Consider the following 110,318-nt stretch of genomic DNA (forward strand, 5'->3'; position numbering starts at 1 on the left):
AGCGCGACGCTATACATCTCGACGCCGGATGACGACCGTGGCGACCGCGATCCCGACGGCTCCGACGGTCCCGACGACTCCGACGGTCCCGACGCCGAGTCCGATGGGGCCGATCCCGGCACCGGAGACCCCGGCGAACCGGCCGTCGCTCCCGTCGTCCGGCGGGGGCGGAAGGTCGAGGGCAACCGTTTCGACGTACCGAACGCCCCGATCCGTGTACTCGATCCGGAGCGGGACGGTGTCGGCAACGGAGGCGTTCGCCGCGGCGTGGATCTCGAAGGGAACGAAGTCGCTCTCGCCGACGACGCCGACGAAGTACGACTCCCCGTCGGCGGTGCCGGCGACGCCGTCGGCGGCGGTCACGTCGACGACGACACCCTCGATCTCGGCGTCGCCCGTGTTCGCCAGATTGGCGTCGACGACGACACGGTCGGTGCCCTCGTGCGTCACGCTCGCACCCGTGATCGTCGGACGGCCATCCCGTGGCGGGTACGACAGGTCGCTCTCGGCGGTTCCCGACGCGCCCTCGCCGTCGGGCGAGCCGGCGGACGAGCGGAACGCCGCGGTGACCGTGACGTTCGATCGCCGGTCCAGCGGACCGAGGTCGAGGACGACTCGGCGCTCCTCGCCGGGCGCGACGTCCTCGACCACGAACGGACCTGCGTCCACGACGGGAGCTTCTGTGCCGTTCGCGGCCTCGCCGGCATCCGCATCGCCGACGTCACTCGGCTCATCAGCGTCGCTATCCTCCAAGCCGAGCCCCGACGCCGTCACGCTCACCCGGTCGGTGACGACGGTCCCGGTGTTGACGACGGTCACGGCGACGGGCGATGCCATCGGGTCCACCGTCTCCTCGTCCGATCCGGTCTCCAGCCCGCCACCGCCGCCGCCGAGCAGTCCGTCGATACCGCCGACACCGCCGACGTCGACCCCCTCGGCGTCACCGTCGTCCTCTCGGAGGTCTGCCGGCGAGAGGGGGCGAACGCGGAGATCGACCGCCGTCTCCGCCGGTTCGACATCGACGACGACGTCACGCTGTACTCGGACGACTGGCGGGTCCGAATCCTCGTCCGCGTCGTCGACCGGCTCCGTCGCGGTCACCTCGACGGTAAGTCGGTGTTCACCCGGGTCGTCGAACGTCGTCCACAGCGTCGCGTCGAGGTCGTCACCCGGCGATAGCGCGCCCGGCGCGGCCGCCACATCGTGTATCTCACCGTCGTCGTCGCGGAGCCGGAGTTCGCTCACGTTCGCCGGTTCGGCGCTTCCCGCCGAGCTCGCGACCGTGACGTTCACTGCGGTTCGCTCACCGACGACCGGCTCTGACGGGTCGACCGCGACCGTATCGACGGTGATCCGCGCGTCGGGGACCCCCACCACACCGCCGGCCACCGCGGTCGCGGCGAGACAGGCGAGCAAGAGGGCCGTCGTTCGAGTGGATGGCAAAGTCAACAGTTGTAGGGGTTCACGCGACATATATTCGTCGCAGGCGGCGGTCTCGACGGTGCGGCGGCGGCCGGGACCGCCGCCCCGGAGACGTACCGGTTACGGATGCTTTTTCAACCGTCCGGGGTTATATGCTGATAATGAAAGGACTCGTCACCGCGCGAGCGGGTGGGATCTGATGATGGGCGGTAACGACCAGCAGGCGTACGACCGCGGGACCTCGCTGTTCTCGCCCGACGGCCGGATCTATCAGGTGGAGTACGCCCGCGAGGCGGTCTCGCGCGGCGCGCCGAGCGTCGGGGTCCGGACGGCCGACGGGGTCGTCTTCGTCGCGATGTCACGCGCGAGTTCCACGCTGATGGAGGCCGAGAGCATCGAGAAGCTCCACAAGCTCGATGACCACCTCGGCACCGCGAGTGCCGGTCACGTCGCCGATGCCCGCCAGCTGATCGACCTCGCGCGCCGCCAGTCGCAGGGCAACCGCCTCCGCTACGGCGAGCCCGTCGGCGTCGAGACGCTGACGAAGTTCATCACGGACCACATCCAAGAGAACACCCAGCGCGGCGGCACCCGGCCGTACGGCGCGGCGCTGCTCATCGGCGGCATCGAGGACGGCGAGCCCTGTCTCTTCGCGGCCGACCCGTCGGGGACGCCCAACGAGTGGAAGGCGACCGTCATCGGCGGCGGCCGCAAGGAGATACAGAGCCACCTCGAAGAGGAGTGGACCGAGGACCTCTCGCTTTCGGCAGGTATCGAGCTCGGCGTGGCCGCGTTGGCCGCCCACGACGACGAGTTCGTCCCCGGCGATCTCGCGGTCGCGACGATCACCGAGGCGGACGGCTACCGAACCGTTCCCGGAGACGATGTCGCCGACGCGTTCGAGGCTGCCGGGCTGACGACGGAGGACGCTGACGCCTCGGACGCCGAGGACGCTGACGACGACGACGCTGACACCGCTGACGACGAGGAGTAACCCCGTTGCCGTTCGGTGAACCTGACTCCTCGTGGTTCACCGTTCTTCCAAGATCGCCTCAATCTCCGCGAGCACCGACGGGTCATCCGTGATCGCACTCCGAAGGACCGCTCCCACGTCTTGTCGCTCGGCGGACCACGTCGCCGTCGACGGTTCGAGCACCGCGTTCTCGGCGACGTACTCGATCGCGGGACGGTGTTCGGCGTAGGGGGCGTCGGCGACCGCATCGACCGAGAACGGGTCACCGTTCAGCGTCGGAACCAGTCCCTGGTCGACGAGCAGCGACGCGACCACCGGTGACCGGAACGCCTCGGCGACCGAGAGCGCCTCGCCGAGCAGCTCGGTGTTGGGATTGACGACGACGTACGAGGCGTACACGCCCGTGTACGATCCCGCGGGACCGGCCGGGGCCGGCATCATCCCGATGTCCTCGCGCTCCGCCTCGGAAAAGAACGACTCGTAGGTCGAGAGGGGGACCCGAGCGGCGATCGCGTTCTCGTCTGCGAACGTATATACGGGATCGATCACGTCGAACTCGAGCACGCTTTCGGCGCTGGCTCGTTCGACCCCGGAGCCGGAACGGTCCCCGCCGAGGACGAGGTCGTGGAGGACGTTTGCCGCCTCGACGCCGTCGGCGTCGGCGACGGTGACCGGGTCGCCGTCGGCGGGACGACTCCCGTCGGTCTCGTAGTATGACCCGCCGAACGCGGCGAGGACTTCCGAGAACGGCCGTGGGACCGACTGTCGACCGCCCGCCCACACGAACCCCTGATCCCGTCGGAACGCGGCGACGATCGACGACCACTCGCTCCACGTCGGCGGGTCGGTCATCCACGCCTCGAAGGTGGATTCGTCGTCGATCTCGCGGAATGCGGATTTCCGATAGGCCACCGTTTCCGGTATGAACCCGTACGGCAGCGCGTGGACCGCACCGTCCTCGGGGTTTCGGCTCATCCGTTCGAGGGCGGGGAACGACTCGCCGAGGACATCGCCGATCGGGTGATCGTCCGCGTACCGTGAGAGCGGCTCCGTCGCCCCCGCTCGAACGACCCGTGTGAGCTCGTCGGTGTTCACGAGGAGGAGGTCAGGCACGTCGTCGCCGCCCTCCACGCCCGCCAGATACCGATCGATCCGATCCGGGTCGTTGAACCGGTCGTCGAGCGCGACGTCTATCTCGGCAGGGATATCGACGTCCTCGATCGCTTCGGGAAGCGTCTCGAGATCGGTGCCGAACCGAGCGCCTATCGTAACGGTGCCGCCGGTGACTTCGAGCGAGGGTTCCCCGTCGTCGTCCGAGTCGGTCGCCGATGCTCCCGATGACGGATCGGCGACCGCCCCCGAGCCGTCACCGGTCAGGTCGTCGCCGAACACCTGGATGGCCCCGTAGGCGACCCCCCCGATCCCGACGGTGCCGACCCCGTATTTGAGAAACGATCGGCGCGACCCGGCGGAGCCCGACGCCGGGTCCGTTGTGCCGTCGACGGGGGTGGTGGATCCCGTGCCGACACTTCCGTCATCGGCCGCGGTCGGCTCTCCGCCGTCGGCCGGGTTCGAACCCTTGCCGTCGGCCGGGTTCGAACCCTTGTCGTCGGCCGGGTTCGACCCGTCCGTGCCCGCCATGGCGTCGTCGGCTTCGCCGTCCGAAGGATCACGGTCTTCCCCGTCGGTAGAGTCGCCGTCACTCCCGCTCTTCTCCTCGGTGGCGGTCTCCTCGGAGGACCCCGGCGCACTCGGCGCGACCGTGGCCGCGAGCGCGTCGGCCTCGCGATCGCCCACGCCGACGGAGGGAACCGCATCGAGAAGGTCCCGACCGAGCGGGTACGTCGTCGATTGGCGTGTCTCGGGGTCCGTGTCCGCCGCTCGCCGTATCGGCCGCACCGCGTCATCGGGGAGCTCGTCCGCGAGCGTGTCGACGTCGAATCCCTCGCGTATCGCGGCCGCAAGCGCGGTCGTGTCGCGGTCGGTCACGCTCTCGGCGGGGGCCCCCTCGTCGTTCGCGGGGTCGGGACTCATTTCCTCGAACGGTCGCGAGCCGGACAGAACGGCGGCGGCGAGGACGCCGATCCGGTACACGTCGGTTCGACGACTCGCGTGGTCGCCGTCGAGCTGCTCGGGGGCGGTGAACGGCGTGACGGGCGGCTCCTCGACGAGCCGGCTCAGTCCCCAGTCGCCGACCACCGCGACGGGACCGTCGTCGTCGACCCGGAAGGAGAGACAGTCCGGGTGGATCCCGAGGTGCGCGGGCGTCGAACCGTACCGACCGTAGGTGCGAAGCACCTCACAGATGTCCGAGAGCAACTCCCCGCGGGTCCGGAGGTCGCAGGCGGTCGCGATCGCGAGGGTGTCACCGGTCGCCCACGCCGCCAACTCCTCGGGGACGTACTCGACGGCGACCCACGGTTCGGGGTCGGTCCCCCAGTCGCGAAGCGTCCGCACCGTCCGACGCTCGTCGACGGACGACCATTGGCGAGCGAGCGAGTCGAACCGGTCGTACTGGTCGCTCGAGATCTCGCCCGTCGGCGTCCGGATCGCGACCGGGGATCCCGCCTCGTCGGTCCCGCGGTACGTCGTCCATCGGGAGGTCGTTCCGACGAGTTCACCGACGGACCACGAACCGTGGCGCCCCTCCAGCGGCCCCTTGAGCGCAGTCATACTGCCACGTTCCTCGTGGTTCGTAATAACGGTCCGGCATCGGTTCCGCGTCCGCTCCCCCTCCCGTGCCGACCTAGCCACGCGCCCGTCGGACCGTACTGATACGACAATATATAAACGGGTGGGATAGGGGTGGATCTCCGGTACGTCACTGTATGTGAATAGTCAACACTATTCGCGTATTGGAACCGTTCAGTCGTGCGTTTTCGTCGATATAACTGGCTTCGGCGTCGGTGGGTCCTAGCTCCGCCCCGGGAGCGGGTAGCGACATATTTATATAGAATCACAATCAATCAAGCGTTGTATGAGTCAGCGAATGCAGCAGGGTCAGCCGATGGTCATCATGGGGGACGACGCCCAGCGCGTGAAGGACAAGGACGCGCAGGAGTACAACATCTCCGCGGCACGCGGCGTCGCCGAGGCGGTACGTTCGACGCTCGGGCCGAAAGGGATGGACAAGATGCTCGTCGACTCGATGGGCGACGTCACCATCACGAACGACGGCGTCACCATCCTCCAGACGATGGACATCGACAACCCGACGGCCGAGATGATAGTCGAGGTCGCCGAGACCCAGGAGGACGAGGCCGGCGACGGCACGACCAGCGCGGTCGCCATCGCGGGTGAGCTGCTGAAGAACGCCGAGGACCTCCTCGAACAGGACATCCACCCGACGGCGGTCATCAAGGGCTTCAACCTCGCGAGCGAGTACGCCCGCGAACAGGTCGACGAGCTCGCAACCGAGATCGACGCCGAGGACACGGCAACGCTCAAAAGCGTCGCCGAAACGTCCATGACCGGCAAGGGCGCGGAGCTCGAAAAGGAAGTCCTCGCCGACCTGATCGTCCGCGCGATCCAGGGCGTCACCGTCGAGGCCGACGACGGCTCCCACGTCGTCGATCTCGCGAACCTCAACATCGAGACCCGTACCGGTCGCTCGGCGAGCGAGTCGCGGCTCGTCTCCGGGGCGGTGATCGACAAGGATCCGGTTCACGACGACATGCCGACCGACTTCGAGGACGCGAACGTCCTCCTCCTCAACGACGCCATCGAGGTCGAGGAGGCCGACGTCGACACCGCAGTCAACGTCGAGTCGCCCGACCAGCTCCAGCGCTTCCTCGATCAGGAGGAGGAACAGCTGCGCGAGAAGGTCGACCAGATCGTCGAGAGCGGCGCGGACGTCGTCTTCTGCCAGAAGGGGATCGACGACCTCGCCCAGCACTACCTCGCGAAAGAGGGGATCCTCGCGGTCCGCCGGACGAAGAAGTCCGACATGACGTTCCTCAAGAACGTCCTCGATTCGGTCATCGTCACCGACATCGACTCGCTGTCGAGCGAGGACGTCGCGCCCGGAACGGTTCAGCGTGACACCGCGGAGGAGCTGTTCCACGTCGAGGGGCCCGACGCCCACGGCGCGACGCTACTGCTGTACGGTTCCACCGAACACGTCGTTGACGAACTCGAACGCGGCGTCAACGACGCGATCGATGTCGTCGCGACCACCGTCTCCGACGGCCGGACGCTCCCGGGCGGCGGTGCCATCGAGGTCGAACTCGCTCGTCGACTCCGGGACTACGCCGACTCCGTCTCCGGTCGCGAGCAACTCGCCGTCGAGGCGTTTGCCGACTCACTGGAGCTTATTCCGCGTGTGCTCGCCGAGAACGCAGGGCTCGACTCCATCGACCTGCTCGTCGACCTCCGTGCGGCCCACGACGCGGGCGACGAGAACGCCGGCCTCAACGTGTTCAGCGGTGAGGTCGAGGACACGTTCGACGCGGGCGTCGTCGAGACGGCCCACGCCAAGGAGCAGGCGATCGCCTCTGCTGCCGAGGCCGCGAACCTCGTCCTGAAAATCGACGACATCATCTCGGCGGGCGACCTGTCCACCTCGGGCGGCGACGACGAGGGTGGTGCGCCCGGCGGCGGCATGGGCGGTATGGGCGGCATGGGCGGCGCGATGTGACGTCCGGGAACGAGGATCTCACCCGACCGCCGACGGCCGTTCGCATCCGACCGACGCGCCGAGAGAATTATTCCCTGCGATAATCGGAAGCAAACCGTCTTGTTTCCGTGCTCTTTTTTCCTCGTAATGACCGGCAAAGGGGCCGTTTCCGTTCTCTACATCAACGACGATCCCGAGCTTCTGGAGTTGGTTTCGAGCCGACTCGAACGCGAGGACGAACGGATCAACGTTCGGGCCGTGGAGTCGGTAGAACGGGCGAAGGCCGTTCGTTCGCGTCACGGCGCAGACTGTATCCTGAGCGATCAACATATGCCGGGGCAGACCGGGCTTCAGTATCTCCGTTCGATCCGTGAGGACGGGGACGAGATTCCCTTCATCCTCTTCACGAAGACGGGCGACGAGAGAGTCGCGAGCGAGAGCATCAGCGCGGGCATCACCGACTACGTGATCCAGCGAGCCATCGGCGACCCGTCCGCGCTTCTGGCTCGGAAGATCCTCTCGGCCGTCGAACACGACCGCGCCCGTCGCCGGGCGGAGCAAACGGACCGGAAACTCCGGTCAGTTGCCGAAGCGACCGATGACGCGCTGTTCATCTTCTCGCCGGACTGGCAGGAGCTCCACTTCATCAACTCCGCGTACGAGACCGTCTTCGGTCAGTCGACCGAGGAGATCCGCCCCGACCCGCAGGCGTTTCTCGAGCAGGTACGCTCCGAGGACGTCGATCACGTCACAGAGGCGATGGGTCGAGTCTCGGACGGTGAGGCCGTCCGGATCGAGTATCGCGTGGAACGCTCCGCGGAGATCGAAGCGTGGGTCGAATCGCGGTGTATTCCGGTCACGGACGACTCGGAGGAGATAGAGTTCATCAGTGGGTTCAGCCGGGACATCACCGATCGGAAGTACTACGAACAGAGCCTCGTCGAGAAGAACGAGCGGCTGGAACGATTCGCCTCGACCGTCGCACATGACCTCCGAAACCCACTGAACGTCGCCGACGGGAACCTCGATCTCGCGAGGACTGAGCACGACAGTCCGTACCTCGAAACCTGTGCGGGGGCTCTGGCCCGGATGGACGACCTCATCGACGATCTGTTGTCGCTCGCGAAGGAGGGCTCGACGATCGACGAGCTGACGCCCATCGCGTTCGAGTCGCTGGTTCGATCGAGTCGAGAGAACGTGCGGTCGTCGGAGGCTAGCATCGATGTCGAGGAGTCGGAGGTGGTCCGATGTGACCCCGGCCGAACGATCGAGGCGCTCGAGAACCTGTTCCGTAACGCCGTCGAGCACGGCGGTGGAGACGTCACGATAACTGCGGGCGTCCTCGATGACGGGGACGAGGACGGGTTCTACGTCGAGGACGACGGGCGGGGTATCCCGCCGTCCGAGCGGGAGGCCGTCTTCGAGCGGGGACACACCACGTCGGATCACGGGACCGGATTTGGGCTCGCGATCGTCGACCAGATCGTCGCCGCACACGGGTGGGAGATCGAGGTAGCGGAAGGGTCGGACGTGGGCGCGCGGTTCGAGGTCACCGGCGTCGAGTTCGCGGACGACGGCTGGGCGTAGCGGTTCAGTTCGCGCGCTGGAAGCGGAGCGCTTCAGCACTCATAAGTACCCGACGGCAAATTCTGCGACATGCAGACGCTGCTTCTCAACAGCCAGGATGTCGACGAGAACGCGCGGACCGGTCGCGTGATCGACGCGGTCGAGGGCGCGTTCGTTGCCTACGAACGCGGCGATGCCCAAATGCCGCCGAAATCGTACATCGACCTGCCGGAGTACAACGGCGACTTCCGCTCGATGCCCGCGTACCTGGACGCGGGCGACTGGGACGCCGCGGGGATCAAGTGGGTGAACGTCCACACCGACAATCCCGCAGACCACGACCTGCCGACGGTGATGGGGACGATGATCTACTCGGACCCAGAGACCGCGTTCCCGCTCGCGATCATGGACGGGACCGAGTTGACGATGAAGCGAACGGGGGCCGCCGCCGCCGTCGCCACGGATTACCTTGCGGTTCCGGACGCTGACTCGCTGGGCATCGTCGGTGCCGGCGTTCAGTCGTACACCCAGTTGGAGGCGATCACCGAAGTGCGCGACATCGAGGAGGTCGTCGTCAGCGACCTCGACGAGGAGCGCGTCGCCGACTTCATCGACGCCTTCGAAGACGAGTTCGACGTTCGCGCGGGGTCGGTCGCCGAGGCCGGCCACTGTGACGTGCTCTCGACGGTGACGCCTGTTCGGGATCCGATCGTCGGTCCCGAGGACGTGGGCGAGCACACCCATATCAACGCAATGGGCGCGGACGCGGCGGGTAAACACGAACTCGCGGACGATCTGCTCACGAACGCGACGATCGTCATCGACGACCACGAGCAGTGTACTCACTCCGGGGAGATCAACGTGCCCTACGCTGCGGGAACGCTCACCGACGAGGACATTTACGGCGAGATCGGCGAGATCGTCGTCGGGAACAAGCCCGGGCGGGCAGGTGAGGACGGATTCGAGGGCGTCAGCGTCTTCGATTCGACCGGTCTCGCGATCCAAGACGTTGCGGCCGCTCGTGTTGTCTACGAGTACGCCGACGACAACGACAACGGATACCCGTTCGATCTGCTCGGACTCGCCGAGTAGTCGAGGTATCCGTCCGGTTTCGCCGAACGGCTCTCTTCCACCCCCTTTTGTATTCAGCGTTCAAATGCGATATATGCGACTCGTCAGCGTCGCCGCCGTGGCTGAGAACGGCGTGATCGGGAACGACGGCGAAGTGCCGTGGCCGGACCTCCCCGAGGACGTCGAACAGTACCGCGAGCGCGTCGCCGGCTCGCCGGTTATCCTCGGCCGACGGACGTTCGAGGCGATGCGCGGGGATCTCCCCGGAACGGCACAGATCGTCGTGAGCCGGAGCATCGAGAGGGTTCCGGAGTCGACCGCGGTCGTCGCCGGCGGCGTCGACGAGGCGCTCGAACTCGCCCGCGAGCGGCTAGGAGACGGCGCGGACGACGCCGTCTACGTCCTCGGCGGCGGCGCGATCTACGACCTGTTCCACCCTCACGTCGACGGGATGGCACTGAGTCACGTCGACGGGGCGTACGAGGGTGACACCCGGTTCCCCGCGTTTGATGAGGCAGACTGGACGGTCATCGAGGAGACGGAGTACGAGGCGTTTACCCTCCGAGAGTGGCGGCGAGTCGCTAGCCACTGACGAACGATATCCGTCCTCGATCGTGTGTAGATACCATACGCCGGAGTATCGTTTAACTGCGATAACCGCGTTAGCCGACCGTGTCGATCCCGCTCACGCCGTCGTTCCGGCCGGCGAAATCGGAAGCTATCCGAACCCACTTACGTGTCTGTGACCCACCAGCGTACAATGTCTGTACGAGTCGGTATCCTCGGTGCCACCGGTGCCGTGGGCCAACGGTTCATCCAACTGCTCGATAACCACCCGACGTTCGAACTCGCCGCGGTCACCGCGAGCGCCGACAGCGTCGGGAAGACGTACCGCGAGGCCGCGAAATGGCGCGTGAACACACCGATCCCGGACGATGTCGCGGATATGGAAGTCGCCGAAACGTCGCCCGCAGGGATCGCCGACGCCGACGTCGATCTGCTCTTCTCGTCGCTCCCGTCCGGGGTCGCCGCGGAGGTCGAGCCCGCGTTCCTGGAGGAGGGATACGTCGTCTCCTCGAACTCCTCGAACGACCGGATGGCGATGGACGTGCCCCTGACGATCCCCGAGATCAACCCCGGCCACCTCGACCTCATCGAGGTCCAGCGCGACGAGCGCGGCTGGGACGGGGCCCTCGTGAAGAACCCGAACTGCTCGACGATCACATTGGTGCCCACGCTCGCCGCCATCGACGAGTTCGGCCTCGAATCAGTCAACGTCACCACGCTTCAGGCGGTCTCGGGCGCGGGCTACTCCGGCGTCACCTCGATGGAGATCATCGACAACGCGATTCCGCACATCGGCGGCGAGGAGTCGAAGATGGAGACCGAGTCGCGGAAGCTGCTCGGCGAGTTCGACGGCGCGGAAGTCGCCCTCCACGACGCCGATGTCGCTGCCTCCTGTAACCGGATCCCCACGCTCGATGGCCACTTGGAGAACGTGTTCGCGGAGTTCGCCGACGACCCCTCGCCCGAGGAGCTCCGCGAGGCAATGTCCTCGTTCGAGAGTGCCGACCTACCGAGTTCGCCCGACCAGTTGATCAAGGTGTACGGCGACGACGAGCCCGACCGCCCGCAGCCGCGACTCGACCGCACGTACGCCGACGGCATGGGGATCGTCGCCGGCGGCGTCCAAGAGACGAACGCCGGCGCGAAGTACAACTGCCTCGCGCACAACACGATCCGCGGCGCGGCCGGCGCGTCACTGTTGAACGGCGAGCTGCTCGTCGAACAAGGCTACGTCTAACGGATCGGCATGGTGGAGAAGGACGCCGTCCGCCGCGGGTACGACGGGCTCGCGGAGGCGTACGCGGCGGATCGGAGCGAGGACGGACTCGGAACCGAGGTCCTCGCTCAGTTCCTCGGCGATCTCCCCGAGTCAGCACACGTCCTCGACGCCGGATGCGGACAGGGGACGCCCGTGCTCCGGGATCTGACGGCCTCGGCGACCGCGACGGGCGTCGACATTTCCCGCGCGCAGTTGGAGCTGGCCGCCGAGAGCGTCCCCGACGCGGCGCTCGCGCAGGGAGATATGGCTGCGCTCCCCTTTCGTGACGGCGTCTTCGACGCGGCGATCGCGTACCACTCCCTGATCCACGTCCCGAAGGGGCATCATCAAGACGTCGTCGACGAGTTCGCGCGGGTACTGACCGATGACGGTCGGCTGCTGGTCTCCGAGGGTCCGACGGAGTGGAGCGGGGCGAACCCGGACTGGCTCGACACCGGCGTCGAGATGCAGTGGCACATCGCGGGCGTGGCGGCGACGCGTGACCATCTCCGGAACGCGGGGTTCGTCGTCGAACGGGAGTGGAACACGCCCGAATCGGTCGACAAGGAGGACGAACGGTGGGTGTTCCTCTCGGCGCGGGTCGCGGACGACGACTGATCCGTGTCGGGGGGTCGAACGGCTTACTTCCCCTTAAAATCGGGCTCGCCGTCGCCCATGAACGCGGTCATTCCCTCCATGAGGTCCTCTGTGTTCATCAGGTGGCCGAACGCCTGTGCCTCGACCTCCAGACCGGCCTCGTCGTCCCCGCGGCCGGCGTGCATCGCGCGTTTGGTGTACCGCTGGGCGATCGGCGGTCCGGCGGCGAGGTCCTCGGCGAGCTCCCGGGCGCGCTCGTCGACCTCCTCGTCGGGAACCAGCTCGTTGATGAAGCCGTACTCCGCGAGCGTCTCCGCCTCGTAGCGGTCGGCGGTGAAGATGATCTCCTTCGCGCGCCCCTCGCCGACGATCCGGGAGAGCCGCTGTGTGCCGCCCCAGCCGGGGAGGAGCCCGAGGTCGTGCTCCGGCTGACCGAGCTCGGAGCGTTCGGAAGCGACCCGGAGGTCGGCCGCCGTCGCGAGCTCCATCCCGCCGCCGAGACAGTAGCCGTCGATGGCAGCGATAACGGGCTTGTCGGACTCCTCCAGCTTCCCGAACGTTTTCTGACCGTGCCGGGATATCTCGACCGCTTCCAGCGGGTTGCCGCCGCCGCCGGCCATACTCTGGACGTCGGCACCGGCGGAAAAGGCACGATCGCCCGCGCCCGAGAGCAGGATCGCCCGGACCTCGTCGTCCGCGTCGAGCCGGTCGATCGCGTCGGCGAACTCGTCGAGCAGCTCGCCGCTGATCGTGTTCATCCGGTGCGGGCGGTCGATCTCGACGTGACCGATCCGGTCCGCCACGGTGACGTTCAGCGTGTCGAAGGCGGCGAAGGGATCGTCCCCCTCCCCGCCGGCCCCGCTCGCCTCGCTGCGGAACCCACCGGCCTCGGCGGCCTCGCGCAGGTAGTCGGTCGCGTCGTAGCGTTCCTCGCCGGTCTCGTCGGCGAGCGCGTCGAGCGTCTCGACGAGCGTGTCGAGTCCCTCGCCGTCCGCGAGCTTGGCGGGGCCGTCCGGGAACCCCGCGCCGAGTTTCACCGCCCGGTCGATCGCGTCGGCGTCGGCGACGTCGTCGCCGATCAGTCCGGCGACCTCGTTGGCCATCACCGCGAGCAGCCGGCGGCGGACATCGCCGTCGACCGCGTCGGTCGGGATCTGTGCTCCGTCGCCGTCCTCGTAGTCGTAGAACCCGCTTCCGGTCTTTTTCCCGAGGTTCCCCTCCTCGACCTTCTCGGCGAGCAGCGGGCAGGGCCGGTACGCGTCGCCGAGCACCTCGTGCATGTACTCTAAGACGTGAAAGCCCACGTCGATGCCGACCTGGTCGGCGAGTTCGAACGACCCCATCGGGAGCCCCATGTCGAACTTCGTCGTGGAGTCGACCGCCTCGATCGTCGCGTCCCCGGACTCGACGATCCACGCCGCCTCGTTCATCAGGGGGACTAAGATTCGGTTGACGATGAACCCGGGACTGTCCTTCCGGACGCGGACCGGGGTCTTGTCCATCGACTCCGCGAGCCCCTCAATCAGTTCGAGCGTCTCCTCGCTCGTGTGTTCCCCGGAGATGACCTCGACCAGATCCATGCGAACCGGCGGGTTAAAGAAGTGCATCCCGCAGAAGCGCTCGGGACGGTCGGTGACCTCGGAGAGTTCGGTGATGGAGAGGCTGGAGGTGTTCGTGACGAAGACGGCCTCCTCGGGCGCGAACTCGACGACCTCCTCGTAGACGTCCGTCTTGATCGCCATCTTCTCGGGGACCACCTCGATCACAACGTCGGCGTCCGCGAGCGACTCCTCGAGGTCGACGAACGTCTCGACGCGGTCGAGCGCGGCGTCGGCCTCCGCCTCGCCGATCCGGTTCTTCTCGACGAGTTTGCCGAGCGACCACTCGATCCCGTCGTAGCCGTCCTGTACGAACTCCTCGTTGATGTCCCGTAGCGACACGTCGTAGCCGGCGAGCGCGGCCACCTCCGCGATGCCGTGGCCCATGTTCCCGGCACCGAGAACCGTTACGCACTGAACGTCTTCGAGTTGCATACCAAGGTGGTCGGAACCATCATGGTTGAACGTTTCCATCTTCCAAACGAGAAACTCGCGGTAAGTTTACTTTGATGGTCACGCTCGGGAAACGTACAGGTGTCTCGCGCCCGAATCCGGAGTCGATGGACGACCGAGTTACGGCGACGCTCCGTGAGGACCCGGTCATGGCCGGGTTGATCGATCGACACGGTCCGCTCGCGGTCGAACCATCCGAGAACCCGTTTCGACGGCTCTGTGTGTCGATCCTGAACCAGCAGCTGTCGACGGCGTCCGCCGCGGCGATCCGCGAGCGCGCCTTCGACGTCATCGACGACGAGGTGACGCCCGCGAGGGTGCTCGCGGTCGACACCGAACGACTCACGGAGGCGGGCGTCAGCCGGACGAAGGTCGAGTACCTCCGCTCGGCTGCGAGGGCGTTCGTGGACCGTGGAGACGGGTTTAGCCGCGAGGCGCTCGCCGACCACGACGACGACGCGGTGGTGGCGGAGCTGACCGATATCCGCGGTGTCGGTGAGTGGACGGCCCGGATGTACCTGATCTTTGCGCTCGGCCGCGAGGACGTGCTCCCGCTCGGCGATCTGGCGGTCAGAAAGGGGATAAAGGCGTTGTACGCCGACGATGCGGGGCTGAGCCGAGCGGAGATGCGCGAGATAGCCGACGCGTGGCGGCCGTACCGGAGCTACGGGACGCGGTACGTGTGGGCAGCCTACGAGTCGTAACCCTCTTCTGGACTTACTCCTCCAATATCTCGCCGGCCTCGCCGCGCTCGGCCTCCTCGACGTCCGCGCGCTTTCGTACGTCGACTTGGTAGTCGGTGAGGATATCGCGTCCGAGCAGCAGGGGGTACTCCATGTGACCGCGGTCCTCGACGCTCGCGGTGACCGTGTGTTGATTGCCGCCGATCCCGATGACCAAGTCGACGACCGGGCGAGCTTTCCCACCCTTCACGCTCCCCGATTTCACGCGGGTCATGCTCTTTATCGGACCCGCGCCGATCTCGGCGGCGAGTTGGGTGTCGATGCTCGTTCTGGTCGCACCCGTGTCGGACTTCGCGAGCGACTGCGTCGATCCGGAGGTTCCGGTGACGACGACCTCCTCGATGTAGCCGATGACGGGCTGCTCCTCGGGTCGCGTCTTCGGAACCGGCGCACACGAGGGTCGGGAGTCATCGAGCGTCGCCGCGATCCGCTCGACGTCCGCGTCGTCGACCTCGCCGTCGACCGATTCGATCGCCAGCTTGGCGATGTGTGGAGCGGGGCTCGTCCCGGTCGCCTCGTAGAGGCCCTTGAAGCCGGCCGTCGGGTTCACTTCGAGGACGTACCAGCCGTCGTACCCCTCGACGAGGTCGACGCCGGCGTAGTCCAGTCCCATCACGTCGGCCGCGTACAGCGCGGTCTCGGCGGCCTCCTCCGGCATGTCGTCGGTCGCGTCCTCGACTGCGCCGCCGAGCGCGACGTTGGTCCGCCAGTCGCCCTCGGGCGCGTAGCGGTACATCGAGCCGACGATCTCGTCGCCGACGATGTACACGCGAAGGTCGCGGTGTTTCTCGTCGTCGCGGTCGATGAGCTGCTGGAGGAACGCCTGCCGGTTCCCCACCTTCGGGTTCACCCGCTCGGTGAGGTCGACTTTCCACGTGCCACCGCCGTGCGTCCCGATGGCGGTCTTATAAACGCCGACGTCGCCGAACCGCTCGCGGTCCTCGTTGAGCCGGTCGTTCGAGAGCGCGAGCAGGGCATCCGGGACGCGGATGTTCCAGTCAGCGAGCGTCGCGGCGGTGGCGAACTTGTGGATCGACGCGAGCACCGCGTTCGGCTCGTTGAGCATCGGTCGGATGCGCTCGAACGTCGCCGCCAGCCCGAGCAGTTCCGCGGGCTGGTCGGTGTTCGACACCAGCAGGCGGTTGGCGATCACGTCGACGGCGGGCTCGATCTCGACGACGCCGTCCTCGACGCTTATCGCCGCGTTCTCCTCGCGGAGCCAGACCGGCTCGTGACCGAGGTCCTCGACCGCGTTACAGATGGCCTTCGTCTCCTTGCTGTTGTGTAGCGACAGTACTCCCACGCGAACGGCGTCCCCGGACATGCGCAAAACTGCGGGACCCGCGATGAAAACTCACCCGGTATCGTTTCCGTTTTCGTATATAAACTGTCGACGAGACGGGGACCACGATCCGTCGTGGGTCGTCGCCGATCGGTTTTGTGGTTATAAGTGGCCGGCTGCGTTGGAGTCCTCAACAGTCGCTGGTTCTCACTCTCGCTCGCTCGGTACGGGCCCGCAACTGAATGATAGCGGGAGTAGGTCTCTCAAATCGAGAGCGACGTGATCGTATTTAAATAGACTGTGAGCGACAGCGACGACTACTGATAGATGACCGATGCGGTCGGCGCGCCCCGGTGAGCGGCCCGAAGGGCCGCGAACCGACGGTGCGAGGGAGTCGGTGGTCCGTAGCGAAGCGGAGGACCACCGACGAGGCTGGGGAGGCGTGAGGTGCGGTTGTGGTTGCGGGGCGGGGTGGGACTCAAAGGGGCAGTCGCGAGGACGCCACAGGCGACGTAAGCACCGCAAGGAGCGAGTGAAACGAGCGACTGAGGAGCGCAGCGAGCGTGTGGCGTCCTCGCGACCGGGGCTTTGGAGGTGTTCACCGCCGATCCGCCAGCAACAATTTATAAGCGAGCGACTGGGGCTTTGGAGGTGTTCACCGCCGATCCGCCAGCAACAATTTATAAGCGAGCGACTGGGGCTTTGGAGGTGTTCACCGCGTCAGCAACGACGTATAAATAGCCGTCAGCAACACTATTAGATCATAAACAACCACTCAAACGTATTGCGAGACCTACTCCCGAGATCGCTCACCAGAGCCACCGGTACAGGGTGTGTGAACCGTTCTGTAACGTCCCCTCAACGCAGGCACCGACCGGTTCCGGATCCGGGATTTCACGGCCGCTCGCCCCGTGGTAACCGGACACAGTCACCCGGGGCTTTCGTGATGTTTAAGTACCGAAAGGTGGACCGTACGGATGCACGAACTGTAGGGGCGTCAGGTCCCGAGTCCGCAAGGGCGATGATACGACGCGAGTTGCGGTAGCCAAGCCTGGCCCAAGGCGCAGGGTTGCTAACTCTGTGGCGTCACTGCCTCCGGGGTTCGAATCCCCGCCGCAACGCTCGAACCGACCGAGTACCGCCGGATTCGCGCCGGTAGGACTCACTGCGATAAACACATGAGCACGGAAGAATCACAGGACGACTCGCCCGAAGAGGAGGCGGAAAACCTCCAGTACTTCGTTCGGATCGGGGACGCGGACCTCGACGGGACGAAGTCGGTCGAGCGAAGCCTATCTGAACTCAACGGAATCGGCACTCGCACGGCGCGACTGGTCGCCGAGGAAGCCGGTGTCGACCGAACCGACACGTTCGGTCTCCTCGACGAGGAGGAGATCGAGTCGGTGGTCGATATCACCGAGAACCTCGAGGACCACGTCCCGTCGTGGATGACCAATCGACAGAACGACTTCTTCAGCGGTGAGACGACCCATCTCGTCGGCACGGACGTCAACGAGAAGCGTCGTCACGACATCAACCGCATGAAGCAGATCGAATCGTACAAAGGAGTCCGTCACAAGCGCGGCCAGAAGGTTCGCGGACAGCGCACGAAGTCCACCGGACGTACCGAGGGGACCATCGGCGTCAACGTCGAGGAGATCCGCGAGGAGATGGCGGAAGACGAGGCGGGTGACGACGAATGAGCACCGGAAAGAACACCAAGGGCTACGAGACGCCGAATCACCCGTACCAGGGCGAACGGATCGCCGAGGAGTCCGATCTCCTCTCGCGGTACGGCCTGAAGAACAAGGAGGAACTCTGGCGCGCACAGTCCGAACTGCGCCGCATGCGCCGCGAGGCACGACGCCTTCTCGGCGAGGCACAGGGTGACGTCGAACTCGCACAGGACGCAGGCGCGGAGTTCGTTGCTCGACTCCGTCGGATCGGCATCCTCGGCGACAACGACGACATCTCGACGGTCCTGTCGCTCGACGTGACGGACCTGCTCGAACGTCGTCTCCAGACGGTCGCGTACCGTCAGGGGTTCGCCTCCTCGACGAAGCAGGCCCGCCAGTTCATCGTTCACGGACACATCACCGTCGACGGCGCACGCGTCACGCGCCCCTCGGTGAAAGTCGACGTGAGCGACGAGGGCGTCATCGCCTTCGACGAGAACAGCCCGCTCGCGGACGATCTCCACCCCGAGCGCGCGGAGTCACAGGAGTAAATACATGAGTGAATCCGAGGACCCGAAGTGGGGCATCGCCCACGTGTACGCATCGTTTAACAACACGCTCATCACCGTCACCGACGAGACGGGTGCCGAGACGATAGCGAAGTCGTCCGGCGGGACCGTGGTGAAACAGAACCGAGACGAGGCGTCGCCGTACGCCGCCATGCAGATGGCCGAGGTCGTCGCCGAGCGGGTCAAGGAGGCCGGCTTGGAGGGCGTCCACGTTCGCGTGCGTGGTCCCGGCGGCAACCTCAACAAGTCGACTGGTCCGGGCGCGCAGGCGACGATCCGCGCGCTGTCGCGAGCCGGCGTCGAGATCGGTCGCATCGAGGACGTCACGCCCATCCCGCACGACGGGACGAAGGCACCCAAGAACAAGCGAGTCTGACATGACGGAAGCAGATTTCGACGTCCAGTACGTCGAACGGGACGAACGTAGCGCGCGGGTGCTGATCCACGGGCTCACGCCGGCGTTCGCGAACGGCATCCGCCGCGCGATGATCGCCGACGTCCCGACGTTCTCGATCGACACGGTCAGGTTCGTCGAGAACTCCTCCGTCATGTTTGACGAGATGATCGGGCTGCGATTAGGGCTCATTCCCCTGACGACGCCGCTCGACGACTTCGAAGTCGGCGACGAGGTCACCCTCGCGCTCGACGTCGAGGGGCCGGCGACGGCGTACTCGGGCGACATCGAGTGTGCCGACCCGCTCGTCGAGGTCGCCGACGAGAACGTTCCGATCATCGAGCTGAAGGAGGGTCAGCGGCTGGAGTTCGAGGCCGACGCGGTTCTCGACACCGGCAAGGAACACGCCAAACATCAGGGTGGCGTCTCCGTAGGCTATCGCCACCTTCAGCGCGTCACGGTCGAGGGCGACCGTGGCGAGTTCGACGACGACGAGCCCCGGATCCTCCGTGGCGTCATCGAGACGCCCGACGGCGAGGTCGTCGTCACCGACGAGTTCGACAACGACCTCTCGAAGAAGTTCCCCGGGAAGGACGTGCGTGTCGAGGATGTCCCCGGCGCGTTCGTCTTCCACATCGAGACGGACGGCTCGGTTTCCGTCGAGGAACTGCTGCTTCGCGCGATTGACTCCATCGAGGAGCGCGCGGACGAACTACGAACGAAAGTCGCGGTATAAGGAATGTCGGCTCCACGAACCACCCGAACGGCGCTCGCCCCTGTTGAAAGCGACGCCGATGTCCCGGACGGCGGGACCGAAAGTGGTTTGAAGGGAGCCGGAGTACCTAGGAGTGCACGCAGGGATAGCCAAGTCAGGCCAACGGCGCAGCGTTCAGGGCGCTGTCCTGTAGAGGTCCGCAGGTTCAAATCCTGCTCCCTGCACTCCGTTTTTCATCAACCCACCACAGAGGAGGGACAGCTATGAGTAGCAAGACGAATCCGAAACTACAGAACCTCATCGCCGATCTGAAGTCGGTCTCGCGTGACTCCGGAGCCAGCGTGTGGCAGGATGTCGCCGACCGACTGGAGCGACCGCGGCGTACCCACGCCGAGGTCAATCTGGGTCGCATCGAACGGTACGCACAAGAAGACGAGACGGTCGTCGTTCCCGGCAAGGTGCTTGGCAGCGGCGTCCTGAACAAGGAGATCACCGTCGCCGCCGTCGACTTCTCGGGGACTGCCCGAACGAAGATCGATCAGGCTGGCGAAGCGGTGTCGCTCGAACAGTTTGTCGAGCAGAATCCTGACGGCAGCAACGTCCGGGTGATCCGATGAGTCTCGCGAAGATCGACGCGGACATCGTCGTCGACGCGCGGGACTGTATTCTCGGTCGCGTCTCCTCGAAGGTCGCACAGCGCGTCCTCGACGGCGAGACGGTCGCCGTCGTCAACGCGGAACACGCGGTCATTACGGGTAACGAGGAGGCGACGATGGAGACCTACCGGACGCGCGCGAACCTCGGGTCCGACAGCGGGCCGTACTACCCGAAACGCCCGGACCGCATCTTCAAACGAGCCATCCGCGGTATGCTTCCGTACAAGACGGAGGACGGCCGCGAGGCGTTCTCGAACGTTCGCGTGTACGTGGGCAACCCCTACGAGCGCGACGAGGACGTCGAGAGCGTCGTGCTCGACGGGACGTCGCTGGATCGGCTGTCGAACATCAAGTTCACCACGCTCGGGTCGATCTCCGAGTCCTTGGGAGCCAACGTCACATGGTAACAAACACCTCAGGCAAGAAGAAGACGGCCGTCGCCCGCGCCACGGTGCGCGAGGGCGAGGGTCGCGTTCGTATCAACTCCCAGCCAGTCGAGCTGGTCGAACCGGAACAGGCGCGGCTCAAGATGCTGGAGCCGTTCCGCATCGCCGGCGAGGAGCTTCGCGACGGCGTCGACATCGATATCGACGTGACCGGTGGCGGCTTCAGCGGGCAGGCGGACGCGACGCGGACCGCCATCGCTCGCGGACTCGTCCAGCACCTCGGTGACGCTGAGCTGCGCGACGCGTACATGAGCTTCGATCGCACGCTGCTGGTCAACGACGTGCGCCAGTCCGAACCCAAAAAATGGGGCGGACCCGGCGCGCGCGCTCGTTACCAGAAGTCCTACCGCTGAGGTGATCCAGTCATGATGATCCCCGTCCGGTGTTTCACGTGCGGCAACGTCGTGGGTGAACACTGGGAGGAATTCAAGGAACGCGCTCGCGACGGCGACGAGGATCCCGGCGAGGTCCTCGACGAGCTCGGCGTCGACCGGCACTGCTGTCGCCGGATGATGGTGAGCCATCGAGACCTCGTCGACGTCGTCTCACCGTACCAGTAACCATGTCAGGACAGAGATACAATCGATACGAGAAAGCACGGATACTCGGCGCGCGAGCGCTACAGGTGTCGTACGGAGCTCCCGTGCTGATCGACACGAACCAGACGGAGCCCATCCTCGTCGCCGCGGAGGAGTACGATGCGGGTGCGCTCCCCTTCACCGTCCGGAGGGAATCCAACTAATGACACGAATTACCAGCGTTTCGTTGCGGCGCGTGCTCGACTCGCGCGGTAACCCGACCGTTGAGGCGGACGTCCTCACGGAGTCCGGCGGCTTCGGCCGCGGTGCCGCACCGAGCGGCGCGTCGACCGGCGAGTTCGAGGCGATCGAGCTCCCCGCGAGCGAGTCCATCGCGAAGGCACGGGAGCACGCGGTCCCTCGTCTGGAGGGACTGTACGCGGGCGACCAGCGGGCGGTCGACAACGCCCTGCGAGCGGCCGACGGCACGGATGACTTCTCCGCGATCGGCGCGAACAGTGCAGTCGCGATCTCGATGGCGGCCGCGAAGGCCGCCGCCGACGTACTTGGTGCGCCCCTGTACCAGCACCTTGGCGGCGCGTTCAGAGGCGACAACTTCCCGGTCCCGCTCGGCAACGTCGTCGGCGGCGGGGAGCACGCCAAGGAGGCGACGGACATCCAGGAGTTCCTCGCGGCACCGGTCGGCGCGCCGAGCGTCTCGGAGGCCGTCTTCGCGAACGCCGCGGTCCACGCGGCGGTCGCAGACGTGCTCGACGAGCGCGGCATCCCTGCGGCGAAGGGCGACGAGGGCGCATGGGCACCGCCGATCTCGGACGCCGAAGCGTTCGAAGTCGTCGAGGAGGCGGTCGAGACCGTCGAGAGCGAGGTCGGCTTCGAGATCCGCTTCGGGCTCGACATGGCTGCGGCCGAGCTGTACGACGAAGCGGAGGACGCGTACGTCTACGGTGACGGGACGAAGACGACCGACGAACAGGTCGAGTACGTCGCCGAGCTCGTCGACGAGTACGATCTCGCGTACGTCGAGGACCCGCTCGACGAGAACGACTACGAGGCGTTCGCGGAGCTGACCGACCGGGTCGGCGACCGAACGCTGATCTGTGGCGACGACCTGTTCGTCACCAACGTCGAGCGGCTTCAAGAGGGGATCGACGTCGGCGCGGCCAACAGCATCCTGATCAAGCCGAACCAGATCGGGACGCTGTCGGACGCGTTCGACGCGGTCGAACTCGCGCACCGAAACGACATGGAGTGTGCCATCTCGCATCGATCCGGCGAGACCGAGGACACGACCATCGCACACCTCGCCGTCGCGACCGACGCCGCCTATATCAAGACGGGCACGGTCGGCGGCGAGCGAACGGCCAAACTGAACGAACTGGTCCGCATCGCGGACGACGCGGTATGACGGACTCCCACCACGCATGAGCGAAGACAACGACGCGGTCGAACTCGACGACGACGCGGAGACCGAGGCGGTCGACGCGGCGGTCGAGGAGGAGGCCGACACGACCGAGGAACCGACCGCCGACGCGGACGCCAGCACGGAGTCCGCCGACGCCGAGACGAACGATGCGGACGCCGAAGCGGACGCCGACGCGGAGGAGCCATCCCCCTTCGACGACGACGTGATGCCCGACGACGACGCCGACCTGTTGATCCCCGTCGAGGACTACCTGAGCGCGGGTGTCCACATCGGGACCCAGCAGAAGACGAAGGACATGGAGCGGTTCATCCACCGCGTTCGCGACGACGGGCTCTACGTCCTCGACGTGAGCACGACGGACGGGCGCATCCGCACGGCGGCGGACTTCCTCGCGAACTACGATCCCGAGCAGATCCTTGTCACGTCCTCGCGGCAGTACGGTCGGTTCCCGGCCGAGAAGTTCGCTGACGCGGTCGGCGCACGCGCTCGGACCGGGCGCTTCATCCCGGGCACGCTGACCAACCCCGACTACGCCGGCTACATCGAGCCGGACGTCGTCGTGGTGACGGACCCGATTGGCGACGCGCAGGCCGTCAAGGAGGCGATCACGGTCGGCATCCCCGTGATCGCGATGTGCGACTCCAACAACCAGCTGTCGAACGTCGATCTGGTCATTCCGACGAACAACAAGGGTCGACGCGCGCTGTCGGTCGTCTATTGGCTGCTCGCCAATGAGACGCTCGACCGCCGCGGTGCCGACACCGTCTTCGCCCTCGAAGACTTCGAGGACGAACTGTAGACGGTCGTCACCTTCGAGTTGGACTTTTGATAACGTCTCTCTTCGACCAGCGGCGGCGCAAGCGCAACGCCTGTAAGCCCCCGGAGAGTGGGAGCGAACATGACCGTTTGTAGCGCGCCCGGGAAGGTGTACCTCTTCGGCGAACACGCCGTCGTGTACGGCGAGCCGGCCGTTCCCGCGGCGATAGAGCGCCGTGCCCGCGTGACCGTCGACCCGCGGGACGACGACCACGTCCGCGTCACGGCCGAGGACCTCTCGCTCGACGGGTTCACCGTCGAGTACACCGGCGGAACCGGGGATCGACCGGACGTCGACGTGCCGACCCCGCTCGTCGACGCCGCGATAGGGTACGTCGACGCCGCGGTGCGGCAGGCCCGGGCGGCCGCGGAGGAGCCCGACGCCGGGTTCGACATCACCGTCGAAAGCGAGATCCCGCTCGGGGCGGGGCTCGGCTCGTCGGCGGCGGTCGTCGTCGCCGGGATCGACGCCGCGACGCGCGCGCTCGGCGAACCGCTGGACCGGCGAGAGCTCGCCGACCGTGCGTATCGGGCCGAGTTCGAAGTACAGGACGGAGAGGCGTCCCGCGCCGACACGTTCTGCTCGACGATGGGGGGTGCGGTGCGGGTCGAGGGCGACGACTGCGAGCCGATCGACGCGCCGAACCTCCCGTTCGTGATCGGGTTCGACGGGGGGGCGGGCGACACCGGGGAGCTCGTGGCCGGCGTCCGGGAACTCCGCGAGGAGTATCGGTTCGCGGCCGACACGGTTCGCTCGATCGGCGATATCGTCCGTGCGGGCGAGGAGCTGCTCGCGGACGCGGTCCCCGAGGCGGATCCCTCCCGGGAGCTACTCGTCGAACTCGGCGAGCTGATGGACTTCAATCACGGCCTGCTGGCGGCGCTCGGCGTCTCCGCGCGCTCGCTCGACACGATGGTGTGGGCGGCCCGCGACGCCGGCGCACACGGCGCGAAACTCACCGGTGCGGGCGGTGGTGGCTGTATCGTTGCGCTCGATCCACACGAGGAGACGTCGACCGCGCTCTCGTTCACACAGGGCTGTGAGGAGGCGTTCCGGGCAGAGCTGGCGACCGAGGGCGTTCGCGTGGAGGAGCCGTGAGCGACGACCCCGACGCGGTCGGCGACGCCGTCGTGCTCAAACTCGGCGGAAGCCTGATCACCGAGAAGGACCGCCCGGAGACGCTCGACGGTGAGTCGTTGGCGGCGGCCTGTGACGCGATCGCCGGCGCGCTCGACGAGGGCACGGTAGCGCGGCTGGTCGTCGTCCACGGCGGCGGCAGCTTCGGCCATCACCACGCCAGCGAACACGGCGTCTCGACGACGACCGGAACGCGTGACGCCGACGCAGTGATGGAGATCCACGGCGCGATGACGACGCTCAACCGGGTCGTCCTCTCGCGCCTTCAGGAGCGGGGCGTTCCGGCCGTCCCCGTCCATCCCCTCTCCGTGTCGGCACGACCCGAGGGAAGCGACGGCGACCTCGATCTGCCGATAGCCTCGACGGCGACGCTTCTCGGCGAGGGGTTCGTGCCGGTGCTCCACGGGGACGGCGTCGCGACCGCGGACGCGGGAGTGACCGTGGTCTCCGGGGACGAACTGATCGTCGAGCTGGCGACCCGGCTCGACGCCCGGCGAGTGGGCGTCTGCTCGACGGTTCCGGGCGTCCTCGACGCCGACGGGACGGTCATCCCCGCGATCGACTCCTTCGAGGCGGTCGCGGACGTGTTGGGCGGGAGCGAGTCGACCGACGTCTCCGGGGGGATGGCGGCGAAGGTCCGCGAGCTGCTCGCGCTCGACCCGCCCGCGTCAGTCTTCGGCGCGGACGGGCTGGTGTCGTTCCTTCGTGGTGAGGATCCCGGGACGCGGATCGACTGACCGGCGCTCGCTCTCGACGAGCATCCGACCGGTGGAACCGACGAGCGTCGCCTCGGTGGAGAACCCTTATTCGACGGAACGCCCTCCGTTCGGACATGGACGAAGCGGACGTACGGGAGCGGCTCCGGGAAGTTCACGATCCCGACCTCGGCGACGACATCGTGTCGCTGGGGCTGGTGAACGACATCGAGGTCGTCGACGGGACTACACGCGTCTCGCTCGCGCTCGGCGCACCGTTCGCGCCCCACGAATCGGAGATCGCCGACGACGTGCGTGCGGCGCTGGCGGACACGGGACTCGATGTCGACCTGTCGGCACGGATCCCCGACGACCTCTCGACCGACGAGCAGGTGTTGCCGGGCGTACAGAACGTGATCGCGGTCGCGTCGGGGAAGGGGGGCGTCGGCAAGTCGACGGTGGCGGTGAATCTCGCAGCCGGGCTCTCCGAACTCGGCGCGCGCGTCGGGCTGTTCGACGCCGACGTGTACGGCCCGAACGTGCCCCGGATGGTCGCCGCCGAGGAGCGACCGCAGACGGACGGCGAGACGATCGTGCCGCCCGAGCGCTACGGCGTGAAACTGATGAGCATGGACTTTCTCACCGGCGAGGACGACCCCGTGATCTGGCGCGGCCCGATGGTTCACAAGATCATCACCCAGTTGGTCGAGGACGTGGAGTGGGGCGAGCTCGACTACCTCGTGATGGACCTGCCGCCCGGCACGGGCGATACGCAGCTCACCATCCTCCAGACGCTGCCGCTGACCGGTGCCGTGATCGTCACGACGCCACAGGAGGTCGCGCTCGACGACGCGGTGAAGGGACTCCGGATGTTCGGCAAACACGACACGAACGTGCTCGGGATCGCCGAGAACATGGCCGGATTTCGGTGTCCCGACTGCGGCGGCTTCCACGAGATATTCGGCTCCGGCGGCGGGAAGGGGTTGGCGGCCGACCACGACCTCCCGTTCCTCGGCGGGATCCCGCTCGATCCAGCCGTTCGAACCGGCGGCGACGGCGGGGAGCCGATCGTGCTCGGCGACGGCGACACCGCGGACGCGTTCCGGGTGATCGTCGAGAACGTCGCGAACAACGCCGGCGTGGTGCGTCGGCGCGAGGTGAGCGACGGCCGATGACGTCGAACGGCGACGACCCCGCGGACGGGGCTGAGGGTTCGGCGGAAGCGCCGGCCGACGGCCCGGAGTCGGCCGACGCGATGGAGGCGGCCGGCGTCGACCCGGTCGTTCCCGAGGAGGCGGACGGGGAGGCGTTCCCGCCGAACGCGGAGCGGCGCGAGTCTCTCCGAGAGATCGCCGCAGACGTACGGGGAGAGAGCGACGAGAGCAAGCAGCTGTCGGCGATCCTCTACCGCGTCTCGGACCTGTACGACCCGGACGAGGAGACCTCGCCCGAGGAGATATATCTCAACGTCCGACATATCATGCGGATCAAAGCGCAGGGCGGGCTGCGCCAGTAGGCTGCCGACGACCCGCACCGCCCGAGACGGACCGGCGATCCGTACCGCCCGAGACGGATCGACCGCATCGGATTTATGCCGGGTCGGACGGATGACCACGTATCGTGTCCATCAAGCGAACGAAACCCCTCGACGAGCTCTACCGAGCGGTTTCGGACCACGACCTCGTTATCGTCCCCGACTCCCCGCTCGCCGACGCGATCAACCGGCGGATCGATCACCCGCAGTTCGGTCCGTTCGCGATAACGCCCCGTCGTCTGGCGACGCGCCGCCGGGAGACCGAGGAGGACCGAACCGCGTTCCTGAACGCGATCCACGAGACGGACCTCACGTGGAAGGAGGTCTCACGGTCAGTCGGCGACGTGTTACAGTGTTGGGAGTACCGAGGTCGCCCGGACGCGATCCTCGAGTACGACGGGTTCGACACGCACCGGACGCGAACCGTGGTCGAGACGATCCGGTCGGTTGGGACGGCGTCCGAAATCCTGACCCACTTCCGGATCGACGAGGGGTCGACGGTCGCCGTCGTCGGCGAGTCCCAGCTGACGGAGCTCGAACGCTCGATCCTTCCCGACGAGTACGACTCGATCGACCGGTTCACGGCGGAGCCGTTCGACCTGCCGCCGTTCCGGATCTTCGAATCACCAGGCGCGATCGTCGACGCGCTCCTCGATACGATCACCGCCTCGAACGCCGACGACATCGCGGTCGTGCTCGACGAGGGAAGCGAGTACTCGCCGCTGGTCGAGTCCGCGCTCGAAACCGCCGGGATCCCGTACTACGGCGGCCCCGGATTCATGGACGATCCGGACCATCGCGCGTTCGTTCAGCTGCTTCGATCTCTCACCGGCGGCTCGAACACGCGCGTTCGTTCCGTGAAACCGCTCCTGTCTGTGCTCGGCGAAGAGATCTCCGTCGACCACGACGAGAAACGGCTCGCCGAGATCGCCGGGGAGGAGCTCGAATGGCTCGCGCCGCTTCTCGACGCGCCCGACCGGGTGACCGTCGGGGAGGCGCTCGCGACGTACGAGGCGCGCTCCGGAGCCGAGCTGGAATCGCTCGAAGCGGAGATTGCCGATCTCGGCGTGCTCTCGGAGCCGGTCTCCGCGGAACTGGTCGACCGATTGACCTACTACTTCGACACGTACGAGGTCCCGGTCGACCGCGAGAACGAGGGCGTGCTGCTCGCGGACGCGAACGCCGCGTCGTTCGTCGACCGCCCCCTCGTCTTCCATCTCGGGCTCGACGAGGAGTGGATGCACACGTCCCCGAACCGACCGTGGGTCGACCGCGACGAGGAGTTCGAACGAAACCTCGACGGGTTCCGGTCCCTGATACAGAGCGGCACGGAACGGCACTATCTGGTGCTGGACTCCGCGGGCGGCACTCCGGTCACCCCGTGTCCGTACTTCTCGGAGCTGTTCGACGAGGATTTCGAGCGGTTCAGCGACTTGAACTCGATCCGACACACGCGGATTTCCCGGAGCGATACGGAGGGGTTCGACCGCGAAGCGCTCGACGCGTCGATCGAGATCGAGTCGACCGAGAGCGTCAGTCAATCCGGGCTGAACGCGTACGCGAACTCGCCGCGGGACTACTTCTTCGACCGGATCGTGGACTCGCCGGACACGCACTACTTCGCGGAGGGGACGCTGTTTCACGACTTCGCCGAGTTCACCGTGGCTCATCCGGAGATCGTTGACTCCCACTCGATCGACGACCTCGTCGACGCGATGGTACAGGAGGTTCGAGCGTTCCACCGCCCCGTCGACGTTCCGACGAGACGAACGCGCTACCGTGTCGGCCTAGAGACGATCCGCGAGTTCCTCGCCGAGCACGGGCCGACCGACGCCTCGTTCGTGACGCCCGCAAGCGGGTGGGGGGAGAACTTCTTCGCGGAGTTGTTCGACGTGCCGGTGGAGTCGCCGGTCGCCGAGCGCTGGTTCGACGACGCGGAGCTCGGACTCAAGGGGAAGATCGATCTCTTAGGGTCGCCGACGACGCTGATCGACCACAAGAGCGGTCGCCGGAAGCGTGCATCACGGGTCATCAGGGACTCGTCGCTCGCGGAGCCCAGCGACACGCCGAACTTTCAGGCGCTCGCGTATCTCACGTACTGGCGACGGCAGCGGCCCGGAGAGCGGCTTCAGTTCACGTTCTTCCACTTCCTCGAAACGCTCGACGACGCCGTGGTGGGCGACGCCTCGCTCGACGACTGTCTGACGACAGTGACGTATCGACCGCGGTCGTTCGCCGAGCACGTCGCCTCTGGCGAAGTGTTCGAGGAGCTACGGGAGGAGGCCGCCAACGACTGTACCAAGACGTTCTCGAAGGCGAGCTACGGGACGTACCGGGACGCCTTCGACGCGTACTCGCCGCCGCGGACGCGTGACGCCGACGAGCTGGCCGCCTCGTCGTTCGGCGAGGCGCTCACCGATCGGATGGTCGCGGCGGTCGGTGACTACGAGTACGTCAGGAACGGCTGTATGCAGGCGTTCAGACACCTGTGTCGCTACCGAAAGGAAGGCTACTTCGAGACCGACCTCGACGAGTTCGAACGGTTCGTCGACGAGCACCTCTCGGAGCTGGATCGGCATCGTGCCGGGGACGAACGGTTCCCGATCGAGGGGCGGGCCGGCGAGCCGAACTACCGCTACGTGAGCCACCGTGACCTGCTGTTGACGGAGAGCGGTGCGGGGGCGGATCGATGACCTCGCCGAACCCCGAACAACGGCGGCTGATCGAGGGGACCGAGGGGATCCACCTCGTCGACGCCGGTGCCGGCACCGGAAAGACGTTCACGGTCACGCGTCGATACGCGAACATCGTAGCACAGGAGGGCGTCGAGCCCGACGACGTCCTGTTGATCACGTTCACCCGGAACGCGGCCGGCGAGATGAAGGAGCGCATCGTCGCGAACGGCGAGTACGACCTGCGCGCGCTGAACGACGCGCCGATACAGACGTTCCACAGTCTCTGTCACGACCTGCTGGACGAGCACGGCTTCGACGCGCCGTCGTATCTCGGGATCGACGACTCGATCACCGGCTCGACGCGCATCATCGAGGACGAGACGATCGAGCGGGAGGCGTTCACGTCGTTCATCGATCGGTTCGCCGACGAGCACGACGAGCACGCCGGATTCCTCCGGAGCCTGTCCGACCCGATGGAACTGCTCGACGTACTATCTGATCTCGCGTCGAAGGGTGTCTTTCCGACGAAAGACGGCTGGTACCGGAACTCGAAGGAGGCGCTGGCGGGCGACTACGACGCGTTCAAGCGCGCGTTCGACGCGGTGAACGAGCCCCGAAACGGCGGTAGCAGGCAGTCTACGCTCCGGTCCGACCTCGCTCGATACGGGAGCGACAAGTGCTATCTCCCGAGCGCGCCCGAAAAGGCCGACATCCGCGGCGAGCGCGGGTCGAAGGCCGTTCCCGAGGGGGTCGCCGAACGGGTCTTTCACGAAGACCGGGAGGAGTTGATCGGGTTCGTCCACGACGTCTACTTCGAGTATCTTGAGTTCGCGCTCGGCCGGAACTACCTGAACTTCTCGTTCCTCCAGCTGTTCGCGTTCGTCCTGTGTTGTGAGGACGACGCCGTACGCGAGTCGGCGTCGTTCGAGTACGTGATGATAGACGAGTTCCAAGACTCCAGCGAGATCCAGTTCAAAATAGCCCTGTTGCTCTCGGGGACGCCGAACCTCTGTGTGGTGGGCGACTGGAAGCAGAGCATCTACTCGTTCCAGTACGCGGCGGTCGAGAACATCACCGAGTTCGAGTCCAGGCTGAACCGGTTCGCGGCGGAACTCAACGAGGGAGCCGACCGCGTGTCGTTCCCGCTGTCGCCGATCACGCGAATCGAGCTCGAACGGAACTACCGGTCGACCCAGTCGATCCTCGACTTCTCCGAGCACGCGTTGGTCGCGCCGGGCAGCGGAAGGGAGTCGATCGACGGCAAATCGATCCGGGACCGGATCGTGTCGCTGGTCTCGAACGCGAGCCACGACCGATCCCGGATCGAGGCGTTCCAGCACCCGGACGAACACGAGGCCGTGTTGTCACGGATCCAGTCGATCGTCGGCAACGACGAGTACGCCGTCGAGGAGGACGGCGAACTCCGTCCGCCGACGTACGACGACGTCGCGGTGCTCACGCGAACCCGTGAGTACGGTCGTGAGTTGCTCTCCGTCGCCGACGCCTACGAGTTCCCGATGGCGTACGAGGGCGGCATCGAGCTGTTCCGAACCGACGCCGCGAAGCTGGTTCTCGCGTGGCTCCGGATACTGGAGGGTGGGTCGGACGCCGACCGCGGGTGGGCCGTCGTGTTGGAGCGCGCCGGCTACACGCTCGACGAGATCCGACACGTGCTCGAACACGACCGATACCCCGACGAGATGCGGTCGTTCCGCGAAGCGCTCGCGGACTTGGAGACGCACGGGGCAGTGATGCGTCGCGTGTTCGATCGATACGGGCACCGCGAGTCGACGGCCGACGCGCTTCTCACGGCGCTCCAATCCGTTCACACGTCGACGACGATGACGCGTGGCGACCTGACACGACTGATCACACGAGGGATCGAGAACGGTGACACGAAGGAGGTGTCGGCACCCGCCGGCACGGACTCGGTGACCGTTCAGACGATCCACTCGGTCAAGGGGTTGGAACACCCGATCGTGATCGTCGCGAACATGAACGACGGGGCGTTCCCGCCCTCCGGCGGTCACGACGGCACCGTTACCTACTCGGAGACGACGGGGCTCCGGTTGCGGAAGACGTACGCGGAGGCACACGGCGTGCCGCACGTCTACGACGACTGGCGCACGGACGTTCTGCGACGGTGTCAACCGACCGACTACGACGAGGAGCGGCGGCTGCTGTACGTCGCCATGACGCGTGCGAGGGACCACCTGTTGTTCAGTGCCGGCGAGGATCCGAACACCTTCCTCGAAGCGCTCCCGGTTGACGTCGAGACCGTGGAGCCGTCCGTTAGCGACGTGGAACGAACGGAGGCATCGGGGGCGGCGTTCGAACCCTCGGTGCCGGCCACGGCGGGACCCGAAGGACTCTCGCCGCACTCGCTGATGGACGACTCAGTCCACGAGGAGGTGACCACGGGCCGCGGCATGGCGTTCGGCTCGCGGGTCCACGAGTTCGCGGAGGCGTACGCGTTGGGCGAGAACGTCACCCCGGAGAACGACGACGAACGCAACGTCAAGGCCCTTCTCGACTCCCTCTCCGGCGACGTTCACGTCGAGGAGCGGGCGTACCTCCCGTTGGAGACGGCGGACGGACGGACGACCCTCTCCGGGATCGTCGATCTGGTACACGTCACCGCGGACGCCGTCGAGGTCATCGATCTCAAGACCGACCGCGGTCGACACGCGCAAGACGAGTATCGAACCCAACTCAGCGTGTACTATCACGTGCTTGCCGCGTCGTTCCCGGACCGACGCGTGACCGCCTCGATGTTCTATACGGCGGATGACGAGATCGTCACTGTCGAGCCGCGTTCGATGGCGGAGCTTCGGGAACTGGTCGAGTCGACGTCGACACCGGACTGAGCGGTTCGACCCGCCTCTATCTGTCAGTTCGACGAGCGATGGCGGGGTCGGGCGTCTCGACACCGAGACTGGAGGTGCCGTCGATCGACGAGCACTACCGCCACAGGCACTGATGAACCCGTAATGGAGGTCGAATTCCTCGGCGGCGCTCGCGAGGTCGGTCGGAGCGCGGTCCTCATCGACGACGCGCTACTCATCGATTACGGGCTGTTGACCGCGGATCCGCCGCAGTACCCGATCCGCGACCCCGAGCCCGACGCCGTCGTCGTCTCGCACGGCCATCTCGACCACGTCGGTGCGGTTCCCGCGCTGTTGAAAGGTGACCGACGACCGGCGGTCCACTGGACGCCGCCGACCGCGGAGCTGGCCCGGACGCTGGCGCGTGACACGCTCAAGCTCCACGGAAACAGCCCGCTGTGTCCCTTTTCAAGCGAGCACGTCGCGCGGCTCGGTGAGGTCGAGGAGCGACACGCCTACCGGGAGTCGTTCGACGTCGCCGGCGGAATCGAGGGAGAGGGGTACGCGGTGACGCTTTTCAACGCGGGGCACATCCCGGGCTCCGCACACGTCCTCGTCGACGACGGCGACACGCGGCTGTTGTACACCGGCGACTTCCATACCGACGACCAGCGGCTCGTCTCGGGGACGATGGCCCGGCCCGACGCTGACGTCGTGATCTGCGAGGCGACGTACGCCGACGTGACCCACGAGGAGCGGGCGGCGGTCGAACGCCGGTGGGCCGAGCGCGTAAAGACGACGATATGGGAGGGTGGAACCGTCGTTGCGCCCGCGTTCGCGATCGGCCGGACGCAGGAGCTGATGTGCGTCGCCGACGCAAACGACCTGACCCCCTACGTCGACGGGATGGGGATCGAGGTGACGCGGATGCTCCGACACCATCCGGAGTTCCTCCGGGATCCGGGGGCGTTCCGCCGGGCGAAGGGCGCGGCGCGCTTCGTGACCGGACGAGACGGCCAGCGCGAGCGGATCGCGGCCGACAACGCTCTGATCGTCACTACCTCGGGGATGCTTGCCGGCGGACCGGTCCACTCGTACCTCCCCGAGATCCGCGGGAGTCCGACGAACGCGATCACCCTGACGGGGTACCAGGTCGAGGGGACGCCCGGCCGGGAGCTACAGGAGCACGGCCGGCTGGCGATCAACGGGACGGTGCGACCGGTGAGCGCCCGCGTGGAGTCGTTCGACTTCTCCGCGCACGCCGACCGCGAGGGACTGGAGTCGTTTTTGGATTCGTACCGGGACGCACGGGTGTTGGTGAACCACGGGGATCGCTGTGCGGCGTTCGCCGCGGACCTCCGGGCTGACGGGTACACGGCGAGTGCGCCCGAACTCGGCGAGCGGATCGAGGCGTAGCGGTCGTACGCGTTCGGATCGTCGTTCGACAGCTCGCTCTCGCTGGACGTAGCGGTGGCTGCCGCGGAGTTACGACCCGCCCTCAGCTGGCGGGTTTGGCGCGTCATCACTCCCGCCCGGCTCCACGTAGACGCCGTACTGTGTGATCTCGACCGCGACGATCTTACCGTTTACTCCCTCGCGAGCTTCTATTTTCTCACCGGATCGAGCCACAGAAACGACCGTACTGTGTTCCTCACCGCCCTGTTCCCAGTAGACTACCACGTCGTTCAGCGGGAACACCGACTCCGGACCGCTGATTTCCACGTGGCCGGCTCCCTGTCCGACAAAAGTCACGTCGATATCCGCGCCCGACGGGGTACAGTCGAAGGTGCGTTCGACGGTCGTGTCGACGCGCACGCTGTCACCAGTAGCGGTCACCTCAAACGCGAGGTCCATCGTCTCCTCGCCGTTACAGTGGACGAAAACGGTCACCGGCGCGGATCCACCGACATCGATCTCATCGGGGGCGTCAACGAGCTTGACCGTCGCGTTACCCCCCGCCGTCGGCTCGACATCGAGCGACGTGAGCGGTACGTCGAACTGGTTCCAGAACACGACAGGGGCCGCCGGCTCGTTCATGGGGATCTCGTCGGTCTCATTGATCCCGAAGTACGCGCTCTCGTCGTCCGTGACGGTCATCTCGATACCGCGGTCGGCGTCGATCGAAGCGAAGCCAGCAGTGCCGAGGGTCAGCCCGACCGCCGCGGTGAACGCGAGCACGATGCTGATCGTTTTCAGCGTGCTCAACTCCGCTGACGACCGGGCGTGGGTGCTCATTCTCGCTTGCGGAGCTCTGGCGGTTTCTCCTTTTTGCCGAGGCGGGCACGCTCGCAGTAGTAGTAGTGGGCGAGCGCGCTGACCGCGAACACGGTCACCGTGAACACGCTCACCGCGAGCGGTTCGATGGCGGCGAAGCCGGGGACCCCGGTCTGAACCGCGAGCAGCGCCGCGCCGGCGAGCCCCGCGAGTCCGAGGTAGTACTGGCTCCAGGGGATCTCGCGGCCGCGGAGCACCTCGATGTAGATGTCGAGGTCGACGAGCGCCGCGGTCGGCTCGCCTGTCGGCGAGTCGATTCCAGTCGGACTCGTCGCCGATGTTGGTGATGTAGCACCGACGGAAGGTGACGGTGTTATCGACGACGACGCGATCACGATCGTCGCGACCGTTGCGGAAGATGAGGCACCCGAAATTACGGAGACGTTCCAGGCATTCGATCCGACCGATGACGAGCTGTTCGAATTTGCGCTCGAATTGGACGAAGAAGTCTCCGACGTCGATCAGATCGATCTCTCCTTTGGCGAAGACGTGGAGCCAACGACGAGCGAGGATCTGACGCTTCGTGACGGAAGTGGCTCTATCCGTCGCCGAAACGGGAGGCAGTACGACGGTGACCCGGCTGAGGTTGTACTTCGTGGCATCCAGACACTCGGGAATGAAGAGAGGGAAGAGGTCGTGATCGACACCGTTCCAGCCGATCTCGGCGGTGGTGATGAGCCAGAACCGGAGGAGGCGGTTCTGTTGGCCGACGACGATGAGGAACTAGCTACAGTAGACACATTTGCTGACAAGGCTTTCGTCGAATCACAGCGCTTTGTGGTCGATAATTTAGACTTCTCCGATCTTGAGGACGGTGAAATCGATCTTGATGAGATCGAGATTACGTACCCTGAAAATACAGACCTCGACGGAGCAGACAACGGCGATTTCAGCGTCGCACAGGAGTCGAACGGGCCGGATGACCGAGAGCCGCTCCGGGTGAATAATGACTCTTTCGGCGGCAACGAGGCAGTACTCGACATCTCCGCGTCAGGGTTCCAGAACGAGTTTGACGGCGGAACGATCGAGATCGTACTGAACACCGCTGTGGTTGACGCAATCGAGTCTGGTGAGGTTTCGCTCACTCTCAAAGACACAGAGGAGGGAGTCGTGCGTGAGTTCACCGGCTCGTTCACCAACTGAGCCATTCGCTTACGTCTGAAGTGGACCTATTTAAATACGAAGGCAGCGGTCCGAATAGTCAGCTCGCTAACCACCGCTCCGTCAGACACATACAGTCATTCTGACCTTTTATACCGGTATCGGGCGGCGATCGCTGCCACAAGGAGTCCCTGAAGCAGCCGTGTGTGGTAATTACTTATAAGTACGTAGTGGTATAGAAATCGGTGATGGCACGGTCGCGTGCGGTGACGACGGCGGCGGTAGCTGTTGGGCTCGCAGCCGCGGTGCTGCTCGTCGCCTCCACCGGTGCGACCGTCCTCGACGGCCCGTCGGATTCGATAAGCGACGACGTCGCGCTTCAGCCCGGCGACAACCCCTACACGTATCTCGACGAGAACGACGAGCTCGTCGTCGACGTCACGGAGGAGAACCCGCGGATCGAGGCCGACGGCGTGAACCCGGACGCGTTCAGCGCCCAGCGCGCGCTCTTTTATGTCACGTTCGACGGCGACACGCGGGCGGAGGCGTGGATCGACCATGACGCGGAGGCGGTAACGTTCACGGTCGACGGCGAGCCGGTCGAGAGCCGCGAGGACGCAGCGCGCTTGACCCCCGAGAACGACGCGGTGGCGATCGGCGTCGAGGTCGACACCCGGATCGTCGACGCCGTGCCGGGCGACCGGCTCATCGACTCCATCTCGGTCCACGCCGAGACGCCTTCGGACGACGACTCGACGACCGAGAGCGCGGGTGGCTCGTCCGGACCGGTCGTCACGATGACTGAACCGAGCCCGGACGCGCGTACGTTCGACCTCCGCGCCGTTGTCGGCGGGGCCGACACCGAACTCGACCTCGCGGGGATGTACGTCGGGGGCGACTGGATCCGGCTCGACCGGCTCTCGTTTGTTCGCGACGCGCCGGGCGATGTCGAGATGCGTGTGACGGGAGCCGAGAACCGGCCTGCCGACACGGGGGTAGTGCCCCCGGGCGTCGATCCGCTGGGGTACTACACCGTCGAGTTTGGGGAGCCCGACCAGCCGATCCGCGAGGCCACCGCCACGCTCGCGGTCGACCGCGACCGGCTTGACGAGGCGGGTGTCGAGCCCGAGGCGCTCGTCGCGTACCACGACGCCGGCGAGGGCTGGGAACGGACCGACACCCGAGTCGTTGCCACCGACTCGGAGACGGTCCGGCTGGCGGTCGACTCCGGTGGGTTCTCGTCGTTCGCGCTCGCGACCGAGTCGCCCGCGATCGAGCCGGGAAGCGCGAGGTTCGGGGCGGACGAGATCGAGGCGGGCGAGGAGCTATCGATCGAACTCGACGTGGAGAACGTGGGTCCGGCACCCGCGACCGGCGAGACCCTCCGAGTCGGGACCGCGGGTGAGACCCCAGTAACGGGCGGGACGTTCACGATCGATGCCGACCCGGGGGGGCCCGTAACGGAGTCGGTGACGGTGTCGATCGACGAGCCGGGGGTCCATGAGCTCGTGATCGACGGCGACCGGGTGACCGCGCCGACGACGGTCGGAAGCGTGGCCGTGACGAGCGCGAGCGACTCCGACGAGGGGGCCGACGACTCGGAAGGCACTGACGGGGAGACGAGCATCGGGAGCGGGCTCGGGGACGACTCCGGGGAGGGATCGGACGCGCCGTCCGACGCCGGGTCGCTCGACCCTGCGGAGGAGCCGGCAGGCTTCGACCTCACGGACGCCACGGGACTCGTGGCGCTGCTCGCCATCGTCCTCGCGACGCTGTTCCTCGTCCGGCGTGCGCCGCGGTAGAAAGTCGGCTACGTTCCGCCGTCGGTGTACGCTCGGTCGTCGAGTACCTGCCGCGCCGTCGCGTTCGCCTCGGCGGGAGAGGGACACGCTCCATCAGTGACTTCGCCGGCAAGGCGACCGGCGAGCGCGTACACGGCCTCGCCGTCGCCCCGGTCGGCAACGCGTTCGAACGTCGGCCGGAAGCCGGCGGCGCTGCGTCGTCCCTCCTCGTCGAGCGAGGCGTCGATGGCGTACTCGAGCTGGCGGACCGCTTCTTCGGGTCGCATGGATACCCGTACCCGACGTGTCCACTTAAAGGTACTCGGATTCGGAATTGAGTTAATTACTCCGGGTCGAGGGAGATCCGATCGTGGCCGCGGATCGACGTTTATACGCGTCGGGGCCCCGAAATCGGGGCATGAGCGATACCGACGATCGTGCCGCAGTCGCCGAGGCGGCGGCACGGGCGGGTGCCCGCGTGGCCGACGACGCCTTCAGGACGGACATCCCGGTCGAACAGAAGGGCGAGGACGATGTCGTCACCGAGGCCGACCGCGCCGCCCAGCGAACCGTGATCGAACGCATCCGGGAGTCGTTCCCCGACGACGCGATCGTCGGCGAGGAGGAGGACGCCCGTAAGCGCGTGCCCGACGAGGGGACTGCGTGGGTCATCGACCCCATCGACGGCACCCACAACTTCGTTCGCGAGATCCGCTTTTGGGGGACCGCGGTCGCCGCCGTCGTCGACGGCGAACCGGTCGCGGCAGCCACGGTCGCGCCCGCGCTCGGAGACGTGTACACCGCGGACGCCGACGGCGCGTATCGGAACGGCGAGCGTATGTCTGTCAACGACGTCGACGATCCCCGGCGCGGCGCGGTCGACCCAACGCTGTGGTGGGACTACGACGCCCGCGACGAGTACGCCAACGCCTGTGAGGCGATCGTCCGCCGGTTCGGCGATATGCGGCGACTCGGCGCGGCACAGGTGGTCCTCCCGACGGTCGCCGCGGGCGGGCTCGAAGGGACGATATCGAACCTCCAAGCGAACCCGTGGGACTCCGTCGCTGGCGTCTTCATGATCCGGCAGGCCGGCGGGACGGTGACCGATCTGGAAGGCAACCGATGGCGACACGACTCCGTCGGCCTCGTCGCCTCGAACGGAACACTCCACGACGACGTGCTCGCGGCCGCACAAGCGATCGAAGTCGGCGTCGAACCGGCGTAGCGGACAGCGTGACCCGCGTACACGGAATCGAGGTCAGCCCCCGCGAGCCTCGACGACAACGACTTCCCACGCGTGGCGCGTTCCGAAAACCCTTACACCCACACGACCCGATAATCGTTTATGAAGGTTCTCGTGACCGTCAAGGAGGTCGCGGAAGCGGACGACGACTTCTCCATCGACGGGACCGACATCGCCGAGTCGGACCTAGAGTACGACCTCAACGAGTGGGACGACTACGCCGTCGAGGCGGCCGTCCAACTCGCGGAAGCCGACATCGCCGACGAGGTCGTCGCCGTCACCATCGGCCCGGAGCGTGCCGAAGAGACCATCCGAATGGCCCTCGCGAAGGGTGTCGACCGCGCGGTCCGCGTTTGGGACGACGCCTTCGAGGGGGCGTTCCCGGATGTCGCCTCCAAGATCGACGTCTTCGAGGCGGTCGTCGCGTCCGAGGAGCCGGACCTCGTTCTTGGCGGCGTTCAGGCCGCCGACACCGGGTTCGGCGCGACCGGCGTCGCCCTCGCCGAACGGATCGGATTCAACCACGCCGCCGTCGTCAACGACCTCGAAGTGGACGCCGATGCCGGGCTCGCCAACGTCCATCGCGAATTGGAGGGTGGCGTCGAGGAGCTAACCGAGGTCGATCTCCCGGCCGTTCTCACCGTCCAGACCGGACTCAACGAGCCGCGGTACGCCAGCCTACGCGGGATCCGGCAGGCCCAGCGCAAGGAGATCGCACCGATGGACCTCGACGACCTCGGTCTCGACACGACCGATGTCGAGAGTACGCTGACGCTGACGGCGATGTACGAGCCCGAGAGCGAGTCCGACGCGGAGCTCATCGAGGGCGACGCCGGGGAGGCCGCGGATCGCCTTGCGGAGGTTCTCCGCGAGAAGGGGGTGGGTGTGTGATGAGCGTCCTCGTCGTCGCCGACCACCGCCGCGGCGAACTGCGCGATGTCTCCTACGAACTGGTGACCGCGGGCCGAGAACTCGCGGACGCGCTCGACGGTGAACTCGCGGTTGCCGTCATCGCCGGCGATACCGACCGCTTCGCGGAGTCGCTAAACCGGCCGGGTGTCGACCGGATTTACACGGTCGAGAACGGCGAGGAGTTCGATAACACCGTTTACACGGCCGCCGTTACCGAGCTCGTCGGGCGGTCCGGCGCGACCGCGGTGCTCGCGCCGAACTCCGTCAACGGACTCGATTACGCGCCCGCGGTCGCCGAGCGACTCGACATCCCCCTCGTGACCGACGCGATCGACTTCGCGGTCGACGACGGGCTGACGGTCACCCGCGAGATGTACGGCTCGAAGGTGGAGACGACCGTCGCCGTCGACGGCGACCAGTTCTGTCTCACGCTCCGCGGCGGCGAGTTCGCCCCCGCCGAGGGCGTTGGTGAGGCCGAGGTCGAGTCGGTCACCGTCGATCACCCGGACTCCGGCGCGCGCGTGAAGGGGTTCGAGGAGGTCGGTGGCGGCGACGTCGACATCGCGGACGCGGACGTGCTCGTCTCCGTCGGCCGCGGGATCGAGGAGGAGGAGAACCTCGAAGTCGTCGAGGAGTTGGCCGAGACACTCGGCGCGACGCTATCGGCCTCCCGCCCCATCGTCGACAGCGGGTGGCTCCCGAAGAACCGGCAGGTCGGCCAGTCGGGGAAGGTCGTCACCCCTGACGTGTACATCGCGGTCGGCATCTCCGGCGCGGTCCAGCACGTCGCCGGCATGAAGGGCTCCGACACGATCGTCGCGATCAACACCGACCCCAACGCGCCGATCTTCGACGTCGCCGACTACGGTATCGTCGGCGACCTGTTCGATGTCGTCCCCGAACTCGTCGCGCAGTTCGAGTGAGGACGGACTCCGGCGCGCGGGAAAAGGAATATACGAACTCCCGCGGATCGGTTGGATATGCCACACATCCGGGGCGCGATACACGGGACTGCGGCGATGGTCACCCTGATCGTTGGGTCGATACTCACGTCGACGGTCCGCGAGCACGTTGAGGTGTTCGCGGAGCTGTCGGCGACGACGACGCGAGTTCTCGTTGACGTCGCCGAGCTCCCGATCTCCGAGGAGATCGCCGGGATCGTCGTGCCCGTCGGCGTGTTGATGGGCGTGTGGGTGTTCGCGTACGAGCTTCAGCGGCTCTCGCGAACGGAGTGACACGGACGCTTCGTCGTTCACGGACGCCTCCGTCGTTCGGGGTCGGGACCCTCTTCGAGTCGGCCTGTCACCTCACGACTGATCCGTTCTCGGTTCGTTTATCACCCCGCCGACCCCTCGATCCGAACATGAGCGACGCCGAGGGGTCGCCGGCGGCGACCGCGACGGGCCGGGAGATCTGGATCGAGAAGTACCGACCACAGACGCTCTCCGACATTCACGGACAAGAAGAAATAATCGAGCGACTCCAGAGCTACATCGACCAGGACGACGTACCGCACCTGTTGTTTTCAGGGCCAGCAGGTGTGGGAAAGACGACCGCAGCCACCGCTATCGCCCGGGAAGTGTACGGCGAGGAGAACTGGCGGGGAAACTTCCTCGAACTCAACGCTTCCGACCAGCGCGGTATCGACGTGGTGCGCGACCGGATCAAGGGGTTCGCGCGCTCGTCGTTCGGCGGCGACTTCCGGATCGTGTTCCTCGATGAGTCGGACAGCCTTACCGATGACGCACAGTCAGCACTCCGTCGAACGATGGAGCAGTTCTCCGACAACACGCGGTTCATACTCTCGTGTAACTACTCTTCGAAGATCATCGATCCGATCCAGTCTCGGTGTGCGGTGTTCCGGTTCTCCCCGCTCTCGGACAAGGCAGTTGCCGCCCAAACGCGGGAGATCGCGACCGCCGAGGGGATCGAGGTGACCGATGCGGGCGTCGACGCACTCGTCTACGCGGCCGACGGCGACATGCGCCGCGCGATCAACTCGCTTCAGGCAGCCGCGACGACCGGCGACGTCGTCGACGAGGAGGCCGTCTACGCGATCACGGCAACCGCCCGTCCGGAGGAGATCGAATCGATGGTGACCGACGCGCTGAACGGCGACTTCACGAAGGCGCGCGCGACCCTCGACACGCTGCTCACGGACACCGGAATGGCCGGCGGCGACGTGATCGACCAGCTCCACCGCTCGGTCTGGGAGTTCGACCTCCACGAGCGCGAGGCGGTTCGGCTGATGGAGCGTGTCGGCGAGGCCGACTACCGGATCGCCGAGGGCGCGAACGAGCAGGTCCAACTGGAGGCGTTGCTGGCGGCGTTGGCGCTACGCGAGGAGTAGCGGTTTGCGGCTGGAACGGTCCGAATAGCCGTTCTCTCGTCAAAACTCGTCCAGTCCCGACTGTTCGGCGGCCGCGAGCACGTCCGCACACGTCGACCACGACCGGCGGGCGTGGTCGGGGACGTCGCCGTGGTCGTCGACGTACGCTCGGAGGAACTCGCGAGTTTTCGGGTCGCTCGGGTAGCCGCTGCCGACGCCGTCGTAGTCGGGGTAGGCCGCATCGATCGCCCGCATCCGGGCGTCGCGGGCGACCTTCGCGACGATGCTCGCCGCGCCGACGACGGGGTCGGTTTCGTCGGCACCGTGAGCGGCGTCGATGTCGGGCGGAGTCGCGTCGTTGCCGTCGCGTTCCGCCACGTGCTCGGCCAGTCGCTTCGCGAAGCGGTCCTCCGAGGTGTCACCCGCATCGGCGAAGACGCGGTCGCCGGAGCGGAGCACGCCACGGACCGCCCGGGCCTGTCCGCTGACGGTGAGCGTGTTCATGTCCGTATCGGGGGCGTCGATCTCGGCGGGCTCGACCGTCGCGACTGCGATCTCCACGGCGTCGTGTGCGCGCAACTCGGCGGCGATCGCGTTCCGCCGGGCGGGCGACACGCGCTTCGAGTCGTCGATGTCGTCCGGGAGGAGATCGGGGCTCGCGCGCACGGCTGCGGCGACCATTGGCCCGAGCACGGGTCCCTTTCCAGCCTCGTCGACGCCGACGTACATACCCGTACCGGCGGGCGGGGGGATGAAAAGGGCTTCAGATCGGGAGTCGGGCTACTCGACGAGGACCGCGTTGACGCCGCCGGTCTGGCCGGGGCGGGAGGTGACGCGGGCGCGGCCCGCGGAGGTCTCGATGATCGCGCCCTTGGTGACGATGTTCCGGCGGGCGTAGTTGACGTTGGAGGGGTTGTCGATGACGTCCTCGATGGTCGCTTCGGTGACCTCGCCGTCGTCGGCGACCTGCGCGACGTTCGTCGAGAGGGCTCGAACCTTCGTCTCGGTGCCGCGGGAGTCGATGAACTGGACACGGGTATCGCCGACGGTCGTCTCGGCGGGCTCGCGCCCGAGCTGGTGGCGTTTCTTGTTTGAGGCGTGCTTCAGTCGGCCGCCGGTCCGCTTGCGCGTGGAGCGTCCTTGGTCTTTCATACAGGTATGAACAGCCAGCGAATACTTGAAGCGTTCGACTCGGGCCGACGGAGGGCCGTTTCCGGCTGATCGGGACGGCGACACCGAGCGTCGGTCGGCGTCGTCGCCGACCGACAGACGAAAGTCCCGCCGAAGCCGATCCCTTCGTATGAGCAACGAGGGCGGTGACGCCGACGACGGCGTGATGTCCGCGAGCGACTTCGGCGGCGAGGGACCGCCGATCGAGGAGAAGCCGTACAAGATCGTGTTCGAGGCGAACAAATGCTTCGGCGCGGGGAAGTGTGCCGAGGTCGCGGACAACTGGGAGATGGACGTCATAAGCGGGATGGCGAAGCCGCGGACCTACTACATCGGCGAGGACGACCTCGCGGAGAACGTCCGAGCCGCGGAGGCCTGTCCGGCGAAGAAGGAGCGGGGTGTGATCCACGTCGTGGACCGACGTACCGACGAGGAGATCGCGCCGGATCCGCACGGCGACGGAACGCTCTCCGTCGACTGGTAGCGCGTCGAGCGATCGCGGCGGCGTGGAGCGCATCCGAAAGGGGTTTGACCGCCCCACCGGAACTCCGGAGTGCGCGGGGGTGGCTGAGCCTGGCCAAAAGCGGCGGACTTAAGATCCGCTCCTGTAGAGGTTCGAGGGTTCGAATCCCTTCCCCCGCATGTCGCGGCGCTCACACATCGTGAGCGCCGCGGCTCGGAGTTGAAGGGATTCGAACTAGGGAACGGAGCGAGCGAACGCGATGCGATGATCGACCGGGAGCAGCAACCGTTTATAAACCGATGGCGTCGAGCAGGTCGAACCCGACATCGGTGTAGTCGATCAGCCTGAACCCGATATAAATGCCGAGAATAGCCATCACGCCCGGCAGTTCGGGCGGTGCTGGGATCGGCACGCGGAGGAACGCGAACAGCGCGCCGACCGTCACGCCGACGAGCGTCGCGACGACCGTCAGTGTCAGCGTCGAACTCATACGTCGTCTCAGTGACTGGTATTTAAAACAACGACGTTCGATGACGACGACTCCCCGCGCGGCCGCCGACGCGAGCATATAACCGAGCGCCACGGATGGGTAGCGTTTTCCGGCGGGCGGTCCTGTCCGTGACCATGGCACGAGAGGTTCATAACGCCGACAACCCGCAGGTAACGCTTCACACGAACCACGGCGACGTCGTCATCGAGCTGTTCGCCGACCGCGCGCCGAAGACGGTGGAGAACTTCCTCGGGCTGGCCCGCCACGAGCCCGCCGCCGACGCCGATCCCGCCCCTGACACCGACACGTGGGAGGACCCCGAGAGCGGCGAGGTCCGCGGCGACTCGCTGTACGAGGGGAACGTCTTCCACCGCGTCATCGACGACTTCATGATCCAGGGCGGCGACCCGCTGGAGTCCGGTCGCGGCGGTCCCGGCTACCAGTTCGACGACGAGTTCCACGACGATCTCACCCACGACGGCCCCGGGATCCTCTCGATGGCCAACTCCGGACCGAACACCAACGGCTCGCAGTTCTTCATCACGCTCGACGCCACCCCCCACCTCGACGGCAAACACGCCGTCTTCGGGCAGGTGATCGACGGGATGAACGTCGTCGAGGAGATCGGGTCGCTCCCGACCGATCGACAGGACGAGCCGCGCGACACCGTCTCCATCGAGCGCGTCACCGTCGACGAGTAGCTCTCACTCGGATACGGTCGTCTTCACGATGCTCACCGGCGCAGCCGACTGGCGTGAGACGCGCTCGGTGACCGATCCGAGCATCCGGCGATAGTCGCCCGGACGCGTCTTCGATCCCATCACCGTGAGATCGATGTCCTCCTCGTCGATATATCGCAGGATCTCCTCGTGAGGGACGCCGTGAACCATGTGTGTGACGACGTCGACGTCGGCGGCCTCGGCCTGCTCCGCGACCGACTCCAGCGCTGCCTCGCCGGCGTCCGTCAGGGTCTCCTCGGCACCCTCCGCGCCGCTGACGAACTCGTCGCCGGAGTACGCGGTGACGATGTCGCTGTCGACGACGTAGAGGACGTGAAGCGTCGCGTCGTACCGGCTGGCGGCGTCGACCGCGTGGTCGGTCGCGCGGTCGACACCCTCGCTGCCGTCCGTGGGGAACAGTATTCTGTCGTACATACGCGACAGTTCGTCCGACCACCCGATAAAACGTGCGCCCGGTTCCCGAGCGAGGAGACCACGATCGGGTCGCGTCGGGCCGCGTCCAGAACGGTTAATCCCCTCCCGGCCGGCTGTTCCGTCATGAGCCAGCCCGCGGACCGGGTCTTTCTGGACGGAGAGATCCACACGCTGACGGACCCCGACGAGACGTACGAGGCGCTTGCCGTCCGCGACGGGGAGATCGTTCGCCTCGGCCGGAGCTACGACGTCGAGTTCCTCGCCGGCGTCGAGACCGACGTCGTCGACCTCGACGGTCGGGTCCTCCTTCCGGGATTCATCGACGCCCACACCCATCTGACCACGGTCGGTCGATACCTCGTCCACGCGGACCTCTCAGGAGCCGACTCGCCGACCGAGGCGGTCGGTCTTCTGGAGGATCGCGCCGCGGAACTCGACGATGAGTCGGCCGCCGGCGAGGGGACGGACTCCGACGCGGAGTGGGTGCTCGGCTACGGGTACGACGAGTCGACGTGGACCGAGGACCGGTACCTCACGCGCGAGGACCTCGATCGCGTCTCGACGGGGCGTCCGGTTGCTGCGTTCCGCGAGGATATGCACGTCGCCGCGGTCAACGGAGTCGTCCTCGACCGGTTCGCGGACGCGCTCGCGGCCGTCCCGGACGAGACCGTTCCGACGGACGAGCCGGGAGTGCCGACCGGCGTCCTCTTGGAAAGTGCGATCGATCCGATCTACGAGGCGGTCGAACCCGGCGTCGAGGGGACGCGGTCGGCGGTCGAGGCGGCGCTCGAACTGTGTACAGCACGCGGTATCACGGGCTTTCACGACATGGTGCGCGATTCACACGCGCCCCGGGTGTACCGCGATCTCGACGCCGCCGGCGAGTTGACCGCGCGGGTGCGGATCAACTACTGGAGCGACCATCTCGACGCGCTCCGGGAGGTCGGTCTCACGACGAACGCGGGGTCGGCGCTCGTCGAGACGGGCGCGATCAAGTCCTACACCGACGGCAGTTTCGGCGGACGGACCGCCCGCCTCTCCGAGCCGTACACGGACGCCCCCGAGGAGACCGGGCAGTGGGTCGTCGACCCCGACGAGCTTGCCGACGCAGTCGAGGCGGCGACCGACGCGGGCTACCAGTTCACCGCACATGCCATCGGTGACGAGGCCGTCGATGCGGTCCTCGACGCCTACGAGACCGCCTCGACGACTGACCCCGGGGACGCCCGCCACCGGATCGAACACGTCGAACTCGCCGATGACACAGCGATCGACCGACTCGCCGACTCCGGCGTGGTCGCCAGCGTCCAGCCGAACTTCCTGAAGTGGGCCGACGAGGACGGGCTCTACGAGGCGCGGCTGGGCGAGGAGCGCACGGCGGCAACGAACCGGTACCGCGACCTGCTCGACGCCGGCGTTCGGCTCGCGTTCGGCTCCGATGGGATGCCGATGGATCCGCTTCTCGGCGTTCACCACGCCGTTAACGCTCCGGCCGACGCCCAGCGACTCTCCGTGACCGAGGCGCTCCGGGCGTACACCCGCGGCGCGGCCTACGCCGGATTCGACGAGAACCGACTCGGAACGGTCGAGGTCGGCAAGCGCGCGGATCTCGTCGTGCTCGACGGCTCGCCGTGGGACCACCCCGAGTCGATCCGTGATGTAGACGTGGCGATGACGGTCGCCGATGGAACGATCGTTCACGACGCTCGGTGAACGACCGCACCGCCTCCGGGAGGGCCCCGACGCGTCGTTCTCGGCCGTCACGAGTAGGTGCGATCGTTGCCGAATAACAATTGTTATTAATCATGTAGAACTGAGGATCGACCATGGCAGAGATAGCCATCGAGTACGCTTCCGGCAAGCGCCTCCGGTCCGAGGCCGAGACCGCTCGACGACTCATCGACGCATATCTGGGCGATCGGCCCGACGTCGACGGCGTAACCCTCTCGCCGTCGACGGAGTCCGTCTTCTGTGTCAGCGTCGAGGGTGACCGGATCTGGTGTACGAACCCTCGCGAGTGGATCGACTCGATGGAGGCCGTAACCGCGGCGCGAAGTCGCCTCTCCGAGCTGTCGTAGACGCTCCCGCCCGGCTCCCTCCCGTCCCAACCGTAGTCAGACGTCGTCGGCAGCCGCAGCGTCGGCGTGGTGGAACACGAACTCGCGGAGGAGCTTTCCGGCCACCGCGGCCGCTTGTCCGTCGTCGCGGTCGTTGACTTCGACGACGTCGAACCCCGCCGCGTGTGGCGCGATCCGCCGAACGAGGTCACGGACCGTTCGCGGGGCGAGCCCGAACGGCTCCATCGTCCCCGTTCCGGGCGCGAACCCCGGATCGAGACCGTCGACATCGACCGAGAGGTACGTCGAACCGTCCGCGAACCGGCGAGGATCGAGGCTGGCGAGCCACTCGCGGGCGGCCTCGGGATCGACGACCTCCACGTCTCCGGCGGCGGCACGGTCCCACTCCGCCTCCGAACCGGTACGCGCGCCGACGATGACGGCACGGTCGATGTCGAGGTCCTCAAGCGCCCGGCGGGTCACGCAGGCGTGGTTCCACGGGTTGCCGTCGTACGCCTCCCTGAGGTCGAGGTGGGCGTCGACGACGACGAGCGTGTCCGGGTCGACCGCGTCGACGCCGGCGTAGGTGACGGTATGCTCGCCGCCCAAAAGGAGAGGTACGGCGTCGTTCAGGACGACGCTCCGGAGTTCGGCGGCGAGGTGGTCGAGATACGCCTTGACGTCGTCCCACGGGTGAACGTCGCCCCCGTCGTGGACGGCCAGCGCGGAGAAGCGGCTTCCGGTCTCGTGGTCGTAGTCGTCGTACGTTTCGGCGAAACGCCGGACTCGGTCCGGTCCGAACCGGGTGCCCGGCTGAAAGGTGGTCGTGGCGTCGAGGGGAGCGCCGACGACCACGTAGGAAGCAGGGTCGCGGTCGGTCGTCGCTCCGGGGAACATCTCTCGTTACCCGATGATCTTCCGTTGCCCCTCGTAATCGAGGTACTCGATGTTGTCGTCCGAGGAGAACTCCTCGCCCTCGGGGATGCGCATCGTGAACGTGTCGTAGGTGTCCAGATCCATTACCTGAACTTCGCCGTCGCTCACGTTGACGACCTGTCCCTGTTTCCGGTGAATGATCGGGACCCACACCTTCGCGTCGACCGGCTGCGAGAGCGAGCGCTTCTTGTCGTCGAACACGCCCTTGCCCTCGACGCGGGCCTTGGCGCTCCCGTGTTTGCCGGGTTTAGCGGTACTGTAGTGGTCGATCTTACAGGGCGCACTGTCCATCATCACGTAGCTTCCCTCTTGGAGTTCGCGGACCTGCTTCTGCTCTCGCGGCATACCCGCTCCTTCCGGAGGCGCGGATATAAACGGTTTGGAACGCCGTCGCCCCGATAGCGACCCGTCACCCCCAACCGGGACCACGCTCGCGTCGGATCCGGACTGAACGGCCCCGACACGCCGATCACCACCAACGCCGACGATCACCACCAACGCCGACGATCACCACCAACGCCGACGATCACCACCAACGCCGACGATCACCGACACACACGCACCCAGCGCAAGGTGAGACGGAGATGTCACTCCGGATTCCGTCCCAACGAAGCCGAACACACTTATTAGAGGATCGCCTACGGGGGAGTCCATGGTCGTCGCCGGCTACGAGTTTCACCTGTTCGACCTCGACGGGACCCTCGTCGACGCGGACTGGGAATACACCCGGGCGGTGTTCAACCGCGTCGGCGACCGGCTCGGTCGGCGGTTTTCCGACCGGGAGGCGTACGTGCTCTGGCACGGACTCGGCGGCCCGCGTGCGGCGACGTTGCGCGGGCTCGGGATCGACCCCGACCGGTTCTGGCCGGCGTTTCACGACGTCGAGGACCCCGTTGCCCGCGCGGAGGCGACGTACCTCCACGACGACGCGGCCGGACTGCTCGACCGCCTCGACGACGCGGACCAGCCGACCGGACTCGTCACCCACTGTCAGTCGTTTCTGGCCGAACCCGTACTCGACCGGCTGGATCTCGCCGATCGGTTCGACGCGATCGTCTGTTGTACCGACGATACGGGGTGGAAACCGGACCCCCAGCCCCTCGAGATCGCGATGGAATCGATGGGGATCGACCCCGACCAACCCGGACGAGGGTACTACGCCGGGGACGGCGAGAGCGACGTGGGTGCGGCGTGGAACGCTGGGCTGGACGCGATCCACGTCGAGCGCGTCGGCCACGAGGACCGCGGTCGATGCGTCCTCGGTGACCGCCGAGTGAACCGCCTCGACGAACTCCTCGACCCGAGCTGAATCGAGGACACGCGGCGTCGATCGGGGGTCAAATATATACTCGCGGGAGCCACGGATCGTGTATGGACTCCTCGGACGCGGCGGTGCTCGGCGTGTCCGGCGTCGTCGCCGCGGCGGTCGTCGGCTCGGCGGTCGCCGCCGGCGCGCTGTTCGGATTCGACGAGTCGGTGCTGCGCCCGTTCCGTCTGTTGGCCGTGGAGCCGATCGCGTGGATCGTGATCGGCGCGCTCGTCGTCGCCGCCGTCGGGAACGCTTACATCGACTAACTGCCGCTGCCGCGGTTCTCGTTGCTGCCGCGGTTCTCGTTGCCGTCGCGGTTCTCGTTGCCGTCGCGGTTCTCGTTGCTGCCGCGGTTCTCGTTGCCGTCGCGGTTCTCGTTGCTGTCGGAGTGCCCCTCGCCGTCCACGTTGCGGTCGGCGTCCTCGACCTCTCGGATCGTCCGAACCAACTCGTCGAGCGCGCGTTCCGCGCTGGCCCCCTTGATCGCGTCGCGGTCGCCGGAGAGCTCGGCTCGGACGCTCCGCGAGAACGACCCCCCCGTGTCCCACGGCGCGGCGTACGCCACCCCGATGTAGACGAGGCCGACCGGCTTCTCGTCGGTGCCGCCGCCGGGCCCGGCGACGCCGGTCGTCGAGAGCCCCCACGTCGTGTCCGCGTGGTCGCGGGCGCGCTCCGCCATCTCGCGAGCGGTCGGTCCCGCCACCGCTCCGTGGTCATCGAGCGTTTCGCGCGAGACGCCCAGTAGCTCCCGCTTGGCGTCGTACGCGTACGTGACGTAGCCCCGGTCGAAGTACGCACTCGCCCCGGGAACGTCAGTCACCCGGGAGCCGACGAGTCCACCCGTCAGCGACTCCGCGACGGCGAGCGTCTCTCCGCGCTCGGTCAACAGCTCGCCGACCGCGACTGCCGGATCCGTCTCCTCGCTCATACGGTGCCGTTCACCGCTGACACTTATATACTCCCGGCGGCGCGCCGTGGGGGTTATCCTCCGGGGCCGAGTAGGTCGACGCATGAGTGAACCGGACCCGCCGACCGACTGGGACGAACGGTTCTCCTCCGGGTCGTATCCTCGGGATCCGGAGCCTTCGCCGGTGCTCTGCGAGTACGAGCCGTCGATCCCCGACGGCCGCGCGCTCGATCTGGCGACCGGAACCGGGCGGAACGCGGTGTTCCTCGCCGAGTCGGGCTACGACGTCGACGCGCTCGACGCCTCCCGCGAGGGGCTCCGGATCACCCGCGAGCGCGCCGAGGAACGCGAGGTCGACGACCGGCTGGAGACGATCCACGCGGACGCGACCGAGTACGACTTCCCGACCGCTGAGTACGACCTGATAACGGTGAGTTTCTATCACACGCTCGACCGCTTCGCCGACCTCGCGGCGGCGCTCGTCGACGGCGGCTACCTGTTCGTCGAGGGACATTTCAGGTCGGTCGAGGCGACGCCCTCCGGACCGAGCACCGACCGCTACCGGTTCGCCGCGAACGAGCTGTTGCGCGCCGGAACCGCGTTGAGCGTCCGATACTACGACGAGACGACCCAAGAGCGGCCGAACGACCGCGGACGGGCGACCGCACGGCTGCTCGCCTGTCGCTCGCACGACCCACGAGGCCCGTATCCGGAGCGACCGGGAGGCAAGGTCCGTGACTGACTGCCCCCCGAGCGGCGGAGACGGGATTGACGGGCACGGGACTGACGGAGGGGGGACCGACGAGAACGGATCGCCCACGGCGACCCTCGTCCGGATCGTCGAGTCGGCGGCGGACGTGGCCATCGATCCCGAGTCGGCGACCACGACGGTCGTCGGCCGCGACGGGGACCGTGACAGGGAGGCAGGTCGCGACGGGGACCCCGGTCCGGAAGCGCGCCTCCCGCCGCTGCTCGCCGACGCGGAGTCGATCGTCGGGGTTGTTCCCCGGATCGACCGCGAACTCTCGGACCGCCTGATCGACGCCGGCTCCGCCGAGCTGAACGCCCGGATCGTCCTCACCGGCCGGGCCCGACGGCGGCTAACCGGCCCCGTCCGTTCCGTGGTTCGGTCGAGACTGGCCGATCGAGGGGTCGACTTTTATACACACGACGGCGACTCGCCCGTCGGCGTGCTCCTCGTCGACGACCGGGCGGTCGTCGGACTGTTCGACGATCGGGGGCTCGCGGCGGTACTCCTCGCGGACGACCCCGCGATCCGCGAGTGGGTCGCCAAGACCTGTCGTCGATACCTCGACGCCGCCGAGCCGCTGTAAGCGGTGTGCGGTGTGCGCCACGCCGCGGGCGAGCGGTGTACGCCACGCCGCGGGCGAGCGGTGTACGCCACGCCGCGGGCGAGCGGTGTACGCCACGCCGCGATCGGATCAGTCGATGCCGTCGAGGACTCGGGGCAGACACCCCTCGCCCGGCTGGAAGTAAGAGTAATGGTCGCCGACGAGGTCGGTGACGTCGACGTCGCGGTATCCAGCCGGGGCGGCGGCCGCGTCGGGGAGCCCGTCGTGTCCGACCGCCCGGGTTCGGTCCGAGGCGCGATACACCCACCCGAGAACGCGGTCGTTCCGGCTGTGGAAGTTCCGGACCGGGGCGTCGATCGATCCGAACGCGGAACCGTACCGTCCGTCGTCCGCGGCGCTCACGCGCGGAATCGCCCCGCCGAGCAGCGAGACCGACCCGAGGACGTCGTCGCGTCCGCGCTCGTCGAGAACGCGAAGGGTCTCGCCGGTCACGCGCGCGCCGAGCGAGTAGCCGAGGAGATGAACGCGCCCACCGCCCGCGTCCGCCCGGTCTATCAGCCACCCGGCGAGCGGTTCGGCGTTGGCGTCGGCGGTCCGCTTCGCGTCCCCCCAGCCGACGTCGGAGTCCCAGCTGTAGGCGACGACCGACGCCTCCTCGTCGGGCCGTAGCTCCCGGATCCCGACCTGCGCCGTGTACGCTTGGTCACGGGCAGCCTCTGCGCCGGTGGAGAACCCGTGGACGAACAGGAACGCGGGGTCGGCGGCATCGAACTCCCACGACCCCTCGACCGACGGCGAGACGGTTCCGGAGCCACTCGAGCCGTCGGCGTCGATCCGGCCGCGAGTGCTGAGGACCGGCTGTGTCCCGGGTGCCCTGAGATCGCCGTAATCGCCGTCCAAAGCCCGGGAAGCGTAGAGTCCGCCGCCGCCGACGAGCCCCAATCCGGCCGCGCCGCCCACGAGGAGCCGGCGGCGAGTGAAGGTCGGGCTCTCGGCCTCGTCGTCGTCGGCAGTCGTCTCGGTATCGCCGTCGCTTTCGATGTCGCCGTCGCTCTCGATGTCGCCGTCGCTCTCGATGTCGCCGTCGCTTTCGATGCCATTGGCGTGGTCGTCGCCGGAGGGATTCGAAGTGATATCACGACGGTCGACCTCAACGAATAAAACTGCTTCCGACCCGGCGACGACAATATAAAAACTCGGCCCGTATCGGTCGTATGGGGTATCCAGTCACCTACCACTGTCCCGCGTGTGAGACGATAGTCCAGATCGAACGCGACGGCTATCTCGCGGACAAGGCGGTGACTCCGTATCCATTCGAGGGCTGGGCGTACGTCGATCCGACGGCGGCGTTCGAGGGCGACGCCGCGGACGGCGTCCGGTTCGTCTGCGGCGAGAGCGACGGCGTCGTCTGGGACCCTCGCGGAACGAACGCCGACGGCGTCGACGAGAGCGGCGATGACGACGGCGAAGCCTCCGCCGTCGGGTGTGGTGAGTCCTTCTACCTCTCGTTCGTCCGGTACGACGAGGGACGAGAGATCGACCCACGGGCCGAAACCGAACTCGTGGAGATCGATCCGGATCCCCGTCCGAGCGGCCCCCGTGGACCCTCGGGGCCCGACGGCGGCTTCTGGTGAGCACCCTCGCCGAACGGGTCGGCTCCGAGGGGTCCACACCAACCGTATCGTTATGTCCCTGAAGCCCGACGGTCCACGTATGCCGGACACCAAGTCGGGGCGGGACAAGCAGGCCCACGATCAGGAACGGCGACGGATCGAGCGGGACGTCTCCGAGGCGGTCGACCGTGCCGACGAGTCCGAACCCCCGGACGACACCCCGGTCGAGTGTTACCGACGGAGCTGTACTGAGCCCGCCGCGTTCTCGGTCACGGAACGCTATCAGGAGGACACCGGAAAGGGTGCGGTGGAGGCGACGGCGCTGCTGTGTGAGATCCACACCGGGGAGGAAGCGCCGACGAACCTCGACAAGGCGTATTCGGACTACGTGTTCCGGGTCGAACCCGTCGCCGCGGCGAGCGACGACTGAGCGCTTCCGGACGCGCCGCGTGACGACGCCGACCGACAAACCCCTTAGGTGGGGAGGCAAAAGGGGGCGTATGGAAAGCATCAACCGGACCGCGATCGAGCTCGTCGACGAGGCGCTCGACTTCGCCGGCGAACTCGACGTCGCGGGCTACGAACTCGACAACGGAGCGACGGTCATCGACTTCGGGATCGACGCCACGGGTGGAGTCGAGGCCGGGCTCCTGTTGACGGAGATCCAGACGGCCGGACTCGCGAGCGTGAACACGCGCATGGGCGAGGTCGCCGACGCGCCCCGCGGCTACGTCGAGCTGTCGACCGATCACCCCGCAGTCGCGCTGTTGTGCTCGCAGAAGGCGGGCTGGGAGCTGGCGTTCGAGAACGGCTTCGAAGGACTCGGATCCGGACCCGCACGGGCGCTCGTCGGACAGGAAGCCGAGTTCGAGCGCGTCGGCTACTACGACACCTCGGAGTTCGCCACGCTCGCGATCGAGTCGACGACTCTTCCGGACGAGACTGTCGCCGAACACGTCGCCGACCTCGCCGAGGTCGACCCGGAGGGCGTGTTCCTCCCGACGTACGCCACGGGGTCGACCGCGGGATCCGTCTCGACCGCCGCTCGAGCCGCCGAGCTCGCCGTGTTCCGCCTGCTGGAGCTTGGCTACGAACCGACGGACGTGCTCCACGCGTCCGGCTCCGCGCCGATCGCCCCGGTCACGCGCGACGAAGGGGAGGCGATGGGACGCACCAACGACGCCCTCGCCTACGGTGGGGAGGTCCATCTTCAGGTCGCACGCGACGACGACCGGTTCGAGCGGATCGTTTCCACCGTGCGCGACGACTACGGAACCCCGTTCGTCGAGGTGTTCGAGGAGGCCGACTGGGACTTCTACGAGGTTCCCGAGAGCGTCTTCGCCCCGGCACAGGTCACCGTCGACGTCGTGGACGGCCCCGTGTACACGGTGGGAGAGACCGACGAGGAGCTGCTCGCGGAGTCGTTCGGCTATCGCTGACCCCCCGATGCGACTCAAACCAGTCCCCGAGCCGCCGACGGATCTCGACGCCCTCGACGCGTTTCGGCGGGCGGTCCCCCTCGTCCCCGGCAGCGAAGACGACTGCTGTGCCCGCCTTCGAGACCGACGTGACCTCGCGGACCGTCAGGCCGCGAACGACTGGCTCGCGTTCCTCCGAGCGCTCGGGCTCGCCCGCGAGACCCCACGGGGGTTCGTCCGGTCTGACGCGGCGGCGACTCCCGAACTCGTCCGGGAGGGGCTCCGTGACGGCGTACTGCTCGTTCCGGAGACGCTCGCGTTGTTGCGGGACGCGTCGACCGAGGAGCCGGTGACGCCCGCCTCGTTGTTTGCGGCGACCCGCGAGTCGGTCCCGCGTCACGACCGGGCGCGCGACCCGAAGTGGGAGGCGACGTGGCGCGAGCGAGCGGACCGGCTCCTCCGCTGGCTCGCGCTCGTCAATCTGGCGGAGGCGGTCGCTGCCGACGCGCCCGCGTCCGAGCCCGGGTACGTCGCAGGGGACGCGGCCTGACCGGCTCGGAAACCCGTAACAAACCTTTTACTCGCCCCCGGAGTGTTTACGGGACATGGGACGATTCGAGGGGCGCGAGCCGCCACAGAAGGTCACCTACGAGCCCGCGAGCGTGAAGGACCTCCTCGTGGAGATGAAAGACACCGCGGAGCTGCTTATCGACCTCTCCTACTCCGCCGTGCTCCACGGTAGCCCCACGGTCGCACAGGAGGTCATCGAGCTCGAGAACCGGATGGACGTGCTCCAGATGCGCGCCCGGATGAGCCTGATGCTCGCGGCCCGGAACCCGGACGAGGCGGAGCGGCTCGCACCCGTCCTCGGCGTCGTCGCCGCCGCGGACAAGGTCTCCGACGCCGCCGGCGACATCGCGAAGATCGTGTTGGAGGAGATCGGCCTCCCGGACGCGATGCGCGGCGCGCTCTCCGAGGGCGTCGAGACGCTCGTTCGCGCCACCGTCTCAGCCGACTCCGAGTACACCGGCAGGACACTGACGGGGATCGATCTGGAGTCCGAGACGGGCGTCCGAGTCATCGCCATCCGCCGCGACGACGACTGGATCCTCAACCCCGGGCCGAACACCCGATTACAAACCGACGACGTAACGCTCCTCCGTGGGCCCGAAGGTGGCGTGGCCGACGTGTATCCGACCCTTACCGGGGAGCCGTTCGAACCGGACGAGCCGGTCGAACCCGCCATCGACGATCTGGAGCGTGCCGTCGAATCCATCGTGTTGATGAAGAACCTCTCGGAGCTCGCCGTCGACTTGGCGTACGGCTCCGTGCTGTTCGACAACGAGGAACTCGCGGAGGAAGTGACGAACTTGGAAGTCGAGGTCGACGCGCTCCAGTCGCGGTTTGAGGCGTGGACGCTGCGCGCGGCGAGGGAGGCCGACGATCCGGTCGCACTCCGCGGACTCATCCACCTCGGCGTTGCCACCGAGGAGATATCCGATGCGGCGTTGGAGATCACGGAGGGGGTGATCCGCGACATCGGCGTCCACCCCGTCGTCGAGATGGCCGTTCAGGAGTCCGACGAGATCATCACCCGAACCACGGTGCGTAAGGGAAGCGCGCTCGACGGAACCGACGTCGTGGCCGGCGTCCCCGCGACTGACATCGCCACGAGCGTCCTCGCCGTCCGCCGGCCCGAGGAGGGATGGCTCGTCGGCCCGGACATCGACACGACGCTCCGCGCTGGCGACGTCATCATCTCGAAGGGGACGCGCACCTCTGCCGAGGAGTTCGACGAGTTGGCGTCGTGACCACACACCCCGCCGGATACGATCGATCCCTCGCCCGATGACCGACCCGGCAACGCTCGCTCGGGAGTACTACCGAACGATCGACGCCGACGAGTATGACGCGCTCGCCGACCTGCTCGCGCCGGAGTTCGTTCACGCACGCCCGGACCGGACGCTCTCCGGCCGCGACCGGTTCGTCGCGTTCACCCGCGACGAGCGCCCGATGACCGAGACGACGCACGTCGTCGAGACGGTGTACGACGTCGGACCCGGCGACTCCGGGAGCATCGCGGTCCGAGGTCGACTTCTCGACGCCGACGGCGCGGAGCTGTTCGCGTTCGTCGACGTGTTCACGGGTCGGGACCGCCGGCTCACACGGTTGGAGACGTACGTGTCCGCCGGAGCCGAAACCGGGTGAGCTGCGACCGACTACGACTTCTCGTCGACGTGGCGCACCTCGCTGGCGACCCCGCGGGTCGACTCGACCATCTCCGGACCGGACATCTCCGCGCGCCCGACCGCGAACGCCTTCGGTCCCTCGATGACGACCTCGTCGCCGACGCGGATCTCCGGGTCCGCGTCGACGACGCCGGGCGCGAGCACGGAGCCGTGCGGAACGAACCCGTCTATCTCGACCCGCTTCGTCGGCGCGTCGCTCTCGACCCACCGACGTGCGCCCGCGAGGGTAAACGAGAGCGTCCCGTACTGCGGGACCATGGTCGCGAGCTGGATTCCCGGTTCCCCCTCGCGACCGTCACCGTCGGCGTCGGCCCACACCTGGAGTTTGGGGTAGCGACCAGTGGTTAGCACGTCGTCGCGGTCCCCCTCGCCGAACACCGCATCGCCGGCTCCGTCCCCGAGGAGGTAGTCGGCGAGTGCCCGGACGGTGTTGTGCTCGCGTTCACGCTTGCTGTAGGCGGGCTCGCCGTGGAGGGCGGCGTTCAGCTCCCCCAGCGACTCGTCGGTCGTCGGATGGTCGACGCAGGTGTACTCGAACGGAACGTCGATATCGGGGTCGGCCTCGACGCGCTCGCAGATCTCGCGGTAGCCGTCCGCGGGGACGTGTGCGACCACTCGCGAGTAGTCGTTCCGGCGCAGATACCGTCGGAGCACCTCCGCGACGAATTCGATCTCTGCTTCGGACCAGTCGCCAGTGACGACCGCGTCGTAGTGTTGGGCGGGGTAGGTCGTCTCCAACTCCTGAGGAACCACACCGATGGGGGAGGTCATCGACACCGTGTGGCCGCGCCACTTGATCGCGTCGTGGAACTGTCGGTGGCTCTGGGAGTCGCTGTAGGGTTTCGTCGCCGAGCAGGGGACCAACACCAGCGGCTGGTCGGAAAACCGGTTCCGGTACCGGCTCGTCACGCGGTCGGCGAACCGCCGGATCTCCACGCGGTCGAGCGTCTCGGCCGACGCGGCCGTGATCTCGGCGTTTCGGAGAACGGGCGTTCGCTCCTCGAGATACCCCCACTGGTCGTCGAACAGCCGGAGCGTCGCCGTGAGCCATCCCTCGTGGCGCGCCTGTCCCTCCAAATAGTCGCGGAGCCGACCCGAGCGGATCCGCTCGCGAACCCTGCGGAGTTCGGCTTCGAGCGCGTTGACGTTGTGCTCCGCACAGTCCGCTCGCGTGAACGACTCGCGAGGCTTCGAACACGCGGGACACGCACAGGGGAGCTCTTCGAGGTCTTCGAGGAAGTGCTCGGCGTCGGTAGTCAGGTACTTCCCCTCTGTCCCCTTCGTCCGCGCGAGCGAGGCGTCGACGAGGTCGACGCCGGCGGCGACGAGCGTGGCGACGTTCGCGGGGGTAGCGACGCCCGAGAGCAGTAATGCGGTGTCGGCCGGCAGCGCGTCCTTTGCCGCGAGTATCGCGTCGCGGAACGCTTCGCCGTGGCCGACGAACCCGGCGGCATCCGCGAGGACGTACGCGTCCGCACCGACGTGTCGGAGACCCTCGCTGTCGACGACGGCCGCGGTCGGCGCGTCGAGGTCCGGGTGCTCGACACGGAACGACTCCCGCACCTCCTCCCGTGTCCCCGCGGGAAACGAGCGGTGTGGGAGCACCGTGAGCACTGACTCGTCGCCGTCCGGTACGTCGCGATCGGTCGTCCAGAGGCTTCCAGCGTCCGCCAGAAACGGGTCCGCGAGCGCGGGCGTCACGACGGAGTCGGCGAGGCGGAGCTCCCCGAGCCGGGCTGCGCCGTCCCGCTCGTGGACCTCGAAGTAGTCGGTCATACGTTCCCTCGCCGGGGGACGGTCAATTCTCTTGTGTTCCACGGACGCGGGTGGGGGTGATCGACGCCCCCGAAACGGCTCAGTGCCCGCGAGTGATGAGGTAGTCCGCGATGTCCTCCAAGAGGCTCCGAGACTCGCTTTCGGGGAGGACCTTGAGGTGTTCCTTCGACCGGGCAGTGAGCTCCTCGGCCGTGTTGCGAGCGTAGGCGATGGAGCCCGTGGCTTCGAGCGACTTGACCGCGTCGTCGACCTCCGGCTCCGTCACCTCTGCGGGCGTCTCGGCGTCGACGAGTCCGTCGACGTCGAGGCCCTCCTGTCGGGCGTGAAGCGTTATCAACGTCTCTTTCCCCTCGACGAGGTCGGAGCCGCGCTGTTTGCCGAGTTCCTCCGAAGGAACCGTCAGGTCGAGCACGTCGTCCTGGATCTGGAACGCTCGACCGGAGTCGATGCCGTACTGATAGAGCGCGTCGACGACTTCCTCGTCCGCGCCGAGGAGGATGGCCGGCGTCGCGGCGGCCGCACCGTACAACACGGCCGTCTTCAGCTCGACCATTTCCAGATACTCCTCGGGGAGGATGTCATCGCGGGTCTCGAAGGCGACGTCGAGCGCCTGCCCTTCGCAAATCTCCGTACACGTGGACGCGAGCATCCGCATCGCTTCCAATCCCGCGGCCGGGTCCGCACCGGTCTCGGTCATGAACTCAAACGCCTTCGAGTACAGCGTGTCGCCGGCGAGGATCGCCGTCGACGTGTCGTACTTCTCGTGGACCGCGGGCACGCCGCGCCGGAGATCATCCTCGTCCATGATGTCGTCGTGGATCAGCGTGAACGACTGGATCACCTCGATGGCGACCGCCGCACGCATGACGTCCACGGGCTCGCCGTCGAGGGAGGTGAACGCGCGGAACTCCTCGCCCATGGGTTCGGTTCCGGTGACGGCCTCCGCCGCGAGCGTCGTCACGGTCGGCCGGAGCCGCTTGCCGCCGGCCTCGAGGATGTATCGGGAGGCCTCGTACAGTCGCTCCGGGTGTTGGATCGGTAACTCCTCGTCGATAGCGGCGTTGACCAGTTCGCGCCGCTCGCGGATGGCGTCGAGCACCCGCGCCTCCGTCGTCTCGGTCGTCATTCGACGATCTGGATGGTGCTCCCGTTCTGCGTGACGTGGAGGTCACGACCGAGCTTGTACCCCTGTGAGCTCGCGAGATCGACGTACGGCGAGCGCCCCGTCATGTCTTGGTGACCGGGGATGACGTGTTGCGGCTGGAGCGCCTGGAGCATCTCGTAGTGGCCCTCCTCGCGGAGGTGACCGGAGACGTGGATGTCGTCGTAGAGGCGCGCGCCCTGCATCCGGAGCAGCTGTTCGGACTGGTAGCGCTGCCCCTCGTTCGTGGGCTCCGGGATGACGCTCGCGCTGAAGACGACCTTGTCGCCGTCCTCCAGTTCGTACGGCGTCTCGCCGCGACCCATGCGGGTCAACATCGCGCGCGGCTCGCCCTGGTGGCCCGTCACGATGGGGAGGAAGTTCCCCTTCCCCTCCTTCATGATCCGCTTGAACGCGCGGTCGACCGACTTCCGGTGGCCGTACATGCCGACGTCGCCCTGGAAGTCGACGAAGTCGAGCCGTTCCGCGGTGCCCGAGTACTTCTCCATCGAGCGGCCGAGCAGGACCGGCTGCCGGCCGATCTCGCGGGCGTACTCGACGAGCGTCTTCACGCGGGCGATGTGGGAGGAGAACGTCGTGGCGACGATGCCGCCGGAGTAGTCCTCCATCGAGGTGAGCGTGTCCTCGACGTGCTTTTTCGCGTACGACTCGGAGGGCGTTCGACCCTTGCGGCCGGCGTTCGTACAGTCCTCGATGTACGCGAGGACGCCCTCGTCCTGACGGCCGATCTCGCGGAAGCGGTCCATGTCGATCGGGTCGCCGATGACGGGGGTGTGGTCCAGTCGCTTGTCGAGGCCGTAGACGATCGCGCCCTCGGGCGTGTGCAGCACCGGATTGATTGCGTCGATGATCGAGTGCGTGACGTTCACGAACTCCATCTCGATCTGCTCGGAGTCGCCGATGGGCATCGTGCCGCCCGCCTCCATCTTCACGAGGTCGTTGTCGACCTGGAACTTCCCCTCGTCGGCGATCTGCTGTTCGACCAGTTCGATCGTGTACGGCGAGCCGACGACCGGCGCGTCGTAGCGGTGGGCGAGCTTCGGGATCGCCGCGATGTGGTCGAGGTGACCGTGGGTCGGGACGATCGCCTGGACGTCGCCCTCCAGGTCGCTCATGATCCGGTCGTCCGGGATGGCTCCCATGTCGATCAGGTCGAGGCTGTGCATCTTCTCGGCCTCCACGTTGTCGTGGATGAGGACCTTACTGAGGTTCAGGCCCATGTCGAAGATGACGATGTCCTCGCCCGCTCGGACCGCCGTCATCTGTCTGCCGACCTCCTCGTATCCGCCGATTGTCGCGATTTCGATTTCCATGATGTGTAGTCTGTGAGCGCCGTGAACCGGCGTCTATCACTGAGTCCCCGCAAAGGAGCCGTCAGCCCTGGCGTTCAACCGCGCGTCGGTGAAGGCCCCGCTACGGCCGAGTCGTCGCCGACCCACCGTGTCCCGCGGGAGTGTGGTATCTGGGAATACAGGTGCGTATCTTAAAAACACCCGGGTTCGGTCCCACAGCGCATTGTTCCCACCCAGTCGGCTACCACTCCTACAGAGGGAACTGCTTCGCTGGTACTGCTTTGAGATCGGCGGATCCGCTTCGAAAGATGCTGAAGAAGCGTCAACTCTGGTCGTATCCGTGTCCAGATGCGGTCCCGACATTTTTATTACCGCGAGGGGTCCGGGTACAGACAATGAGTGGACGACCCCTCGACGTGCTCGAAGCGTCGCTCGAGGAACCAGTGACGGTACATCTCAAGGACGGTACGACGTACTACGGCATTCTCGCCGGATACGACCAGCACATGAACGTCGTCATCGAGCCCGAAAGCGAGGTAGACGACCGCGTCGACGGCGATCTCGACGGGGAGTTCGCGGTCGCCATCGAAGACACAACGATTATACGCGGCGATAACGTCGTCACGATCAAAGCATGACCGGCTCCGGTACGCCCTCTCAAGGGAAAAAGAACAAGACGGTTCACGTGAAGTGCCGCCGCTGCGGCGAGAAGTCTTACCACCTCACGAAGGAGCGCTGCTCCTCGTGTGGCTTCGGCAAGTCCGCGAAGCGCCGCGACTACGCCTGGCAGTCGAAGAACGGCGACAACTGACGCGCTTTTTCGGTGGTCGCTCCGGCAGTTCGTTTATATACGTAGCGACTGCCCTGCCGCGGTTCGTTTATAAATTCCTCTCGGAGCGTGGAATCGGAGGGTGTAGTGTGATCCGAACGATGGAGTGACGTTGTTAACGGTCGTGCGCTTATAAATCGTTGATCGCGGATCGACGGTGAACTCCGCCAAAGCCTCAGCCGTGCGCTTATAAACTGTTGATCGCGGATCGACGGTGAACTCCCCCAAAGTCTCAGCCGTGCGCTTATAAACTGTTGATCGCGGATCGACGGTGAACTCTCCAAAGCCCCAACCGTGCGGGCGGCGTACGCTCGCTGCGCGCCTCGTCGCTCGTTTCACTCGCTCCTGCGGTGCTTGGCTTCGCCTACGCCGCCCGCACGGCTGCCCCTTTGAGTCCCACCCCGCACAGCAACCGCGCCTCGTACCTCCCCAACCTCGTCAGGGACGGTCGCCGAGCGGTTCCGGCGACCGTCCCTGACTCCAGCGAGAATTCTCTGGCAGCCGGCGCGGAGCGCCGGCGACCTCGCGCGGTCTGCTCGCGCCCTCTCGGACGCTCGCAGGCGCGCCACCGCAGTGGTCGTTTATAAGTCTCCGACGGCGACGCTACTCGATCCGCTCGCGGGCGGCCGAGACGAGCATCGGGAGCATCACGGTTGCGTCACCGTAGACGGAGGCGTTGCGCGCGTCCTTCTCCAGTTTCCCCCACGAGCGGGCTTCGTCCAGCGTGGCTCCCGAGAGTCCGCCGGTCGCCTCCGGATCCATCGTGATCTGGACGGCGTAGTCGTAGGCCCGCGGCGTGACGAGCATCGTTTGGAGCGTGAAGTTCTTCGGGACGCCGCCGCCGACGAGGAGACAGCCGGCGTCGTCGGCCGCAAAGGCGAGGTCCGTCAACTCGGTCATGTCCGCCAGCGCGTCGAGCGTAAAGTCGGCGGTCTGTCCGTACATCCACGCCTGAAGCCCCAACACGGAGTCTTGAACCGCCGGACAGTAGATCGGCACGTCCGACTCGTAGGCGGCGGCCGCGACGCCGGGATCCTCGGCGACTCCCTCCCGCTCGTTCACTTCGGCGTTCGCGCGGCCGAGTTCGCGGGTGAGGTCGGCGATGGAGACGCTGTCGTGCGCCTCCAAGGCGGGAAACACGTCATCACGGAGGTGGCCCTCGAACTCGGCGAAGTGCTCTTGGGGGAGATAGACGTTGTAGATGCGGTCGACCTCCTCGTCACGAAGGTTCTCGTCGTGCTCGCGAGCGCTCCTTTCGGGGTCGTGGGTGCGACCGTGGTGGTGTTTCCCGCCGATCGCCTCGATCGTGTCGTGGGTGAGGTTCGCGCCGGTCGTGACGAGCACGTCGATATAGCCGTCCCGTATGAGGTCCGAGACGACCCGACGCATCCCCGCGGGCACCATCGCGCCAGCGAGCGAACAGAAGACGGTACAGTCCTCGTCGCCGAACATCTCCGCGAGCACGTCGCCCGCCTCGTGGACGTCGGCCGCGCCGATCCCCGCCTCGCCGTACGACTCGACGAGCTCGCCGACCGTCATCCCCGCGGTCGCCCGCGTGTGTCCGACCGGGTCCTCGGAGAACTCCTCGCGGCCGTGGTCGTGTCCCGCCTCGTTCGCGTCCCCATGCTCCTCGTCGCTCGTATCGGTCATACTCGGAGTGGGGAGTCGGGCGGTTTGAAACGCCCGGATCAGCCGCCGCTCACCGGGGGAAACAGCGCGAGTTCGTCGCCAGCCTCCAGCGTCTCCGCCAGGCCGTCACCGTGGTGGACGTTCCGTCCGTTCCGGAGCACGTTGATGTGGTCGGCGACCTCGCCGTCCTCCATGATCCGGTCGCGAAGGTCCGGATGGGCCGCGAGCAGGGCGTCGAGCGCGTCGCCGACGGTGTCGCCGGGATCGACGTCGACCGACACGGTGCGGTCGCCGGCGATCTCGGCGAGGTCGGCGAACAGCTTCCAGTTCATACGATCCGTGCCGCGCGGACGCCTCAAGAGCGTTGCGTCCCGTCGGAGTCGGCAGTCGTCGCCGCGTCGTCGGCCCCGCTTGCTACCGCGTCGTCTCCGCCGGACGCCGTCTTGTCTCCGCCGCTTCCGCCGGCGTCATTGCTCGCAGTCGACGCGGCGGCCGCCTCGAAGCGCCGGATCGCGTCCGGGCGTCCGACGAGGAACGCGGTGTCCCCGGCGGCGAAGGCGTACGCCTGCGGCGGGATCGGCTGGATCGCCCCGTCGATCGGTCGAACCGCGGCGACGACGGCGGTCACGTCGCCGACGGCCGTCCCGACCAGATCGCTCCCCTCCGGGACGGTCACCGTCGCCATCGTCTCGTCGGCGTTGCGCAACAGCGAGGCGAACTCGCGGTCCGCCTGCGGTTCCGCCGGCAGTGTCACCAGTCGATAGCCGCCCTCGACGGAGAGTTCGGCCGCGTCCGACTCGTCGAGCGCGACGGTCGCGACGTCGGCGGCGACCCCCCGTAGCTCGCCCGTCGCGACGCGTTCCGGGTTGGGATCCGTCCGCCAGATCTGAACCATGTCGCCGGCCGTCGCGTTGTTCGGCGGATCCGCGGAGAGGGCAACCGCCACCCGCCCGGGCGCGAGCGTCGGACCGAGCCCGGTCACGCGGGACCCGACCGCGAAGTACTCCACTGTGCCGTCGGCGGCGACATCGACGTCGACGTACCCGACGCCGTAATCGGTTTTAATCCGTTCGACGAGACGGTTCCGAAGCTCTTCAACGGTGAGCTTCCGCGAGAAGATCAGCGTTTTGCCCGCGAGCTCCGCCTTCTTTTCGTCGGAGACCGGTTCGTAGGTGTCCATGTCCTTGATCTCCGCTGCGGGTGGGAGCGTCACCGGTGTCACGCGACCGACCGTCCGCACGATTCGGCTCACCTCGCCTTCGAAGTTCTTTCGGCTCGACAGCGCGAACACGTCGACTGCGAGCCGGTCGCCCGCATAGCGTCCGAGCGGTGACATGACCGCCGCGACTCCGAGCGAGACGACGTTGAAAACGACGCCGTCGACCGTGAGCAGCTCGGGATCTTCTGCCCCCGCAAGCGCCCCGAGCGATGTCGTGTTGAGATACAGCGCGACGACCGCGACCCCGAGCAGTATCGCGACGCCGTCGGGTATCTCGGTTCGGAAGTACCACCGATACACCAGCGAGCCGACGCCGGCGACGAACGTGGCGAGAATCGCGAAGGTCACGAGCGTGATCGCCGCCAACTGGGGCTGACTGAACGTGACGCCCCCTGCCGCACCGACCATGGTGGAAGTGGTCCACACCGTGGACGCCAGCATCGCTCCGCCGTCGCCCACGGGCGCGAGTCGGGTCACGTCGCCGCCTCCCCGAACCGCTCTATCGTCTCACGGGTTCCGACGACGAACAGTTCGTCTCCGGCAACGAGGGGTTGTGTGCCCCGCGGAGCAACCGTCCATTTGCCCTCGTGGCGCGCAGCGAGGATCGCAACATCGTACGTCTCACGGACGCTCACGTCGCCGATCGTTTTGCCGTCGAGCGGGCCACCGGCCACGACGACGACCTTGCGGAACCGCTTGCCCGCCCGCCGCAGCAGCGTCGTCAGTTCGAACTCTCGACGCGTTCCGCGGGAGAGTACGAGCACTCGTCCACGACCGGCGCGAAGGAGGGACGCCGCCTCGGAGCGCTCGACGGCGACCGTGACGCGACCCTCGCCCCCGGTCGTCGTCGCGATCGTCTTCGGGGCCGTCGGCGGTGGCGGGGTCTGCCCCCCGTCGGGTATCGGGGTGTTGGTGGGTGTCGACTCCGGTTTGGCGTCCTTCTTCTCGCCCGATTTCGCGGCCATGAGCGTCCCCTCGACCGTGACATCGGCCGTGACGACTCGGACTACGTCGCCGCGCGCGAGTCCGGTGGGAACGAGCGCCGGAACCGACACCGCCCGCTTGCCTTTCGGTACCCGCTTCGAGAGCCCCCCGGTCGGCGGCGCGGCGTTCACAGTCGCTCGCGCTTTCTCGTCGATTTTCACGCTGACGTCGGCCACCTCAAGCTCAGTTCGGAGGCGCTCCCCCAACCGACTCTCCAACTCCGATAGCGGTACATCGGCCGGGAACGTCCACTCGCCCTCCGCGATGGCTTTCCGAGTCTCTGCGGGTAGCGGAGGGTATCCCTCCATGTCGCCGACCTCGCCGACGACGGAGACCTTGACCTGTCCCCGTCCGCCGACCAACTCCACCACGTCCGTCGAGAGCGTTTGGTCACGTAGCTTCCGGAACGAGATCCGCTTTGGGACGTTGGCACCGAGCTTGTCGCCCTGTGCGTGAGCGTACAGCGAGATCATCAACACGACGATGATCGCCGTGAGGATCGCCGGTGCGCGCTCCGACGTCCGGATCGTCTCGTCGTTGAGCGCGAGCAGCCCCCCGTTGATCCCCGCGAGCGCCAACGCGAGGACGACGACCCCGAGCCCGGGAATCGTCACCCCCGTGAAGTATTTGAATATAAACCCGAGTACTCCGGCGACTAACGCGGGAACGATCCCCGTGAGGATCCCGAGATAGATCCCGAAAAGGATCTCGATCGGTAGCGACATATCTCCCACCAACGCGGGTGCGGTTAAATCAGTACTGTCGTTGGCGAGCGTTCTCGCCGAATCGTCGGGCCAGCCCGCTGCGGTCTCTGCCGGCTCACTCTCCGCCCGTTCTCGGGGATTTTAAGTACGGTCTCGGCCTCCGGGCGGACATGGAGTGGAGCCGTGAGTGGATCTCGGTTCGAGCGTCGGTCGTTCTGACGTTCGCCGTCGCCGTACTCTCCATCGTCGTCGGCCTATTACACATCAGCGGGTTCGGCGTTGAGGGGCCACTCACCCCGTACGTCCCCGATCTCGTGCTTCGAACGGTCGGGTTCACCGGAACCATCACCGGGTTTGCGATGCTCGGAAGCGGATTCGCGCTGAAACGAGGATACAGGGTCGGCTGGTTCTCGACGGCGGTTCTTCTGCCGCTCACGGCGATTCAGGGGTTGATGCAGGCGTCCGTGTTCTCCCTGCCGCTCGTCGTGCTCTCTCTCGTCTCAGTGCCCGCGTTAGTGCTCAATCGTGGACGATTCGACCGGGAGTTCTCTCCGTCCCCGACCCAACTCGCCGCGGGTGCGGCGCTCGGAACGGCGATCTCGTACGGAACGGTCGGAACGTACGCGCTCCGCGACGAGTTCGAGGGCGTCGAGACGATCGTCGACGCCTTTTATTTCACCGTGGTCACCGCTTCGACGGTCGGTTACGGCGACATCACCCCGGAGACCGGCGCAGGCTCCGACATCGCCCAGCTGTTCGTGCTCTCCTCGCTCATAATGAACGTCGCGGCGTTCGCGGTCGCGCTCGGTGTTCTCCTCACGCCCGCCATCGAGGCGCAGCTCTCCAAAGCGCTCGGAAAGATGACAGAGAAACAGTTCGACCTTCTCGACGGCCACGTCCTCGTTCTCGGATACGGGGACCTAACGGAACCGATCCTCGAAGAACTTGGCGAACGCGGTGATATCGACTTCGCGGTCATCACGACCAACGACACCGCCGCCCGGCGTCTCGACGAGCGCGGGACTCCCGTACTCACCGCCGACCCGAGCGACGTGGAACCGCTCCAGCGGGCACATATCGAGGACGCCCGAGCGGTCGTCGTCGCCACGGAGGACGACGCTCGGGACGCGCTCGCGATCCTCACCGCCAGACAGCTCAATCCGGACGTCCGGATCGTCGCGTCCGCAACCCAGCGTGAGAACGTCAACAAGCTCCGGCGAGCCGGCGCGGATCAGGTCATCTCGCCGTCAGTGCTCGGCGGCCACATCCTGATCGACTGTGCGTTCGGCGCGGATAGCGCCGACGCGACCGCGGACTCGCTGGGCGAGTCACTCGGTATCGACAAGTAGTCGGAACGGTCCCTACCGACTTCGTCGGCCCTTCGTCTGCCGGTAATCCCGACTCAACACGTTCTCACGGAGGTGATCGCGGAACGCGTCCGCCTCCGCGTCGGTCATCGTCGCCGGATCGCGCATCGGAACGAGCTCGAACCCGCGACCCCGGATCGTCGTCGCGTGTTCGGCCTCGATGTCGAAGGAATCGGGCGAGCGCGTCGTGTACGCCACGGCGAGTTCCCGGAGGACGCGTTCGCCGGCCGGCACGATGATCTGCGGGTTTATCATTCTGATCTCGGCGTTCAAGAAGGGTTCACAGGTAGCGATCTCCTCGTCGGTCGGGTCACGATCGGGATGTCGACAGCGCGTGAGGTTGGTGAAAAAGACGTTCTGGACGTCCGGCTCCGTCGCGTCCGGTTCGGATCGAACGAACCCCAACTCCGCGAAGATCGACTGGACGCGCACGCCAGCGCCCTCGCCGGTGAAGGGGATCCCGTTGCGTTCGGCGGCCGCGGTCGGGCGCTCGCCGACGACGAGGAACTCCGCACCCACGTCGCCGTAGCCGTGAACGACCCGGTCGCGGGCCGCACAGAGCTCGTCGCAGTTCTCACAGTCGGGATCCATCCCGAACGGGTTCGCGAACTCCGTCTGGTTTGCGTCCACGGACGTACTGGGACTCACGGCGACCTAAAGGCTACGGGGAGCGGGACGCAAGCGACGAGAACGAGGGTCGACCGGCTACGTCAACGTGTACGCGTCGCCGTCACGCGCGATCAGGTCCTGCTTTCGCAGCGTCTTCAGAATGCTGTACAGCGACATCTTCTTCATCCCGAGCGAGTCGCACATGTCCGAGACGCTCGCCGAACCGTTCGTCGTCAGGTATAGGTACACCAGCTTCGCCCGGGGAGACTGCAGCTCCGGCGGGAGTGCGGGAGCCGCCGTGTGTGCCGTCTCTGTCTCTAACATCTTACTCGGTACAACGTGTTCGACGATAATAAACCCCCATTTCAACGATCGTCGAAACAGCACGAAGCGAGAGAATACGCGGGCATCGAGACGTGTGACCCTCGTCTGGTCCGTCGTCCATGCCGCCCGGCACCACTCCTCCGGACGGATCCGACGACGGATTTCGACCGTCGACGGATACGAGACCGTGATCGATCCGGATCGATCGAAGGGGTCAGTAGGACCTGACCTTCGGCTCGTACGTTTTGTTCTCGCCCTCGAGGATCGCCGGCTTGTACCAGAGTTCGGGCTCCCCGTCGTTCCACGACACCAGCGTGTGTTTCAACCAGTTCTCGTCGTCGCGCTCCTGACGCTCCTTACGCCAGTGTGCGCCGCGGAACTCGCGACGGGCGAGCGCACCCATCGTCAGCGCCTCCGCGATGTCGAGGACGTTCCGCGTCTCGATCGTGTGGATGAGGTCCGTGTTGAACGTCCGCGAGGGATCCGAAACCGCGACGTCCTTGTACGACTCGCGCGCCTCTCGCAGGTCACCGAGCGTCTCCTTCAGTCCCGGCTCCTCCCGGAACACGTTGACGTTGCCGGTCATCGTCTTCTGGACCTTCGAGCGGATCTCCGCGTGGTTGCGCCCTTTCCGCGAGAGCAGTTCCTCGACGAACTCGCGTGCGCGCTCGACTTCGGCGTCGAGCACGCTCTCCGCGTCGGTCGCCACCGCTCCGCCGTCGGCGGCCGCGGGCTCCCGACTGCCCGTCTCGCCGACCTCGACCTCGAACTCGTAGTCGGCGGGCTCCCACTCGCCGGACTTCCCGGTCGGGATCTCCGCCTCGCCCATCTCCTTGCCGGCCGCGTGGTGGCCGGCGCGCTTGCCGAAGACGATGAGTTCGGGCAGGGCATTGCCGCCGAGACGGTTCGCGCCGTGGACCGACGCACAGGCGCACTCGCCGGCCGCGTACAGTCCATCGACGACCGTCTCGCCGTGCTCGTTCGTCTCGATGCCACCCATCGCGTAGTGCTGCCCGGGCTTGACCGGCATCGGCTCCGTGAGCCCGTCGGCTCCTTCGAAATCCTCCGCGAGATGGAGGATGTTCTCCAGCCGATCGAGGATCCGATCTTCGCCCAGATGGCGCATGTCGAGATGGACGTACTCGTCCTCGATGCCGCGCCCCTCGTTGACCTCGGTCAACTCGGCACGAGAGACGACGTCACGGGAGGCGAGCTCGCCGTCGTTGTTCGCGTAGCCGTGCTCGAACATGAACCGTTCCCCCTCGTCGTTGTAGAGGATTCCACCCTCACCGCGGACGCCCTCGGAGATGAGCACCCCGGTCGACGGCAGCGTCGTCGGATGGAACTGGATAAACTCCATGTCCTCCATCGGGACGCCCGCTCGGTACGCCATCGCGACGCCGTCGCCGGTGTTTGCGACCGCGTTGGTGGTGTGATCGAACACCTGTCCCATACCGCCGGTCGCGAGGATGACGCCGCCGCTCGCGCGGAAGCCGCTGATCTCCCCGCTCTGGATGTCGTAGGCGACGACGCCGTGGCAGGTCCGATCGGCCGGATCCTCCTCGTCGGTGACCGCGAGATCCATCACGTGCCACTCGTCGTAAACGGTGATCCCGCGTTTGACAACCTGCTCGTACATCGTGTGGAGCATCTGGTGGCCCGTCTCCGCGCCCGCGTACGTCGTCCGCGGGAACGACAGTCCGCCGAACGGTCGCTGGGAGACGCGGCCGTCCTCCTCGCGGGAGAACGGCATGCCCCAGTGTTCGAGCTGGATGACCTCCTCCGGGCTCTCCTGACAGAGCGCCTCCACGGCGGGCGCGTCCGCGAGGTAGTCCGACCCCTTCATCGTGTCGTAGGCGTGGTCCTGCCAGGAGTCCGCGTCCCGCAGCGCCGCGTTTATTCCTCCCTCCGCCGCGCCGGTGTGTGACCGGACCGGATGGAGTTTCGAGACGATCGCCACGTCGGCTCCCTCCTCTTGTGCCGCTATCGCCGCGCGGAGGCCTGCCCCGCCCGCGCCGACAACGACGACGTCGTGTTCGTACATGGTTTGTGTGATATGATCGACCGTTGGTGGTGGAGTGACTTAGGGGTGTCTCCCGGAGTCACCAGAACTTCAGGTTGTTCTTCACGGCTTCGCGTTTCAGCTCCTGGATGTGCTCGGTGAGGGGGATGTCCTTCGGGCACACTTCCGTACAGGAGAACTGGGTCTGACACCGCCAGACGCCGTGTTCCTGCTCGATTATCTCGAGTCGCTTCTGCTTGACGTCCTCGCCCTCGCGCTCGTCCATGGCAAACCGGTACGCCTTGTTGATCGCGGCGGGGCCGAGGTACTCGTTGTCGCCGGCGGCGATGTTACACGACGACATACAGGCACCACACCAGATACACCGGGTGGACATCTTCACCTTCTCGCGGTTCTCCCGGCTCTGTCGCTGCTCCTCCAACTCACCGTCCGGAACGTCGTTCGTCTGGAAGTACGGCTCGACCGCTTCCATCTGGTCGTAGAAGTGCTCCATATCGACGACCAGATCTTTCGTGACCTCAGCGTGTGGAAGCGGTTCGATCCGCACCGGCTCGTCGAGCTCCGAGATCTGCGTCTTACACGCGAGCTTCTGACCGCCGTTGACGAACATCGCGTCCGAGCCGCAGATCGCCTGTCGACAGGAGTGGCGGAAGGTGAGAGAGGAGTCGTAGGTGTCCCGAGCGTACATCAGCGCGTCGAGGACGGTCATCCCCTTCTCGAAGGGGACGTGGAACGTGTCGAACCGCGGCTCCTGTTTCCCCTCGACGTCGGGGTCGTAGCGGAACACGCGCAACTCGATCGTGTGCTCGTCGGCGGCCGCCTTCTCGGCCTCCTCGGCCTGACGCTGGCGACGCTTCTCGTCCGCGCGCCGACGCTTCTCGGCCCGGCGTTCGTCTCCCTTCGAAGGAGTCTCCGCTTCGGTTTCGGCCTCGGTCTCCTCGGCTTTCTCGGTCTGTTTCGGTATTTGTGTGCTCATTTTTTTAAAACAGCGGGAACCCGCCGGCCCACGCGTTCGCGGTCCGGACTCCCTGGACGATCAACAGGGCGCTTGCCGCGATCAGCGTCCACTTGATGACGGTTCGTTTGGTGCCGCTCAGTCCTTGATTCACCAACGCGTTGTACACGCCGTTGACGCCGTGGAACGTCGCCGTGAAGAGGAACAACACCATCAGCGAGTAGTAGCTCAGCGTCTCCATTCGGGCGGAGCTCGCGAGGAACGACACCTCGTCGGCGTGATTGACGAAGTGTAACAGGAAGAAGTGGAACGCGAGCACGACGAGCAGGAACACGGCCGTGACTCGCTGAAGGAACCACATCGTGCCGCCCTGCTGGAAGGAGGAGTAGCGCTCCGCCATCTCAGAAGGCCCCCGCGATGAACGTCGGCACCGACGCGACCGTGATGGCCCCCGTCAGGATCAACGACGCATAGAAGCTCTTGTCCTGTGACTCCAGTCCGATCCCCAGATCGACCAGCAACAGGCGAGTCCCGTTGAGCATGTGGAAGACGGCCACTGCCAGCAGCCCGACCTCGAGGACGCGCACGAGGAGGAGTTCCTCGAGCGTGACGATCGTTTGCGTGTAGATGTCGGCTTCCGCAGCCAACACCGCCTGCTCGGCACCTGCGGCCGGAATGGCGGTACTCAACACGGCGATGTGGGTGAACAGATAGCCGATAAGCACCCACCCGGTGAACTTGTGGAAGATCCAGGCCCACATCCCCGCCTCGAACTCCCGCCAACGGCTGAAGTCCTCGATGAGGCCCCGATTGTACGACTGACTCATACGAATGGCTCCGTACTGGGGTCGTATAGTAGTTACTACCACGGCCGCTCGGCCCGGCTCCGATCCGCGGGCCTCAGGCGACGTGGCGGACCGCCCGCGAATCGTGTCACGTCCTGTCCCACGAGGGTCGCTCGCGGAAGCCTTTTATGCGGTCCGCCCACCTGTTCAGGTGCAATGGCGAAAGGCGAAGTTGACTTCTTCAACGACACTGGCGGCTACGGATTCATCGAGACTGACGACGCGGACGAGGACGTGTTCTTCCACATGGAGGACGTCGGCGGCCCGGACCTGGAAGAGGGTCAGGAAGTCGAGTTCGACATCGAAGAGGCGGACAAGGGTCCGCGCGCAACGAACGTTACCCGTCTGTAACCGCTTCAGACGTTCCACAGGTGTATCGGCTTTCCGACTGCTTCCATCCTTACGAGCGGCATCGCTGACCTATTTCGGCTCAACGTGAGCCAGACGTGTTCTCCGACCAATAGGGATTTATCCATGGCTGACTGACCGGTCAGTTAATGAGTGATCAGCCGAGCGCGGCCGATGAGATCATGGACGGGGTCTATCACGCGCTCCGCGCTCACGGCTACGCCGATCTGACGATGCAGGACATCGCCGACGAGTGCTCGAAGAGCAAGTCGCTGTTACACTACCACTACGATACGAAGGAGGACTTGCTCGTCGCCTTTCTCGAACACATTATCACCGACTCCGCGGAGCGGATCGAGGCGCACGCCGACGACCCCGCGACGGATCGGCTCGTGGCCTTTATTGGATGGTTCGTCTTCGATGCCGACGCGGTCGACCGCGAGGCGTTCCACATCGCCCTCCTCGAACTCCGGACGCAGGGACCGTTTAACGACCGTATCCGCGAGCAGTTGGACCGAAGCGATCGGGTCCTCCGTGGGACGGTCGCGGGGATCCTCGAATCCGGCATCGAAGAGGGCGTCTTTCGCGAGGTCGACGTCGAGGAGACGGCCGCCCTCCTCGTCGCGACGTTGGACGGTGCCCGGACCCGTCAGATCACCCTCAGCGGAACGGCCGACGACGGCGTCGACCCGACCTACACACGACGAGTCGCGGAGGCGTCGCTTACACGCGTTATCGACCCGATCCTCGCCGAGGGCGTGGAGCTCCCGCCGCTCGCCGACGGGATCGGCGAGTTGACCCGCGAGACGGGGGAGGAATGAGCGGGTCCCCGCACCGGCGGACGAACTCGATCCCACCGGGTCGGTGCGCGCGCCCACGATGAGGGGGTGCCGCTGAGATGGGGTGGCTCGGGTTCGATCGGCCGCCGACCGTCATTCTGGCGGTCATCGCGAGCACGTTCTTCGTCGGGTTCGGCGGCGGCGTCGTCTTCCCGATCCTCCCGAACCTCGGGGCGGTGTTGGGTATCTCGGCGTTCATGGTCGGCGTCATTCTCTCCGCGAACCGGTGGGTTCGACTCGTGGCGAACGCGCCCGCGGGAGCATTCGTCGACCGCTACGGGGCCCGAAAGCCGTTCGTTTACGGGCTTCTCATAGAGGGGATCGCCACCTTCGGGTACGTGATCGCGCTCGTTATGCCGCCCGTGGAGTCGCTCCGATGGGTCGCCGAGGCGCTGCCCGCGTTCTCGATCGGCTCGGTGACCGTCGGGGTCGAAGGGTGGCTCCTTCCGATCGGATTCCTCGTCGCGCCCGAGACGTGGTTCGTCCTCGCGCGCGTCCTCTGGGGGCTCGGCTCGGCGGCGGTGTTCGCCACGGCCTACACCATCGCCGCGGACGTCTCCGACAGCGGCGACAGGGGGACGAACATGGGCGTCGTCCGTGGCGGGATCACGATGGGCTTTCCCGCCGGATTGGTGCTTGGGGGGATCGTCTCCTCGCTTGCGGGCAACGCCGCGGCGTTCATCGTTGCGGCCGGATTCGCGCTGTTCGCGAGCCTCGTCGCCTACCGGCTCGTTCCCGAGACGCACGTGACGACCGCCGAGGAGAAGTCCTCGGTCAAGCCGTGGGACGTGGACACGTCGGTGCCGGCGGTGACGGTGGGGCTCGTCAACTTCGGGCTGATGTTCGCGTACATCGGCGCGCTGTTCGCCACGCTCGTGTTGTTCCTCGGCGCGAACGACATCTCGCTGTTCGGGCTCGACGAACAGGGTACCTCCGGCGTGTTTATGGCCGGAACCGTGATCTCTGCTTCCGTGTTCATGCTGGCCGGCGGACGAATCTCCGACACGCGCGAGTCCCGGACGCCGATCCTGATCACGTTTCTCGTCGTCTCGTTTTTCGGGTTCCTCCTGCTCGCACGGGCGGGGTCGACGCTCGATCTAGCGCTCGCGTGCGTCTTCATCGGCGCGGGACAGGGCGGAACCAGCGGTCCGATGATGGCGCTTTTAGCCGATCTCACTCCGGACGATCGGATGGGACGGGCATCAGGGACGAACAACGTGCTCGGCGACGTCGGCGGCGGGCTCGGACCGATGGTCTCGCTTCCGCTGATCGAGACGATCGGGTTCGCGCCAATATACGCGGCGTGTGCGGCGATCCCGCTGATCGCCGGCGGGATCCTCCTGATCGGCGTGCGCCGCGAGACGGGGTCGTTCATGCCCGGGCGCGTCGAGAGCGACGTCGCGGCCGCCGAGCCGCCGACCCCGGACGCGTGAGTCGGTCACGGACCGGCGTGTGCGAACCGCTCGCGCCCCGTGGACGAAAAAACAACCGTTAAAAGTCGCGGCCGGGTTCCTATGGACATGGCTGGAACCATCGAAGCGCTCGTCCCCGGCGGGCAGGCCAACCCCGGTCCGCCGCTCGGCCCGGAGCTCGGCCCGACGCCGGTGGACGTACAGGATGTCGTGACCCGGATCAACGAGGAGACCGCCGCCTTCGACGGGATGGAAGTCCCCGTCACCGTCGAGTACGACGACGACGGCTCCTTCACGATCGAGGTCGGCGTCCCGCCGACGGCGGAACTGATCAAGGACGAGGCCGGCTTCGAGACCGGCTCCGGCGAGCCCCAGTCGGACTTCGTCGCCGACATGTCCATCGAACAGGTGAAGACGGTCGCCGAGCAGAAGTCGAGCGACCTGCTCTCGTACGACACGAAGAACGCCGCCAAGGAGGTCGGCGGCACCTGCGCCTCCCTCGGCGTCACCATCGAGGGCGAGGACGCCCGGACGTTCGACGACCGCGTCGACGCCGGCGACTACGACGACGTTCTCGAAGCGTAACACGACGAGACGGCCTACGGAGCGGACTGGCCGCTTCCGGACCGTTCCTCGACACACTCGCGGCGTTTTTACACGACACGCACGGAAGAGCGGATATGTCCGATCTACATCCGATCGCCAAACGGATCCACAACGTTCAGCCGCGACCGGTCCGACTCGAACTCGACTCGGGTGACGCCGGCGTCTTCGAGTTCTCCTCGACCGAGTTCTTCCAACGCGAGTTCCGTGGGGAGGGGGTCCGCGTCGACGACGACCCCGACGCCGCGTTCCGGCTGATAACCTCCGACGACTACGAGCGGGTGCTGCTCGGTCGGTCCGGTCCGGACGAGGAGGGCTGGTCGATGCTCGGGCACGTCGTCGCCGCTGAGGCAGCGAACGAGGAGTAGCCCGGAATCACCGAACGACGGTCACCGGGACCTCGGCACGCCGGACGACGCCCTCGGCGACACTCCCGAGAAGTACCCGCGAGAGGCCGGTTCGGCCACGACTCGCGAGCACGACGTGGTCGAACCCCTCCGCGTCGTCCGCCTCCCCGTTGGCGACTTCGAGGATGGTCGCCGTGGGGCGTCCGACCGCGGTCCGGGTCTCGATCGGGCGGTCGACTCGGCCGGCGGCCTCCGAGAGGATCCGCTCCCCGCGCCGAGTCGCGTTCTCGTACCACTGGTCTATCGCTCCCGGAAAGCCGCCCTCCGCGCCAGTCGTCGAGTCCGCCGGGTTGATCACGTAGAGGGCCGTCATCGCCGCGTCGGGCCACTCCTCGGCCGCGAACTCCAGTGCCTCCGCCGCCGCGTCTGAGCCGTCGACCGCCACGAGGATCCGTTTGGTCATGGCCGCCGGTTCTCCGGGGCGTCCCAAAAGTCCGTCGTCGGTCACTCCGGGGCGTCCCAAAAGTCCGTCGTCGGTCACTCCGGGCTCCCGTCGTCAGTCCCCGTGTCGCGTCACGCAGGTCGGTAGCCCGATCAACTCGACCGGCTCGGAGTTGTCCGGCGAGTAGACGACCATTTGTCCCTTCTCCATGTATGGCACCTTGCCGGCGAGGTTCGACGGGATGTTCACGCTCTTGATCGCGTCCTCGTCGCCGAGGTTCAAGACGACCTTCGTGTTCACCTGTTTGAACACCGACTCGGCGACGTCTTGCGGGTCCTGCGTGATCAGAAAGAGGCCCAGTCGCTCCTTGCGGCCCTGTTTGGCCGCCTCGGTGAACGTGTCGACGACCTTTCGCGCCTGGACGTTGTCGGCGTCGGCGAGGAAGTTGTGCGCCTCGTCCATCCCGATCAGAAGCGGCGTCTCCTTGACCCGGTCGCTTCGGGGGTCGTTCGAGAGCTTGTCCCCGACGAGCATCGTCGACACCGCGAGCACGACGATCTCCTTCTGTCTGGACGAGGGGAGGTGATAGGTGGGGACCACCGAGAGCCCGCCCGGCCGGACGAGCGTGTGGTCCAACTCGGTGATCGGCGTCGCGTCGCCGTCGAACACGCCGCCGGGAACGCCGCGAACCCGACGCTTAACGGCGTCGAACGTCGCCTCGTGGACTCGTCCCGACTCGTCCAGCTCCTCTTTGAGCGCCGGATCGTCGAGATACGAGAGGAACTGTCGGTACGTTCCGGAGCTCCCGTAGTCGCCGAAGAACCGGTTGAGGAGGGTTAAAAGTCCGGAGTACTGGTTGTCGTTCAGCCCCGACCCGGCGATGAGCCACGGCATGTCGTACTCGTTGACCATCGAGAAGGGGATGGTGAACTCCATCCGCTCGGCGCGGTGGCCCTCGCCGGGATAGGTCGCGCCGTCCGATTCCGGAACCAGAGCGACCGTGTCGTCGTGGCCGCCGTGGGCGATCCCCTCCCGGTCCAGCTTCCGGGCGAACCCGTCGTCCATCTCGGGGTTGTCGTCGTGCATCTGGGCGTACTCGTCTTGCGGATCGAACTGGACGACCGCCATGCGGGCCTCCCGCCCGTCGTCCATTGGGTAGGTCCGGTCAGCGTCGAGGTACTGTCGAAGGACGTTCTTCGAGGCGTGGGTCTTCCCGGAGCCGGTCCCGCCAGCGACGAGGGTGTGTCGGAACGCGAGCGGGTCGCCGTCGCCGTAGTCGTCCTTGATCCGATAGTCGACGGTCGGCGGCGTCGCGGCGGTCCGAACCGTCTCGCCACCGACCGAGAGATGGCCGAGAAAGACGCCCTCCTCGGGTATCTTGAGGCCGGTCTTGATCTCCGCGTCGTCCGCGGCCTCCTCGACGACCGCGCCCGGCTTCGGCACGCGGTCGGTCATCCGGCGGCTCATCCCATCGGCGTCGTCGTAGACGACGGACATCGGATCCAACTCGGCCATGAACTTGTAGTCGCGCTCGGTGAAGTCGTCCCGGCGCATCTGCCGGCGGGCGTGGATCTCGGTCGCGTCGTCCGACTGGAACTCTTGGGCGTACTCTAACGCCGTGATCCGACAGAACAGTCGCTCGCCGTCGGGATACGGCACGACGAGATACTTGCCGATCCTGACGGCCTCGCGGTTGCCCGTCGTGACGAACGCCTTGACGGCCGTCTCATCGGCCTCCTCCGCGACGCGAAGCCCCTGTGAGACGGAGACGACGCCCAGCCCCGCGTCCTCGCCCGCGGGCTCGACGTCGTAGGCGGCGAACTCGTCCGCGTCGCGGTCGCTGTTGCTGTTACGGTCGCCGTCGCGGTCCGCAGTGGAGTCGTCGCCGTCGCTCTCGACGACGGACCCGCCGTCCGCGGATCCGTCGATCGCCCCCGCGTCGCCGGTCGCCCCCGTGTCGCCGGCCGCCTCCGCGTCGTCGTCGCCAGTGAACTCCGTGAAGTCCTCCAAGGTCATGTTCGAGCCACCGGGCCCCACGCCGAAATCGTTTTCCCACACCCGTAGCCGACACTATCCCCGGCGTGAACGCCGGGAAGGACGTCATCGTCCCACGGTCGCCTTTTCAGTGTCCGACCCGTATCGGTCATATGATACTCGTTCGCGGCAGCGGCGGCGGGACCGACCTCACCGGAACGGTGTTCGAGCGCGGGGAGGAGCCGCCGGTTTATAAGGGCGCGCCGAACGAGGACGCGCCGTACGTCTGGGTGTGCGACTCCTTTTATCAGGTCGAGAGCGGTGGGTCGGCGCTCGTCGTCGACGGAGAGGAGATCCGCGTCGCCTTCGAGGAACCGTCGCCGCGCGGGTTCGACACCCGAGACGGGGCAGTCGAGGCGGCCAAGGAGCACGTCCGGACCCAGTTCGCACGGATCGGCGTCGACCCGGACTCCGTCGAGATCGAGGTCACGAAGGCGGACCCGGCCTAATAAGCTATCGCCGTTCTTGAGAAATGGTCGTTAGTGAGTATATAAATAGTCGAGCGCGGACTGGCGGTAATCACCGCCAAGTTCCCAGCTGCTTATTTATAAACGGTTGACCGCGGATCGACGGTGAAGACCTCCAAAGCCCCAGCCGTGCGGGCGGCGTACGCTCGCTGTCGTCCGAAAATCGAAGACTTCCGGCGATGTCGTCAGAACGCGGCGCGTTCTGACTGCTAGCCGGAAGTCAAAGACTTCCGGCGATGGCGAGAGAGCTCCGCTCTCTCGAACCACGCTCCTCACTCGGTCGCAGGCTCCCTCGTTGCGGTGTCGCCGGCGGCTCCGCCGCCGGCTGCCCGTGGCACTCCGCGCCTCGGGCAGCCGGACGTAGTCCGGCGACTGCCCCTTTGAGTCCCACCCACACAGCAACCGCACCTCAGGCCTCCCCAGCCTCGTCAGGGGCGGTCGCCGAGCGGTTCCGGCGACCGCCCCTGACTCCAGCGAGAATCGAAGATTCTCTGGCAGCCGGCGCGGAGCGCCGGCGACCTCGCGCGCGTTTCTCGCGCGCGCCACCGCGGACTGGTGGGGTATCGTGAGCCCTCGTTCCCGACTACCAACTGCGTCCGGCACCGTTCGCTTATACTGGGCCGTCTCCCCTTCTGCGTATAAACACCCGATCGTGGCGTGTCGACCGCGACGTGACCGGATCGGGATCGACGGCACGCTTCCGGTTTCCACAACCCCTTTTATTTTCGCCTCAAGGCTCGGGTATGGTCGAGCTACCGGATCGCGTCGTCGGCGACGCACGCACGAGCGACTTCGGATGGGCGCTGTTGACCGACCTGACCGACATCGGCAACCGGATGGCCGGATCGGCCGGGGAGCGACGCGGGGCGGAGCGCGTCGTCGACGCGTACGAGGCGGCGGGGCTGCGGAACGCCGGCCTCGTCGAGTTCGAGATCCCGGGGTGGTGGCGCGGCGACTCCGCGCTCTCGGTGTCCGGGCCGGTCGAGCGCCGGCACGACGGCAGCCACGAGACGGTCGCGCTGCCGGGCACGCCCGCGGGCGACGTGACGGCCCCGCTCGTCGACGTCGGCGACGGCACCTACGAGGAATTCGAGGCCGCGGGCGACGAGTTGGAGGGAGCGATCGCGATGGCCTCCTCGCGGACGCCCGACTCGCACGATCGGTGGCTCCACCGCATGGAGAAGTACGTCAACGCGGCCGAACACGGCGCGGTCGGCTTCGTCTTCCGGAACCACATCGAGGGGTCGCTCCCGCCGACCGGCGAGATCGGTTACCACAACCGCCCCGGTCCGATCCCCGCTGTCGGCGTGAGCAAGGAGGTCGGCGAGCGCCTCGCCCGGCTCGCGGCGAAGACGGACGGGGAAGCCGAGCGGGGTGCGGGGGACGGGTCCCGACCCGAGATCACGATCGAGGTCGACTGCCGGAACGAGCCGACGACCTCGGTGAACGCGGTGGCGGACGTCGGCCCGGACACCGACGAAGCCGTCCTGCTCACCGCCCACGTCGACGCCCACGACGTGAGCGACGGCGCGAACGACAACGGCGCGGGCTCCGCGCTCGTCGCCGAGGTCGGTCGGCTCCTCGGCACCGTCGAGGACGACCTCGACACTCGGGTCCGACTGGTCACCTTCGGCTCCGAGGAGATCGGGCTGTGGGGCGCGTATCACACCGCGGAGACGACGCCGAAGGAGGAGATCGAGTGCGTGGTCAACCTCGACGGGGCCTGCTCCTCGCGCGATCTCCGCGTCGGAACCAACGGCTTCGAGGGGATGGCGGAGACGTTCGAGGCGGTCGCCGACGCGTTCGCGACCCCGATCTCGACCGGCGAGACGATCTCGCCGCACGGCGACCAGTGGGCGTTCGTTCAGGAGGGGATCCCCGCGGTGATGGCGTCGACGAGTTCGGACGGGTCGGGCCGGGGCTGGGGCCACACCCACGCGGACACCCTCGACAAGCTCGACCCCCGTGACCTCCGTGAGGTGGCGACGCTGGTCGCCGAGGCGACCTACCGGTTCGCGACGGACGGAACGAAGGGAACGGAGCGACCGACCGTCGAGCATCGCTCGCGCGAGTCGATCCGCGACGCGATCGACGAGAGATACGAACGAGAGCTCAAAACCGGTGGTCGGTGGCCCTACGGGAACGACTAGCGCGTTGAGACCCGACGACTGGCGCGTCGAGAGTCGGAATAACGGAACGGTAGGGATCGACGCTCATCGGGAGCAGCGGCCCGGGAAGCGCCGATCGCGTGTATTCGGGCAGTCCGGTTCGGTCCCGGGTGGGGTCACGCGTCGTGTCGCGGCAACGCGATCGGAACCGAGATCGCTTGCCCTGAAAGTCGTTCAACGATCGTAGTATAAGTATTTTGTTCTCGCTCTTGCCTGTCGGGAATCGTCTCCGATCGGCCCGGTCGTCGACCTCGACGGCGTGTTCAGTCCCGAAGTGTGCTCAGTCACGGAGCGTCTCTACGTCCGTCCGCGTCGGAAGCGCGCTCATCGCGCCCGCCTCGGTGGTCGACAGCGCCGCCACCGCGTTCGCGAAACCGAGCGCGTCGCGGAGGGGCTCGCCGCCCGCCAGCGACCAGATCGCGCCCGCAGTGAAGGCGTCGCCCGCGCCGGTCGTGTCGGCCGCCTCGACGTCGTATCCGCCGTGTTCGACGACGAGCGCCGTATCGGTCGGGTTCCACGGGGCCTCCGGGGTCGACCGGGCGAGCGCGCCGTCGGAACCGCGGGTGACCAAGGCGGTGTGAGGGCCCTGCTCGCAGATCGAGCCGGCCAGTCCGGCAGCGTCGCGGTCGTCTCCGTCGAGGACTCCCGTTTCGAGGAGATCCTCCGCGGTCGCCTTGACTACGTCGACGAGGCCGAGCGCCCGCCGACAGTGCTCGACGAACTCGCCCTCGTCGAACAGTTCGGGGCGGGCGTTGGGGTCGAACGAGACGGTTGCTCCCGCCTTCCCGGCTCGCTCCAACAGATCCAGCGTCGCCGTCCGGCTCGGGTCGTCCGCGAGCGTCACCCCGCCGCCGTGAACCCACTCGACCCCCGCGATCGTTTCGTCGGCGATGTCGTCGGCTCGCATCCGCGTATCCGCGGTCCCGTTCCGGTGGAAACTGAACGACCGCTCGGCGTCGGGGTCGAGGCTCACGAACGCCAGCGTCGTGGCCGCGTCCGGGTCCCGCTCGATCAGGTCGGGTCGGACTCCGTTCTCCGAGAGCGTGTTCGCCAGATGGTCGCCGAACGGGTCCGTCGAGAGACGAGTCCGGAACAGCGGCGGCTCGCCGAGACGTGCGAGTCCGACCGCGACGTTCGCGGGCGCGCCACCCGCGCGTCGGTGGAAGGTTTCGGTATCGCCGAGCGAGCGCTCGCCCTCCGGGATGAAGTCGATGAGCGCCTCTCCGACCACGAGGACATCGGTCATGAGGGTATCTCCGTCGGAACCCACAAAGACGGTTCGGGTCCGCCCGCCGGGATCGCTACTCGACGACGTCGTTTCCGACCTCGTCGCCCGACTCCTCGCCGTCACACACTCCGAGGGGGAGGTCGATCGAGTCCGGAGCGTCTGGGTCGTGTCCCTGATACACGTCCTCGATCAGTCGCGCGACGAGGACGTCGGGGGACAGACCGCGTGCGGCCGCGAGCGCCTCGAGCCGTTCGTACTGCTCGGCCGGGATCGATACCGGAACGTCGTTCATACGCTGGCTGCGAGGCGGAGCTACAAAAACGTTCTCGCGCTGAAACGAGAACGAACGGGGAGTCGGGTCCGCTCAGACCTCGAGACGGTCGACGATCCCGTTCATCACGGTCGACTCCGCTCGCGAGAGATGCTCCCAGACCGTCGTCGATGCGAGCCCGATCTCCTCGGCGACGGCCTCGATCCCGACGTTCCCCCCATGGTCGTAGTAGCCCATCGCGACCGCGGTCGCGAGGACCTCACGCTGGCGCGGCGTGAGGTCCTCCAGGAACCGCGCGGACGACAGCCGCGGCGGGCGCTCGATGCTCTCCAACTCGACGTTGCGGGCGAGTGCGACGTCGTTGCCGCCGCGTTCGAGCCCGTCGATGACCGCCGAGAGGTCGTCGTCCGCCCGGACGTACACCGTCCAGCGCTCGACCCCGGCGGAGATGGTCGTCCCCGTCCGGTAGTGGACTCCCATCCCGGAGAGTCGGTCGCCGATCCCCTCCCACTCGCCGGCGTCGATGTCGATCGCGACGTAGAGGTGATCCCGAGTCACCGGCGAGAGCGGCTCGGCCCGGATCACCGCGTCGGCCTCGCGAAACGCGTCGAGAAACCCCTGTATCGACTCCGTCGGGCCCCGAAGCTCGACGATCCGTCTCCGTTCGTCGTCGCGGCCGGTCATCGACGAGACCGACCGCATCGTCACGTCGGGAAACCGGGCGCTGGCCGCACACTCCGGTCCGTCGCGATGTCGGATCCGGAACGTTACCTCTCGCATGCGCTTATGAAGGTGGGTAGGGAACAAACCCGTTGCGGCCGGCGGGCGGCGTGACCGGTCGCCCGCTCACTCGCCGAGCATCATCCGTCGATCACCTCGTCCGCGAACGTCGTCATCGCGGTCTCCGGGTCGTCGCCGTCGAGTCCGACGATGACGTGATCGAGGCCGTACTCCTCCAGTCGCCGGAAGTACTCCCGGAACCACTCGACGCCCGCGTGATACCCGAGATGCCGGTGTTCGGGGTCGGCGGTCGGGTCCGCCGCGAGCTCGACTCTGACGGCGATGGTGAACGGCTTCCCCGTCGTGAGCGTCCGCCAGCGGTCGAGATACGTTTCGAGCGTGTCCTCCGGCAGGTGATAGAAGAGCCAGCCGTCGCCGTGTTCGGCGATCCACTCCGTCGACTGGCGGGCGTTGCCCGTCGGCAACAGCGGCAGCGACCCGGTCGTCGGCTTCGGGAGCACGTCGAGGTCGCCGCCGAGCGCCCCCCAGTCGCCGGTAACCTCGGGAAACTCTTCGCGCCAGATCGCCCGGATCGCCTCGACACGCTCGCGGAACGCCGCCCCGTGATCCGCATCGGCGACGCCGAAGGCGGCGTATTCCGGGTCGCGGTCCCCCGAGGCGATCCCGAGGACCAGCCGTCCGTCCGAGAGCCGGTCGACCGTCGCGGCCGATTTCGCGACGTGGATCGGGTGACGCAGCGGGAGGACGACGCTCGACGTGCCCAAGGCGACCTCGTCGGTGTGAGCGGCGACGTGTGAGAGCAGCGGCCACGTGTCGAAGGCCCCGCCGGCGTCGCCGAACCGCGGCCAGTAGGTCGGAACGTCCCGGGCCCAGAGCCCGTCGAAGCCGACCGACTCGGCGTGTCGAGCGAGTCGAACCTCCTCGGTCGGGTCCGGCGTCGACTCCGACTCGCCGGTGAGCGGAAACCCGACGCCGAACGTCAGTCCGTCGCCCTCGAAGAGTCGGCGGTACCCCCGGTTCTCGTGGTCCCGATCGGTCATCGTCGCTCCTTCGGTCGCGACGCGTATCGGTCCTCGGGTATCGGATCGGCCGGGTCGACCGAGTCGGCTCGAGCCGACCGAATGAACCCGGCGTCGACGTGTTGGCCCCCTGCCGTGCGTTTATGCGACTGCGCCGGCAACACCGACGTGGATGCCGGAACAGCCCTCCCGCGAGGAACCGTCGGTCGCTGCCGACCACGGGAGCCGAACCGTGGATGAGTCTGTCGAACCCGCGGTAGACGAGTCTCCCGTCGACGAGACCCTCAAACGTCGGCTTCGGGAGGCGTACCTCAACGACGAGGAGGACGAACTGGTGGTCACGGCGGTTCGGATCGAGGGCGACGAGGCGGTGGTCGAGACCCGGCTCCCACACGGGGAGGCGACACATACCGAGCGGTTCGACGCGCCGAAAAGCGGGTCTTTAGAGGAGTGTGCGGAGTTTCTGCGGTTCCTCGATTTCGCTGGTGTCTCGCCGCTGGACCTCGACGAACTCGTCGGCGCACGGCTGCCGGCGACCTACGATCCCGAGACGGGCTGGCGCGTCGCCGGAGAGTTTCGCGATGGCAACGTGAACGCCACCGAGAGAACCGGGATCGCCGCGGCGGCGAGTCGATCGGTCGAGTGGATGCGGACCTATCGTGACTGGCTGATCGTGCTGCTTCTCGTCGGCGGAGAGCTACTGTTCGTCGTGGTCCTCATCGTGGTTTTTGGTTGATACGGTGAGGCTGGCCGGACCGAGTCACAGCCCCCAGATCCACACGACGCCGAGCGTGGTCACGACCGCGAGCAGGAACTGGAGTGGGGCACCCACCCGGAGGAAGTCGGTGAACCGGTAGCCGCCGGGACCGTACACCATGAGGTTCGTCTGGTAGCCGACGGGCGTCATGAAGGAGGTCGCCGACGCGAAGGTAACGACGAGCAGGAACGAGAACCCGCTGGCGTCGAGGCGGGCGGCCGCGTCGACCGCGACCGGGATCATCAACACGATCGTGGCCACCGGCGTGATCACGTTCGCGAGCAGCCCCGTCACCACGGAGAACAACAGCAACACGGCCACGAGCGGCAGGATCGTCGCGGTCGCGACGAGCGTCTCGGCGATGAGCGCCGCCCCGCCCGTCTCCTCCATCGCGAGCCCGAGCGGGATTACCCCGGCGAGGAGAAAGATGACGTTCCAGGAGACGGCGTCGTAGGCGTCCGCGGAGGAGAGACAGCCGGTGACGATCATCGCGAACACCCCACCCAACGCCGCGATCACGATCGGGAGGACGTCGAACGCCGCCAGCCCGACGACGCCCCCCATGATCGCGACCGCGACGGGCGTCTTCGGCGAGAGCGGCGGGACCGCGTCGACCCCCTTTCCACCGTCGGAATCACTCGCCTCCAGCCGGTCGAGCGCGTCCTCGTCGAGCACGAACAGGTCGTCGCCGTCGGCGAAGTACTCGGTCGACTCGGGCGTCGTCTGGACTAAGAGGAGGTCCCCCGCGGCCAGCTCGACCTCGTGGAGGCCGGTCCGGATCAGCTCGCCCTCCCGGCGGATCGCGAGCACCTGCATCCCGTGGAACGTCGCGAGGCGAGCCTCGGAGAGGGTTTCTCCGACGTACGCGGACGTCTCCGGCACGACCGCCCGCCCGAGCCGATCCGCGGAGGGGGCGTCCGCGAACGTCTCCTCGGTCACCTCGCCGCGAGGGACCCGATCGAGCCCCTGTCGTTTCAGGAAGCGGTTCACCGCCTCGCGCGCGCCGTTGACCACCAACACGTCGCCCGCCTGAAGCCGTTGATCGGTCTCGACCGCGAGGAACGCCTCCCCGTTCCGACGCAGTTGGAGCGGCGTAACCGGCGACTCGGTCCGGTCGTCGAGCTCGCCGAGGCCGAGCCCGACCGCGGGTGAGCCGGCCGGAACTCGAACCGTCGTAAGGTACTCCTCCAGGCCGAACTCCTCGACCAGGTCGGCGTCGGCCGGGATCCGCGCGGGAGTGAGCCAGCGACCGACCGTCATGAGGTACGCGAGTCCCACCGCGAGGACGACGACCCCGAGCCCGGTGAACTCGAACATCCCGATCGGGCCACGGTCCAGCAGGGTGGCGGTAAACTCGCTGGCGAGCAGGTTCGTGGAGGTCCCGATGAGCGTCAGCGTTCCGCCCAGTATCGCGGCATACGACAGTGGGAGGAGCAGTTTCGAGGGCGATACCCCGCTCTCTTTCGCGAGGTCCGTGATCATCGGGATAAAGACGGCGACCACCGGCGTGTTGTTGATGAACCCCGCGATCGGCCCCGTCGTCCCGATCGTCGCCGCCAGCGCGCGCGTCTCGCTCCCTCGGGCGAACCCGGCGAGCCGGATCCCGAGCCGCTGGACGAGCCCCGTTTGTCCGATCCCGGCGCTCAGCATGTACATCGCGACGATGGTGACCGTCGCGGTGTTGGCGAACCCCGAGATGGCCCCGCGCGCGCCGACGCCCGTCCACGGCTCCAAGGCCGCGAGTGCGACGACGATCCCGATGGCAGTGACGTCGTTGGGGATGACCTCCGAGACGAACAGCACCAGCGCAACCCCGATCAGCGCGAACACGACGAGCGCGCCCGTCGAAACGCCGAAGACGACCATGACGTACCCGACTCACCACCGTTATATATCCGTTCGCCTCTGAGCCGTTTCTCCGAGCAGGCTCCGCGAGGGTTCCGTTCACCTCTAGTTATAAACCGGTCTCGCGGTACGGATGGGTGTTTACAAACTATCAGCTGAGAAGCGGTCGCCTCGCCGCCCCAACGCGTCGAGTGTTACTGGATGTGGCCTTCACGGCGCAGCTGGTCGGCGTCCTCGTCGGTGTAGCGCCACTCGACGTTGGCCTTCTCGTCCTGCCACGACCACGGCTCCGCGAGGACGACGTCGCCCTCGTTAATCCACGTTCGATACTTCATGCGGCCCGGAATGCGGCCCAGTCGCGTCTCTCCGTCCACACACCGGAGGCGGACGTGATTGCCGCCGAGGTGCTCCGTCACGACGGCGAACACTTCGTCATCTGAGGGCATTCGGAGGTTCCGACGCCCGGATTCTTCGCTCACGTCGTTGGGTAGAACGTACGGCGGTATAAGTGATTTGAGACGCGGGCGAACGTGTCCCACGAGAGTCGTTCACGTGCCTCAAGTGATCGGGCCGACGCTACTCGGACGCGTCGCCGGCTCTGTCAAACCCGTCTCCGGCCCCGTCGAACGCGGCGTCGACCTGATCGAACGTCGCCGCCTCCTCGCCGGAGTTGTCGACGACGAGGTGGTCGGTGTCGATCCCGTCGAACAGCTCCTTGAACCGGAGGTGGATGTCGAAGTCCGCGTCGCTGATGCCGTCCCGACGCTCGATTCGGCGTTTCACGATCGACTCCTCACATTCGACTTTTACGAGTTCGAACCCGTCGGCGGCCTCGCTCGCCATCCGTCGAACGTCGCGACGGAAGCGCTCGTCCGCGAACGTGGCGTCGAGGACGACCGCGTCGCCGGCGGTAACCCGATCGCGAGCACGCGCCACCAACTCCTCGTAGACCGCGGCGGTCTCCTCGTCGGAGTAGGTCGGGTCCGGGAACAGTTCCTTCCGGATTACATCCGTCCGGAGCACTCGCCCGTCGACGTGGTCGGCGACTCGACGTGCGACCGTCGTCTTCCCGACGCCGGGGAGCCCGCAGACGACGACGAGTACGCCAGCGGCAACCGTCTCCGCGCCAGCCGGGTTGCTGGCGGAGGGGTCGACCGCATCGCTGGCGGAGGGGTCGACCGCGTCGCTGGCGGCTGTGGTCGTTGGGGGTGGAGAAGCCTCCGTCGTTCCCGCGGTGGCCTCCGTCGTGCTCTGCTCGGGAGCGTCGGTCGCCTCACGGTCCGCCATCGGCACCTCGCCAGGGTTCGGCCGTCGGTCGCCCTCCGTGACTCATCCGGATCGAGAGTCCGGCGAGAGCTACATGAAACTTCCCCTCACGACGGACGCATGTGACCCCTGAACACGGCTGGTGGACCCCACGGAGGGGCCGGTTCGAGCGAAGCGTTCAAATCCCGTGGCGACGACGGTACGGGCATGGAAAGCATCATTCTCGACGAGGACGACGAAGTGCTCGCCCCCGCGGTCGTGGTCGCGACGATCGCCCTGATCGGCGTGTTCGTCATCGGGCTCGTGTATCAATCGATCGGGCTCGTCATCTGAGCGGGCCCCGTCGGTTCGGCCCCGACCAGCGACGGGTCGTGCGCGTGAACGTCGCGTTCGCCGACGCTCCCGTCCCGGCCGAGGCCGTTGCCCGAAGCGATGTCGCTTTTATTCTCGCGGCGAGGAGACGACGTATGACGCGTGAGATCCTCACGGAACTGCTCGACCGCAACGACGACCACGTCGCCGCCCTCGATCGGGACGTGTTCGCCGACAAGCGAGATGTCCAGCGTCCTCCGGTCGTCTCCGTCTGCTGTTCCGACTCCCGAGTCTCACAGGAGGGGATGTGGTCCGTCGACGGGCCGGGATACCTGTTCACCGCCGGGAACATCGGCAATCGGGTGATCGACGTCACGGCGACCGGCGAGCGCGTCCTGGAGGGCAGCGCCGCCTACCCGCTCGGACACACCGAGACGAACGTGCTCGCGGTCGTCGGGCACACGGGTTGTGGGGCGGTCGGGGCGGCGTTACAGGCGGTCCGAACCGGCGAGTACCCCGACGAGGCCGGCGTCCGTGCCGACGTCGAGGAGCTCGTTCCGATAGTCGAGGAGGGGTTGTCGGACCCGGCAGTCACCGAAGGGTCCGACGACGTCACGGTACGCAACCGCCTCGTGGAGTACAACGTCCACGAGCAGGTCGCCTTCGCGTCCGGCAGCCCCGACGCGGCGGGTGCGGACGTGTACGGCTTCGTCTACGACTTCCACGGCGAGTACGGCGACCGCGACGGTGCCGCCTACCTCGTGAACGCGAACGGCGAACGGGACGCCGACGCGCTCCGCGAGCTAGTCGGCGACGACCGAGCCGACCACGTCGGCGGCCTCCTCGCGAACTGAGACTGACGCGCCGTATTCACGTTCGATCCGCATCCGACAGCGGTATGCCTTCCGGGGGCGAACTGTGGGTAATGGACCGCCGCGTACTGTTCGCGACCCTGATCCTGTTCGCCGGCGGCGCGACCGGCGTTGGCGTGGCCGCCTTCGCGTTCGTCGGCCTCGACGATCCGACTCCCGACGCGACCGTGATCTGGGAGTCGGATCCCGCGGACGGCGACGACGGGACGGGCGCGACCGTCGCGACCGTCGACGGCGACGCGCTCCTCGTCCAAGCGACGCTCGAAGGCGGCGAGATGGCCGTCCGAGCCGTCGAACCGGGCGGGGAAGTCGCGTGGACGGCGTCGGTAGCGGGCGACCCGGCGAACGACGGTGAGTCGGTAGCGGAAAGTGATCCGATCGACATCAGCGGGCTCGCAGCCGGGTCACTCGCCGGTGACCCGGTCGTCGCCCTGACAACGGAGCCCGGATCGCTCGTCGTTCTGGACGCACGGGACGGATCGGAACGGTTCGCGGTCGAGTTGGACGGCTCCGGCGGGATCGCTCCCGCCGTCGGTGATCCGACTGGCCACGGCGAAAGCGTCGTCGTCGCGGTCACCGAGGAGGGGACCCTCCTCGCGGTCGACGCGGACGGTGAGGAACGCTTCGAGACGACCCTCGACGGCACCGTCGAGCGTCAACCCTTGGTCGTCGACGCCGACCCGGATCCCGACGGCCGAGACGAGCCGGTCGCCGGCGGGATCGCGGTGACGACTGCCGGAACCGATCCCGGAACCGTGAGCCTGTTCGACGTCGACGGCGAGGTGGAGTGGAACGCGACGCCGTCCGTGACCGCCACCAGTTGGACCGCGGCGTCGACGCGGCGTGGTCCCGTCCTCGCGCTCGGCGGGACGAACGGGAACGTGGAGACGTTGGAGGGGGCCGACGGGTCGGCTCGATACGAGGTCGGCCTACAGGACCTCCCGATCGAGGTCGGGGAGACCGACGCCGGGCGGGTCCACGTCGGCGGCGTCGGCGATGTCTGGTCCGTCGATCTGCTCGACGGTGAGGTAGTCTGGAAACAGCAGTACGGCGGCGAAACCCGCGTGAACGCGCCGGGCGTCGCGGACGTCACCGGCGACGGGACGCCGAACACGGTCGCCGTGAACCGCGGCGGCGACGTCCTCGCGATGAACCGGAACGGCGACGGGGCGGTCCGCGGGAGCGTTCCGAACGCGGTCGTGTACGCCGGACCGCTGTTCGCGGACGTCACCGGCGACGGCGTCGACGAGACCCTCGTCGTCGGCGAGGACGGAGTGGTCCGGGCGATCGACGCCTGACCCGTCCGTGGCGATGACCGATCTCGGGGGTATTTATACCAGTTTCGCCGCAGGATCGACTGACTGCGAGGAGACGGCACGATCGTTTCACCGGAAACTCGGTGTGTCAACGAAGTAGTTACTACCGGCCCTGACGGGTCGGAGCGGCTGAAAAACGGCGGCTATCCGGGCGGTCCGGCTAGTGGTTCTCGTCCTCGTACACCCACGCGGCGGTGTCGAGGCCGTAGTCGACGAGCTCTTCGTCGTCGAAGAACAGGTCGATCTCGCGTTCGTTCGCGCCCTCGTCCTCGTGGTCCGACGCGTGGATCACGTTATGGCCGAGGTCGAGTCCGAAGTCGCCACGGATCGTGCCCGGAGCGGACTCGGCGGGGTCGGTCTCGCCGACCATCGCGCGGACCTGTCGGGTCGCGTCGGCACCCTCCCACACCATCGCGAAGACGGGGCCGGAGGTGATAAACTCGACGAGCCCGTCGAAGAACGGCTTGTCCTCGTGTTCGCCGTAGTGCTCGTGAGCGAGCTCCTCGTCGATCCGCATGAACTTGCCGCCGACGAGCTTCAGCCCGCGCTCCTCGAAGCGCGAAACGATCTCACCGATGAGGCCGCGCTGGACGCCGTCGGGCTTGACCATCACGAAGGTTCGCTCGTCGTGGTGGCTCACTGTTCGCCACCCTGCCGACGACCTTCCTCGGTCCACTCGAGGTCGCGCGCCTCGCGACCGAGGAGGTAGTTCTTCTCCGCCTTCGAGTCGACGAAGTGGAGTATCTGTCCGTTCTTTTTCACGAACATCGTGCCCGTGCCGGGCTCGATTTCCTCACCGGTGTAATCACAGGTGCGTGTCTCGACCATTGGTTATCGCCCTCCGATGGAGTCCGCGTCGCGCTGGGTCTCCCGGAGCTGGAGCACGTCGCCCATACGGACGGGGCCCAGGACGTTCCGAGTGATGATGCGTCCCTTGTTCGATCCCTCTTGGATGCGGCACTTGACCTGCATGGCCTCGCCGTGCATCCCGGTTTTGCCGACGACCTCGATCACCTCGGCGGTGGTCGAGTCGCCGATACCCTCTTCTGCGCTCATGGGTGGTTATCGGAGCTCCGCGACCTTCTCGTCGATGTCCTCGACGTCGTCGGCGGCGTCGCCGGCGTCGACGATGGCAGCGGCGGCCGAGCCGACTTCGAGGCCCGCGGCGTGGCCGACCTCGTCCTGCGTATCGACGAAGACGACCGGAATACCCTTCTCCTCGGCGAGTTCGGGGAGATGCATCACTATCTCCTCGGGCGAGACGTCCTCGGCGACGAGGACGAGCTTCGCGTTGCCGCGCTCGACGGATTTGGTGGTCTCGTTGGTTCCTTTCTTTACTGTTCCGGTGTCTCGGGCGACCTCGAACGCTTCAAGCGATCGCTCGGCGAGGTCGGCTGGGGTGTCGTAGTCTACGTAAACTGGCATGTGTTGTTCACCTATGTCCTCCGTGTGAGCTCGCGTGTCCGTCCCGTAGCCGGTCCCTGTCGGAACGGCACATCATCGACCCCACAGAGGGTGTACTCCGGAGTTGGCTTGGCCGTCATAAAAACGCTTTCAATACGCCCCGAGCGTGTCAGCGGGGCGCATGGGTTTCCTCCCGGGGCTCTCCGGACGTCGTTCCCCTACTCCGAGCCCTTTTACCGGCTCGACCGACTGACTTCGGTAAATGGTCAGGCTGGTTCACTACTCCGACATCGAGAACGTCTTCGACGCCCCCGAGCGAGCGGCACGCCTCGCGGGCCGGATCCGGGCGCTTGACGGCCCCGACGCGGCGGTCGTCGCCACCGGCGACACCACGGCCCCGGGCGTGCTCTCGCTCGTCGCGCAGGGGCGACAGATCCTCGATTTTTATGCGGCCACCGATACGCTCCTCGACACGTTTGGGAACCACGAGTTTGACTACGGACCGGACTCCCTCCGCGGACTCGTCGCCGACGCGCCCGTTGAGTTTGTCTCCGCGAACGTCCGTGACGAGAACGGCGATCCCTTCGGTCGCGAGCAGGGCGTCGTCCCGTGGACTACCCGCGTCGTCAACGGTGAGACCGTCGGGTTCGTCGGTGTCACCGATCCCGCGACGGACTCGCTTAATCCCATGGCGGCCCCGCTCTCCTTCGACGACCCCGTCGTCGCGGTTCGGGCGGCGCTCGACGACCTCGCGAGCGCGGAACCGACCGTCGACCATCGCGTCGTACTCTCACATCTCGGCGGCGGTGACGATGCCCTCGCCCGTCAACTTGATGTCGACGCGATTCTCGGTGGGCACGTCCACAGCCCGCGGAACGAGCAGGTCAACGGGACCCTGCTCGTCCGACCGGGTGTGAACGGTGCTGTCGTCGCGGAGGTCGACCTCGGTGCGCCGGACGACCCCAACCACACCCCAACCGCGACGCTCCACGAACGCGACGGCGCGGACCCTGACACCGAGTTGAAAACGGCGCTAAACGGTCGGATGGAGGCTGCCGATCTCGACGAGGTCGTCGGGAAAGTCTCCGAACCGATCGCCCGGACGGGCGAGGTCGTTCACGGTGGAGAGTGTCGCGTCGGCAACTTCGTCGCGGACGCGTTCCGGTGGGTACACGACGCCGATGTCGGGCTCTCGAACGCCGGGGGGCTCCGACAGGGTGACGCGTGGGACGGCGACGTGACGAAGGCCGACCTGATCAGTCTCATCCCGTTCGAGGAGCCGGTCGTGTTGGTCTCCGTGACGGGCGAGGAACTTCGAGGGATCCTCCGCGAGATGGCGGCCCCCGACGTCGACTTCGGCGAGGACGACTGGTGGCACGGCCACGTCTCGAACGCGCGGGTCGTCTGGGACGCCGACGACGAAGTGCTCCGGGAGGCGGCGGTCGGCGGCGAGCCGATCGATCCCGACGCCACCTACACGGTCGCCACCTCGGAATATCTCCTCCACTCCGACCACGAGTTCCCGACGCTGGAGCAGCGCCACCGGATCGGCGAGGCCGACATCCAGTACGAGGTGCTCGCGGCGTACGCCCGCGAGCACGGCATCGACCCCGCCATCGAGGGTCGGATCGAGATTCGGGGTCGAGCGGACGACGAGCCGAGCGATCACACGGTCCCGTCAGGGTAACGCCACGTCGATGCCGTGTCGCTCGCTCGCGGATTTCACGGTGTTGTACAGGAGCATCGCGCGCGTCATCGGGCCGACGCCGCCGGGGACGGGCGTGATCGCGCCGGCGACCTCGCTCGCCGACTCGTAATCGACGTCGCCGACGAGCGCGTACCCCTTTTCGGTGTCGGCATCGACGCGGTTGATCCCAACGTCGATAACGGTCGCACCGTCCTTCAGCATCGAGCCGCCGATGAACTCCGGGATCCCGGCCGCGGCGACGACGATGTCCGCGCTCGCGAGTTTCGCGTCCAAGTCCTCGGTACGGGAGTGACAGACGGTCGTCGTCGCGTTTCCGACCGGTGCCTTCTGGATCAGGAGGTTCGCCATCGGTTTGCCGACGATGTCTGAGCGACCGACGACGACCGCGTCCGCGCCCTCGGTTTCAACATCGTAGGCGGCAAGCAGCTTCTGGACGCCGTGGGGCGTACAGGGTTTATATCGGGCGTTTCCCGCGACGAGCCGCCCGACGTTCTCCGGGTGGAACCCGTCGACGTCCTTCTCGGGGTCGATCCGACGGAGTACCTCGCGTTTGTCGACGTGGTCCGGGACGGGTAGCTGGACGAGTATCCCGTGAACGTCCTCCCGGTGGTTGAGTTCGTCGATGGTTTCGAACAGCGTCTCGGCGGGCGCGTCGGCGTCGACGTCGACGTGGATCCCCTCGATCCCGACCTCCTCGCAGTCGCGCTGTTTCATGGAGACGTACGTCTCGCTCGCGGGGTCGTCGCTCATCAACACCGTCGCCAGCCCCGGTTTCACGCCTGCGTCCGTCAGCGTCTCCACGCAGTCCGCGACGCCGGATCGAACCTCCACCGCCACCGCCTCGCCATCGATGACCTCGGTCATACCCGAACTGTACGCGGCGAACGGAAAAACACCCCGGGATCGTGTCTATCAGCCGCAGAAGAAACAAGTTTGTATCCACGAACATGTGGTATACATCGTCCACGCCGCCCGCACCACCCACGCCGCCCACGCCACCCGCACCGCCCACACCGCCCGCGTCGCTCGGCTCGGACGGTCACTCCGGGAACAGTTCGCGCTCGCGCTCGACCGCGTCGATCGCGGCGATATCTGCGGGGTCGAGCGTGAGGTCGGCGGCCGCGAGGTTCGCCCGGAGATGAGCCCGGCTCGACGCCTTCGGAACGGTCACGACGGGCTCCTTCGCGGTCGCCCACGCGATCGCGACCGCTTCGGGAGTGGTTCCGTGTCGCTCCGCGACGTCGACGACGGCGTCCACCTCGTCGACGCGCCCGCCCGAGAGCGGCGAGTACGCGACGAGCGGGTAGCCGCCCTCGCGGGCGCGTTCCACGAGTTCCGGGCGGTAGAACAACGGGTGGAGCTCCGTCTGATGGGCTGCGATCGGCACGTCGAGAACGTCGTGAGCGCGGTCGAGGTCGGCGGGCTCGAAGTTCGAGAGGCCCACCGCGTCGACCAGTCCAGACTCGACCAGCCGGTCGAGCGCCGGAAGCGTCATTGCCGGGTCGTACTCGCCGCGCGGACGGTGGACGTACAGGAGATCGATCGTCTCGACGCCGAGCAGGTCGGCACTCTCGCGAGCGGTCGGGGTGACCTCCGCCTCGCCGAGCGCGTCGATCCACAGCTTGGTGGCAACGGTCACGTCCTCGCGGGGCACGTCGCTTGCGGGCAGCGCGTCGCCCACGACGGCCTCGTTGCCGTAGATCCGGGCGGTGTCGAGGTGACGATATCCCACGTCGAGCGCGGTCGTGATCGGCCCGGGGTTCTCGATTCCCATCGTTCCCAAGCCGACGGGCGGGAGCCTCATGGCTCACCATCAGTCGGGACCCGCATATATCCGCAGGGGATCCGGGAGCCGGGGGATCCGCCCACCGATCGGGTCACGTCGAGTCGACGGGAGCGCGGCCACAGAGGCTCACGAGGTCGTGGAGGTCGTCGAGCTCGTAGGTGGGGTCGGTGGAGAGCTCGAAGGACCGACGGTGGGGCCGACGGAGGAACGCCGAGTCGATGCCCGCGTTGTCGGCCGCGGCGACGTCGGAGTCGTTGTCGCCGACGAACAGTGCGGTCGCCGCGTCGAGGTCCTCAAGAGCACGTTCGAGATAGTACGGGGACGGTTTCTTCCGTGAGAGGCTGGCGATCGACGGCTCGCGGCCGTAGACGACGTGGAACCGGCCGGCAAGCCCGAAGTAGTCGAGCAGGTCGTCGAGCGTCGCTTGCTGGTTCGAGGAGACGATCCCGAGGGGAACGTCGAGATGGCGGAGCGCGTCGATGTCGTCGTAGGGGGTCTTCCGACCGGCTCTGGCGGCGTCCGCCTGTGCCGCGGTCGCGACCTCGTCGCGGACGCGCCAGAACTCGACCGGATCGAGGTCGTACCGCTCACAGATGTCGGTCAGGGTCGCGGGGTCGACGCCGACGGCGACCTCGTCGACGTGAGCGAGGTCGGGGTCGGTCTCGCCCAGCCGCTCGAAGGCGTCCCAGGCGGCCTCCCGGAGGGTGTCGAACGGGGTCCGACCGAGCAACACCCCGTCGTGGTCGAAGACGACGGCGTCGTACACGGCCCCACCTCGGTCGGTAACCATCAAAAAGGTTTCACCGTCTCGGTGAATCGGCTGTACCAGCGTCTCAGGCCTCTATTCGGGCTCGAACGAGCGATTCCACGGGTCGGAACGACTCCCGCACTTTCAATACCCGGCGCGTCGAACTAGTAGATTGGACCATGAACATCTCTGATATCGCAGTACCGGAGTACGTGGAAGTCGCCGCCGATGAGCGACTCGCCAAGGTCCGGTCCATCTTCGAGCGGGAGAACCCCAAGGGAATCGTCGTCACGGAGGGCGGTGAGTACGCGGGCGTAGTCGGTGAAAAACAGCTCCTGCGCTCTCGTATGGAGGACGACACCAAGGTCTCCGCCGTCATGAAGCCCGCCCCATCGGTGAAGCGGACGGAGGACGTCCGGGAGACGGCCCGTCTCCTCGTCGAGGGCGACGTGAAGATCGCCCCCGTCTACGAGGGCGAGAAGCTCTACGGCGTCATCACGGTCGACCAGATCCTAGAGGCGGTTCTCGACAGTCTCGACGCCATCACCGTCGATCAGGTTGCGACGACCGACGTGATCGGGGTCAACGACGGCGACAGCGTCGGCAAGGCGATCAACCGCCTCCGCGAAAACGGCGTCTCCCGACTTCCCGTCCTCGACGACGACGGCGGGCTCGTCGGCGTCGTCACCACGAACGACATCGTGGAATTCGTCGTTCGCGACCAGGAACGACAGGGCAGCGGCGACCGCGCCGGCGATATCGACCGGATGCTCGATCTCCCCGTCTACGACATCATGTCGACGCCCGTCATCACCGCTACCGGTGACGAGACGGCGAAGGCCGCCGTCTCGCGGATGTTCGACAACGACGTCTCCGGACTGGTCATCACCCCGAACGATGCGGAGACCGTTGCGGGAATGGTCACCAAAACGGACGTGTTGCGCGCGCTCACGTTCACCGAGGAAGACGCGATGGACGTTCAGATCACCAACGTCGACCTCCTCGACCGCGTCTCCCGCGAGCACGTCGTCGAGTCGATCGAGGACGTCGCGGACAAGTACGCCGAGATGCAGGTGATGCACGCGCACGTTCGACTCCACCGGCACAAGGAGAAACTTCGCGGCACCCCGCTGATCCAGTGTCAGATCCGACTCCGGACCAATCAGGGTCAGGTCGGCGGATCCGGCGAGGGGTACGGCGCGGAACACGCCTTCCACGTCGCGCTCGACAAGCTCGAACGCAACGTCCTCGAGATCAAGGGCGTTAACGCCGACGCGGAGTACAAAGGCCAGCTCCTCCGGAAGCTCGGCGGGATGTAGGCGGGGGCGCCCGACCACATTCGGGCAGCTCCGGACCCGTCCGCATCGTACCGTATCTGTACCGCTCACCTCCACGGGTTCGCTACTCGTCGACACCTGCCGCAAGCCCGTCCTCGACGATCCGGAAGGTAGCCGTGTCGCCGGCGGGTTTCGAGCGGTGTTTCTCCAGTGTCGCTCGGCGGTTCCCGCCGCGGAACCGGTCCACTCTGAGGATCGCCCCGGTCCAGTGGTTGAGGGTGTTCCCGCCGAGCGCGCGGTCCCGGTCGCCGTCCGGATCGGTGAACACCTGATTGGTGATCACGACCGCCAGATCGTGTCTGCGCGCCAACGAGAGCAGGTGCGTCACCTGCTTTGCCACCTTCCGGAGGGACTGGCCGCCCTCGGTGTCGCCGGCGCGTTCGAGCCGGTAGAACCCCGTCGCTGAGTCCAACACGATGAGGTCTACCTCCGGGGCCAACTCCTCGGCGTCACGGACCGCCTCGCGCTGGTCCTCGAAGTCGTACGCCTCCGTGATCACCAGCCGAGCGGCCAACTCCTCGATAGTATCGTCGCTGCCGGGACGCCCGGCGTACCCCGCCGCGATCTGTTCGAACCGATCGATGGAGAGCCCCTCGGTGTCGATGAACAGCGACCGGTCGCCGCCGGCGGCGACCTCGACCGCCGCGGCGAGCGCGAGGTTCGTCTTCCCGGCCGCCGGCGGCCCGTACACCTGCGTGACGACTCCGCGTTCGAAGCCGCCGCCCAACAGGTCGTCGACCGGATCACAGCCGGTCGGGATCGGATCGCTCACTACGAGGGAGTTCACTCCCGTTCGTTGTTAAACGGTCGGTCGCGGCGAGCGGCGTTCGGCCGGGAGGAAACGACCGTACCGCCGTCTACTGCGCCATCGATCGCCTACCGCGCCGCCAGCCAGTCGGCGAAGTCCTCGGTGAGGAACTCGGCGTACTCGACGACGCCGAGGTACAGCGAGACGGCGACGACGACGACAACGGGGATCCGAACCACCCAGATCCACGCCTCACCGAGGCCGCCGAGGTCGCCGATCCCGATCTCCAGTTCCTCGCGGGCGGCGTCCGAAGCCACCCAGCCGACGAACAGCGCGAGCAGCAGCGCGCCGAGCACCAGCAGGATGCTGTCGGCGAACAGGTCCAAGAGATCGAGGAAGACGAGATCGACCGTGACTGGAACCCCGAGCACGAAGACGGCGACGCCGAGACCGGCCGCGGCCGGAACGCGGTCGACGCCGAACTCGTCCATCAGATAGGAGGCGAGCACTTCGAGGATGCTGATAGCGGAGGAGAGCGCGGCGATCCCGACCATCGCGAAGAAGACGGTCCCGATGACGCGACCCGCCGGGATCTCCGCGAACGCCGCGGTGAGGCTGACGAAGATCTCACCGGCACCGCCGTCACCGGGGGTGAGTCCGGCCGCGAAGAGGAACGGGAACACCACGAACCCGACGATCACGGCGATGGCCGTGTCGAGTCCGACGATGATCCCGGCGTCCTCCGCGAGGTTCCGATCTTCTCCGAGGTAGGAGGCGTAGGTGATCATCACGCCCATCCCGAGCGAGAGGGTGAAGAAGGCCTGCCCGGCCGCCGCCGGCAGGATGCTGGTCCAGTTCTCGGCGATGACGCCGAAGTCCGGCGAGAGGTAGTATGCGTACGCCTCCGCGGACGCGTCGAGCGTGAACCCGTAGGCCGCGAGTCCGATCAGGAGAACGATGATCGCCGGCACCATCACCTTCACCGCGACCTCGATCCCGCTCCGGATCCCGGCGGCGATGATGGCCACCACGAGGACCATGAACAGGGCGTGAAAGAGTAGCGAGTCGAGTCCGGTCGCGACGCTCCCGAACAGCGCCTCGGCGGCCTCCGGGTCCGCCGCACCGGCGGCGTAGCCGTCCGTAACGCCGATGACGGTGTACCGGAGGAACCACCCGGCGACGACGCTGTAGTACGAGAGGATGATGAATCCGGTGGCGACGAACAGGTAGCCGACGTACCGCCACGCGCCGCTGCCCAACTCCTGAAGCGCGCCGACCGGGTTCAACTCCGTTCGCCGTCCGACCACGAACTCGACGAGCAGCGCCGGGAACCCGATCAGAGCGATGAAGGCGAGATACACCAGCAGAAACGCTGACCCGCCCTCCTGTCCCGTGATGAAGGGGAACCGCCAGATGTTCCCGAGTCCCACCGCGCTGCCGACGGCGGCGAGAATGAACCCGACCCGTGTCGCCCACGTCTCTCGTGCCATGACTGTCGGAGAATTCAGTGAAAAATATAAAAGGATGTTCTTTGGCGCGATTCATCGTCGGTCGATCGAACGAACGATCATCAGGGACCGACAGTCCGTTCCACAGCGTCGAGACATGGGGCGTGGCGCTTGGCGGTTCCGGTCGTCGGTTCGCCACTGCCCGGTTCCCGACACGGTTTAGGTGACCCGCCCGCAACGGGTCGCTAATGAGTACGCAGGCCGCGACCGAGGAGACGGCGGTCGTGATCGGGTTGGAGGTCCACGTCCAGCTCGAAACCGACACGAAGGTCTTCTGTGGCTGTTCGACGGAGCCCGACGACGAGGAGGAGCCGAACACGCGCACGTGCCCGACCTGCCTCGGGCTGCCGGGCGCGTTGCCCGTCCTCAACGAGGCCGCGGTCGAGGCCGCGGTGAAGATCGGGAAGGCGCTCGACTCGGAGATTCCCGAGACGACCACGTTCCACCGGAAGAACTACTACTACCCCGACCTGCCGAAGAACTTCCAGCTCACCCAGTACGACGCCCCGATCTGCGCGGGCGGCGAGCTAGCGGTCGCCGTCGACGGCGACCGGCGCACGATCGGGATCACCCGGGCGCACTTGGAGGAGGACCCGGGAAGCATCCAGCACGCGGGCGGCTCCATCGAGTCGGCGACACATACCCTTATCAACTACAACCGCGCTGGCACGCCGCTGATGGAGGTCGTCACGGAGCCCGACTTCCGGTCGCCCGCCGAGACGCGCGCGTTCCTCGCAAAGCTGGAGGAGGTGCTGGAGTATCTGGGAGTCTTCGATGCGACCCGCGACGGGAGCCTGCGCGTGGACGCCAACGTCTCGCTCGTCCCCGCGTCGGAGATGGCCGAGGACGGCTCCGTCCCCGAGGACGTGCTCGCCGACGCCGATCGCGCCGAAGTAAAGAACATCTCCAGTCACAGGGGCGCGGAGAAAGCGCTCGCCTACGAGATCTCACGCCAGCGAAACGTCCTCCGTCGCGGTCGCGAGATCGAACAGGAGACCCGCCACTGGGACGAGGGCCGCGGCGTCACCGTCTCGATGCGCTCGAAGGAGGCCGAAAAGGACTACCGGTACTTCCGCGAGGCCGACCTCCCCGCCCTTGAAGTGTCGGACTGGAAGGAGGAGATATCCATTCCCGAACTCCCCGACGCCCGTCGTGAGCGGTTCGGGGAGGAGTACGGGCTCGACGACGAGGCCGCCTCGAAGCTCACCTCGACGAAGGCGGTGGCGGACTTCTTCGAGGATGTCGCGAGCGAGTTCGACCCCGAACTCGCGGCGACGTGGGTCGCCGACAACCTGCTCGGCGAACTCAACTACCGCGAGCTGGCGATCACGGACGTCGACGGCCGCCTCGACGAGTTCAAACGCCTGATCGAGCTCGTCGCCGCCGAGGAACTGACGGTCAAGAACGCCGAGGAGGTCGTGCTCCGCGGGATGCTCGACGAGGGCGACGACCCCGAGGCGATCATCGACCGCGAGGGGCTCGGCAAGGCGGAGGGCGACGAGGTCGCGGACGCGGTCGCGGCCGTCGTCGACGAGAACCCCGAGGCGGTCGCCGACTACCGCGACGGCGACGAGGGCGCGATCAACTTCCTCGTCGGACAGGTGATGCAGGCGACCGGCGGCAGCGCCGACCCCGGGCAGGTGAACGGACTGCTTCGGGAGGAGTTAGACGACTGAGCCGGCCGGGCGACGAGCAGTACTCTTAAATGACAGCAGGAGTGGGTATATCAGATCGCCGGCGACGAGATCGTATTTAAAGTGGTATGAGCGGCAGCGACGACCACTTATAAACGAGCGATGCTATCGGCGTCACCGGCGGCTCCGCCGCCGGTTGCTAGCGAGAGCTTCGCTCTCGCCCTGCGCCTCGGTGAGCGGCTCGGAGAGCCGCGAACCGCGAGGGACCGAGGGTCCCTCTGGCAGCCGGCGCTACGCGCCGGCGACAACGCAAGTGACGAGGAGCGCAGCAAAGCGCGCGAGTCCTCGCGACTGGGGCTTTGGAGGTGTTCACCGCCGATCCGCCAGCAGCCATTTATAAACGAGCGACTGAGGCTTTGGACGCATTCACCGCGTCAGCAACGACGTATAAACAGCTGCCAGCAACACCACTAGTCCACTTATAAACACCTACCAAACCGTATTGCGAGACCTACTCCCGGAGTCGATCACGAACGTCTCCGCGTGGACCGGACGCAAGTCAAAGGGAGTCACGTGCTCACTCCGGGCCTCGATCGCTCAGCTCGTCGATCGCGTCCTCGATCGCGTCGTAATCGGGGAACTCAGGGTGTTCGCCGGCGACCCACGCGTATCGGACGACGTGCTCGGTGTCGAGGAGGAAGACGGCGGGGCGTGCCTCCGTGATCCCGGCCATCCCATCGACATCGTGGTCGACGCCGTAGCGCTCGACCACCGTCGCGCTCGGATCCGAGAAGATCCGGATCCCGTCGCCACGCTCGGCGAGCAGCCGCTTGTGCTCGTACGGCGAGGAGACCGAGAGTCCGTACACGTCCACGTCGTCGGCCCAGCCGCGGTCGTCGATCTCGTTGTACAGGTACGTCGTCTGGAACGCGCCGTCCATCGGATGGAACAGGAGGAGCGTGGGTCCGTCGACGAGGTCCGCGAGCGCGCGATCCTCCCAGAACTCGTCGCCGACGAGAGGGCGAGTGAACGCCGGTGCCTCGTCGCCGACCGCGACGTGGTCCGTTTCGGGGAGGTCGACGACGTCGAAGCCGAGATCCATCTCAGGCACCCCCGGCTGCCGCCCCGTCGCCGCTTGCGCCCCCACCGTAGGTCCGTTCGAGGTACGCGACGATGTTGGCGCTCTCGGACATCGTGACGCCGGCTTCCTCGTCGACGATGACGGGGACGCTCCGCGCGCCGGAGACGCGCTTGACGACGTTGCGCTCGGAGTGCATCGGCTCGACGTATCTGGACCGGTAGTCAAGTCCGAGCGCGTCGAGCGTCCGAGCGACGCGCTCGCAGAACGGACACGCTTGGAGTCGATAGAGCGTGATCGGTTGCTTCGACATGGACGGTCGTTGGGCTGCCGGTCGGGTAACCGTGTCGACGCCGGCGGAACTCACTCCCCGTCGGTCGTCGTCTCCGAAACCGGATCGCGGCCGCCGATCGTCCCCGCCTCGTCTACCGCCCCGTCGACCGTCTCGTCTACCGCCCCGTCAACTGGCTCGCCCACCGCCTCGTCGAGGGACGCCTCGACGTCCGTGGACGGCGCGGCGGGGCCGTCGGTCCCGAAGAGATCCTCGCGGGCACAGGCCGCACAGTAGTGGTTCGTCTCGTACTCGTGGGTGCGGACCGGCACGCCCGCCACGAGCGTCTCGTCACGACGGCGACGAACGACCCCGCCGTGGAACTCCCGGTCGCAGACGACACACGGCTCCTCGACTGGGTCGACCGGTTCGAGAACCCGGTGGTCGACCGTCTTCCGCCGGCCGAACGCCGTGATCCGGTGTCGGCGATCCAGTCGATTGTCGACCGGCGGGGCAACCAAGAGACCGGCGAGCGCGAGCACGAGTCCCACACCCGCCATGGCGATCGACCCGCCCTGTGCGGCGACAACCGCGATGAACAGGCCGATAAGGAGCACGAACGCACTCAACGCGTACGCGGCGGCGGTCGTCAAGACGGACTCCTCGTCCGGATCCCGCTTCGGCATGGGGTAGTGCTCGTCGTCGACGGAGAGTCGGCGCGTCTCGGCGAGGGTGGAGTGGTGATAGTAGCCGTACAGGAGGTTGCCAACGCCGCCGGTGGTGGGTAACAACAGGACGTGGATCGGGATCGAGCCGATGTCCCGGTCGACGAGGGTGACCGTGTGGCCCTCGTCGCGTTTCACCTCCCAGCCCGCGTCGAGATGGTGTCGCACTCGCCGCCGGAACGCCGACTCGTCGGCGGTCGACGTGGGGCCGTCGGGGGTCGACGTGGGGTCGTCGGCGGTTGACGTGGGGTCGTGGAGTTCGTCGTTCGACCCACCGGTTGACGACCGGGCCGCCCCGGTTTCGGAGGCCGACCGATCGGCACCGCAACCGGAACAGAACGCGTCGTCGGGTGCGAACTGATCGCCGCACTCCCGGCAGTACTCGGGCCGTCGTCCGGCGTTCAGGTCCGTGCCGCACGTCGAACAGAAGTTTGCGTCGGCGTCGACGGTTGCGCCGCACTCGTGGCAGGTCGGTCGCTCGGAATCGTCCGGTTGCTCCGGATCGCTCGGATCCGTCGTGGAGGGCATCGATCGAATCATGTGTCGTCGACGACTTATGGGTTGCCGTGGATCCGTGCCATCGCGACACCGTCGGAGAGTAACCCTTTAACAGTCGCCCGACACACGATTAATGAGCATGGGTTCATCGTCGAGCGTACTACTGGCTGGCGTTCCGGGGGCTCCGCCGGTGGTCGATCCTCTCGTGACCGTCGGTGGTATCGCCGCTATCATCGTCCTGCTCGGGATGTCGGCGTTCTTTTCCTCCTCCGAGATCGCGATGTTCTCGCTGCCGAAACACCGCGTGTCAGGACTCGTTGAGGAAGGCGTCAAACACGCGAAGACGATCCAGATTCTGAAAGAGAACCCCCACCGCCTGCTGGTGACGATCCTCGTCGGCAACAACTTGGTGAACATCGCGATGACCGCCATCGCGACCGCGCTCATCGGCGCATACGTCGAGAGCGCACTGCTAACGATCGTCCTCACCACCTTCGGTATCACGGCGGTCGTACTGCTGTTCGCCGAGACCGCCCCGAAGTCGTACGCCGTCGAGAACACGGAGTCGTGGTCGCTGCGGATCGCTCGACCGTTGAAGTACTCACAGACGGTCCTATATCCGTTGGTCGTCCTCTTCGATTACCTCACTCGCGTCGTCAACTCGATCACGGGCGGCCGGGCGGCGATCGAGTCGACGTACGTCACTCGCGAGGAGATACAGAACATCATCGAGACGGGCGAGCGCGAGGGCGTGATAGAGGAGGAGGAGCGAGAGATGCTCGACCGTATCTTCCGGTTCAACAACACCATCGCCAAGGAGGTGATGACGCCGCGACTCGACGTCACCGCCGTGCCGAAGGAGTCGACGGTCGAGGAGGCGATAGAGAAGTGTATTCACGCCGACCACGAGCGAGTCCCGGTGTTCGACGGCAACCTCGACAACGTCGTCGGGATCGTCACCGTCCGGGACCTCGTCCGCGAGCTACGGTACTCCGAAGGCGATCCCTCGCTCGACCGCGTCATCAAGCCGACCCTCCATGTCCCCGAATCGAAGAACGCCGACGAACTGTTGGAGGAGATGCAGGACAACCGCCTCCAAATGGTGGTCGTCATCGACGAGTTCGGAACGACGGAGGGGATCATCACTTTGGAGGATATGGTCGAGGAGATCGTCGGCGACATCCTAGAGGGCGACGAGCCGGAGCCGATCGAGTTCGTTGGCGACAACGTCGCGTTCGTCCAGGGCGAGGTCAACATCGACGAGGTCAACGAGATGCTCGACATCGACCTTCCGGAGGGCGAGGAGTTCGAGACGCTCGCCGGGTTCGTGTTCAACCGAGCCGGCCGCCTCGTGGAGGAGGGCGAGGAGATCGAGTTCGACGGGATCCGGATCCGTATCGAGCAGGTCGACAACACCCGGATCATGAAAGCACGCGTGACCGTACTCGACGTTACCGAGGCGGAGGACGGACCCGACGAGGCGGAGGCGCAGGTCGACGAGGCGGAGTAACCGGCGAGAACTCCTCCCGTGCTCGGGAGGGGAACTCGTCCCGTGTTCGACTCAGACCGCGTACGCGCGAGCCGCCGCCACGAGCGCCTTGCGGTAGTCACTCTCGGAGGGGTCCGGCCCGAGGGCTAGGAACCGCCGTTTGAACCCGTCGACGTCGATCTCCTCCGCGTCGCTTTCGGCGGCGCGGGCGAGGTCGTACAGCCGGTGTGAGGGGTCCACGAGGCCGTGACGTTCGACCAGCGCGAGCGCGAACGCCGCGTTCACGGCGGTGATATCCGGGTCAGCACCCGCGGTCACCGGGGGCGACCCGGCGCGGTCGGGGTCGGGTCGGTCGGCGATCGCACTCGCGAGCGTCGATTCGAGGAAGCCGACCAGTTTGTCCGACGGCGCGACCGAGAGTGTGATGTCGTCGGCGTAGATGTCCTTCATGTGGTTCGCGATCTGGTAACAGTGAGCGAGTTTTCGGCGCTCGACCTCCTCACCGGCGAGACCGAGATACAGTGCCTCCTCCGTGGACTGGAGGTGTGAGGCGTGGCCCTCCTCGTAGCGGGCCATATGCGACAGCTCGTGAACGGCGAGTTCGCGGGCCATCGCGCTCGTGGCGGCCCGCCGCGAGACGTTCAACACGTGGTGGTCGTCGTAGTGAGCGGCCCACGTTCGCTCGTCGGGGTCGTCTCGAACCGTGACGCGGACGGGTGCGTCCAGCGAGAACTCGGTTTCGAACAGGTCGGCAGCGCCGAGAAACGGGTCGGGGGGGACGTCCCCCTGTACGCGAAGGTCCATGCGTATCAGTATCACGGTATGAGGGGCTAAGTCTCTTGCGCCCGCCCGTCCAAGCCGGGGCCATGCCGGTCTACGCAGCGTACGACGACGGCCTCCGTGTCATCGATCCGGACGCGAAACGCGTCGAGACGCGGTTAGACGGACGCCGAGTCGAGTGTCTGGCGGTCGACGATCGCGTTCCCGACCGAGTGCTCGCGGGGACGTCGGACGGACTGTTCCTGTCCGACGATCACGGGGAACCGTTCGAGCGAGTCGCGACGGACGTGCTCGCGCCCGACGAGAACGAGCTCGACGCCGTCACCGCGCTCGCCGTGAGCCCGGACGACCCCGAGACGGTGCTGGTCGGGACGGAGCCCTCGTGGATCTACCGGTCGACCGATGGCGGTCGGAACGCCGAGCGAACGTCCGGACTACAGGGAGTTCCGTCGGCCGACGAGTGGTCGTTCCCGCCGCGGCCCGACACGCATCACGTCAGGTGGATCGCGATCCACCCCACCGATCCGGACCGGTGGTACGTCGGGATCGAGGCGGGCGCGCTCGTCGTCACTCCCGATGGCGGAGAGACGTGGATCGACCGCCCCGACGGCTCCCGTCTGGACACCCATGCCATCGCAACACATCCGGCCGCGCCCGAGCGCGTGTACGTCGCGGCCGGCGACGGCTACGCCGAGAGCGACGACTGCGGCGAGCGGTTCGGGACTCCGAGCGCGGGGCTCGACCACGGCTACGTCTGGGGACTCGCGGTCGACCCCGGCGATCCCGACCGCGTCCTCGTCAGCGCCGCCAGCGGCGCGGGGGCGGCACACCGACGCGGGGAGGCCTACCTCTATCGAAAGGCGGAGTGGAGCGGTACAGGCGACCACTCCGGCGAACCCGTCTGGGAACGTCTCGACGACCGCGGGATTCCGACCGGAGAGGGAACCTACCGGGCGGTGCTCGCGGCGGGGACCGGGCCCGGAGCGATCTGGGCGCTCAACGACCAAGGCCTTTACCGGACGACGGGTGGTGGGGACCGGTTCGAACGGGTTGCGGTCGGTGACGCTCTCCCGGAGAAGGCCGCACGGGCACTAGCGGTCGTATGAGAAGTGGAGTCGAAACGACGCGCCGACCGGCTTACCGCCGAACCGCGCGGACGACGAGGTAGACGAACGGGGTGTCGACGACCGCGATCAGGAGTTTGAGGAGGTACTGACCGACGATCAGGAGCGCCGCCTCGCCGAGCGAGGTCGGCATGCCGATTCCGAGTACGGCGGGCGCGACGACGAACGCGACACCGACGAAAATGACGGTGTCGAGGATCTGGCTCGTTGCCGTCGACGCGAGGTTACGCAGCCAGAGCTTCCCCGGCCCGGTCCGGTCGCGGATCTCGTGGAACACGACCACGTCCCAGTTCTGGCTCACCACGTACGCCAGCAGGCTCCCGATCACGACGTTCGTCGCGGGGCCTAACGCGACCTCGAACGCCTCCGAGACCTCCGGGACGAGTCCGGGTGCGGCGAGCGTCGACCACACCAACCCGAGCACGACGAAGTTCATCGCGAACGCGACGTTGACGAGCACCTGCGCGGACCGCCGACCGTACAGCTCCGCATAACAGTCGGACGCGAAGAACGTGACGGCGTACGCGAGCGCGGCACCCGGCAGCAGAACCTCCGCACCGAGCGCCGGCAGCTCGAACGGGAGGGGGAGCGCCAGTATCTTCGCCGCCGTCACCTGTGACGTGGCGAGCGCGGTGACGAACAGCGCGGCCAGTCCGATCCGGGCGATCTCCGCACGCGACGTCGGGTCCGCGGGGCCGAGGTCCTCGACTACCTCAGACATTCGAGTCCCCGTTCGTCTCGTCTCCGTCGTGGGCGGCGGCGTCCGCGTTTCCTTCCAGCCGACCGTGACGCTCGTCGATCTCGTCGAGCAGGTCGAGCGTCTTGCGGATCGACGCCCGTACCGCGTCGCTTCGGTTCACGAACTTTCCGTCGTCGCCGACGTGTTCGTCGAGATCCTCCAGTAGCTCCCCCGGAATCTCGACGCTTATCTTGGGCATACTCAGCGATTATTGAGGTATTATTAAACGGTGGCGGGTCGCAGGCGGCGTGTGAGGAGTAGTCACGGAACGCGTGGAACGAAGCGTTTAACATCGATGGTCGGGAAGACAGCATAACTCGCTGGTACGGACGTCCAGCGGGCACTCGCCGCCGGGTTTCGAGCTCGGTCCATCGTGGGCTCCTCGTTGCCCGGGACGAGACGAAATGTGGCCGCCTCGCGGCTGAATCGCAAGCGTCCGTGGACGACACAATGGCACGAAGCTTCTACTCGCACATCAAGGACGCATGGCAGTCCCCCAAAGAGGGGAAACTCGCGGAACTCCAGTGGCAGCGCAAACAGGAGTGGCGCGATCAGGGGGCCATCGAACGCATCGAGCGCCCCACCCGACTCGACAAGGCCCGTGAGCTCGGCTACAAGGCCAAGCAGGGCGTCATCGTCGCCCGCGTGAGCGTCCGGAAGGGCGGCTCGCGTAAGCAGCGCCACAAGGCCGGTCGACGCTCGAAGCGGCAGGGCGTCAACCGCCTCTCGCGACGCAAGTCGATCCAGCGCATCGCCGAGGAGCGCGCCTCTCGGAAGTATCGGAACCTGCGCGTGCTCAACTCCTACTGGGTCGGCGAGGACGGCTCCCAGAAGTGGCACGAAGTGATCCTGGTGGATCCGGCACACCCCGCCATCGAGAGCGACGACGACCTCAGTTGGATCTGCTCGGACGACCACAAGGGTCGCGCGTTCCGCGGACTCACCTCCGCCGGCACCAAAGGCCGCGGCCAGCGCAAACGCGGCAAGGGAACCGAGAAGACTCGTCCGTCGGTCACCGGCAACGACCGGCAGGGCAAGTAGCGCGCTTCCGGCCGCTTCGATTCCTTCCGTTTCCTCAGAAACCCCTCGCCAGCGACGCTACTCACTCATATATAACCCGACGGCCACGACGTATTGCGAGACGCACTTCCGACATCGCTCATCACCGGAGCGGGATCCGTCCGATACCGTTCGCGGAGTCGACTTGGCGAACCCGGGAACAGTTGAGTCGACCGGTCGAACCGAGTCACGGGTCCGCCGATCCACCGCGGAAAACGCCACAGATTCAAGGCCGTTCGGCACCGATCAGCAGTATGAAGATCCGGCAGAACATCCGCCATTGGGCCGCGAAGAAGGCGCTGACGACCCCGGTCGTCGGCGACGTCGCCAACGACAAACTCGTCGACATGCACACGAGCATCTTCCTCAACAAGGCCGACGAGGACCGCCGGGAGGAGCGACGGGAGCATCTCGACGACTTCTTCGACGCGACGATGGACACGTACGTCGCGGGTCTCGAAGCCGGCTTCGAGGAGGCGAAGGCCCGAGAGATCACCCACGTCCAGGCCAACTTCGACTTCTTCAACCACGGCTGGACGGAGATGATGGAGATCCCGGCCGACGAGTTGGAGGAGCACTACCGCCGGTACGAGTCCTTCTTCGTCGATCACGGAATCACCATCGACGATCCGCTTGGCGATTTCAGGCCGGCCGAGGGGATCGCGGACGCGCCGGCGACCCCCGAGCGGTTGGAGACGCCGGAGTACGAGAA

General features: G+C 66.9%; 119 protein-coding genes, 3 tRNA genes and 2 pseudogenes (2 of these 124 only partly in view). 71 read left to right on the plus strand and 53 right to left on the minus strand.

The features are described from left to right. Together J2751_RS01780 and J2751_RS01785 are read right to left on the minus strand one after the other, a co-directional pair. Window positions 1-17: the start of an ABC transporter ATP-binding protein gene (locus tag J2751_RS01780; protein WP_209482755.1), read on the minus strand. The gene continues 754 nt to the left of window position 1, outside the view; the window shows 17 of its 771 coding nt (coding positions 1-17); the start codon lies at window positions 15-17; the stop codon falls past the left edge of the window. Beyond that, window positions 10-1,449 carry a COG1361 family protein gene (locus tag J2751_RS01785; protein WP_209482756.1) on the minus strand — a complete coding sequence of 480 codons (1,440 nt, stop codon included), beginning with the start codon at window positions 1,447-1,449 and terminating at the stop codon, window positions 10-12. Before J2751_RS01785 ends, J2751_RS01780 begins: the two co-directional genes overlap by 8 nt. Window positions 1,450-1,621: 172 nt before the next feature. Here J2751_RS01785 and J2751_RS01790 point away from each other — a divergent pair, with 172 nt between their 5' ends. Then, window positions 1,622-2,416, plus strand: a complete 795-nt coding sequence (locus J2751_RS01790) for an archaeal proteasome endopeptidase complex subunit alpha (RefSeq protein WP_209482757.1) — start codon at window positions 1,622-1,624, stop codon at window positions 2,414-2,416. A 36-nt stretch (window positions 2,417-2,452) separates the two neighbouring features. On the opposite strand, the gene J2751_RS01795 is transcribed toward J2751_RS01790, so the two are convergent. Then, entirely contained in the window at window positions 2,453-5,068 is a 2,616-nt protein-coding gene (locus J2751_RS01795; protein WP_209482758.1) for an extracellular solute-binding protein, read from the minus strand. A gap of 316 nt (window positions 5,069-5,384) precedes the next feature. Between J2751_RS01795 and thsB the strand changes: the two genes are divergently transcribed. From thsB to J2751_RS01825, 6 genes are all read left to right on the plus strand, one after another. Next, entirely contained in the window at window positions 5,385-7,031 is a 1,647-nt protein-coding gene (thsB, locus tag J2751_RS01800) for a thermosome subunit beta (RefSeq protein WP_209482881.1), read from the plus strand. 126 nt (window positions 7,032-7,157) lie between these two features. Further along, complete coding sequence (locus tag J2751_RS01805; RefSeq protein WP_209482759.1) at window positions 7,158-8,597, plus strand: sensor histidine kinase; 1,440 nt, start codon at window positions 7,158-7,160, stop codon at window positions 8,595-8,597. Window positions 8,598-8,666: 69 nt separating this feature from the next. After that, window positions 8,667-9,668, plus strand: coding sequence for an ornithine cyclodeaminase family protein (locus J2751_RS01810; protein WP_209482760.1), 1,002 nt, complete (start codon window positions 8,667-8,669; stop codon window positions 9,666-9,668). Between the two features lie 73 nt (window positions 9,669-9,741). Next, on the plus strand, window positions 9,742-10,239 hold the full coding sequence (locus J2751_RS01815) for a dihydrofolate reductase (protein WP_209482761.1): 498 nt from the start codon (window positions 9,742-9,744) through the stop codon (window positions 10,237-10,239). Between the two features lie 168 nt (window positions 10,240-10,407). After that, window positions 10,408-11,451, plus strand: a complete 1,044-nt coding sequence (gene asd, locus J2751_RS01820; protein WP_209482762.1) for an aspartate-semialdehyde dehydrogenase — start codon at window positions 10,408-10,410, stop codon at window positions 11,449-11,451. 9 nt (window positions 11,452-11,460) lie between these two features. Continuing rightward, window positions 11,461-12,090: a class I SAM-dependent methyltransferase gene (locus J2751_RS01825; RefSeq protein WP_209482763.1), complete on the plus strand. Its 630-nt coding sequence runs from the start codon at window positions 11,461-11,463 to the stop codon at window positions 12,088-12,090. A 23-nt stretch (window positions 12,091-12,113) separates the two neighbouring features. Here J2751_RS01825 and J2751_RS01830 read toward each other — a convergent pair whose 3' ends face one another. Continuing rightward, entirely contained in the window at window positions 12,114-14,102 is a 1,989-nt protein-coding gene (locus J2751_RS01830) for a 3-hydroxyacyl-CoA dehydrogenase/enoyl-CoA hydratase family protein (protein WP_209482764.1), read from the minus strand. Between the two features lie 125 nt (window positions 14,103-14,227). Here J2751_RS01830 and J2751_RS01835 point away from each other — a divergent pair, with 125 nt between their 5' ends. After that, on the plus strand, window positions 14,228-14,824 hold the full coding sequence (locus tag J2751_RS01835) for a DNA-3-methyladenine glycosylase family protein (protein WP_209482765.1): 597 nt from the start codon (window positions 14,228-14,230) through the stop codon (window positions 14,822-14,824). A gap of 13 nt (window positions 14,825-14,837) precedes the next feature. On the opposite strand, the gene J2751_RS01840 is transcribed toward J2751_RS01835, so the two are convergent. After that, a complete protein-coding gene (locus tag J2751_RS01840; protein WP_449405236.1) occupies window positions 14,838-16,193 on the minus strand; it encodes a putative ATP-dependent zinc protease in 1,356 nt (451 codons plus the stop codon). Window positions 16,194-17,180: 987 nt separating this feature from the next. On the opposite strand from J2751_RS01840, the gene J2751_RS01845 reads away from it, so the two are divergent. The 20 genes from J2751_RS01845 to J2751_RS01940 all read left to right on the plus strand — a co-directional run bounded on the left by J2751_RS01845 (window position 17,181) and on the right by J2751_RS01940 (window position 33,662). Further along, window positions 17,181-17,266, plus strand: a tRNA-Ser gene (locus J2751_RS01845). A gap of 57 nt (window positions 17,267-17,323) precedes the next feature. Beyond that, on the plus strand, window positions 17,324-17,848 hold the full coding sequence (locus J2751_RS01850; RefSeq protein ID WP_209482767.1) for a 30S ribosomal protein S13: 525 nt from the start codon (window positions 17,324-17,326) through the stop codon (window positions 17,846-17,848). Continuing rightward, a complete protein-coding gene (locus J2751_RS01855; protein ID WP_209482768.1) occupies window positions 17,845-18,372 on the plus strand; it encodes a 30S ribosomal protein S4 in 528 nt (175 codons plus the stop codon). The genes J2751_RS01850 and J2751_RS01855 overlap by 4 nt, the downstream gene beginning before the upstream one ends. Window positions 18,373-18,376: 4 nt before the next feature. Further along, window positions 18,377-18,766, plus strand: a complete 390-nt coding sequence (locus J2751_RS01860) for a 30S ribosomal protein S11 (protein WP_209482769.1) — start codon at window positions 18,377-18,379, stop codon at window positions 18,764-18,766. A 1-nt stretch (window position 18,767) separates the two neighbouring features. Further along, on the plus strand, window positions 18,768-19,520 hold the full coding sequence (locus tag J2751_RS01865) for a DNA-directed RNA polymerase subunit D (RefSeq protein WP_209482770.1): 753 nt from the start codon (window positions 18,768-18,770) through the stop codon (window positions 19,518-19,520). Between the two features lie 118 nt (window positions 19,521-19,638). Continuing rightward, a tRNA-Leu gene (locus J2751_RS01870) sits at window positions 19,639-19,723 on the plus strand. 39 nt (window positions 19,724-19,762) lie between these two features. Next, the gene (locus J2751_RS01875) at window positions 19,763-20,116 is read left to right on the plus strand and encodes a 50S ribosomal protein L18e (protein WP_209482771.1); all 354 of its coding nucleotides are present in this window, start codon (window positions 19,763-19,765) and stop codon (window positions 20,114-20,116) included. Further along, a complete protein-coding gene (locus tag J2751_RS01880; protein WP_209482772.1) occupies window positions 20,113-20,562 on the plus strand; it encodes a 50S ribosomal protein L13 in 450 nt (149 codons plus the stop codon). The genes J2751_RS01875 and J2751_RS01880 overlap by 4 nt, the downstream gene beginning before the upstream one ends. Next, the gene (locus J2751_RS01885; protein ID WP_209482773.1) at window positions 20,556-20,954 is read left to right on the plus strand and encodes a 30S ribosomal protein S9; all 399 of its coding nucleotides are present in this window, start codon (window positions 20,556-20,558) and stop codon (window positions 20,952-20,954) included. The genes J2751_RS01880 and J2751_RS01885 overlap by 7 nt, the downstream gene beginning before the upstream one ends. Window positions 20,955-20,966: 12 nt before the next feature. Continuing rightward, entirely contained in the window at window positions 20,967-21,161 is a 195-nt protein-coding gene (locus J2751_RS01890) for a DNA-directed RNA polymerase subunit N (protein WP_209482774.1), read from the plus strand. Between the two features lie 2 nt (window positions 21,162-21,163). Next, window positions 21,164-21,343, plus strand: a complete 180-nt coding sequence (locus J2751_RS01895; protein ID WP_209482775.1) for a DNA-directed RNA polymerase subunit K — start codon at window positions 21,164-21,166, stop codon at window positions 21,341-21,343. After that, window positions 21,343-22,545 carry a phosphopyruvate hydratase gene (eno, locus tag J2751_RS01900; protein ID WP_209482776.1) on the plus strand — a complete coding sequence of 401 codons (1,203 nt, stop codon included), beginning with the start codon at window positions 21,343-21,345 and terminating at the stop codon, window positions 22,543-22,545. Before J2751_RS01895 ends, eno begins: the two co-directional genes overlap by 1 nt. A 16-nt stretch (window positions 22,546-22,561) precedes the next feature. After that, the gene (rpsB, locus tag J2751_RS01905) at window positions 22,562-23,362 is read left to right on the plus strand and encodes a 30S ribosomal protein S2 (RefSeq protein ID WP_209482777.1); all 801 of its coding nucleotides are present in this window, start codon (window positions 22,562-22,564) and stop codon (window positions 23,360-23,362) included. A 99-nt stretch (window positions 23,363-23,461) separates the two neighbouring features. Beyond that, complete coding sequence (gene mvk / locus J2751_RS01910) at window positions 23,462-24,478, plus strand: mevalonate kinase (protein ID WP_209482778.1); 1,017 nt, start codon at window positions 23,462-23,464, stop codon at window positions 24,476-24,478. After that, the gene (locus tag J2751_RS01915) at window positions 24,475-25,254 is read left to right on the plus strand and encodes an isopentenyl phosphate kinase (RefSeq protein WP_209482779.1); all 780 of its coding nucleotides are present in this window, start codon (window positions 24,475-24,477) and stop codon (window positions 25,252-25,254) included. Before mvk ends, J2751_RS01915 begins: the two co-directional genes overlap by 4 nt. 95 nt (window positions 25,255-25,349) lie before the next feature. Continuing rightward, window positions 25,350-26,387: an Mrp/NBP35 family ATP-binding protein gene (locus J2751_RS01920; RefSeq protein ID WP_209482780.1), complete on the plus strand. Its 1,038-nt coding sequence runs from the start codon at window positions 25,350-25,352 to the stop codon at window positions 26,385-26,387. Continuing rightward, window positions 26,384-26,728 carry a hypothetical protein gene (locus J2751_RS01925; protein WP_209482781.1) on the plus strand — a complete coding sequence of 115 codons (345 nt, stop codon included), beginning with the start codon at window positions 26,384-26,386 and terminating at the stop codon, window positions 26,726-26,728. The genes J2751_RS01920 and J2751_RS01925 overlap by 4 nt, the downstream gene beginning before the upstream one ends. Window positions 26,729-26,832: 104 nt before the next feature. After that, a complete protein-coding gene (locus tag J2751_RS01930) occupies window positions 26,833-29,439 on the plus strand; it encodes a PD-(D/E)XK nuclease family protein (protein ID WP_209482782.1) in 2,607 nt (868 codons plus the stop codon). Then, window positions 29,436-32,288 (plus strand): UvrD-helicase domain-containing protein, encoded by a 2,853-nt coding sequence (locus tag J2751_RS01935; protein ID WP_209482783.1) that lies wholly within the window; start codon window positions 29,436-29,438, stop codon window positions 32,286-32,288. Before J2751_RS01930 ends, J2751_RS01935 begins: the two co-directional genes overlap by 4 nt. 123 nt (window positions 32,289-32,411) lie before the next feature. Further along, window positions 32,412-33,662 carry an MBL fold metallo-hydrolase gene (locus J2751_RS01940; protein WP_209482784.1) on the plus strand — a complete coding sequence of 417 codons (1,251 nt, stop codon included), beginning with the start codon at window positions 32,412-32,414 and terminating at the stop codon, window positions 33,660-33,662. Between the two features lie 69 nt (window positions 33,663-33,731). On the opposite strand, the gene J2751_RS01945 is transcribed toward J2751_RS01940, so the two are convergent. Next, complete coding sequence (locus J2751_RS01945; protein ID WP_209482785.1) at window positions 33,732-34,481, minus strand: hypothetical protein; 750 nt, start codon at window positions 34,479-34,481, stop codon at window positions 33,732-33,734. Further along, window positions 34,478-34,759 (minus strand): annotated as a pseudogene (locus J2751_RS01950) (DUF7344 domain-containing protein); the annotation flags it as partial. The gene J2751_RS01945 and the pseudogene J2751_RS01950, both read right to left, overlap by 4 nt. A 196-nt stretch (window positions 34,760-34,955) precedes the next feature. On the opposite strand from J2751_RS01950, the gene J2751_RS01955 reads away from it, so the two are divergent. Continuing rightward, the gene (locus tag J2751_RS01955; protein WP_209482786.1) at window positions 34,956-35,663 is read left to right on the plus strand and encodes a hypothetical protein; all 708 of its coding nucleotides are present in this window, start codon (window positions 34,956-34,958) and stop codon (window positions 35,661-35,663) included. A gap of 206 nt (window positions 35,664-35,869) precedes the next feature. Further along, entirely contained in the window at window positions 35,870-37,423 is a 1,554-nt protein-coding gene (locus J2751_RS01960; RefSeq protein WP_209482787.1) for a hypothetical protein, read from the plus strand. An 8-nt stretch (window positions 37,424-37,431) separates the two neighbouring features. Here the strand turns inward: J2751_RS01960 and J2751_RS01965 are convergent, their stop codons facing one another. Then, a complete protein-coding gene (locus tag J2751_RS01965; RefSeq protein WP_209482788.1) occupies window positions 37,432-37,689 on the minus strand; it encodes a hypothetical protein in 258 nt (85 codons plus the stop codon). A 131-nt stretch (window positions 37,690-37,820) separates the two neighbouring features. Here J2751_RS01965 and J2751_RS01970 point away from each other — a divergent pair, with 131 nt between their 5' ends. From J2751_RS01970 to J2751_RS01990, 5 genes are all read left to right on the plus strand, one after another. Continuing rightward, the gene (locus tag J2751_RS01970) at window positions 37,821-38,627 is read left to right on the plus strand and encodes an inositol monophosphatase family protein (RefSeq protein WP_209482789.1); all 807 of its coding nucleotides are present in this window, start codon (window positions 37,821-37,823) and stop codon (window positions 38,625-38,627) included. Between the two features lie 120 nt (window positions 38,628-38,747). After that, window positions 38,748-39,536: an electron transfer flavoprotein subunit beta/FixA family protein gene (locus tag J2751_RS01975; protein WP_209482790.1), complete on the plus strand. Its 789-nt coding sequence runs from the start codon at window positions 38,748-38,750 to the stop codon at window positions 39,534-39,536. Then, on the plus strand, window positions 39,533-40,480 hold the full coding sequence (locus J2751_RS01980; protein ID WP_209482791.1) for an electron transfer flavoprotein subunit alpha/FixB family protein: 948 nt from the start codon (window positions 39,533-39,535) through the stop codon (window positions 40,478-40,480). Before J2751_RS01975 ends, J2751_RS01980 begins: the two co-directional genes overlap by 4 nt. 57 nt (window positions 40,481-40,537) lie before the next feature. After that, window positions 40,538-40,792 (plus strand): hypothetical protein, encoded by a 255-nt coding sequence (locus J2751_RS01985; RefSeq protein ID WP_209482792.1) that lies wholly within the window; start codon window positions 40,538-40,540, stop codon window positions 40,790-40,792. A gap of 128 nt (window positions 40,793-40,920) precedes the next feature. Next, window positions 40,921-41,907 (plus strand): replication factor C small subunit, encoded by a 987-nt coding sequence (locus J2751_RS01990; protein WP_209482793.1) that lies wholly within the window; start codon window positions 40,921-40,923, stop codon window positions 41,905-41,907. Between the two features lie 39 nt (window positions 41,908-41,946). On the opposite strand, the gene rnhB is transcribed toward J2751_RS01990, so the two are convergent. Further along, on the minus strand, window positions 41,947-42,615 hold the full coding sequence (gene rnhB / locus J2751_RS01995) for a ribonuclease HII (protein ID WP_209482794.1): 669 nt from the start codon (window positions 42,613-42,615) through the stop codon (window positions 41,947-41,949). A 51-nt stretch (window positions 42,616-42,666) separates the two neighbouring features. Beyond that, entirely contained in the window at window positions 42,667-43,038 is a 372-nt protein-coding gene (locus J2751_RS02000) for a 30S ribosomal protein S8e (protein WP_209482795.1), read from the minus strand. Window positions 43,039-43,186: 148 nt separating this feature from the next. Here J2751_RS02000 and J2751_RS02005 point away from each other — a divergent pair, with 148 nt between their 5' ends. Next, window positions 43,187-43,540 (plus strand): ferredoxin, encoded by a 354-nt coding sequence (locus tag J2751_RS02005; protein ID WP_209482796.1) that lies wholly within the window; start codon window positions 43,187-43,189, stop codon window positions 43,538-43,540. A 73-nt stretch (window positions 43,541-43,613) separates the two neighbouring features. Further along, window positions 43,614-43,698, plus strand: a tRNA-Leu gene (locus tag J2751_RS02010). Between the two features lie 110 nt (window positions 43,699-43,808). Here the strand turns inward: J2751_RS02010 and J2751_RS02015 are convergent. Next, window positions 43,809-44,009, minus strand: coding sequence for a XapX domain-containing protein (locus J2751_RS02015; RefSeq protein WP_209482797.1), 201 nt, complete (start codon window positions 44,007-44,009; stop codon window positions 43,809-43,811). A 134-nt stretch (window positions 44,010-44,143) separates the two neighbouring features. Between J2751_RS02015 and J2751_RS02020 the strand changes: the two genes are divergently transcribed. Beyond that, window positions 44,144-44,710, plus strand: a complete 567-nt coding sequence (locus tag J2751_RS02020) for a peptidylprolyl isomerase (RefSeq protein WP_209482798.1) — start codon at window positions 44,144-44,146, stop codon at window positions 44,708-44,710. Between the two features lie 3 nt (window positions 44,711-44,713). Here J2751_RS02020 and J2751_RS02025 read toward each other — a convergent pair whose 3' ends face one another. Continuing rightward, window positions 44,714-45,163 carry a universal stress protein gene (locus J2751_RS02025; protein ID WP_209482799.1) on the minus strand — a complete coding sequence of 150 codons (450 nt, stop codon included), beginning with the start codon at window positions 45,161-45,163 and terminating at the stop codon, window positions 44,714-44,716. A 123-nt stretch (window positions 45,164-45,286) separates the two neighbouring features. Here J2751_RS02025 and J2751_RS02030 point away from each other — a divergent pair, with 123 nt between their 5' ends. Then, window positions 45,287-46,876: an amidohydrolase gene (locus J2751_RS02030; RefSeq protein WP_209482800.1), complete on the plus strand. Its 1,590-nt coding sequence runs from the start codon at window positions 45,287-45,289 to the stop codon at window positions 46,874-46,876. Between the two features lie 113 nt (window positions 46,877-46,989). Further along, a complete protein-coding gene (locus J2751_RS02035) occupies window positions 46,990-47,241 on the plus strand; it encodes a SelT/SelW/SelH family protein (protein WP_209482801.1) in 252 nt (83 codons plus the stop codon). A 36-nt stretch (window positions 47,242-47,277) separates the two neighbouring features. Here J2751_RS02035 and speB read toward each other — a convergent pair whose 3' ends face one another. Continuing rightward, a complete protein-coding gene (gene speB, locus J2751_RS02040; protein WP_209482802.1) occupies window positions 47,278-48,117 on the minus strand; it encodes an agmatinase in 840 nt (279 codons plus the stop codon). Between the two features lie 6 nt (window positions 48,118-48,123). Continuing rightward, a complete protein-coding gene (locus tag J2751_RS02045) occupies window positions 48,124-48,501 on the minus strand; it encodes a translation initiation factor IF-5A (protein ID WP_209482803.1) in 378 nt (125 codons plus the stop codon). 307 nt (window positions 48,502-48,808) lie between these two features. On the opposite strand from J2751_RS02045, the gene J2751_RS02050 reads away from it, so the two are divergent. Both J2751_RS02050 and J2751_RS02055 read left to right on the plus strand, forming a co-directional pair. Continuing rightward, window positions 48,809-49,465, plus strand: coding sequence for an HAD family hydrolase (locus J2751_RS02050; protein ID WP_209482804.1), 657 nt, complete (start codon window positions 48,809-48,811; stop codon window positions 49,463-49,465). 62 nt (window positions 49,466-49,527) lie between these two features. Next, entirely contained in the window at window positions 49,528-49,731 is a 204-nt protein-coding gene (locus J2751_RS02055; RefSeq protein WP_209482805.1) for a hypothetical protein, read from the plus strand. Window positions 49,732-49,877: 146 nt separating this feature from the next. Here the strand turns inward: J2751_RS02055 and J2751_RS02060 are convergent. Beyond that, window positions 49,878-50,393 (minus strand): annotated as a pseudogene (locus tag J2751_RS02060) (CinA family protein); the annotation flags it as partial. A gap of 82 nt (window positions 50,394-50,475) precedes the next feature. On the opposite strand from J2751_RS02060, the gene J2751_RS02065 reads away from it, so the two are divergent. Further along, window positions 50,476-51,114: a class I SAM-dependent methyltransferase gene (locus J2751_RS02065; protein WP_209482807.1), complete on the plus strand. Its 639-nt coding sequence runs from the start codon at window positions 50,476-50,478 to the stop codon at window positions 51,112-51,114. Beyond that, a complete protein-coding gene (locus J2751_RS02070; protein WP_321168534.1) occupies window positions 51,107-51,706 on the plus strand; it encodes a transcriptional regulator FilR1 domain-containing protein in 600 nt (199 codons plus the stop codon). The genes J2751_RS02065 and J2751_RS02070 overlap by 8 nt, the downstream gene beginning before the upstream one ends. 108 nt (window positions 51,707-51,814) lie before the next feature. On the opposite strand, the gene J2751_RS02075 is transcribed toward J2751_RS02070, so the two are convergent. Then, window positions 51,815-52,645 carry a DUF726 domain-containing protein gene (locus J2751_RS02075; RefSeq protein ID WP_345777147.1) on the minus strand — a complete coding sequence of 277 codons (831 nt, stop codon included), beginning with the start codon at window positions 52,643-52,645 and terminating at the stop codon, window positions 51,815-51,817. A 254-nt stretch (window positions 52,646-52,899) separates the two neighbouring features. On the opposite strand from J2751_RS02075, the gene J2751_RS02080 reads away from it, so the two are divergent. The 6 genes from J2751_RS02080 (at window position 52,900) to J2751_RS02105 (ending at window position 56,924) form a co-directional block, all read left to right on the plus strand. Further along, window positions 52,900-53,319: a hypothetical protein gene (locus J2751_RS02080; protein ID WP_209482808.1), complete on the plus strand. Its 420-nt coding sequence runs from the start codon at window positions 52,900-52,902 to the stop codon at window positions 53,317-53,319. Between the two features lie 79 nt (window positions 53,320-53,398). Continuing rightward, window positions 53,399-53,728 carry a hypothetical protein gene (locus J2751_RS02085; RefSeq protein ID WP_209482809.1) on the plus strand — a complete coding sequence of 110 codons (330 nt, stop codon included), beginning with the start codon at window positions 53,399-53,401 and terminating at the stop codon, window positions 53,726-53,728. A gap of 70 nt (window positions 53,729-53,798) precedes the next feature. After that, the gene (mch, locus tag J2751_RS02090) at window positions 53,799-54,737 is read left to right on the plus strand and encodes a methenyltetrahydromethanopterin cyclohydrolase (RefSeq protein WP_209482810.1); all 939 of its coding nucleotides are present in this window, start codon (window positions 53,799-53,801) and stop codon (window positions 54,735-54,737) included. A gap of 7 nt (window positions 54,738-54,744) precedes the next feature. Further along, a complete protein-coding gene (locus J2751_RS02095; protein WP_209482811.1) occupies window positions 54,745-55,266 on the plus strand; it encodes a hypothetical protein in 522 nt (173 codons plus the stop codon). A gap of 55 nt (window positions 55,267-55,321) precedes the next feature. Continuing rightward, window positions 55,322-56,527 (plus strand): potassium channel family protein, encoded by a 1,206-nt coding sequence (locus tag J2751_RS02100; protein WP_209482812.1) that lies wholly within the window; start codon window positions 55,322-55,324, stop codon window positions 56,525-56,527. A 37-nt stretch (window positions 56,528-56,564) separates the two neighbouring features. Further along, window positions 56,565-56,924 carry a nuclear transport factor 2 family protein gene (locus J2751_RS02105; protein WP_209482813.1) on the plus strand — a complete coding sequence of 120 codons (360 nt, stop codon included), beginning with the start codon at window positions 56,565-56,567 and terminating at the stop codon, window positions 56,922-56,924. A gap of 11 nt (window positions 56,925-56,935) precedes the next feature. Here the strand turns inward: J2751_RS02105 and arcS are convergent, their stop codons facing one another. From arcS to J2751_RS02120, 3 genes are all read right to left on the minus strand, one after another. Continuing rightward, the gene (arcS, locus tag J2751_RS02110; protein WP_209482814.1) at window positions 56,936-58,741 is read right to left on the minus strand and encodes an archaeosine synthase subunit alpha; all 1,806 of its coding nucleotides are present in this window, start codon (window positions 58,739-58,741) and stop codon (window positions 56,936-56,938) included. A 79-nt stretch (window positions 58,742-58,820) separates the two neighbouring features. Beyond that, the gene (gene idsA3 / locus J2751_RS02115; protein ID WP_209482815.1) at window positions 58,821-59,867 is read right to left on the minus strand and encodes a geranylfarnesyl diphosphate synthase; all 1,047 of its coding nucleotides are present in this window, start codon (window positions 59,865-59,867) and stop codon (window positions 58,821-58,823) included. Next, window positions 59,864-61,216: a ribonuclease J gene (locus tag J2751_RS02120; RefSeq protein WP_209482816.1), complete on the minus strand. Its 1,353-nt coding sequence runs from the start codon at window positions 61,214-61,216 to the stop codon at window positions 59,864-59,866. The genes idsA3 and J2751_RS02120 overlap by 4 nt, the downstream gene beginning before the upstream one ends. A 374-nt stretch (window positions 61,217-61,590) precedes the next feature. Between J2751_RS02120 and J2751_RS02125 the strand changes: the two genes are divergently transcribed. Together J2751_RS02125 and J2751_RS02130 are read left to right on the plus strand one after the other, a co-directional pair. Beyond that, window positions 61,591-61,833 carry an LSM domain-containing protein gene (locus J2751_RS02125; protein WP_209482817.1) on the plus strand — a complete coding sequence of 81 codons (243 nt, stop codon included), beginning with the start codon at window positions 61,591-61,593 and terminating at the stop codon, window positions 61,831-61,833. Continuing rightward, entirely contained in the window at window positions 61,830-62,006 is a 177-nt protein-coding gene (locus J2751_RS02130) for a 50S ribosomal protein L37e (protein ID WP_209482818.1), read from the plus strand. The genes J2751_RS02125 and J2751_RS02130 overlap by 4 nt, the downstream gene beginning before the upstream one ends. 621 nt (window positions 62,007-62,627) lie before the next feature. Here the strand turns inward: J2751_RS02130 and J2751_RS02135 are convergent. The 4 genes from J2751_RS02135 to J2751_RS02150 are packed head-to-tail and all read right to left on the minus strand — an operon-like array spanning window position 62,628 to window position 66,581. After that, complete coding sequence (locus tag J2751_RS02135; RefSeq protein ID WP_209482819.1) at window positions 62,628-63,674, minus strand: deoxyhypusine synthase; 1,047 nt, start codon at window positions 63,672-63,674, stop codon at window positions 62,628-62,630. Between the two features lie 38 nt (window positions 63,675-63,712). Further along, on the minus strand, window positions 63,713-63,985 hold the full coding sequence (locus tag J2751_RS02140) for a ubiquitin-like small modifier protein 1 (RefSeq protein ID WP_209482820.1): 273 nt from the start codon (window positions 63,983-63,985) through the stop codon (window positions 63,713-63,715). 23 nt (window positions 63,986-64,008) lie between these two features. Beyond that, window positions 64,009-65,313 carry a TrkA C-terminal domain-containing protein gene (locus J2751_RS02145; protein ID WP_209482884.1) on the minus strand — a complete coding sequence of 435 codons (1,305 nt, stop codon included), beginning with the start codon at window positions 65,311-65,313 and terminating at the stop codon, window positions 64,009-64,011. A 32-nt stretch (window positions 65,314-65,345) separates the two neighbouring features. Continuing rightward, a complete protein-coding gene (locus J2751_RS02150; RefSeq protein ID WP_209482821.1) occupies window positions 65,346-66,581 on the minus strand; it encodes a potassium channel family protein in 1,236 nt (411 codons plus the stop codon). Window positions 66,582-66,730: 149 nt separating this feature from the next. On the opposite strand from J2751_RS02150, the gene J2751_RS02155 reads away from it, so the two are divergent. Continuing rightward, window positions 66,731-67,909 carry an NAD-binding protein gene (locus J2751_RS02155; RefSeq protein WP_209482822.1) on the plus strand — a complete coding sequence of 393 codons (1,179 nt, stop codon included), beginning with the start codon at window positions 66,731-66,733 and terminating at the stop codon, window positions 67,907-67,909. A gap of 12 nt (window positions 67,910-67,921) precedes the next feature. Here the strand turns inward: J2751_RS02155 and J2751_RS02160 are convergent, their stop codons facing one another. The 6 genes from J2751_RS02160 to sdhC all read right to left on the minus strand — a co-directional run bounded on the left by J2751_RS02160 (window position 67,922) and on the right by sdhC (window position 72,665). After that, complete coding sequence (locus J2751_RS02160; protein WP_209482823.1) at window positions 67,922-68,557, minus strand: uracil-DNA glycosylase; 636 nt, start codon at window positions 68,555-68,557, stop codon at window positions 67,922-67,924. A gap of 75 nt (window positions 68,558-68,632) precedes the next feature. After that, window positions 68,633-68,860: a TrmB family transcriptional regulator gene (locus J2751_RS02165; RefSeq protein WP_209482824.1), complete on the minus strand. Its 228-nt coding sequence runs from the start codon at window positions 68,858-68,860 to the stop codon at window positions 68,633-68,635. Between the two features lie 214 nt (window positions 68,861-69,074). Continuing rightward, entirely contained in the window at window positions 69,075-70,904 is a 1,830-nt protein-coding gene (locus J2751_RS02170; RefSeq protein WP_209482825.1) for an FAD-binding protein, read from the minus strand. 58 nt (window positions 70,905-70,962) lie between these two features. Further along, window positions 70,963-71,859: a succinate dehydrogenase/fumarate reductase iron-sulfur subunit gene (locus J2751_RS02175; RefSeq protein ID WP_209482826.1), complete on the minus strand. Its 897-nt coding sequence runs from the start codon at window positions 71,857-71,859 to the stop codon at window positions 70,963-70,965. 4 nt (window positions 71,860-71,863) lie between these two features. Continuing rightward, a complete protein-coding gene (locus J2751_RS02180; protein WP_209482827.1) occupies window positions 71,864-72,238 on the minus strand; it encodes a succinate dehydrogenase in 375 nt (124 codons plus the stop codon). 1 nt (window position 72,239) lies between these two features. Beyond that, on the minus strand, window positions 72,240-72,665 hold the full coding sequence (sdhC, locus tag J2751_RS02185; RefSeq protein WP_209482828.1) for a succinate dehydrogenase, cytochrome b556 subunit: 426 nt from the start codon (window positions 72,663-72,665) through the stop codon (window positions 72,240-72,242). 174 nt (window positions 72,666-72,839) lie between these two features. Here sdhC and J2751_RS02190 point away from each other — a divergent pair, with 174 nt between their 5' ends. From J2751_RS02190 to J2751_RS02210, 5 genes are all read left to right on the plus strand, one after another. Beyond that, window positions 72,840-73,034 (plus strand): cold-shock protein, encoded by a 195-nt coding sequence (locus tag J2751_RS02190; RefSeq protein ID WP_004046659.1) that lies wholly within the window; start codon window positions 72,840-72,842, stop codon window positions 73,032-73,034. A gap of 146 nt (window positions 73,035-73,180) precedes the next feature. Further along, window positions 73,181-73,852: a TetR/AcrR family transcriptional regulator gene (locus J2751_RS02195; protein ID WP_209482829.1), complete on the plus strand. Its 672-nt coding sequence runs from the start codon at window positions 73,181-73,183 to the stop codon at window positions 73,850-73,852. Window positions 73,853-73,929: 77 nt separating this feature from the next. Then, window positions 73,930-75,303, plus strand: a complete 1,374-nt coding sequence (locus J2751_RS02200; protein WP_209482830.1) for an MFS transporter — start codon at window positions 73,930-73,932, stop codon at window positions 75,301-75,303. A gap of 87 nt (window positions 75,304-75,390) precedes the next feature. Beyond that, window positions 75,391-75,867 carry a 50S ribosomal protein L11 gene (locus J2751_RS02205; protein WP_209482831.1) on the plus strand — a complete coding sequence of 159 codons (477 nt, stop codon included), beginning with the start codon at window positions 75,391-75,393 and terminating at the stop codon, window positions 75,865-75,867. Between the two features lie 95 nt (window positions 75,868-75,962). Beyond that, the gene (locus J2751_RS02210; RefSeq protein ID WP_209482832.1) at window positions 75,963-76,253 is read left to right on the plus strand and encodes a transcriptional regulator; all 291 of its coding nucleotides are present in this window, start codon (window positions 75,963-75,965) and stop codon (window positions 76,251-76,253) included. A gap of 7 nt (window positions 76,254-76,260) precedes the next feature. Here J2751_RS02210 and J2751_RS02215 read toward each other — a convergent pair whose 3' ends face one another. Together J2751_RS02215 and J2751_RS02220 are read right to left on the minus strand one after the other, a co-directional pair. Continuing rightward, entirely contained in the window at window positions 76,261-76,695 is a 435-nt protein-coding gene (locus J2751_RS02215) for a universal stress protein (protein WP_209482833.1), read from the minus strand. 93 nt (window positions 76,696-76,788) lie between these two features. Beyond that, the gene (locus J2751_RS02220; RefSeq protein WP_209482834.1) at window positions 76,789-78,690 is read right to left on the minus strand and encodes an ATP-binding protein; all 1,902 of its coding nucleotides are present in this window, start codon (window positions 78,688-78,690) and stop codon (window positions 76,789-76,791) included. A 131-nt stretch (window positions 78,691-78,821) separates the two neighbouring features. Between J2751_RS02220 and J2751_RS02225 the strand changes: the two genes are divergently transcribed. Both J2751_RS02225 and J2751_RS02230 read left to right on the plus strand, forming a co-directional pair. Next, window positions 78,822-79,157: a DUF7113 family protein gene (locus J2751_RS02225; protein WP_209482835.1), complete on the plus strand. Its 336-nt coding sequence runs from the start codon at window positions 78,822-78,824 to the stop codon at window positions 79,155-79,157. 761 nt (window positions 79,158-79,918) lie between these two features. Beyond that, on the plus strand, window positions 79,919-81,325 hold the full coding sequence (locus J2751_RS02230) for a M28 family metallopeptidase (protein ID WP_209482836.1): 1,407 nt from the start codon (window positions 79,919-79,921) through the stop codon (window positions 81,323-81,325). Window positions 81,326-81,623: 298 nt separating this feature from the next. Here J2751_RS02230 and J2751_RS02235 read toward each other — a convergent pair whose 3' ends face one another. From J2751_RS02235 to J2751_RS02250, 4 genes are all read right to left on the minus strand, one after another. Continuing rightward, complete coding sequence (locus J2751_RS02235; RefSeq protein ID WP_209482837.1) at window positions 81,624-82,589, minus strand: carbohydrate kinase family protein; 966 nt, start codon at window positions 82,587-82,589, stop codon at window positions 81,624-81,626. 55 nt (window positions 82,590-82,644) lie between these two features. Continuing rightward, window positions 82,645-82,863: a hypothetical protein gene (locus J2751_RS02240; RefSeq protein WP_209482838.1), complete on the minus strand. Its 219-nt coding sequence runs from the start codon at window positions 82,861-82,863 to the stop codon at window positions 82,645-82,647. A 72-nt stretch (window positions 82,864-82,935) separates the two neighbouring features. Then, window positions 82,936-83,622 (minus strand): helix-turn-helix domain-containing protein, encoded by a 687-nt coding sequence (locus tag J2751_RS02245; protein WP_209482839.1) that lies wholly within the window; start codon window positions 83,620-83,622, stop codon window positions 82,936-82,938. A gap of 80 nt (window positions 83,623-83,702) precedes the next feature. Continuing rightward, the gene (locus tag J2751_RS02250) at window positions 83,703-84,623 is read right to left on the minus strand and encodes a TIGR03571 family LLM class oxidoreductase (protein WP_209482840.1); all 921 of its coding nucleotides are present in this window, start codon (window positions 84,621-84,623) and stop codon (window positions 83,703-83,705) included. A gap of 151 nt (window positions 84,624-84,774) precedes the next feature. Between J2751_RS02250 and J2751_RS02255 the strand changes: the two genes are divergently transcribed. Continuing rightward, window positions 84,775-85,338: a hypothetical protein gene (locus J2751_RS02255; RefSeq protein WP_209482841.1), complete on the plus strand. Its 564-nt coding sequence runs from the start codon at window positions 84,775-84,777 to the stop codon at window positions 85,336-85,338. A gap of 24 nt (window positions 85,339-85,362) precedes the next feature. Here the strand turns inward: J2751_RS02255 and J2751_RS02260 are convergent, their stop codons facing one another. The 3 genes from J2751_RS02260 to J2751_RS02270 form a co-directional block, all read right to left on the minus strand. Continuing rightward, complete coding sequence (locus tag J2751_RS02260; protein ID WP_209482842.1) at window positions 85,363-87,225, minus strand: SLC13 family permease; 1,863 nt, start codon at window positions 87,223-87,225, stop codon at window positions 85,363-85,365. Between the two features lie 173 nt (window positions 87,226-87,398). Then, window positions 87,399-87,683 (minus strand): translation initiation factor eIF-1A, encoded by a 285-nt coding sequence (gene eif1A, locus J2751_RS02265; RefSeq protein WP_209482843.1) that lies wholly within the window; start codon window positions 87,681-87,683, stop codon window positions 87,399-87,401. A gap of 97 nt (window positions 87,684-87,780) precedes the next feature. Next, window positions 87,781-88,491 (minus strand): AAA family ATPase, encoded by a 711-nt coding sequence (locus tag J2751_RS02270; RefSeq protein ID WP_209482844.1) that lies wholly within the window; start codon window positions 88,489-88,491, stop codon window positions 87,781-87,783. A 186-nt stretch (window positions 88,492-88,677) separates the two neighbouring features. Here J2751_RS02270 and J2751_RS15685 point away from each other — a divergent pair, with 186 nt between their 5' ends. The 3 genes from J2751_RS15685 (at window position 88,678) to J2751_RS02280 (ending at window position 90,952) form a co-directional block, all read left to right on the plus strand. Beyond that, window positions 88,678-88,803 (plus strand): hypothetical protein, encoded by a 126-nt coding sequence (locus tag J2751_RS15685; RefSeq protein WP_280900819.1) that lies wholly within the window; start codon window positions 88,678-88,680, stop codon window positions 88,801-88,803. Window positions 88,804-88,937: 134 nt separating this feature from the next. Further along, window positions 88,938-89,636, plus strand: coding sequence for a carbonic anhydrase (locus J2751_RS02275; protein WP_209482845.1), 699 nt, complete (start codon window positions 88,938-88,940; stop codon window positions 89,634-89,636). A 71-nt stretch (window positions 89,637-89,707) separates the two neighbouring features. Further along, entirely contained in the window at window positions 89,708-90,952 is a 1,245-nt protein-coding gene (locus J2751_RS02280; protein ID WP_209482846.1) for an outer membrane protein assembly factor BamB family protein, read from the plus strand. Window positions 90,953-91,130: 178 nt separating this feature from the next. Here J2751_RS02280 and ndk read toward each other — a convergent pair whose 3' ends face one another. Genes ndk through rpl7ae form a run of 4 tightly spaced genes read right to left on the minus strand, consistent with a single transcriptional unit; the run spans window position 91,131 to window position 92,395 of the window. After that, complete coding sequence (gene ndk, locus J2751_RS02285) at window positions 91,131-91,610, minus strand: nucleoside-diphosphate kinase (protein ID WP_209482847.1); 480 nt, start codon at window positions 91,608-91,610, stop codon at window positions 91,131-91,133. Continuing rightward, window positions 91,607-91,798, minus strand: a complete 192-nt coding sequence (locus tag J2751_RS02290; protein ID WP_209482848.1) for a 50S ribosomal protein L24e — start codon at window positions 91,796-91,798, stop codon at window positions 91,607-91,609. The genes ndk and J2751_RS02290 overlap by 4 nt, the downstream gene beginning before the upstream one ends. A 3-nt stretch (window positions 91,799-91,801) precedes the next feature. Further along, window positions 91,802-92,026, minus strand: a complete 225-nt coding sequence (locus J2751_RS02295; RefSeq protein ID WP_209482849.1) for a 30S ribosomal protein S28e — start codon at window positions 92,024-92,026, stop codon at window positions 91,802-91,804. Between the two features lie 6 nt (window positions 92,027-92,032). Continuing rightward, window positions 92,033-92,395: a 50S ribosomal protein L7Ae gene (rpl7ae, locus tag J2751_RS02300; protein ID WP_209482850.1), complete on the minus strand. Its 363-nt coding sequence runs from the start codon at window positions 92,393-92,395 to the stop codon at window positions 92,033-92,035. 241 nt (window positions 92,396-92,636) lie between these two features. On the opposite strand from rpl7ae, the gene J2751_RS02305 reads away from it, so the two are divergent. Continuing rightward, a complete protein-coding gene (locus J2751_RS02305; RefSeq protein WP_209482851.1) occupies window positions 92,637-94,061 on the plus strand; it encodes a bifunctional metallophosphatase/5'-nucleotidase in 1,425 nt (474 codons plus the stop codon). On the opposite strand, the gene J2751_RS02310 is transcribed toward J2751_RS02305, so the two are convergent. The 3 genes from J2751_RS02310 to J2751_RS02320 form a co-directional block, all read right to left on the minus strand. Continuing rightward, window positions 94,053-94,946 (minus strand): bifunctional methylenetetrahydrofolate dehydrogenase/methenyltetrahydrofolate cyclohydrolase, encoded by an 894-nt coding sequence (locus tag J2751_RS02310; protein WP_209482852.1) that lies wholly within the window; start codon window positions 94,944-94,946, stop codon window positions 94,053-94,055. The genes J2751_RS02305 and J2751_RS02310 overlap by 9 nt on opposite strands. 175 nt (window positions 94,947-95,121) lie before the next feature. After that, window positions 95,122-95,886, minus strand: coding sequence for an aldo/keto reductase (locus J2751_RS02315; protein WP_209482853.1), 765 nt, complete (start codon window positions 95,884-95,886; stop codon window positions 95,122-95,124). A gap of 73 nt (window positions 95,887-95,959) precedes the next feature. After that, on the minus strand, window positions 95,960-96,634 hold the full coding sequence (locus J2751_RS02320) for an HAD family hydrolase (RefSeq protein ID WP_209482854.1): 675 nt from the start codon (window positions 96,632-96,634) through the stop codon (window positions 95,960-95,962). Window positions 96,635-96,795: 161 nt separating this feature from the next. On the opposite strand from J2751_RS02320, the gene J2751_RS02325 reads away from it, so the two are divergent. Then, complete coding sequence (locus J2751_RS02325) at window positions 96,796-97,935, plus strand: CBS domain-containing protein (RefSeq protein WP_209482855.1); 1,140 nt, start codon at window positions 96,796-96,798, stop codon at window positions 97,933-97,935. Window positions 97,936-98,017: 82 nt separating this feature from the next. Here J2751_RS02325 and radB read toward each other — a convergent pair whose 3' ends face one another. Beyond that, window positions 98,018-98,725, minus strand: a complete 708-nt coding sequence (gene radB, locus J2751_RS02330; RefSeq protein ID WP_209482856.1) for a DNA repair and recombination protein RadB — start codon at window positions 98,723-98,725, stop codon at window positions 98,018-98,020. A gap of 104 nt (window positions 98,726-98,829) precedes the next feature. Next, a complete protein-coding gene (locus tag J2751_RS02335; RefSeq protein ID WP_209482857.1) occupies window positions 98,830-100,191 on the minus strand; it encodes a sodium-dependent transporter in 1,362 nt (453 codons plus the stop codon). A gap of 206 nt (window positions 100,192-100,397) precedes the next feature. Between J2751_RS02335 and gatB the strand changes: the two genes are divergently transcribed. Then, entirely contained in the window at window positions 100,398-101,885 is a 1,488-nt protein-coding gene (gene gatB / locus J2751_RS02340; RefSeq protein WP_209482858.1) for an Asp-tRNA(Asn)/Glu-tRNA(Gln) amidotransferase subunit GatB, read from the plus strand. A gap of 535 nt (window positions 101,886-102,420) precedes the next feature. Here the strand turns inward: gatB and J2751_RS02345 are convergent. Genes J2751_RS02345 through J2751_RS02355 form a run of 3 tightly spaced genes read right to left on the minus strand, consistent with a single transcriptional unit; the run spans window position 102,421 to window position 104,445 of the window. Then, window positions 102,421-102,945, minus strand: coding sequence for a redoxin domain-containing protein (locus J2751_RS02345; protein WP_209482859.1), 525 nt, complete (start codon window positions 102,943-102,945; stop codon window positions 102,421-102,423). A gap of 1 nt (window position 102,946) precedes the next feature. Continuing rightward, complete coding sequence (locus J2751_RS02350; protein WP_209482860.1) at window positions 102,947-103,234, minus strand: glutaredoxin family protein; 288 nt, start codon at window positions 103,232-103,234, stop codon at window positions 102,947-102,949. A gap of 50 nt (window positions 103,235-103,284) precedes the next feature. Then, window positions 103,285-104,445: a zinc ribbon domain-containing protein gene (locus J2751_RS02355; RefSeq protein ID WP_209482861.1), complete on the minus strand. Its 1,161-nt coding sequence runs from the start codon at window positions 104,443-104,445 to the stop codon at window positions 103,285-103,287. A 109-nt stretch (window positions 104,446-104,554) separates the two neighbouring features. Here J2751_RS02355 and J2751_RS02360 point away from each other — a divergent pair, with 109 nt between their 5' ends. Then, window positions 104,555-105,925, plus strand: a complete 1,371-nt coding sequence (locus J2751_RS02360) for a hemolysin family protein (protein WP_209482862.1) — start codon at window positions 104,555-104,557, stop codon at window positions 105,923-105,925. Window positions 105,926-105,976: 51 nt separating this feature from the next. Here the strand turns inward: J2751_RS02360 and J2751_RS02365 are convergent, their stop codons facing one another. Continuing rightward, the gene (locus J2751_RS02365) at window positions 105,977-106,708 is read right to left on the minus strand and encodes a DUF5781 family protein (RefSeq protein ID WP_209482863.1); all 732 of its coding nucleotides are present in this window, start codon (window positions 106,706-106,708) and stop codon (window positions 105,977-105,979) included. A gap of 62 nt (window positions 106,709-106,770) precedes the next feature. Between J2751_RS02365 and J2751_RS02370 the strand changes: the two genes are divergently transcribed. Further along, on the plus strand, window positions 106,771-107,790 hold the full coding sequence (locus tag J2751_RS02370; RefSeq protein WP_209482864.1) for a WD40/YVTN/BNR-like repeat-containing protein: 1,020 nt from the start codon (window positions 106,771-106,773) through the stop codon (window positions 107,788-107,790). A gap of 31 nt (window positions 107,791-107,821) precedes the next feature. On the opposite strand, the gene J2751_RS02375 is transcribed toward J2751_RS02370, so the two are convergent. Both J2751_RS02375 and J2751_RS02380 read right to left on the minus strand, forming a co-directional pair. Beyond that, entirely contained in the window at window positions 107,822-108,529 is a 708-nt protein-coding gene (locus J2751_RS02375) for a queuosine precursor transporter (RefSeq protein WP_209482865.1), read from the minus strand. Further along, complete coding sequence (locus J2751_RS02380) at window positions 108,522-108,746, minus strand: ribbon-helix-helix domain-containing protein (RefSeq protein ID WP_209482866.1); 225 nt, start codon at window positions 108,744-108,746, stop codon at window positions 108,522-108,524. The genes J2751_RS02375 and J2751_RS02380 overlap by 8 nt, the downstream gene beginning before the upstream one ends. 251 nt (window positions 108,747-108,997) lie before the next feature. Between J2751_RS02380 and J2751_RS02385 the strand changes: the two genes are divergently transcribed. Both J2751_RS02385 and J2751_RS02390 read left to right on the plus strand, forming a co-directional pair. Next, entirely contained in the window at window positions 108,998-109,588 is a 591-nt protein-coding gene (locus J2751_RS02385; protein ID WP_209482867.1) for a 50S ribosomal protein L15e, read from the plus strand. 272 nt (window positions 109,589-109,860) lie between these two features. Continuing rightward, window positions 109,861-110,318, plus strand: the 5' portion of a protein-coding gene (locus tag J2751_RS02390) for a DUF6149 family protein (protein ID WP_209482868.1). The gene runs 139 nt beyond the window's last position; the window shows 458 of its 597 coding nt (coding positions 1-458); the start codon lies at window positions 109,861-109,863; the stop codon falls past the right edge of the window.

Source organism: Halorubrum alkaliphilum (assembly GCF_017873815.1).
In the GTDB taxonomy this organism is placed as follows: Archaea; Halobacteriota; Halobacteria; order Halobacteriales; family Haloferacaceae; genus Halorubrum; species Halorubrum alkaliphilum.

Coding starts and splice junctions, on each gene's coding strand:
- J2751_RS01790 (WP_209482757.1), top strand. CDS start 1,622: ATGATGGGCGGTAACGACCAGCAGGCGTACGACCGCGGGACCTCGCTG.
- J2751_RS01795 (WP_209482758.1), bottom strand. CDS start 5,068: ATGACTGCGCTCAAGGGGCCGCTGGAGGGGCGCCACGGTTCGTGGTCC.
- thsB (WP_209482881.1), top strand. CDS start 5,385: ATGCAGCAGGGTCAGCCGATGGTCATCATGGGGGACGACGCCCAGCGC.
- J2751_RS01805 (WP_209482759.1), top strand. CDS start 7,158: ATGACCGGCAAAGGGGCCGTTTCCGTTCTCTACATCAACGACGATCCC.
- J2751_RS01810 (WP_209482760.1), top strand. CDS start 8,667: ATGCAGACGCTGCTTCTCAACAGCCAGGATGTCGACGAGAACGCGCGG.
- J2751_RS01815 (WP_209482761.1), top strand. CDS start 9,742: ATGCGACTCGTCAGCGTCGCCGCCGTGGCTGAGAACGGCGTGATCGGG.
- asd (WP_209482762.1), top strand. CDS start 10,408: ATGTCTGTACGAGTCGGTATCCTCGGTGCCACCGGTGCCGTGGGCCAA.
- J2751_RS01825 (WP_209482763.1), top strand. CDS start 11,461: ATGGTGGAGAAGGACGCCGTCCGCCGCGGGTACGACGGGCTCGCGGAG.
- J2751_RS01830 (WP_209482764.1), bottom strand. CDS start 14,102: ATGCAACTCGAAGACGTTCAGTGCGTAACGGTTCTCGGTGCCGGGAAC.
- J2751_RS01835 (WP_209482765.1), top strand. CDS start 14,228: ATGGACGACCGAGTTACGGCGACGCTCCGTGAGGACCCGGTCATGGCC.
- J2751_RS01850 (WP_209482767.1), top strand. CDS start 17,324: ATGAGCACGGAAGAATCACAGGACGACTCGCCCGAAGAGGAGGCGGAA.
- J2751_RS01855 (WP_209482768.1), top strand. CDS start 17,845: ATGAGCACCGGAAAGAACACCAAGGGCTACGAGACGCCGAATCACCCG.
- J2751_RS01860 (WP_209482769.1), top strand. CDS start 18,377: ATGAGTGAATCCGAGGACCCGAAGTGGGGCATCGCCCACGTGTACGCA.
- J2751_RS01865 (WP_209482770.1), top strand. CDS start 18,768: ATGACGGAAGCAGATTTCGACGTCCAGTACGTCGAACGGGACGAACGT.
- J2751_RS01875 (WP_209482771.1), top strand. CDS start 19,763: ATGAGTAGCAAGACGAATCCGAAACTACAGAACCTCATCGCCGATCTG.
- J2751_RS01880 (WP_209482772.1), top strand. CDS start 20,113: ATGAGTCTCGCGAAGATCGACGCGGACATCGTCGTCGACGCGCGGGAC.
- J2751_RS01885 (WP_209482773.1), top strand. CDS start 20,556: ATGGTAACAAACACCTCAGGCAAGAAGAAGACGGCCGTCGCCCGCGCC.
- J2751_RS01890 (WP_209482774.1), top strand. CDS start 20,967: ATGATGATCCCCGTCCGGTGTTTCACGTGCGGCAACGTCGTGGGTGAA.
- J2751_RS01895 (WP_209482775.1), top strand. CDS start 21,164: ATGTCAGGACAGAGATACAATCGATACGAGAAAGCACGGATACTCGGC.
- eno (WP_209482776.1), top strand. CDS start 21,343: ATGACACGAATTACCAGCGTTTCGTTGCGGCGCGTGCTCGACTCGCGC.
- rpsB (WP_209482777.1), top strand. CDS start 22,562: ATGAGCGAAGACAACGACGCGGTCGAACTCGACGACGACGCGGAGACC.
- mvk (WP_209482778.1), top strand. CDS start 23,462: ATGACCGTTTGTAGCGCGCCCGGGAAGGTGTACCTCTTCGGCGAACAC.
- J2751_RS01920 (WP_209482780.1), top strand. CDS start 25,350: ATGGACGAAGCGGACGTACGGGAGCGGCTCCGGGAAGTTCACGATCCC.
- J2751_RS01925 (WP_209482781.1), top strand. CDS start 26,384: ATGACGTCGAACGGCGACGACCCCGCGGACGGGGCTGAGGGTTCGGCG.
- J2751_RS01935 (WP_209482783.1), top strand. CDS start 29,436: ATGACCTCGCCGAACCCCGAACAACGGCGGCTGATCGAGGGGACCGAG.
- J2751_RS01940 (WP_209482784.1), top strand. CDS start 32,412: ATGGAGGTCGAATTCCTCGGCGGCGCTCGCGAGGTCGGTCGGAGCGCG.
- J2751_RS01945 (WP_209482785.1), bottom strand. CDS start 34,481: ATGAGCACCCACGCCCGGTCGTCAGCGGAGTTGAGCACGCTGAAAACG.
- J2751_RS01960 (WP_209482787.1), top strand. CDS start 35,870: ATGGCACGGTCGCGTGCGGTGACGACGGCGGCGGTAGCTGTTGGGCTC.
- J2751_RS01965 (WP_209482788.1), bottom strand. CDS start 37,689: ATGCGACCCGAAGAAGCGGTCCGCCAGCTCGAGTACGCCATCGACGCC.
- J2751_RS01970 (WP_209482789.1), top strand. CDS start 37,821: ATGAGCGATACCGACGATCGTGCCGCAGTCGCCGAGGCGGCGGCACGG.
- J2751_RS01975 (WP_209482790.1), top strand. CDS start 38,748: ATGAAGGTTCTCGTGACCGTCAAGGAGGTCGCGGAAGCGGACGACGAC.
- J2751_RS01985 (WP_209482792.1), top strand. CDS start 40,538: ATGCCACACATCCGGGGCGCGATACACGGGACTGCGGCGATGGTCACC.
- J2751_RS01990 (WP_209482793.1), top strand. CDS start 40,921: ATGAGCGACGCCGAGGGGTCGCCGGCGGCGACCGCGACGGGCCGGGAG.
- rnhB (WP_209482794.1), bottom strand. CDS start 42,615: ATGTACGTCGGCGTCGACGAGGCTGGAAAGGGACCCGTGCTCGGGCCA.
- J2751_RS02000 (WP_209482795.1), bottom strand. CDS start 43,038: ATGAAAGACCAAGGACGCTCCACGCGCAAGCGGACCGGCGGCCGACTG.
- J2751_RS02005 (WP_209482796.1), top strand. CDS start 43,187: ATGAGCAACGAGGGCGGTGACGCCGACGACGGCGTGATGTCCGCGAGC.
- J2751_RS02015 (WP_209482797.1), bottom strand. CDS start 44,009: ATGAGTTCGACGCTGACACTGACGGTCGTCGCGACGCTCGTCGGCGTG.
- J2751_RS02020 (WP_209482798.1), top strand. CDS start 44,144: ATGGCACGAGAGGTTCATAACGCCGACAACCCGCAGGTAACGCTTCAC.
- J2751_RS02025 (WP_209482799.1), bottom strand. CDS start 45,163: ATGTACGACAGAATACTGTTCCCCACGGACGGCAGCGAGGGTGTCGAC.
- J2751_RS02030 (WP_209482800.1), top strand. CDS start 45,287: ATGAGCCAGCCCGCGGACCGGGTCTTTCTGGACGGAGAGATCCACACG.
- J2751_RS02035 (WP_209482801.1), top strand. CDS start 46,990: ATGGCAGAGATAGCCATCGAGTACGCTTCCGGCAAGCGCCTCCGGTCC.
- speB (WP_209482802.1), bottom strand. CDS start 48,117: ATGTTCCCCGGAGCGACGACCGACCGCGACCCTGCTTCCTACGTGGTC.
- J2751_RS02045 (WP_209482803.1), bottom strand. CDS start 48,501: ATGCCGCGAGAGCAGAAGCAGGTCCGCGAACTCCAAGAGGGAAGCTAC.
- J2751_RS02050 (WP_209482804.1), top strand. CDS start 48,809: ATGGTCGTCGCCGGCTACGAGTTTCACCTGTTCGACCTCGACGGGACC.
- J2751_RS02055 (WP_209482805.1), top strand. CDS start 49,528: ATGGACTCCTCGGACGCGGCGGTGCTCGGCGTGTCCGGCGTCGTCGCC.
- J2751_RS02065 (WP_209482807.1), top strand. CDS start 50,476: ATGAGTGAACCGGACCCGCCGACCGACTGGGACGAACGGTTCTCCTCC.
- J2751_RS02080 (WP_209482808.1), top strand. CDS start 52,900: ATGGGGTATCCAGTCACCTACCACTGTCCCGCGTGTGAGACGATAGTC.
- J2751_RS02085 (WP_209482809.1), top strand. CDS start 53,399: ATGCCGGACACCAAGTCGGGGCGGGACAAGCAGGCCCACGATCAGGAA.
- mch (WP_209482810.1), top strand. CDS start 53,799: ATGGAAAGCATCAACCGGACCGCGATCGAGCTCGTCGACGAGGCGCTC.
- J2751_RS02095 (WP_209482811.1), top strand. CDS start 54,745: ATGCGACTCAAACCAGTCCCCGAGCCGCCGACGGATCTCGACGCCCTC.
- J2751_RS02100 (WP_209482812.1), top strand. CDS start 55,322: ATGGGACGATTCGAGGGGCGCGAGCCGCCACAGAAGGTCACCTACGAG.
- J2751_RS02105 (WP_209482813.1), top strand. CDS start 56,565: ATGACCGACCCGGCAACGCTCGCTCGGGAGTACTACCGAACGATCGAC.
- arcS (WP_209482814.1), bottom strand. CDS start 58,741: ATGACCGACTACTTCGAGGTCCACGAGCGGGACGGCGCAGCCCGGCTC.
- idsA3 (WP_209482815.1), bottom strand. CDS start 59,867: ATGACGACCGAGACGACGGAGGCGCGGGTGCTCGACGCCATCCGCGAG.
- J2751_RS02120 (WP_209482816.1), bottom strand. CDS start 61,216: ATGGAAATCGAAATCGCGACAATCGGCGGATACGAGGAGGTCGGCAGA.
- J2751_RS02125 (WP_209482817.1), top strand. CDS start 61,591: ATGAGTGGACGACCCCTCGACGTGCTCGAAGCGTCGCTCGAGGAACCA.
- J2751_RS02130 (WP_209482818.1), top strand. CDS start 61,830: ATGACCGGCTCCGGTACGCCCTCTCAAGGGAAAAAGAACAAGACGGTT.
- J2751_RS02135 (WP_209482819.1), bottom strand. CDS start 63,674: ATGACCGATACGAGCGACGAGGAGCATGGGGACGCGAACGAGGCGGGA.
- J2751_RS02140 (WP_209482820.1), bottom strand. CDS start 63,985: ATGAACTGGAAGCTGTTCGCCGACCTCGCCGAGATCGCCGGCGACCGC.
- J2751_RS02145 (WP_209482884.1), bottom strand. CDS start 65,313: ATGCTGGCGTCCACGGTGTGGACCACTTCCACCATGGTCGGTGCGGCA.
- J2751_RS02150 (WP_209482821.1), bottom strand. CDS start 66,581: ATGTCGCTACCGATCGAGATCCTTTTCGGGATCTATCTCGGGATCCTC.
- J2751_RS02155 (WP_209482822.1), top strand. CDS start 66,731: ATGGAGTGGAGCCGTGAGTGGATCTCGGTTCGAGCGTCGGTCGTTCTG.
- J2751_RS02165 (WP_209482824.1), bottom strand. CDS start 68,860: ATGTTAGAGACAGAGACGGCACACACGGCGGCTCCCGCACTCCCGCCG.
- J2751_RS02170 (WP_209482825.1), bottom strand. CDS start 70,904: ATGTACGAACACGACGTCGTCGTTGTCGGCGCGGGCGGGGCAGGCCTC.
- J2751_RS02175 (WP_209482826.1), bottom strand. CDS start 71,859: ATGAGCACACAAATACCGAAACAGACCGAGAAAGCCGAGGAGACCGAG.
- J2751_RS02180 (WP_209482827.1), bottom strand. CDS start 72,238: ATGGCGGAGCGCTACTCCTCCTTCCAGCAGGGCGGCACGATGTGGTTC.
- sdhC (WP_209482828.1), bottom strand. CDS start 72,665: ATGAGTCAGTCGTACAATCGGGGCCTCATCGAGGACTTCAGCCGTTGG.
- J2751_RS02190 (WP_004046659.1), top strand. CDS start 72,840: ATGGCGAAAGGCGAAGTTGACTTCTTCAACGACACTGGCGGCTACGGA.
- J2751_RS02195 (WP_209482829.1), top strand. CDS start 73,181: ATGAGTGATCAGCCGAGCGCGGCCGATGAGATCATGGACGGGGTCTAT.
- J2751_RS02200 (WP_209482830.1), top strand. CDS start 73,930: ATGGGGTGGCTCGGGTTCGATCGGCCGCCGACCGTCATTCTGGCGGTC.
- J2751_RS02205 (WP_209482831.1), top strand. CDS start 75,391: ATGGCTGGAACCATCGAAGCGCTCGTCCCCGGCGGGCAGGCCAACCCC.
- J2751_RS02210 (WP_209482832.1), top strand. CDS start 75,963: ATGTCCGATCTACATCCGATCGCCAAACGGATCCACAACGTTCAGCCG.
- J2751_RS02215 (WP_209482833.1), bottom strand. CDS start 76,695: ATGACCAAACGGATCCTCGTGGCGGTCGACGGCTCAGACGCGGCGGCG.
- J2751_RS02220 (WP_209482834.1), bottom strand. CDS start 78,690: ATGACCTTGGAGGACTTCACGGAGTTCACTGGCGACGACGACGCGGAG.
- J2751_RS02225 (WP_209482835.1), top strand. CDS start 78,822: ATGATACTCGTTCGCGGCAGCGGCGGCGGGACCGACCTCACCGGAACG.
- J2751_RS02230 (WP_209482836.1), top strand. CDS start 79,919: ATGGTCGAGCTACCGGATCGCGTCGTCGGCGACGCACGCACGAGCGAC.
- J2751_RS02235 (WP_209482837.1), bottom strand. CDS start 82,589: ATGACCGATGTCCTCGTGGTCGGAGAGGCGCTCATCGACTTCATCCCG.
- J2751_RS02240 (WP_209482838.1), bottom strand. CDS start 82,863: ATGAACGACGTTCCGGTATCGATCCCGGCCGAGCAGTACGAACGGCTC.
- J2751_RS02245 (WP_209482839.1), bottom strand. CDS start 83,622: ATGCGAGAGGTAACGTTCCGGATCCGACATCGCGACGGACCGGAGTGT.
- J2751_RS02250 (WP_209482840.1), bottom strand. CDS start 84,623: ATGACCGATCGGGACCACGAGAACCGGGGGTACCGCCGACTCTTCGAG.
- J2751_RS02255 (WP_209482841.1), top strand. CDS start 84,775: ATGCCGGAACAGCCCTCCCGCGAGGAACCGTCGGTCGCTGCCGACCAC.
- J2751_RS02260 (WP_209482842.1), bottom strand. CDS start 87,225: ATGGTCGTCTTCGGCGTTTCGACGGGCGCGCTCGTCGTGTTCGCGCTG.
- J2751_RS02270 (WP_209482844.1), bottom strand. CDS start 88,491: ATGGCGGACCGTGAGGCGACCGACGCTCCCGAGCAGAGCACGACGGAG.
- J2751_RS15685 (WP_280900819.1), top strand. CDS start 88,678: ATGGAAAGCATCATTCTCGACGAGGACGACGAAGTGCTCGCCCCCGCG.
- J2751_RS02275 (WP_209482845.1), top strand. CDS start 88,938: ATGACGCGTGAGATCCTCACGGAACTGCTCGACCGCAACGACGACCAC.
- J2751_RS02280 (WP_209482846.1), top strand. CDS start 89,708: ATGGACCGCCGCGTACTGTTCGCGACCCTGATCCTGTTCGCCGGCGGC.
- J2751_RS02290 (WP_209482848.1), bottom strand. CDS start 91,798: ATGGTCGAGACACGCACCTGTGATTACACCGGTGAGGAAATCGAGCCC.
- J2751_RS02295 (WP_209482849.1), bottom strand. CDS start 92,026: ATGAGCGCAGAAGAGGGTATCGGCGACTCGACCACCGCCGAGGTGATC.
- rpl7ae (WP_209482850.1), bottom strand. CDS start 92,395: ATGCCAGTTTACGTAGACTACGACACCCCAGCCGACCTCGCCGAGCGA.
- J2751_RS02305 (WP_209482851.1), top strand. CDS start 92,637: ATGGTCAGGCTGGTTCACTACTCCGACATCGAGAACGTCTTCGACGCC.
- J2751_RS02310 (WP_209482852.1), bottom strand. CDS start 94,946: ATGACCGAGGTCATCGATGGCGAGGCGGTGGCGGTGGAGGTTCGATCC.
- J2751_RS02315 (WP_209482853.1), bottom strand. CDS start 95,886: ATGAGGCTCCCGCCCGTCGGCTTGGGAACGATGGGAATCGAGAACCCC.
- J2751_RS02325 (WP_209482855.1), top strand. CDS start 96,796: ATGAACATCTCTGATATCGCAGTACCGGAGTACGTGGAAGTCGCCGCC.
- J2751_RS02335 (WP_209482857.1), bottom strand. CDS start 100,191: ATGGCACGAGAGACGTGGGCGACACGGGTCGGGTTCATTCTCGCCGCC.
- gatB (WP_209482858.1), top strand. CDS start 100,398: ATGAGTACGCAGGCCGCGACCGAGGAGACGGCGGTCGTGATCGGGTTG.
- J2751_RS02345 (WP_209482859.1), bottom strand. CDS start 102,945: ATGGATCTCGGCTTCGACGTCGTCGACCTCCCCGAAACGGACCACGTC.
- J2751_RS02350 (WP_209482860.1), bottom strand. CDS start 103,234: ATGTCGAAGCAACCGATCACGCTCTATCGACTCCAAGCGTGTCCGTTC.
- J2751_RS02355 (WP_209482861.1), bottom strand. CDS start 104,445: ATGCCCTCCACGACGGATCCGAGCGATCCGGAGCAACCGGACGATTCC.
- J2751_RS02360 (WP_209482862.1), top strand. CDS start 104,555: ATGGGTTCATCGTCGAGCGTACTACTGGCTGGCGTTCCGGGGGCTCCG.
- J2751_RS02365 (WP_209482863.1), bottom strand. CDS start 106,708: ATGGACCTTCGCGTACAGGGGGACGTCCCCCCCGACCCGTTTCTCGGC.
- J2751_RS02370 (WP_209482864.1), top strand. CDS start 106,771: ATGCCGGTCTACGCAGCGTACGACGACGGCCTCCGTGTCATCGATCCG.
- J2751_RS02375 (WP_209482865.1), bottom strand. CDS start 108,529: ATGTCTGAGGTAGTCGAGGACCTCGGCCCCGCGGACCCGACGTCGCGT.
- J2751_RS02380 (WP_209482866.1), bottom strand. CDS start 108,746: ATGCCCAAGATAAGCGTCGAGATTCCGGGGGAGCTACTGGAGGATCTC.
- J2751_RS02385 (WP_209482867.1), top strand. CDS start 108,998: ATGGCACGAAGCTTCTACTCGCACATCAAGGACGCATGGCAGTCCCCC.